Here is a 115343-nt window from a genome sequence, read left to right as displayed (position 1 = left end):
GACTCAGCCCATTGTGTTTAGTATGTGATGATAAAGTAATGGAAGAGCAATTATGTGAGTCTTTAAATTTCTATCATGCACCTGTTTACCAATCCATAACCAGTTTAGATTACCTACCAAAATGGGTTCATGAGAAAGACAATGTTATTGTTATCTATGTTGAAACCAGTCCTAATACTGCTGTTAAAAGAGAAAGCCTGTTTCGTCATCTGAAGGCTTTGAATATTCATGTATGCCTAATGAAACACTTACGCAGTCAGCAGTATGACTTTGGAGAAAATGTTAGCGCGATCATTACGCAGCCTTTACTTGGTCAACGTTTGGTGAAAGTGATAGAACGGTTGGAACAAGATTTGGAACAATCCTCGACTCAAGAGTTACAAAGGATACGTGATGACATTATCACTAAGAAGATATTGGTGGTAGATGACAATGAGGTAAACAGAAAAATTGCCACTATCCATGTTGAAAAAGCTGGCTTTAGCTTTGATCTGGCTGAAAATGGCCAACAAGCGGTAGAAATGTTTAAAAAGCATCACTATGCATTAATTCTGATGGACTGCATGATGCCAGTGATGGATGGCTTTGAAGCAACAGAAAAAATTCGTCAAATTGAACATGAGGAAAACCGAGCTAAACGAATACCTATCATTGCTTTAACTGCTAGTGTCGTGGATGAAGACATTCAGAAATGTTTTAAAGTAGGTATGGATGATTATGTCGCTAAGCCTTTCAAAGCTGAGGTTTTAAGGGGAAAACTTACAATATTTGTTTCTCAAGATTCGGTGGAGACTCTATCATTACCGACAGCTTCTGAGTCCCAGAAAGTAAGTGTAAATCTTGAACCTAACGACACTGTGTCTAATTGTATTGGACGAATTTTGTTAGTGGAAGATAATAATGTTAACCAGAAAGTTGCGTCACTAATGCTTAGTAAGGCTGGATATCAATTTGAAATCGCTGAAAATGGACAAGTTGCGCTAGACAAATATGAGCAAGACAGTAGTTTTGATATCATTTTAATGGATTGTATGATGCCAGTGATGGATGGTTTTGAGGCAACGCAAAAGATTCGGGAGTATGAGCATTGCTTAGGACTTGCCAAAACCCCCATTATTGCTCTAACAGCAAGTGTCGTGGATGATGATATCCGTCGTTGTTTCGATTCTGGGATGGACGCTTATTTACCCAAACCTTTCAGAAAAGAGACGCTTCTTAATGAAATAGAAAGTATTACTTCATAATTAAAATTTCAGCCTCTTCCGTATAGTAGGTAGAGCATTTTATAAAATAGGCTCAGGCAATAACTGTCCTGAGCCTTGAAAGTTTAAGCTTACTACGACTAAGCAGGAACGGGTTCTTGGGTTGAATTAGTACTGTAAAATACAGCTAGACTAGGAATGGCAGCAATGGCTAGATAAACGCCAACGTAAGCAGAGCTATATTTCATCGCTTCCGTTACAATCAACGGGGTAAGACCACCGAAGATTGACAAAGCTATATTGTAACCAACCCCTAAACTTGTTATGTGATTGTCTGAGTATTGCCAAAGTACGGCTACTGTATTGCCCAATATAATGGCTGATAGTGCACTTATACCTAATACAGCACATACTTGCCAGATAAACTGGTCGGCTCCAAGAAGTATGAAAAGAGGAATAGCAGCGAATAGCATAACTATTGCCCCAAACTTGAAGGCTTGTTGTGTGGAAAAGTGTTTATCTACAATAAATGAGAATATAAATATCAACAAAACTAATACAGAAGAATTTATTAGCGCTAAGTTTTCGATATTCATTGCTTTACCTAAAATACCACTTGCTAAGTTTTGCACATAAAATATGACACCTGCAAGAATGGATAAGCAAAAGACTTTTATAATGACGTTGTAGTTAGGAGTATTTGCTACTTTTTCAACTTTTGGTAATTCAGGTAAAGAAAGTCGAAGGTATAGACTGACGATAATATTTATGACGCCGATCAATAGCGGTATTCTCCATCCCCAGCTAATCATCTGCTCTTGGCTAAGGTAATGCTCTAATCCTGAAACAATTAATAGTGAAATAATGACGCCCGCAATTGAACTAGATACAATCAGACTACTGATTCTAGAACGTTCAGATGTCTTTGCATTATACAGTAAGTAGTTAAAAAGCGTTGGGTATTCGCCACCAAAACTAAATGCTTGGAGCATTTGTAAAACTAAGAAGACAATGACCACATACTGCCCAACAGTCTCTATAGGGACTAAAGCCATTGAAATAGTTGCGAAACCTGTGAGTAGATTACAGAAAACAAGCGCTTTCTTACGCCCATATTGAGCGGCATAACGACAAATTACAATTCCACCAATAGGCCGTATTAAGAACCTTAATGCAAATACTCCCCATACAATAAGTTCTGAATGTTCAATGCCTTGTTTTGTGAATAGCTGTGAAATATACATAGATATTGATGCAAATACAGCAATATCGTAATACTCCATGGCATTACCAAGCACAGCACTTGTGCGTTGTTTCCAAGTGAGTGACATTCTGATTGACTCCTCTTTAATTTTTATCTTACTTCTATTGGGCTCAGATAAAGTTGATATGTTGCCTTTCACCCCAAAATATGAGTTGGACTTCACAATGACTTTATAGGAAAGTTGTTCGATTACATTTATATTCTTAAGTCAAAAATGAGTTAAGAGTGTATGAAAATAATTAGACTCTTAGTTATTCAAGATATGCACATAATACACTATGGGGTTGATTTTGCTAGAGTAAGAAAATGAAGGGCAGCGATTTTAAAAAGACTACATTTATCCTTTTGAAATTAATGTGTCCAAATAAAGCTAAATAAAAACGCCCATATCATTTAAATATAGGCGCTTGGTAATAGATGTTTCATCTATTTAATCTGGCAGTTTAAACAGAATGCATACTGACCCTTGGGGTCATTAAAACTATCTAGTAAGCTTGCGTCTTGAATTATTTGAGTTGCTGTAGGCCTTAAGGTTGAAGGAAGCATAGTGTAAACATCTATGCCAAGGCCCACTTGAACTTGGGTCATCAAGTTTTGAATGAACTCTTGAGCTGGGGTTAGAGGCTCTTCTACCCAATAAAGGTTGTAGTCTTCTAATTGAGCAAGTTCAGCAGCTAATTTGACGGCGTCATCAAAATCTCCCATTTGATCGACTAAGCCAAGTTTTTCAGCATCTTGACCTGTCCAAACACGTCCTTGGGCTATATCATCCATATTTTCAAGAATAATGTTTCGGTTCTCACTGACAAGGTCAACAAAGCGATGGTAACCATGTTCAACTCCTAACTGGAAAGCATCGCTGGCACCTTCAGATAAACCGGTTGTAATTCCTATACCTGAGAATGGTGAAGTCCCTACACCATCAGTATATATACCGAGTTTGTTTAAACCTTTTTCAAAGGTAGTAATAATGCTAAAGATGCCAATTGATCCAGTCAGAGTTGTTGGCTGAGCAACAATCTTATCTGCACTCATTGAAATCCAATATCCCCCTGAGGCTGCCAAGCTAGACATAGACGCTACGACAGGTTTTCCTGATTCTTTCAGTGCTTGTATTTCGTTACGTATTACCTCAGATGCAAATGCGCTTCCACCTGGACTATCAACACGTAATACAACGGCTTTGACGTTATCATCATTACGAGCTTGGCGTAATAATGCTGAAACGGTGTCACCTCCAGCAGTTCCTTTAGGTTGTGACCCGTCCATAATTGCACCACTTGCGACCACAACAGCAATATCATCTTTTGTTGTATCAAACTTTGGTTTTATAGTTGATAGATATTGATAATAATCAATATGCTGGTAGCTATCCTCACCGTTGGTGCCGAATGTTTCAATAAGCTCTGCACGTACTTGTTGACGGGTGGCAAGCTCGTCTACTAATCCAAGTTCAAGAGAGAGGCTAGCCAGATCACCATCTTGCTCTTTTAGTTGGGTCAAAAACTCTTCCATGCTCGGGTTTAGAGTATTTTTAGAAACTTGACGATTGGTTGCTACATCATCGACATATGCACCCCAAAGCTGTCCGAGCCAGCGAGAAGCAGACTCTTTTGCTTCATTTGACATGTCATCACGGACGAATGGTTCAATGGCAGACTTGTATGAGCCAACACGAAATACATGGGTGTTGATATCAAGCTTCTCTAGCAAGGTTTTGTAGTACATTGAATAGGCGCTATAACCTTTAATCAGTACTGCACCATCTGGGGCTAAATAGACTTTATCGGCGTAACTTGCAAGGTAGTACTGGCTCTGGTTGTAGAAATCTCCCACAGCATAAATTGGCTTGCCAGAGGCTTTGAATTCGTTAAGGGCTTTAGCAATATAACGAAGTTTTGTTAAGTTTGTTTCTGGCATATCGCCCAGAGCAAGCACAATTCCTGTTATGTTGTCATCATCCGTTGCGTGTCGAATAGTATCGACTACGTCAAACAGCAAGTTTTCACTCGGTATGCCTTCACCAAATAGAGAACCAGCAAAGGAATCCATAGGATTGACATAGCGTGATTGCTCGACAATTGGACCAGAAATATCGAGAGTGAGGGCAGTTTTTTGGGTTAGGTTAGGGGTAACCGAACTACTGGTTGTGTATGTGAAATAAAGAATTCCAAGTGTAAGCAGGAAGACTAGGTTCACTAGAGCAAGGCGAGCAAAGGTGATTAATTTCCATATCCCTTTGAAAAGCATGCCAATGTATTTGAATATTTTTTTCATTGTGGCTCCACTGCGCTCGTGCGCAGGTTTAAATCTAGATACGTTCGAGCATAAAGGTGTTAGTAGGCCTACATCCTACTTAAACTAGTATAACTGAACAACAACAAGATTGATCGGTGTTACAAAAGTGTAAACACCTGTTTGATTTTAATTGCAGGCAAATCTATTGTGGTCAGACCAGAAATGATAATAAAAAGTGATGTCTGCTATGTACCCAAATTTGTTAAAGCCGTTAGATTTAGGATTTACTCAGATTAGAAATAGAGTCCTGATGGGCTCTATGCACACTGGTCTTGAAGAGCATAAAGAAGGGCTAGGAAAGTTGGCTGCTTTTTATGCTGAGCGCGCTAAAGGAGGCGTTGGGCTGATAGTTACCGGGGGCTTTTCTCCTAATTTGCGAGGGCGGTTACATCCCTTCAGTGCTGAGTTTAGCAAAACTAAGCATGCTAGATCACACCGGGTAGTGACTGAGGCAGTACATGAACATGGCAGTAAGATTGCGATCCAGCTACTACACGCAGGTCGTTATGCAATGCATCCTTTTTCTCAGAGTTCATCAGCAATTAAAGCACCTATTGCACGCTTTTCTCCTAGTGAAATGAGTGTTAGGCAAATAAATAAAACTATTACAGCCTTTGCTAATAGTGCTGTTTTGGCCCAATCAGCGGGCTATGACGGTGTTGAAGTGATGGGTTCGGAAGGCTACTTGATTAATCAGTTTATCTGTAAGCGTACCAATACACGATATGATGATTGGGGTGGCAGCTACCAAAATCGTATGCGTTTTCCACTTGAAATTGTACAAGCTATCCGACAAGCAGTAGGCGAAGAATTCATCATTATTTTTCGTTTATCTATGCTGGATTTGGTTGAAGAAGGAAGTACGTTTGAAGAGGTCATTACTCTTGCCAAAGAATTGGAAAAAGCAGGTGTTACCATTATAAATACTGGTATCGGTTGGCATGAGGCGAGGATCCCTACCATCGCAACTCAAGTTCCTCGTGGAGCCTTTACTTGGGTTACTGAAAAAGTACGCCCTCATGTATCTATCCCAATAGTTACATGTAATCGCATTAATACTCCAGAAGAAGCTGAACGGATTTTATCGAGTGGTCATGCTGATATGGTGTCAATGGCTCGCCCGTTTCTTGCAGATCCGCATTTTGTGACTAAAGCAGAGAATGAACAGGCTCACTTGATCAACACCTGTATAGGTTGTAACCAAGCTTGCTTAGATCATGTATTTAAAGGTAAGAGAGCCAGTTGTTTGGTCAATCCACTTGCTTGTCGTGAAGATGAGTTAAGAATTACCCCAACAAATAAGCCTAAAAATGTTGCTGTTGTTGGAGCAGGTCCTGCTGGATTATCTTGCGCAACGACGCTAGCTAAGCGTGGGCATCATGTTGACCTTTTCGAGCGAAATGATCGAATTGGTGGTCAGTTTCGTCTTGCTATGCAGATCCCTGGAAAAGAAGAATTTCGTGAAACGATTCGATATTTTGCCAATCAGATTGATGAAACTGGAGTAAAACTTCATCTTGAAACGGAAGCTAACTTTGATTTACTTTCTGAGTATGATGAAGTGGTGATAGCTTCTGGAGTTGAACCTCGTAAGGTCAAGATTGAAGGAATTGAAAACCCAGAGAAAGTGATTGATTACCAGACTCTGATTAAAGATAAAACCTACGTAGGTGAAAAAGTTGCGATTGTGGGTGCGGGTGGAATTGGTGTTGATGTTGCCACTATGCTTACAGAGCCAACGGGTCACAATTTGGATGATTGGTTACATGAGTGGGGAATAGATAAAGAAATTGCGTACCCTGGGGGGTTGTTCCCTTACCCTGAGTCTCAAAGTGATAAAGAGGTCTGGGTACTCCAGCGCCGTGCTGGAAAGGTCGGTAAAGGGCCAGGGAAAACAACAGGGTGGATTCATAAGCGAACGCTGGAAAAGCGAGGTGTGAATCTACTAGGCGGAGTGAGTTATGACAAAATCGATGGGCGAGGTTTGCACATCACATGCAGTAACCATTCACAATTACTTGACGTTGATAAGGTCATAATATGCGCAGGTCAAGAATCTGTAAGACCATTTGAAAGTAAATGGCAGCAGATGGGCGACAAGATACATATTATCGGTGGTGCAGATCATGCGGGAGAGCTTGATGCTGTTAGGGCCATTCGTCAAGGGGTAGAACTTGCGATAAAGTTATAAAATTACCTTTAAATATGAAGACCTTACTAATGAGGTCTTCATATGTTGTGTTCAAATTTATTGCTCAGAGTATTACAGTTTTGTTTCCAAACACAAAAACATGATCATTAATCACTTTATTTAGGGCTTTACTCAATACGCTTTTCTCTACATCACGACCTGCTTGCGCCATATCTTGCGCACTAAAATTATGGTCTACAGGGATGACATCTTGTTTGATGATCGGGCCTTCATCGAGGTCGTTAGTAACAAAATGTGCAGTTGCACCAATTATTTTCACACCTCTATCATACGCTTGCTGATAGGGTTTAGCGCCAATGAATGCAGGTAGGAAACTGTGGTGGATATTAATGATTTTATGGTGGTATTTTTCAACAAAAGGTGGAGTTAGCACTCGCATGTATTTAGCTAGAACAAGATAATCTGCATTATACTGCTCGATAATTTCAAGCAGCTTTTGCTCATGTTCTTCTCTATCTAATCCTACATGTGAGACATGATGGTAGGGTATGTCAAATTTCTCAGTTAGACACTGAAGTGTATCGTAGTTACCTACTACAGCGGCAATATCGACATTTAGGCTGCCATCGTAGCTTTTCATCAGAATATCACCAAGACAATGTGCTTCCTTTGTTACCATAACTAATATACGTTTCCGATTAGGACCGATTAACTTTCGTGACGCGCCTTGCGGCAAAGCTTGGTCAAGTTCGTTAAGGAGTATATTGTCGTTAAAGTACCCCTGTAGCTCGGTACGCATGAAAAAGTGACCACTCGTATTGTCGACAAATTCGTTGTTGTGAATAATATTAAGCTGATGCTTGTAGCAGATGTTAGTGACTTTAGATATAAGCCCTGAAGCATCTTTGCAGTGAGTTAGCAGTATTTTCTTTTCCATTGGGTTAAAATTTCCGTGAATTATTTTTTTTGTGGTATGAAATTAATGTTTTGGGCCAAACAAACAAGCAGCCTGAATAATATCAGCTACAATTATCCTAATGTTGTGTCAGTTTCAACTATTAATCCTAGTTAACCGTTTGGTTTGATAAATTTTTATTGAAACTGCCAGATCTCAGCCCAAAAGGTGGTACATATGGATAGAGATCTACTCGCACGCAAGTTGTATTCGGAAAGAGTGAGTGCACTACTTGGTGATCAAGAACTGAATGAAGAACTTCTCAACGAAATGTGGGAAAACAAAGCTTCGCCGAGTGAAGCCGTTCGTGCAATGACTGATGGCCAAAATGACTTTGAAGGGCCTGCTTGGTTGTCGCGTTATTTGAATCGACGTTGAGTGCTTATACAAATAATTCAACCCGTCTCACAGATATTAAGGCGGGTAAGAATACTTGTGCTTTAATTAGTTCGCATCCCTCTAATGAACCTGACATAATCTCCGTTTATCTTATCTTACCCCCGTATTTTCTTGTTGATGATTTCAAAGACTTTTTCTGCCGATGGTGCTTTAGGCAAAGTAATCCAAGGCTTTCAACCTAGAAAAGCTCAGTTGGAAATGGCTGAAGCAATTTCTGCTGCGATTCAGGCTAACCAGCAAATGGTGATTGAAGCTGGTACAGGAACCGGTAAAACTTTTGCTTACCTCGTGCCAGCACTTCAAAGTGGTAAAAAAACGATTATTAGTACTGGGTCAAAAAACCTTCAAGAGCAATTATTTCATCGAGATCTACCCTTAATGATTGATGCTCTTGGTTTTTGTGGCCAGGTTGCACTTTTAAAAGGTCGAGCTAACTATTTATGTCTTGACCGTTTAAGCCGACAAATGGTTGAAAGCCATAGTGATCGTGCCGATACCGTTCTACTTAGTCAATTGGTTAAAGTACGAGCTTGGTCAAGTGAAACAAAAAGCGGTGATCTTGGCGAGTGTAACGAAATTGCGGAAGACAGCTTAGTTATACCAACCATTACTTCAACTAATGATAATTGTTTGGGGAAAGAGTGTTCTAGCTACCAAGATTGTTTTGTTCTTAAAGCTCGCAAAAAAGCGATGGATGCTGATGTGGTAGTGGTAAATCATCATCTATTTTTGGCGGACTTGGCAATAAAAGAAACGGGTTTTGGAGAATTAATTCCTGAAGCTGAAATTTTTATATTCGATGAAGCGCATCAGTTACCTGATATCGCTAGCCATTATTTTGGGCAGTCTTTGTCCAGTCGTCAGATCCAAGAATTATCTAAGGACATAGAAATAGGTTATCGAACAGAAGCGAAAGATATGCGCCAGTTGCAAAAAGTGGGCGAGAAGTTGTTGCAAAGTGCAATGGACCTCAGAATCACTTTGGGGGAAACAAGTTTTCGAGGTAACTGGCGTGAAGCGTTAGCGTCCCCTGCTATTAAAAAAGAGCTTCAACGCCTGCGTGATACACTGGATTTTTGCCTTGATGTACTCAAATTAGCGCTTGGCCGAAGTCAATTGCTGGACACAGCCTATGATCGGGCGAGTACTATCCAAGCGCGTCTAGTTAGAGTTTGTGACGTTTCTATAACGGGATACTCATACTGGTATGAGACTACTCCGCGTCATTTTTGTTTACATATTACGCCTTTGTCGGTTGCAGAAAAATTTAAAGAGCAGATCGAACAGGCGAGTGGCGCATGGGTATTTACGTCGGCTACGCTTGAAGTTAGAGGTGATTTTGAGCATTTCACGTCTCGGCTTGGTTTGCATCCAGATATGGAATTAGTGCTTGCTAGCCCGTTCGATTACCAAAGCCAAGCAAGGTTATGTGTTCCTCGCTACTTGCCTGAACCCAACAGTCCTCAAATGGCAGATAAGTTAGCCTCTATGCTAGGACCTGTTATCGAGAAGAACCAAGGGCGATGCTTTTTTCTTTGTACTTCTCACAGTATGATGAAGGAACTGGGGGAGAGGTTTCGCAATACTTTATCTATTCCAGTGCTAATGCAAGGTGAGACAAGTAAACAGAGAACACTAAAAGAGTTTATGGAGTTGGGTAACGCTTTACTCGTCGCAACAGGAGCATTTTGGGAAGGGATTGATGTTAGAGGTGATGCCCTTAGCTGTGTTATTATCGACAAGTTGCCTTTTACTGCTCCGGATGATCCCTTACTAAAGGCGAGAATAGAGGATTGCCAGTTAAAAGGTGGTCAGCCATTCTCTCAGGTTCAGTTACCAGAAGCGGTAATTACGTTGAAACAGGGCGTTGGGCGTTTGATCCGTGATGAGAGAGATAAAGGTGCGTTGATCATTTGTGATAATCGCTTGGTCACTCGTGATTACGGTGGGGTATTTCTTGCCAGCTTACCGCCCATTCCTCGAACTCGGGATTTAGGAGTCGTGCAGGATTTCCTTGTACAAATATCAGAAACAAACGAATAGTTAGAGAAACCAATGAGCGCAAAAATTCTCGCCTTAGATACTGCGACAGAAAATTGTTCTGTTGCACTACTTGTTAACGATTGTGTCTATGTTCGCAGACAAGTAGCACCACGCGATCACACTAAAAAAATTCTGCCAATGGTGGATGAAGTACTAAAAGAAGCTGGTCTTAGGCTAACTGACCTAGATGCTCTGGCATATGGGCGTGGTCCAGGTAGTTTTACAGGAGTGCGTATTGGCATCGGTATTGCACAAGGTTTAGCGTTTGGAGCTGAACTCCCGATGATTGGTATTTCAACTTTACAAGCGATGGCACAAGGTAGTTTTCGTAATATGGGAGCAACCCATGTTGCTTGTGCAATTGACGCTCGGATGAGTGAAGTTTATTGGGGACGATTTGCACGTCAAGAAGATGGCACTTGGTGCTCTATTGATGAAGAAGTAGTTATTCCACCAGCTATACTAGCTGATAACAGTCAAGCAGATGATTTTACTTGGATGAAAGCTGGAACCGGTTGGGGCGCATATCCAGATGAACTAGACAAAGTTCAGTTTGAAGTGATTCAAGGAAATGCATTGTACCCTGATGCTGAAGATATTGCTTTGTTGGCAAAATTTGAATTTGAAAAGGATAATATAGTCACTGTTGAAGATGCAAGCCCTGTCTATTTACGTGACAAAGTTGCATGGAAGAAGCTACCTGGTAGAGAATAAGAGGTTACAAGACGGAGAGTATGGTTTCTATTAATGGATTACCTCCATCAGTTTCAGGGCCCAACAAAGCCAATAAAACTGGAACAAAAGGCGGAGTAAAAAAATCTCAGGATAATCCATCTGTTGGACAGCCAAGCAAAGTGGCTAATGCAGTGGCACAGTCCATCCGTCATGTTCACGAGTCAGATATTCATAAGGCTCAACTGCAGTATGATTTTCCTGAAGGACAAGGAAGAAAAGCACTGCAAGAGTATATGGATGTGATGAATCAATCGAAACGAGAGGAGTTATCGCAACTCTTGGGTGTCGATCTTTATATTTAACATTGTTGATAGATTAGCTATGAAATCAAAAATATTTAAATTTTCTGTACTGGCTTTTTTGCTATTTGGAATCGGTGCCTGTAGTACTTTGCCTGAGGGCTTGGTATCGACTAACCAGAACCTACAAACCAATTATTCAGCTTGGAATGCAACACTTGATGTCACACAGGAACTTCGTTTAGGAGGTGTGATTGCGAGTGTAAAAAACCTAAAAAATAAGACCAGAATCGAAGTGGTTAACTTGCCGATTGGTTCAAGTGGTAAACCAGATATAAATCAAGAGCCCCAAGGGCGTTTCGTGGGATATTTAGAAGGTTTTGCTGACCCTGTAAAGTTCGCTGAAGGTCGTTTGATTACTTTACTTGGTGATAGTGACCGTCAAGAAACTGCGACGGTTGGTGACTATAGCTACGATTTTCCGGTGATGAAAGTGAAAAGCTACCACTTGTGGAGAATTGAGGAACGTGTTGTTATCCACAATGATTTTGGTCCCAGTAAATATTCTTGTCGCGGTCTTTATTGTCGAGAAATTATCCGAGGTACTCAGCAAGGAGTGGTTATCCAAGAAGTAAAATGAGATTAAGAGATACTCGGTATTCCCTATCTGAAGGCTATTTGACCGCTGTTGAATGCGGTTACAGTCATTTAGCAAAACGCTCAGTGGTATTTATACATGGGTGGTTGGACAATGCGGCTAGCTTTGAGTCTGTGATGAGAGCGTTGCATGATATGGATCCTACTCTTCACCTCTGTGCAATAGACCTTTCAGGCCACGGTAAATCTAGTCATAAGTTGGGCAATAATTTTTACCCATTTCATGATCATATTGACGATATATATCAATTTTTGTCTGATTTATCGCCAAATAGGTTGGTGTTAGTCGGTCATTCGCTTGGTGCTTTGATTTCAAGTTGCTATAGTGCTGCTTTCCCTGAGCAAATTAATGGATTAGTTGAGATAGAAGGACGCGGACCTTTGTCCGAAGATAGTAGCCAAACCGTCTCTCGTTTGAGAGAAGGAGTCTTGAGCCGCCAGAGAATTCGCAATAGACCGAGTCGAGCATTTTTGTCACAAGATGATGCCATTGAAGTTAGATCTAAGATTAACCAAATTCCTGCTGAACTTATCAAGCCTATTGTATTAAGAGGCCTAAAGAAAACGACAGAAGGTTGGCAATGGCATCATGATGAAAAGTTACAAAGTCAGTCTTTGTACCGGATGTCCCATCGACATGCTCAGTCGATTCGACAGCAGATTACTTGCCCTCACTTGGTTGTTTTAGGTGAAAAAGGTTTTCCTTATCTGAAGAAAAAACAGCAAGGAGAGCGACAATTAATTGAAATTGTTACAGTTGAAGGTGGCCATCATTGTCACCTACAAGCTCCTTCTAGAGTATCTGATCTGATTTTTGCTTTAGTTAACAAAATTTAAACAAGCGTTTGAGCCTTTCGTGCTCTGGCTGCTTGCTTGTGTTGTAATGCTTGCTTATTAACATGCGGTGTTTTATCGACAACAGCCAGCTTATTTCGAGGAGTGTTATCGTGGATAAACCTTGGTTATCTCGTTATCCTAGTGATGTGCCAGAGCACATCAATCCAGAGCAATACCCGTCTCTAGTAGAAATGTTTGAACAGTCGGTGCACAAGTTTGCAGATCAACCAGCTTTCATTAATATGGGCTCGGTAATGACTTTCCGTAAACTTGAAGAGCGCAGCCGAGCTTTTTCTGCATACCTACAGAATGAACTAAAACTTAAGAAGGGTGACCGGGTTGCTTTGATGATGCCCAATCTCTTGCAATATCCTGTTGCTTTATTTGGTGTGTTACGAGCTGGCCTAATAGCCGTCAATGTAAATCCTCTTTATACACCGCGTGAATTAGAGCATCAGTTAAATGACTCAGGGGCTAAAGCAATTGTCATAGTTTCAAATTTTGCTAATACTCTTGAACAGGTAGTAAATAGAACATTGGTCAAACATGTGGTGTTAACCAGTTTAGGCCAGATGCTTCCACGAGCAAAAGGAACTTTGGTTGATTTTGTTGTGAAGTACGTTAAGGGTATGGTGCCTAAGTATGACTTACCTGGTGCGATTTCAATGCGAAAGGCCTTACACAAAGGTCGCCGTCTCCAATACGTTAAGCCTTTCATGTCTGGAGATGATATTGCATTTTTACAATATACGGGTGGGACAACTGGAGTTGCAAAGGGTGCCATTCTGACTCATAGAAATATGATCGCTAATATAATGCAAGCTAAAGGTATGTATGGCCCTGTTCTTGATGAGGGTAGGGAAGTGGTAGTCACCGCCCTCCCTCTTTATCATATCTTTGCTTTAACGGTAAATTGCTTATTATTCTTAGAGTTCGGGGGTAGTAACCTGCTAATTACAAATCCACGAGATATACCTGGCTTTGTCAAAGAACTAAAGAAAAATCACTTCACGGCACTAACAGGTGTTAATACTTTGTTCAATGCACTACTGAATAATGAAGATTTTCACGAACTTGATTTTAGCCAATTAAAATTGGCTATCGGCGGTGGAATGGCTGTGCAGAGAGGTGTAGCAGAACAATGGAAGAAAACGACAGGTATTCATCTTTTTGAAGGTTATGGACTAACCGAATGCTCTCCCTTGGTAACCGTTAATCCGCATGATATGGGAGAATACACAGGTGCTATTGGGGTAGCTGTGCCTTCAACTGATGTTCGTATCGTTGATGAGCAAGGGAATGAACTACCTAATACACAGGTAGGGGAGCTTCAAGTGCGTGGTCCTCAGGTGATGCAAGGGTACTGGCAGCGACCAGAAGCGACAAAAGAAGTAATTAATGCTGATGGTTGGCTATCAACGGGTGATATAGTCAAGTTTGATGAACAAGGCCTGATCCACATTGTTGATCGTAAGAAAGATATGATTTTAGTATCTGGCTTTAATGTTTACCCAAATGAAATTGAAGATGTCGTTGCATTGCATGGTAAAGTTTTGGAGGTCGCCGCCATAGGTCAGCCTCATGAGGTTTCTGGGGAAGTTGTCAAGGTCTTTGTCGTAAAGAAAGATTCTAGCTTGACTAAAGACGAGGTAATTGCTCATTGCCGTGAACATATGACAGGTTATAAGGTACCTAAGCTGGTCGAATTCAAAAACGAATTACCGAAAACGAATGTTGGTAAGATATTACGGCGTATTTTGCGTGAAGAGAATGATGCAAAACTCGATAAAGTTAGCTAAATTCAAATATAAAAAGAGAACCAAATATTTAGCTATTTAGTCTGTAAAATGGCATTGCAGAGAATAAGTGGACATTGGTGATAAAGTGCCGGCTATAATCAGTCGGCATTTTTATTTATAGACTCTAGGGCGTGTTGATGCATTCAAAATCAATGGCAACACACCTTAATACTCACAGTGAGAGTGTTGTGGATTATCAAATCATTACCCAATCAGAACAGTTAAATACAGTGTGTCAGCAGGCAAGAAAAGCTGACTTTGTTATGTTGGATACAGAGTTTGTAAGGACTCGTACATTTTACCCACTACTTGGGCTTATTCAGTTATATGATGGTAAGCAACTTTGTCTAATTGATCCGACTGTAATTGACGATATGTCGGCTTTTAATGCACTTTTGCTTGACACATCAGTGCTTAAAGTACTACATGCTTGTGGAGAGGATCTGGAAGTATTTAAAAACAGTTTCAACTGTCTTCCTTACCCAATGGTGGATACTCAAATAATGGCTGCATTTTTGGGCCATGGCCTATCGACAGGTTTTGCGGCTCTAGTTGAATCGTATCTAGGTATTGAACTAGACAAAAGTGAGTCTCGTACTGATTGGTTAGCGAGACCACTAACCAACAAGCAGCTTGAATATGCTGCTGCGGATGTTTTTTATTTGCTGCCATTATATGAAAAGTTGTTTGCTGCTATTAACCAATCAGGCTGGTGGGAAGCAGCACAGCAAGAAAGCGATTTATTGGCAGCCAAACGTATAAAAAACATTGATCCTGAGATTGTTTATCTTGATATTAAAGGAGCTTGGCAGCTGAAACCAAAAGAGTTGGCAATTTTGCAACCTCTAGCAGCATGGAGGTACAAAGAAGCAATACGCCGTGATTTAGCTTTGAATTTTATATTCAAAGAAAATGATCTACTTACCATTGCCAAATTGGGGCTACAAAGCAAAGAAAGCATGGGATGTGAAGGGCTAGATAGCCGTTCAGTTGATCGACACAGCGCAAGAATCATATCAATCGTGAAATCTGCACGAATGCAGTCTGGTGAAAACTACCCGAACAAAATTGAACGTTTAATGGATATGCCAAGTTATAAACAGAAATTTAAGGTGCTTAAAGATGAAGTCAAAAAAGTGTCGCAATCATCGGGCTTAGCGAGTGAGTTTCTTGCATCTAAAAAGCAGCTAAATCAAATTATTAGTTGGGTTTGGAAGAAGAATCGAGATCCAGCCCAGATACCTGATGTAATGCAGGGTTGGCGTTTGGATCTGCTTGGTGAAAAATTGAATAAGCTTCTCTAAAGAAAATTAAAGAAGGGCTTTCATTTGAAAGCCCTTCTTGGATTAACCTGCTAGTACATCAGTTGCTACTTTATAGCTAGGATCTTCTTTGACGTTTATCTCCACTAAGCTTCCAGCTTTATCGAGTAATTTACGGCAGTCTGGGCTTAAATGACGTAAATGTAGCGTTTTCCCGACAGAGGAATACCTTTCAGCCAGTGTCTCGATGGCTTCGATGGCTGAGTGATCCGTAACTCTTGAGTCTGCAAAGTCAACAATGATGTCCACTGGATCATTATTAGCATCAAATAACTCGAGAAAGTTAGCAGTAGAACCAAAGAAAATTGGCCCGTGGATCTTATACACTTTTGACCCTTCGGTATTAACGGCAGTTTCTGCATAAATGTGTTTTGCATGTTGCCAAGCGAACATCAGAGCCGATGCGATGACGCCGATTCCAACAGCAATAGCAAGATCAGTTAAAACAGTAACAACCGTCACGAGAACGATTACAAAGAAGTCCTGTTTTGGTACGCGACGAGCTAGTTTAAAGGTTGCCCACTCAAAGGTGCCGACAACAACCATAAACATCACTCCCACAAGTGCGGCAAGAGGGATCATCTCGATGAGTGCTGAAGCAAATAAAATGAATATGAGCAGGGCACTTGCAGCAACAATACCAGAGAGACGACCTCGTCCACCAGAATTTACATTGATCATTGATTGCCCAATCATCGCACAACCACCCATGGCGCCAAATACCGAACAGGTAATATTCGCCATGCCTTGACCGATACACTCCCGATTTGATTGCCCGCGTGTATTAGTCATTTCGTCGAGTACTGTCAGTGTTAAGAGAGATTCGATAAGGCCAATAGCTGAAAGAATAATAGCGTAAGGCAAAATGATTTGCAGAGTCTCCAGATTCAATGGAATCATAGGTAATGAGAAAGTGGGTAAAGAACCTGCTAGAGTCGCTTGATCGTCTCCAGACATAGTGCGCAGAAAGTCAACAACAGTGCGAGTTTCCAAGTCCAAGCCTACGACTAAGGCTGTGACGGTTACAATGGCGACAAGTGATGATGGGACTGAAGTGGTAAGTTTGGGTAAAAAGTGAATGATTGCCATTGTTAAAGCAACCAAACCAAGCATGAGCATCATTTGGTCTTGGGGTAGCCAAGTGAGTATACCATTGATATCAGGTGCTTTAAATTGGCCTAATTGAGCTAGGAAGATGACAATCGCTAAACCATTAACGAAGCCAATCATCACTGGATGTGGCACGATTCGGATAAACTTACCCAATTTAAATATTCCAGCCGTGACCTGAAGAAGACCAGCCAACATAATCGCGGCAAATAAGTACTGCACTCCATGGGAAGCGACCAGTGATACCATGACTACCGCCATTGCGCCAGTTGCACCAGATATCATACCAGGCCGCCCACCGAAAACAGAAGTGATTAGGCCAACAATAAAGGCTGCATAGAGTCCAACCATAGGATCGACGCCAGCAACGAATGCAAAGGCGACGGCTTCTGGAACCAGTGCTAGGGCAACGGTTAAACCAGACAATACATCATTTTTTACAGAGTGTTTTGAAAATTGAGGGAATTCAAACATGTTTGCTCAGTTATGCTAAATGTTATCCGGATAACAGATAACGATAAATTAATAGATAAAAGTATAGGCTCTGACTCAATCTTCTTGTAAGTAAATACTATGAAAGAAGAGTATCGGAAATTAAGCAAAAGCTTCAGAGTGGCCAGACGAATGCTACCTAAAAGCATGATTAAGTTCAATAATGACTCAGATACGGGATGTTAATGTTGATGATTAGTCAGACTTGCAGTCCTGTAAAAAGTATAAAAAGAGAAAAAACAGCCCCACATAGGGGGCTGTTTAATTTATCGAGGTATAACTGACTAATAGCTGTGGGGTCTAGTCATACCTGCACTTGATTTATTGCGAGCAGCTTGACTACCCGCACCTTTAGGTAAATAACGTGTTTCACGAAAAGGTGCTGCAATGACAGCAATTTCTTTCATCTCTGTATTTCCTGGTGCTTTTGCCATAGGTGCCGAAGAATGGCCCTTAAAGGCTGTAGGCATAAAAATATCAGAGTGCGATTTATCTTCAGAAGAGTTCAGAACGTCTTGTTTTTTTACCGGTTCTGGATTCACTTTTGTTGGCGTTTTTGGCTGATTAGATACTTCAACCTGCGCTTCTAAAGAAGGTGTTTCAGATTCAACAATCGTTTCTACTGAAGGTGTCTGTTCGATCTTTTCTTGCTCTAGAGCATTAGTAGGGTGAACAATAACTTTACTCATTGCCATCTCAGGACACACAACACCACCAAGTACATTATCGGATAAGCTAGGTACTGTCTCTTCAATCTGCTTTGGTTGTGGCTTAATTATACCGTAGCTTGGCATAACCTTGCCCATCGCCATTTCTGGAGATGCAACACCGCCTTTACGCAATCTGAAAGGGTTAGGGCGACGATCGCGGCCACGGCGTCTGCGTTGTCCACTTGCTCGCAGGTGACGTGGTGAGCGACGATTACGGCGCTGTTTAGGTTGTTCTGCTTCTTCATCTGACACTATTTCAGCTTTCTCTATTACTGCTTCTTGAGCTGCAATAGCCTGAACTTGTTTTACTTCTTCAGATGTGACTGACTGAGCATTTTGGTCTTTGGTTCGTATTTGCTTGGTCAACTTACGGCGTTGACGGCGCTCTTTGACTTTGGCTGTTTTTTCTTCTGTGCGTTTTGGCTTATCATCATTCTGTGCCTCAGCCGCAAGTTTTAGCCCTTCTTCAGCGACTTTGGTTGTTTTCACATCGTCCCGTTGCTTATTACGACGTTCTTGCTTAGGCTTACGATTTTGCGGCTTATGCTCAACTGCCGATACTTTGCTATCAGAGACCAACTCGTCACGGTCGCGTTGCGGTTTGTTACGATTGTTATCGCGTTTCTCATCTCGGTTGTCTTTACGACTATCGCGGCCATTACGACGGCGCTGGTCGTTACGGTTACGATGATTACGATTATTTCTCTGCTCATCTTGTTTGGTATCTTGAGCTTGCCTAGAGTCTGATTGTTTTTGTTCTGTTTGGGAACCAAATAGGAAGTACCCAACAGCTTTGAACAATCTAGTGACCAAACTAGGCTGGTTAGGATTGGAAGCTATGTTTCCAGATACCTTTGGTGATTGTTTGGGGGCTGGTGCCGATTGAGATGGTGCAGCAAAACCTTTGAGTGCTGGCTCTTCAACTTTCTTTGGTTTAGTGTCGGTTTCTACTACATCTCTACCTTCAGCTTCTTTAATTTCATCTAGCTTACTTGGTAGTAAGTAAGATAGAAGATCAAATTCTTCTCCTTCGCGGACACGAATTACGTCGAAGTGAGGTGTTTCCATCTCTGAATTTGGAACTACCGTAATTTTAACTTCTTGAATGCGCTCGATGTGATTGACTGAGCGACGTTTTTCGTTAAGAAGGTAAGAAGCGATAGGAACTGGAACAACCGCAAGCACCTGTGTTGTATTGTCTTTAAGCGCTTCCTCTTCGATGAGACGAAGAACGGAAAGAGCTAAAGATTCATTGTCACGAACAACACCTGTGCCAGTACAGCGTGGGCATATGTGATGACTGGCCTCTGCCAAAGATGGGCTTAGCCGTTGGCGTGACATTTCTAAAAGGCCAAAACGAGATATGCGGCCAATTTGAACCCGAGCACGATCAAGTCGCACTGAATCACGCAGACGATTTTCTACTTCACGTTGGTGGCGTACTGGAGTCATGTCGATAAAATCGATAACGACCAAACCACCTAGATCGCGAAGCCTAAGCTGACGCGCGATTTCTTCTGCAGCTTCAAGGTTTGTATTAAGTGCAGTTTCTTCAATATCTCCGCCTTTGGTAGCACGGGCAGAGTTAATATCGATGGATGTTAGTGCTTCTGTTGGATCGATAACGATAGAGCCGCCAGAGGGGAGACGAACTTCACGCTGAAAAGCTGATTCGATCTGACTTTCTATTTGATAATGGCTGAAAAGAGGAATTTCACCGTCGTATTTCTTGACTCGATTGACAAAGTCAGGGCGAATAAGGCGAATATGCTCCAATGCTCGTTCATGAATGGTGTTGCTATCAATCAGAATTTCACCAATATCACGACGTAAATAGTCACGAATAGCGCGCACAATAACATTGCTTTCTTGATGGATAAGCAGAGGGGCGGGGTGAGCTTCTGAAGCCTGTTTAATAGCGCCCCAATGGTTGAGCAGGACGTTAAGATCCCATTCCAACTCTTCTGCACTTTTCCCAACACCTGCAGTTCGAACTATCAGCCCCATACCCTGCGGTAGGTCCAGAGTACTCAAAGCTGCTTTAAGCTGTGTGCGTTCGTCACCTTCTATACGGCGTGAAATACCACCAGCACGAGGGTTGTTAGGCATCAAGACAAGGTAACTACCTGCAAGAGAAATAAAAGTAGTCAGTGCTGCTCCTTTACTGCCACGCTCCTCTTTTTCTACCTGAACAATGACTTCCTGACCTTCGGTGAGAACCTCTTTGATGCTAGGTCTACCTTGATATGTATATCCATCAGGAAAGTATTCTCTAGAAATTTCTTTCAGAGGAAGGAAACCGTGCCTGTCTGCTCCGTAGTCAACAAAAGCAGCTTCTAAGCTGGGTTCAACGCGGGTGATTCGTCCTTTATAAATATTTGCTTTCTTAGATTCGTGTCCTGGGCTTTCGATATCTAAATCATATAACCTTTGACCATCAACCAAAGCTACACGCAACTCTTCTTTTTGAGTTGCGTTAATTAACATTCTTTTCATTAATAAATCTCGTTGTCATTCTATGGCTTTTGTTGCCTTTTCGTCTCTTTCAAGGTGCCTGACCCCATGGCTAAATATGTGCAGCCTCACGGCTGGAGGGGTGCTCTTGGACACGTCAGCCTCACAAGTTTTTCCCTTGTGAGCCGCTATAAGGCGGATAATACTCAACATGAAAGCTCTATGAGTAGGGCAACAAGCTTGACTAATTTTTCAAAATGTCTTACGCCGTATGCTGCATTTCACTAAACTAGCGGCTACTCAATACATTGCTCAACGATGGTTAGGTTATAGTAAAATAGGACCTAATCATCCATCGCAGGTGTGAACTATAGCAGTACCCATTAAACTCAGCAATCTGCTTTGCTGTAAAAGGTTAAAAAACCTATTTTATATATTTTTAAATGATTGTATTGTTAGCAATTATCCATCCTTTTCCGCAGTCAATAATTATCTTGATGAATTTTCATGTTTAGCCATTAGTGAAACTCAGTCTTTAAGATGAATTTTATAATTTGTTGTGCAGAAAACGTGAACTTACAAGCTGCTCAGTGATAGAATAACTAAATGAGCGAAATTAGAACCCAAGTCCAGTTTGTCGACATTGATGAAGATATGGCTGGTCAACGTATAGATAATTTTTTACGTAATCAATTGAAAAATGTCCCGAAGAGCCTAGTTTATAGAATTTTGCGAAAGGGAGAAGTCCGTGTAAACAAAAAACGCATCAAAGCTGAATATAAACTCCAAGCAGGAGATTTGGTACGTATACCACCTGTAACCATTGATGAAAAGCAAACTGAACCTTCAGCGATTAGCACTAAGCTTAATAAGGTGGCAGAACTTGAACAAATGATCATTTATGAAGATGATCATTTGTTAGTGCTCAATAAGCCGTCGGGGACAGCAGTTCATGGTGGAAGTGGGCTAAAGTTTGGTGCTATTGAAGCTTTGCGTGCATTGAGGCCCCAAGCACGTTTCCTTGAACTAGTGCATCGTATAGATCGCGATACTTCTGGCATATTGTTGGTTGCTAAAAAACGGTCTGCACTTCGTCACCTTCAGGCTCAATTTCGAGCTAAAACCGTACAAAAGTATTATTTTGCGCTCGTGATGGGGCAATGGAAATCCAGTTGTAAGAAGGTGACCGCACCACTTTTAAAAAATGAAATCAACAGTATCGTGCGAGTTAACCCACAAGGTAAAAGTTCTGAGACGCGATTTAGAATTATCGAAAAATTTCCTGATGCGACGTTGATTCAAGCTAGTCCAATTACTGGTCGTACTCATCAAATCCGTGTTCATACTCAATATACAGGGCACCCAATAGCCAAAGATGATCGCTATGGTGATAGCCGATTTGACGTCTACATGGCAAAAATCGGCTTAGACAGGCTTTTTCTGCATGCTGCAAATATAAAATTTCAGCATCCAGAAAATGAGCAATGGATGGAAATCAATGCCCCACTGGAAAATAAGCTTGAACAAGTATTGTCTGGCTTACGCAAACTCATGAGTTAGATGCAAAGTCGGTATATCAGAGTTGTAGAACATCTAAACCTTGTGCCTGTAGCATAGCGACGAGATCGATCAACGGCAGGCCAACAAGAGTATTTGGGTCTTTACCTTCTAACTTGTTAAATAATGCAATCCCTAGTCCTTCGCTTTTAAAGCTCCCTGCGCAATCATAGGGTGTTTCTTTATCAACGTAATTTTCTATTTGCGACTGTGTTAGATGACGAAAATGCACATTGAAGGTATCTAAATGGACATGAGTTTGCTTTTGAACAGTGTTGTAAACAGCGAGTCCTGTAAAAAATTGAATTGTTTTTCCATTTTGACGGTTAAGCTGCTCGATGGCTGTTTGGCGATTGAGAGGTTTGCCTATGATCTCCCCTTCAATGACACATACTTGGTCACTGCCAATAATAAGACTTGGTTGGTTGACAATACAAGTCTCTGCTTTAGTTTTAGCTAGACGCTTGACTAAAAGTTCAGGGCTTTCGTTTTTTAGAGGCGTTTCGTCGCAGTTCGGAGCTGCAGTGATGAAAGGTATTGAAAGTTTAGACAGTAAATGCTGCCTGTATTTAGACGTAGAGGCTAAAACAACTTGGTACTGTGTCATATTTTTTGATTACAATTGATTTCATTTGGATTCAAAAGAGTAAATCATATTGAGCTTGCCGTCGTTGATGTTTTGATAGCAATGAAAAAAACTATAACTTTTTGTCCTTTTTCTTTGACTAAGATTAAATAGGAAGATAGAATTCGCGCCCTATGCAAAAGGTAAAAATACCGCGAACAGTTGATCCGGCACGAACAGCACAAAAACGCTTAGACCTTGATGGTATTATTCAGGTCAGCCTTTTTAAACGTTTGTTCGAATCAGTTGAAGGCGTTAAACGCGACGCTCAGGTGTTGTTGTCATTTGAGTTAGATGAACAGCGACTCGTTGTTATCTCTGGTAAAGCTAACATCGAAGTTGATTTAGAGTGTCAACGCTGTAATGAGACTTTCGCATATCAATGCGAAGTTGAATTCACTTATACTCCATATTATTGTGAAGAAAGTGAAGAAAATGCACCGGAAGAGTACGATTTGGTAGATCTAAACGAGTACGGTGAAGTTGATTTAATACAGTTAGTTGAAGATGAGTTCATTCTAAACTTACCTCAAATTGCAAAACACAGTGAAGCGGATTGTAGCGTTCAATCAAACAACTTGGTATTTGGTGAAATTCCAGAAGAACTTGTGGAAGAAAAGCCGAATCCATTCGATGTTTTAAAAAACTTAAAGAATTAATTCTTTAAGAGTTAACATAGGAGTAGGGTCAATGGCCGTACAAAAGAGCAAAAAATCACGTTCTAAGCGTGGCATGCGTCGTTCTCACGATGCTCTGACTACAGCTGCACTATCTGTAGATACGACTTCAGGTGAAACACACCTACGCCACAATGTAACTGCTGAAGGTTACTACCGTGGCAAAAAGGTTATCAATAAGTAAGGTTGACCTTTGCCTAATCTAACCGTTGCACTTGATGCAATGGGCGGGGATTTCGGTCCTCGCGTAACAGTGCCTGCCGCCGTGCAGGCACTGTCGCATTTCCCAGAGCTAAAAGTGATTCTCACAGGTGATCAAACGACGATCACAGAGTTATTATCTTCACTTGGTTATCAGCCTAACACCCGCTTGGTCGTTAAGCATAGTGACCGAGTCATTTCTAATTCAGAAAAACCCTCTTTAGCGCTAAGGCATAGTGATGGCACTTCGATGTCTCTGGCTATTGATGCTGTAGCAAAAGGGGAGGCCGATGCATGTGTTAGTGGTGGAAATACAGGTGCGTTGATGGCTCTCTCACGTTTTAAGCTTAAATTACTGCCCGGTATTGAACGTCCAGCATTGATATCTGCACTACCCACAGTTTCTGGTGCACAAACTTGGATGTTAGATCTTGGTGCTAATGTTTCTAGTGATGCAGATTCGTTGTTTCAGTTTGCTGTGATGGGAAGCGCTTTAGCTGAGCAATATCTGCAGTGCCCCCCTCGTGTAGCGATTCTCAACATAGGTGCAGAAGAGATAAAAGGCAATGACTTGGTTAAGCGTTGCGCCGAGATGTTATCTCAGACCAACTCAGTTAATTTTGTTGGCTATATTGAAGGTAACCAATTACTCGCTGATGTCGCTGATGTTGTGGTTTGTGATGGTTTTGTGGGAAATATTTGCCTTAAAGCATGCGAAGGTACTGCGCAGATATTTATCGACAAGCTGAGGTCAAGTATGATTGCCATGTCAATAAAGGGTTGGATTGCAAGAAAATTATTTTCTGGATTATTTAATGATCTAAAAACACTGAACCCCGACCAGTATAACGGTGCAAGTTTGCTAGGATTGCGCGGCATTGTGATAAAAAGCCACGGAAGTGCTGATGTAGATGCTCTTGTCAATGCAATTGGTGAGGCATTACACGAGGTCAAACGACAGGTACCAAGCCGTATTAGCGATCGTTTGGAAGCGGTTTTACTCGAGAGGCATTATTAGTCTTCATGTATAGCAAAATTTTAGGTACAGGCAGCTACCTGCCATCTCAAGTGCGTTCAAATGCAGATTTAGAGAAAATGGTAGATACAAGTGATGAATGGATCGTAGCTCGCACTGGGATACGAGAGAGGCGTATTGCTGCTGAGAATGAAACAGTTGCAGACATGGGAGCCATCGCTGCACGCAATGCCATTGAAATGGCAGGGGTTGGAATAGATGATATTGACCTTATTATTGTAGCGACGACCAGCAGTAGCCACGCATTTCCGTCTTCAGCTTGTCAGGTTCAAGCTCAATTAGGCAGCTCTACTTGTCCTGCTTTTGATATTGCTGCGGCTTGTTCGGGGTTTATTTATGCTCTTTCTGTAGCAGATCAACACATCAAAACGGGTATGTGCAGAAATGTTTTGGTCATCGGTTCTGATACCTTGTCCAAGACATGCAATTCAACCGATCGCTCAACAATTATTTTGTTTGGTGATGGAGCAGGGGCTGTAGTGGTGGGTGCTAGTAAAGAGCCTGGAATTATATCAACCCATATATACTCTGATGGCCGTTTTGGTGAGCTATTAAGTCTTGAAGCACCAGAAAGGGGTAAAGATGCAAATAAATGGTTGCATATGGCTGGTAATGAAGTGTTTAAAGTTGCAGTTACGCAGCTTTCAAATCTTGTAAAAGATACGCTGAAGGCCAACGATATGCACAAATCTGAGCTAGATTGGCTGGTGCCGCACCAAGCGAATTATCGTATCATATCAGCAACGGCCAAAAAGCTATCTATGTCTCTTGATCAAGTTGTGATAACGCTTGATAAACATGGTAATACTTCGGCGGCGACGGTTCCAACTGCGTTAGATGAAGCAGTGCGTGACGGGCGTATTCAACGAGGTCAAACTCTTTTGCTTGAAGCCTTTGGTGGAGGCTTCACTTGGGGGTCCGCGCTAGTTAAATTCTAGACTAATATAAACTTTCTAAATTTTTGATGTCTAGAGCCTATTTTTCCTGCTGAATGAAATGGCACGGTGATAGCCTCTAGAAATAGGCATCGTTTGTTTATTATTTTCTTTTTAAGGTAAATAAAATGAGCAATTTTGCTATCGTATTTCCGGGCCAAGGTTCACAAGCTGTTGGTATGCTTGCAGAGCTTGGTGAACACTATGATGTAGTAAAAAATACATTTGCAGAAGCATCTGATGCTTTAGGGTACGATCTTTGGGCATTAGTTCAAGATGGTCCTGCTGAAGATTTAAATCAGACTTTTCGCACTCAGCCAGCTTTACTCGCTTCTTCAGTCGCAATTTGGAGAGTTTGGCAAGAGCTAGGTTTAGAGCAACCAAAAAGCATTGCAGGCCATAGTCTTGGTGAGTATTCTGCATTAGTATGCGCTGGTGTTCTCGATTTTAAGCAAGCTATTAAGCTGGTTGAATTACGAGGTCAATTAATGCAGCAAGCAGTTCCTGCTGGCACTGGTGCTATGTTCGCAATTATTGGTCTTGATGATCAATCGATTACGAAAGCTTGTGCGGAAGCTGCGCAGGGTGACATTGTTTCCCCAGTAAACTATAACTCACCAGGGCAAGTAGTTATTGCAGGCAGTAAAGATGCGGTTGAACGTGCCGGAGTATTATGTAAAGAAGCAGGAGCGAAGCGAGCATTGCCACTGCCAGTATCTGTTCCTTCTCATTGCGCTTTGATGAAGCCAGCAGCCGATAGATTAGCGGTTGCGCTTCAAGATATTGAGTTTAATGCACCACAAATACCAGTAATCAATAATGTTGATGTTATTGCTGAAACTGATCCAGAAAAAATTAAAGATGCACTAGTTCGTCAATTGTTTAACCCGGTTCGTTGGACTGAAAGCGTTCAGCTTATGAACGAGCAAGGTGCAGATAAGTTATTTGAACTTGGTCCAGGCAAAGTACTGACTGGTCTAACGAAACGTATTGTTAAGACGCTCACTGGCACTGCGGTTAATGATGTCGCATCGCTTGAAGCTGCTAAGTAATATTGAGGAAAACACATATGATGAATCTTGAAGGCCAGGTCGCTTTAGTGACAGGCGCCAGCCGCGGTATCGGCCGTGCTATTGCTGAACTTCTAGCAGAAAGAGGTGCAACAGTCGTTGGTACCGCTACGTCTGAAAGTGGTGCCGCAGCAATAAGTGATTACTTAGGTGAAAAAGGTAAGGGCTTAGCTCTAAACGTGACAGATATCGAATCAATTGAAGCAACTCTAAAAAATATTAATGATGAGTTTGGAACGATCGATATTTTGGTGAACAATGCAGGTATCACGCGTGATAACTTACTTATGCGCATGAAAGATGATGAATGGAATGACATCATCGATACAAACCTGACTCCAATCTACCGCATGTCTAAAGCAGTTCTTCGTGGTATGATGAAGAAGCGCTCAGGCCGTATTATTAATATTGGCTCTGTTGTTGGTACTATGGGTAACGCAGGACAAGCTAATTACGCTGCCGCTAAAGCGGGTGTGATTGGTTTTACTAAGTCTATGGCACGTGAAGTTGCTTCTCGTGGTGTGACGATAAATACTGTCGCTCCTGGTTTCATTGAAACCGATATGACTAAGATGCTAAATGAAGATCAAAGGGCTGCTACTTTGTCTAATGTTCCTTCAGGTCGCCTTGGTGATCCGCGTGAAATTGCTTCAGCGGTTGTGTTTCTTGCTTCACCAGAAGCTGCCTACATTACGGGCGAAACTTTGCACGTTAATGGTGGCATGTATATGGTTTGATGCTAAGTTGAACAAAATAGGTTATTTGCTGTCTCAAAATAGCCTATAGTTTGTGTTGACCAGCGTCCATGTGCACAAGAATTGTGCATGATATAAGTCAAAAATGTATTGAATTTCGGTAAAAATCGCTAAATTTGTGGTTTGACCAGCAAGTCCCCACTTGCAACTTTCAATAGTTCGAATAAACTACGGAACCATCGCATTAAGCGAAATCTGTAAAGGAAAAGAAAAATGAGCAACATCGAAGAACGCGTAAAGAAAATCATTGTTGAACAACTAGGTGTAGATGAAGCAGAAGTAAAAAATGAAGCTTCATTCGTTGATGATCTAGGTGCTGATTCTCTAGACACTGTTGAACTAGTAATGGCTCTAGAAGAAGAATTTGACACTGAGATTCCAGATGAAGAAGCTGAGAAGATCACCACTGTTCAAGCTGCAATCGACTACGTAAACAGCGCTCAGTAATATCTCTCCCAGGCGGCCTTCTGGCCGCCTGTGTTTTTTTAATTCTTCTATACCTTTTCATAGAATCACATCAATTCCGGAGAATAAAATCGTGTCCAAGCGTCGTGTTGTTGTCACTGGCATGGGTATGTTGTCACCGGTCGGCAACACTGTAGAATCATCCTGGAAGGCCCTGCTAGAAGGTCAAAGTGGTATCGTAAATATCGAGCACTTTGATTCAGAAAACTTTTCGACCCGCTTTGCGGGCTTAGTAAAGGATTTTGACTGCACTGAATACATGTCAAAAAAAGATGCTCGTAAAATGGATTTGTTTATCCAGTACGGCATTGCTGCTGGCATTCAAGCTATTGATGACTCAGGCTTAGAAATTAACCACGAAAACGCCGCGCGCGTTGGTGTGGCAATTGGCTCAGGCATCGGTGGACTTGACCTGATCGAAACGGGCCATACGGCTTTGGTCGAAAAGGGGCCACGAAAAGTGAGTCCTTTCTTTGTCCCATCAACTATCGTTAACATGGTAGCGGGAAACCTATCGATCATGCGTGGCTTACGCGGCCCAAATATCGCTATTTCTACAGCCTGTACTACTGGTTTGCATAATATTGGCCATGCCGCTCGTATGATTGCTTATGGTGATGCCGATGCTATGGTAGCCGGTGGTGCTGAAAAAGCTTCTACACCATTGGGTATGGCTGGTTTTGGTGCGGCTAAAGCATTATCTACTCGTAATGATGAGCCTCAAAAAGCTTCTCGACCTTGGGATAAAGAACGTGATGGCTTTGTTCTAGGCGATGGAGCAGGCGTTATTGTGCTTGAAGAATATGAGCATGCTAAAGCTCGTGGTGCCAAAATATATGCCGAGCTTGTCGGTTTTGGCATGTCTGGCGATGCTTATCATATGACCTCTCCGAGTGAAGATGGCTCTGGTGGTGCTTTAGCTATGGAAGCTGCGATGCGTGATGCGGGTATTACTGGCTCGCAAGTCGGTTATGTTAACGCTCATGGGACTTCTACTCCAGCAGGTGACGTTGCGGAAGCTAAGGGTATTCGACGTGCTCTAGGTGAAGAAGGTTGCAAGCAGGTTAAGGTTTCTTCTACTAAGTCTATGACGGGCCACCTTTTGGGGGCTGCGGGTTCTGTTGAAGCTATCGTTACTATTTTGGCTCTTATTGATCAGATGGTACCGCCTACCATCAACTTAGATAATTGTGAAGAAGGGCTAGAGGATATCGATCTCGTCCCACATATTTCAAAACCAATTAATTCAGAGTACGCTATTTGCAACTCATTTGGTTTTGGTGGAACAAACGGTTCTTTGGTTTTCAAAAAAATCTAAAGAGTCGCTGAAAGATCTGTGATAAAACGGCTTAATGCATTTGTATTAGGCCGTTTCTTTATATACAGGTAGAAACTATGTATTGGGTTAATGGACAAGCTACAGATATGATCTCGTTGCGTGACCGCTCATTTCAATATGGGGATGGTTGCTTCACAACTATGCTGATTAAAGACAGCCAAGTCCAACATTGGGATAAACACAAGGCAAGGATGCAATCCTGCCTCGAACTACTTGGAATTACACCACCCAATTGGCAACAAGTGGAGAGCTGGTTGCGCAAAGCAATTATTGCTGATGCTAAGTCTGGTCTTAAGCTTCATATCAGTCGTGGTGAAGGTGGGCGTGGATATAGCCCAAATCATGTTATGTCACCCAGTATTACCATTAATGCCTTTAATTACCCAGTACATTATGAGCGATGGCTTATCGAAGGAATTCGCCTAGGTATATGCACTTTACGCCTTGGTTTAAATCCTTTACTCGCGGGCCATAAGCATAATAATCGGCTTGAACAGGTATTACTGAAAGCTGAAATGGAACAAGAAGGTTTTCCTGATGGTATTGCGCTGGATATTAACAATAATGTTATTGAAACCACATCAGCTAATATTTTTTGGGTTAAGAAAGGTGTTATTTATACTCCAGACCTTTCTAATGCTGGCGTAAAGGGAGTAATGCAGCGTGTTATTATTGACTTTGCGTCTAAGAATCGAATAGACGTTAAGATTGGGCAATACTCGCTTGAAGAGTTGTTTAATGCAGATGAAGTCTTTGTTTCCAACTCGCTACTTGGCGTCGCACCAGTGGGTTCGGTTGGGGAGAAAATCTATTGTAAAGGATCAATCACAAAACAAATTCAGGAGATGGTTAACTCGTGATTAAAAAAGTCACCGTGTTGCTGGTATGCGTTGCATTGTTTGCAATTGCTGGCTATGTATACATTGGTCAGAAAATGGAACTGTTCATCAACCAGACTCTAACATTAAAGCAAGAGAGAATTTACACCATCAATCCAGGAGAAAGTTTTAATCGAGTTCTGTCGAGTTTATCGCAGGACCAATTGATTGAAACAAGCAAACTTAATAGCCTGGTTCATAGGTTTTATCCCGAAATGGCCGAAGTTAAAGCGGGCACCTACCTTCTAATACCGGGAATGACATTAAAACAAGCTCTAGAACTTTTAAAAACGGGTAAAGAACATCAGTTTGCTATAACTTTTGTTGAAGGTTCTACCTTTTTGGAATGGCGTGAATTATTACAGCAATCACCACACCTTGAGCATAGAACCACGGATTTAAGTGAGGCTGAGATTGCAGAGCAAATCGGTGTAAAAAATAAGAAGTTGGAAGGTCTATTACTAGCAGAAACTTACCATTACACTGTGGGTACATCTGATCTCGATATATTTCAGCGTGCAGCAAGTCAGTTGCAACAAGTACTTGAGGAACAGTGGGCTCAGAGCCACAAAAATCTACCGCTTAATTCGCCTTATGAAGCATTGATTTTAGCGTCTATCATCGAAAAAGAAACAGCGCTTGAGTCAGAGCGACAGCGTATAGCAGCCGTGTTTGTCAATCGGCTTAACAAACGTATGCGTTTACAAACTGATCCAACAGTTATTTATGGGATGGGAGATAAGTACGATGGTAACATTCGCAAGAAAGATCTTCGAACACCAACGCCGTACAACACCTATACCATTTTTGGTTTGCCACCTACGCCAATTGCTATGCCAGGCGAAGCGTCTATTGAAGCAGCTCTTAACCCTGAAGATAGTAATTATCTCTATTTTGTAGCTAGTGGTGACGGCGGACATGTCTTTTCAAAAACCTTAGCTGAACACAATCGAGCTGTTCGAGCTTATTTAAAAAAGTTAAGAAGTAGCAAATGAACAAAGCGAAATTCATTGTTATCGAAGGCCTAGAAGGTGCAGGGAAAAGTACTGCGATTAAAGCGATACTTGAGACTCTTGAGGGTGCCGGTGTAAAAAGCATCCAAAAGACGCGTGAACCTGGCGGTACAGCTTTAGCAGAGCAGTTACGTACTTTGGTAAAGCAAGAGCATGAAGGTGAAGAGCTGCAAGATATGACGGAACTTTTACTCATGTATGCTGCTCGTGTACAGTTAGTCGAGAACGTGATTAAACCTGCTTTAGCTTCGGGCAGTTGGGTGGTTGGGGATAGGCATGATATGTCTTCTCAAGCATACCAAGGTGGTGGGCGAGAGCTTTCACAAAAGGCGTTACTAGAGCTCAAGCAAACAACGTTAGGTGACTTTAAACCTGATTTAACAATATATCTCGACATCAATCCTCAAATAGGCCTTGCACGAGCTAGAGGTAGAGGAGAGTTAGATCGTATAGAGAAGATGGATATGAGCTTTTTTGAACGAACAAGAAAACGTTATTTAGAATTAGCGGCCAACGATAATGGCGTTATTACCATTAATGCTGAACAAAGCATTAGTGCTGTCGCGAACGACATACAAAATAAATTAAGTCAATGGCTAGAGCGGCAGTCATGACGCCTAATTACCCATGGTTAGACAATATTTGGAGCAAATGGCAGTTTGGTCTAGAACATGGCACTTTTTCAAATACGACTCTACTAATTTCTGAGCTAGGCTTAGGTACCGAGCAATTGGTCAATTTATTTAGTAGTGCGGTGATGTGTAGCAATTATACCAGTCATTCATGTGGTGTGTGTCATAGCTGCCAATTAATGCAAGCGCGTAATCATCCTGACTTTCATTTGCTTAAACCCGAAAAAGAAGGCAAAGCAATCACTGTTGAGCAAATTCGAAACTGCAGCAGGCTAGCTCAGGAATCATCGCAATTGTCTGGAATGCGTTTGTTTATGATTGAACCTGCGGAGTTTATGACGGAATCTGCGGCCAATGCCTTACTAAAAACCCTTGAAGAGCCTTCAAAAACTTGTATGTTTCTTCTCATTACCTACAAGCCTCACCAGATATTGCCAACAGTGATTAGTCGCTGTCAAAGATGGCAGGTCCCAAAACCTTCTTCTCAAGTTATGCTTGAGTGGTTAAGCAAACAAGTTTCTTCTGCAATTCCTGCTTACGTGGCACACATTAATGATAATGCGCCGATGGCCATTCAGTCTTTTATTGAGCGAGAGCAGGGGGATAAATATCATCAAATCGAGAGAGAATTTTTAGATTATATAAAACTCAATGGTGATATTGCTAATCTGGCAAAACTACTTTCGTGTTCACATGCAGAACATCTAAAATGGGTTTGGTACTTACTTACTGATGCGCAAAAAATTCATTTCGGACTTGATGCGCCTTATCTTACTCCTGGTGCTAAAGCGCTGGCCGATTGTTTAAGCTATGAGAGACTTTATCAACAATCAGGCAGTTTGAGTAGATTAACTGAGCAGCTAAAAGAATACACAGGGCTAAATAGTGAGCTGTTGATTCTAGATTGGTTAATCGAATTTAATGAAGAAGTATGTTCGTAGATTCACACTGTCACCTAGATAAATTAGATTATAAAAGTGACCATTCGGGAATTGCCGAAGTAATAGAAAAGGCGAAAGCCTCAAATGTTACGGAAATACTTTCGGTTGGTGCTAAACAGGCAACAGAATTAAAAGATGTAGTTAAAGCACTTCCTCTGGATCGCTTGTTAATTTAGACCGACTCACCTTATTTAGCTCCTGTGCTGCACAGAGGGAAACAAAACCAGCCTGCATATGTTGTCGAAGTCGCATCATATATTGCCAAGCTAAAGGGGTTATCCATAGCCGAAGTTGGTCTTAAAACCAGCAAAAACTTTAGAGATCTTTTTTTTAGTTAGAAATAAAGATCTGAACAAAAAAAGCCCAGCGTTTCAATTTAATATGCTCATAATCATAACTTGTTGATTAATTAATCTTGTATACTAATAATGTTGAAGTGAGGATGTAGATTCTGTTGGAATGTAAATTTTCTTCATGAAATAACAATGGGCATTATTTTATTTTCTCTGTAAAATTAATACTATCATTACTAAATATCTTATAATTCATTAGTTTAATGTCATATTTGTGACAAAAGTTTTGATTTTAGACTGTGATCTATCTATTAGTTTGGAACTTATTTTCGTAAGCAACTAGAAAGTTTGTTTACCATCAATATATATTTAGAGCCGGAAAATATACTGTCAAATGTGGTTTCATTTTCCATGGGTGCTAACATTTAAGGCTGCGGGGGTGTGCCGTTAGAACCCAAGAATTCTTATAATTTTTCAGGAGCATATATATGTTTAAGAATCTTTTTGCTAACCTGCAAAAAGTAGGTAAAGCCTTGATGCTACCAGTGTCAGTATTACCTGTTGCAGGTATCCTACTTGGGGTTGGTGCAGCCAATCTTAGCTTTATTCCCGAGATTGTTTCAAATCTTATGGAACAAGCGGGTGGTTCTGTTTTTGGCCAGATGGCGCTTCTATTCGCCGTAGGTGTGGCACTTGGTTTCACTAACAACGATGGTGTCGCTGGTTTAGCTGCAATCGTTGGTTATGGCATCATGACAGCTACGTTAGGAGCACTTGCTCAGCTAGATGTTGAATCAGCCAAAGCTGCGGCTTTAGCTGCAGGTAATGTTTTAGATGAAAAGGCTATCGGGCTGATTTTGAAGCGCTATGAAACAGGTGTTCTAGGTGGTATTTTAGTCGGTGCTATAGCCGCATGGTCTTTTAATCGATTTTTCAAAATTCAGCTTCCAGAGTACTTGGGCTTTTTTGCAGGTAAGCGTGCTGTACCAATTATTACTGGCTTCCTTGCCATTGCACTAGCTTTAGGGCTGTCAGTCATTTGGCCACCAGTAGCAGCCGTAATGCAGTCTTTCTCAGATTGGTCTGCACACCAAAACCCACAGGTCGCTTTTGGTATATATGGTATTGTTGAACGTTCTTTAATCCCATTTGGTTTGCACCATGTTTGGAATGTTCCTTTCTTCTTTGAAGCTGGATCTTGTGTTAACGCGGCTGGTGAAGCTCAAAATGGTGTTCTTACTTGTTACCTTGTTGCAGATGATGCATCTCGTGCAGCTGGTAATGGCTTTGGTCAGTTAGCTGGTGGCTACATGTTTAAGATGTTTGGTTTGCCTGCAGCAGCAATCGCTATTGCCCATTCAGCTAAACCAGAGAATCGTGCAAAGGTCATGGGTATCATGGCATCTGCTGCATTGACTTCATTTTTAACTGGTATTACAGAACCAATCGAATTTTCTTTCTTATTCGTTGCACCCGTTCTATATGGTATTCATGCTTTGTTAGCAGGTTCTGCATATGTTGTAGCTAATACACTCGGATTTGTACATGGTACATCTTTCTCACACGGTTTAATCGACTTCCTTGTTTTATCGGGTAACTCTCAGAAAATTGGTTTAATGGTAGCTACAGGTATTGTTTATGCTGTTATCTACTATGTAGTGTTCCGAGTAGTGATTAAAGCGCTTGACCTTAAAACACCTGGTCGCGAAGAAGAATCTATAGAGGAAACTGTTACATCTAGTTCTGACCTTGCTGGTGAGCTGGTTGCAGCGTTCGGTGGTAAGACAAATATTACCGGCTTGGATGCATGTATCACTCGCTTACGCGTTGCAGTTGCAGACAGTGAAGCTGTTGATCAAGAAAAGCTTAAACGCTTAGGTGCTGCTGGTGTAGTTGTGGTTGCTGGTGGAGTACAAGCCATATTCGGTACTAAGTCAGATAACCTAAAAACAGAAATGGATGAGTGGATTCGTAACAACGGCTAATTCATTGCACAGTAGATAAAAAAGGAGGCACTAGCCTCCTTTTTTTATAGGTTTTAATTGAATGAATTATTGTTTATTTTATCACTTTGTTTAACTTTTGTCTGACATCTAATCGTCTCTTACCTGTAAATTTGAACGGTGTTTTATTAGTGTAAAGAGCATCGTAATGAAAAGAAGTACCCTCGTAAGAGGAGTTCTAGGGTTTGCCGTTTTGACTGCGAGCGCTACAGCTTCGGCAGAAGGTAAAGGGGCTCATCAATGGTCGGCTGGGATGGCATTTGACCAGGATTTGAGTGCAGTTGTTGAGCTAGATGATAAATACCGGCTCACACTGGGTAATGATGGCGCTGCGTTTGATTACATTATTGCTAGGGGCGAGTTTGATACAGATGTACCACTTACTTGGTATATTGGCTCTGGTGCATGGAGCGAATGGGATCATGACGAGTTTGGTGTGCGTGTGCCTCTAGGTGTGAACTGGAACTTTCATAAAGACTGGGATATGTATGGACAAATTCACCCAGAACTGGACTTACATGGTGGTGCAGAGTTGCAGATAGGTGGAGCGCTTGGCGTTAAGTATACATTTTAGTTCCGAAAAAATGCCGACACAGTGCCGGCATTTTCAAGTGAAGTATTAATTTTTTTGCGATTGCTTACTCATAGCTCTTATGATGCATATGGCTGCGCCGCCCCAAGTTAGTCCTAAACCTAACACCATCATTATAATTGCACCCGTAGTCATAATGACTCCTCCTGATGACTTGTTGCATTAATTAGAATACCAATGACAAAAAGTGCCGCTATCATTGCCCAACCTAAGGTTAGATCGTAGTCACCATAACCTTCAGTAAGCAAGGTATGCAGCTTAGTTGCCAAAATAATGGCGAGCATAATGGGAGTGATAAACTTAAGACACACTATAAACCAAGTTCCCACTGAAAAATCTGAGATATCATTGGCGTATTGACGAACGTCAGCAACTCTGTTTAGTAGCCAAGCCATCAAGATAATTTCAACTAGCCCACCAACTATTATTCCCACGTTGTTAGCGAAATGGTCTACTAAGTCAAGCAGTAGTAGTCCACCATTGGTTGCAAAAGCCATTGATACAATAACTCCTACCCCAATGACTATCGTTGCAGCTTTTTTGCGGCTCCAGTTTAACTTGTCGATGATTGCTGAGGTGACGGCTTCCATTATCGAAATGTGGGAGCTAAGCCCAGCAACAACCAAAGCAAAGAAAAATAGCGGTCCTAAAAGATAGGGCGCAGGTAGAAGGTTGATAGCTGCCGGCAGAGTGACAAACGCTAATCCCACACCAGCAGAAACCACATCAGTTAAGGGTTTACCTTGCTCAAAGGCCATATATCCCAATACAGAAAAGATCATAATACCGGAGAGAATCGAGAACCCACAGTTAATCAGAACGGTCATAAAGGCATTATTGGTGATATCTGACTTTTCTGGTAAGTAGCTAGAGTAGGCGAGCATTATGGCAAATCCAATACTCAGAGTGAAGAAAATCTGCCCGTAAGCTGCGGCCCAGACCTTGACGTCCAAGATCTTGCTAAAGTCAGGCTCAAACATATAGTTAATGCCATTTAATGCACCGGGAAGAAAAACCATTCTAGCTATCAGCAATATGACCATGATGAACAGTATTGGCATCATGATTTTTGAAGCGCGCTCTATGCCTGCTTTTACACCACCAATAATAGCTGCATATGTGATTGCCCAAGCGATAAGCATAGCAGCAGCTATTTTCCACTGGATATTGCCCAGATTGGTTGGAGAGTTATCACCTAGTGCTAAGTACTCCTTAAAAAAGAAAGCATTTGTGTCAGTTCCCCAGCTTTGATTGAAAGACATGCTAAAGTAAGAAATTGCCCAACCAATGACAGCAACGTAATAAACGGCTATAACAGCTGCAATTCCAACTTGAAACCATCCGAGCCATTCGAACTTTGAGTGGATTCTTGCGAGGGTATGAGGGGCACTTCCTCGATATTTTTGCCCCATACTGAACTCGAGGATCATGAAGGGAATGCCTGCGGTGAGCATGGCAAAAAGGTAGGGAATAAAGAAAGCGCCACCGCCATTATCATAGGCCATATATGGAAAACGCCATATATTTCCTAGCCCGATCGCTGACCCAACTGCAGCCAAAATAAAGCCTGCTCTGGATCCCCATTGTTCTCTTTGCATATAGGACTCCTGTAAATCCAATATTTATGAGTAACATGATTTAAAACTAAGTACTTAAGCTGAACGTTAGCTTATTTAACTTTAGTGCAAAAAAGCAGATATACCTTGATACGATTTATTTTAGGTAATGAATCAACTTTCAATAGGTGATAAATTGGTTTTTTGCACTGTAAAAATCATATTTTCTCAGGGTTTTATGTTGATTTTTTTAGTGTATGCTTGCAAAGGCTGAAATAATAAGCTGTATGCACTAAAAAGACTAACTACTAAAATGAGTTAACGCAATAGATTATTTGTGTAAAAAATAACTTAATATCTTGCAGTTAACCCTGAATCGGTGGTTTTGGTAGCTAAGTGCGGATATAGAGTCGATTTAAAGTTCTATCCCACTGTTAGGACAAACCAAGGATCAGAAACTCCAAGTTAGTCCTAAGCTGGCAGAAAATTGATTCATCCAGTCCGTTTTAAATTTGATGATACAGTTTTCAGACTCTGAGTTAGATAAGTTGCATATTCCGCTAGAATCGTTATCAACTACGGTTCCAAGCCAGCGAAACTGGGTATTTAGCGCAAAGTTGTCATGCAAACGGTACTCAAACCCTCCTAAAATGCTTGCAGAAAAACCCAGTTCGTCGTTTACCCAATCTGCATCTACATATGAGGCGCCCAAACCAATACCGAGATAAAGTGAGATGTTGTCTTCAGTAGGGTAATAAATACTACTTTGGAATTGAAGATAATGCATAGTTGAGTCTAGGTTGATAGAGTCAACGTTAGTGTTTTGGTTAGAATAGAAAAAACCAACTCTTCCCTTGTCTAAGTCTATCTCACCAGTGATGGCATAGCTTGCAGAGCCTTGTAAATCATAGATTTTCTCGTTTTGAGCGACAACCTTGCCACCGCCAGTATAACCAACCCAAGGGGTCAGATGGATACCTGCCGAAATTGGTGTGGATACAGACAAAAATAGCGTAGCGAGAGAGTTGCGAAAATTGTTGCCCATATCAATAGTCCTATAGTGCAGGTTAGTTTTGTAATTGTGATACTAACGTCATAATTACGCACAAAAAAAGGGGAATATTTGAAGATACCTCACAAGGGTGTTATTACTTTGTTACATGTAATGGGAGGTTTTTATGGAGATCGAGTTAAAATATGCACTAGTTATCACGGTAATTGTTTTTACTGTGCTTATCAGTTTCGGCTTGGTGGCGATCACTTCTGTTTAGGTTAGCCTTATGAGCAATAGCGGCGTAGTTACTAGTGCAGCTATCGAGCTGGATACTCATCGTCTGGCGAAATATACGGGAGGAAAAAATGCTCTCGTTGCTCAAGGAGGAGGCCAGCGTGGCATATTCACTTCTGGTGTGCTTGACGCATTTCTTTTGTCTAATTTTGATCCGTTCGATGTCTTTTATGGCACTTCAGCTGGTGCACTTAATTTGTGTGGTTTTCTTTGTCGCCAGAGAGGTATAGGTCGTGCTTTCATTCTAGATTTAACCACAGACCCTATGTTTTTCAACTTATTTCGCTATATCAGGCGCAAGCAGCACCTTGGAATCGATTGGGCAGTCGATAAAATAAGCGATTATCCGTATAAATTGGATATTGATATGGGTAGAAAAATATTGAAGGATAGGAAAGCTTTTGCAGCTGTGACGGATACCAGTCGTTTATTTGATCACTATCTCCCCATGCTTGAAGAAGATTGGAGAAAGGTCATGATTGCAACCTGTGCTATCCCTAGGCTATATAACCAAGCCGTTGAGTTCGAACATGGAATGTATGTCGATGGAGGTGTGTCAGCGTCTATACCAGTACAAGAAGCTTGGCGCAAAGAAGCACGTTGCATCATTGTAATAAGAACAGAGGGTGAAGACTTAGAAACCGAAATTGAAGAAGAAATACAAGGTAATAATGTTCAATGGTACCATGGTTCATTTAATAATATTCAAGATCGTTGGCAACAAAAGTTAGCAAGCTGGAAGGATGATTGGGCAAGCTTCTTTACCGAGCAATTGCAGCGATCCAAGGAAGAAAAGTTGAGGAATATTCAACTTGAAGCGCTTAATGGTGGGCGATGGTTGTTTGGTGCAGAAGATATTTATCGGTTAAGTTATTTACTGGGAGAGAAATTTGATTCGGGGTTGGCAGATATGCTAATGGTGCATTACCAAACCTATTCTTTAACCCAAGATTTCCTACACAATCCCCCAGATGACTGTTTTATTGTTCAAATTAAGCCAGATAAACCGCTTTTATCAAGCTCATTAATGAGTGAGAGAGGAGCTTTATTGCATGACTATCAGCTAGGGCTTGATGCAGGGTTTCGCTTCGTTGAGATGTATTCCTCAGTATCCACTAAAACCCCTCCCAAGTTCTTTCAAAGTTAGTTAGGTGTTGACTATTACTACCTAAACTGAGAGTACTCGCATACAGTTAGTTGAACCTACAACATCCATAACATCACCTAAAGTGATAATGACGAGATCGCCATCGTGAAGAAGCCCTTTCTTTTTAAGGCACTGAACAGCATCTTTGGCGGTTGATAGACCTGAGTCACTTGTCGAGTCAAAGTAAACTGGGGTCACGCCCCGATACAATGCGGTATGGTTCAGTGTACTTTCGTTACGTGAAAGTGCGAAGATTGGCAAACCTGAGCTTAGTCTAGACATCATGAGTGCAGTCCGGCCTGATTCTGTTAGAGTGATGATTCCTTTAACTCCTTTCAAATGGTTGGCGGCAAACATGGTCGACATGGCCAGTGTCTCTTCACTAGTTTCAAAAACAGTATTCATTCTGTATGTTGAGCGGTTTATGGCTGACATTTTTTCAGCGCCTAAGCAAACTTCGGCCATTGAGCGGACGGTCTCAAGTGGATATTTTCCTGCGGCAGTTTCACCCGATAGCATTACGGCGTCAGTTCCATCTAATACTGCATTTGCTACATCCATGACTTCTGCTCGCGTTGGCATCGGGTTTTCAATCATAGATTCCATCATTTGTGTTGCCGTAATAACAGCTCGATTAAGGCTTCTCGCTCTACGGATTAATTGTTTTTGTACGCCAATTAGCTCAGGGTCTCCAATCTCAACTCCTAAATCCCCACGAGCTACCATAACGGCATCTGAAGCAAGGATTATTTCATCGATATTCTCTTCAGTTTCTACAGTCTCTGCGCGTTCTACCTTTGCTACCAGCTTTGCTTCTAGGCCTGCATCACGAGCTAAACGTCTAGCATACTTCATATCTTCACCATTTCTCGGGAAAGAAACGGCTAAATAATCAACATTAATTTGGGCTGCTGTTTTAATATCATTTTTGTCTTTTTCTGTTAATGCATCAGCGGATAGACCTCCACCCTTCTTATTGATGCCTTTGTTGTTTGATAATGGACCTCCAACAACGACCTTGGTGATAACTTGGTTACCCGATACTTTAGTAACTTTGAGTTGAACTCGGCCATCATCAAGTAACAATAAGTCACCCGTTGTTACATCTTGTGGCAGTTCTTTGTAGTCTAGCCCTACAGCATTTTGATCTCCTTGGCCTTGTGGTAGATCGCTATCGAGCACAAAAGTATCGCCAACAGAGAGCTGGATTTTATTTTCTTTAAAAGTTGAAACACGTATTTTAGGCCCTTGTAGATCACCCAGAATTGCTACATGAGTGCCATATTTAGCCGCGATATTACGTATTTGCATTGCTCTTTGGACATGATCTTCAGCAGAACCATGAGAGAAATTCATTCTAACAACATTAGCGCCTGCTTTAATGATTGCATCGAGCATACCTTCTTTGTCGGTAGAAGGGCCTAATGTGGTGACTATTTTTGTTCTTCTTTGAATACAGGTCATGATTCATTCCTTGATCACACTGGAAGCAAAAACTTACTCTTTGTAAGCCTCGTCTAAGTATATGCAAAATACTGAGTTATGAGATATTTAGGGATAATAATCTTCTTAGATACACATATTTATTGATGCAAAAGAATAGAGTGTCAAATGTTGGATTTGTTTAGTAATTTGATGAAACGCTCAAACAACCATCTTTATACGTGATGCTTGTCACGGCAATTTATCAAAGTACTTCACAATTACTTCGCAAAGTAAAAAAATTGCGATGTTGTTGATATTCGGAGCATGCTATGTACATGGCTCAACCAGGTCATATTGACCATATTAAGCAGGTCAATGCTGGCCGAGTATATAAACTCATCGATCAAAAAGGGCCAATTTCTAGAATAGATTTGTCCAAAGAGAGTAAATTAGCCCCTGCCAGCATTACTAAAATCACTCGAGAATTAATTGAAGCTCACTTAATTCATGAAACGACAGTTCAAGAAGCTATAAGCCGTGGACGCCCTGCTGTTGGATTACAAGTCAACAATAAAGATTGGCAATTTTTGTCTATGCGTCTTGGTCGTGGTTATCTAACCATCGCTTTACATGAACTAGGCGGTGAAGTACTTATCGATACCAAAATTGATATTCATGAAATTGACCAGGAGGATGTGTTAGCCCGTCTATTGCATGAAATTGAGGAGTTTTTTCAGAGCTATTCTGATCAGCTTGGCCGTGTAACTAGTATTGCACTTACTTTGCCCGGTTTAGTCAATTCAGATCAAGGTATTGTATTGCAAATGCCTCATTATAATGTCGAAAATCTTGCTCTTGGCCCCGAGATCTTTAAAGCAACGGGATTACCTGTTTTTATTGCTAATGATACTCGTGCATGGGCGTTGGCTGAGAGATTATTTGGTCACTCGCAGGAAAACGAAAACTCTGTACTTATCTCAATTCATCATGGGCTTGGAGCAGGTATCATCCTCGATGGGCGTGTTCTTCTTGGACGACACGGTAATATAGGGGAGCTAGGGCATATCCAAATTGATCCCAATGGCAAGCCTTGTCATTGTGGCAACCGAGGGTGCTTAGAGACAGTGGCAAGTTCTCAAGCAATTCGTGATGAAGTATCTGAACGCTTAGCTAATGGTGAGCCTTCCATTTTATCTAGTATCGATGAAATTTCTGTTGAAGATATTTGTGAGGCAGCAGCGAACGGTGATAATTTGGCCATTGAGGTGATAGAAAAGCTTGGTAGTTATTTAGGGGCAGCTATATCGATTGTGATTAATTTGTTCAATCCGGAAAAAATCTTGATAGGTGGGGCAATAAATCAAGCTAAAAGTGTACTATACCCTGCGATTCAGCGCTGTATCAAAGAGCAAAGTCTGCCTGCGTATCAGCGGGGTTTACAAGTGGTCGAGTCTCGTTTCTACAAACAAGCTACTATGCCAGGAGCTGCTCTAATTAAACAAGCACTTTATGATGGTTTATTATTAATGAAAGTTATTGAAGGTTAACTATTGTTATTATTGACTTTTGTACTTTTCATTCACCCGTATAACATTTAAGTTGTATGGGTTTATTTTAGTTTAGTCCAGCTTTAGTCTATTTTTGATATATTACATAGTAGTTGAGAAGTCGTATGTCTGGAGTTTTAAATAGCGTTGATCAGCGAACCAATTTGGTTGGTGAAAACCGACTCGAGCTACTGCTATTTAGTCTAAACAGTCGGCAGATCTTTGCGATCAACGTTTTTAAAGTTCGTGAAGTGATTAAGGTACCACCACTGACCAAGATGCCTGGTTGCCACCATCATATTACCGGCGTAGCCTCTCTACGCGGGACTTCTGTGCCTGTCATTGACCTTCGCGGAGCAATTGGGTTTCCTCCTCCTTGTGAAGACGATATCGAACACAACTTAATCATTACTGAATATAACAGGTCGATACAGGGCTTTTTAGTTGGGCAAGTGCGTAATATCGTTAACACTACTTGGGCTGAGATTCAGCCACCCCCTAAATCTGCAGGTCGTGCCCATTACTTAACGGCCATTACTCATGTGAAAGAGAATGATCAGCTGTCAATAGTAGAAATTATAGATGTCGAAAAAGTTTTGGCAGAGATTATCGAGTATGACGTATCTATATCAGATGGTGTGCTTGATGAAGATCTCTCTGCTCAAATGGTGGGTAGGAACGTTCTGATAGTGGATGACTCTTCGACAGCACGCTCTCAGGTCAGAGGATGTTTGTCTCAATTAGGACTCAATATTCTAGAGTGTTGCGATGGGCTAGAAGCATTGAAACTACTTAAGCAGTGGACCGAAGAAGGTAAGGATGTTCCACGTGAGCTGCTTTTAATGATCACCGACGCTGAAATGCCTGAAATGGATGGTTATAAACTCACGTACGAGATTCGGAATGATCCCAAGCTCAAGGATCTTTACGTCACATTGAACACATCTCTTAGTGGTAGCTTTAATGATGCAATGGTCAAGAAGGTGGGCTGTGATCGGTTTATATCCAAGTTTCAGCCGGACTTACTCGTTCAAGTAGCGCAGGATAGGCTTCGAGATGTATTGTCGAGCTAAGAAGCGTGAAGGCACTCTTGTGAGTGCCTTAGAAGGCCTACAATTACAGATTCATTAATTTAAGTGTACGCTCGATAAGTTTCTTCCCGACTTCAGTGCGATTAAATGCCGCTCTTGCCTCATCACTAGGGTTATTGCTTTGTGCTTTGAGTGAATTATAGTCAGTATGTTTGTATAATTCGGGCTGTTCTATTCGAAGTTCTTCATATTCCTGGGCAATTTCGGACATGGCTCTACTCATACTAGCCACGTTATACAAGCCTTTGAAAGTCGTTTGACTTAGTTTATCGTCATTATGATTTGTTGCGAACTTGTGCAGGTCTCGAATCATTTCATACTGTTTTGTAGTGAACTCAATGCTTGAAAATGCCTTTATCGCGATTGTAGCTCCCGTTTCTTCGCCTGTTGTTGGTATGGTACCTTTGAAGTCAGCATAAAGCTCTTTTGCCTTCATCGCACTGTCTAAATTAACCCATGTGCGATAAGCTAGCTTATCTAGGAATTGATTTACTGCCTTGATACGAGCTACTGCTGCTGGTGGTTCTGTATTTAAATATGTTAGTTGATGACATATATTATCGTCCAAGCTACCGCAGCTGTTAAACAGAGGTTCCATCGTAAAGAAATATGCTCTTGGCTCATAACCCAGACCCTCTCTTGCAGCATTGAGTAATAATTGGTTGCCATCATTATTTTTGTGATGGGTAAACAGCCCCCCTAAGTTTTTATTATTTGCATACCGGGCTTTTACAAATACCGTGCGTGGTGTTTCTATTGATAAAAATCTACGATTCTTTGAATCATAAACATAATCCACATTGTCTTCCTCTATAGTAACAAGAGAGAAACCAAGGTCTTCTTTTGCTTTTAGTCCTTCTGTGCCACTGACACTAAAAATAGTGGAGTATGGGTTGTGGGGTATCACCTTGTTAACTTGTTTATTCTTAGGGTTCGTTTTTTTTATACTGGATTGCTTAGTCGTTGAGTTTGATTGGTCTTTACCCTTAAATAGAGACTGAGCGTTACGCACTTCGTTGGAATAGCCAAGTCGTAACTGCTTAGAATCAAACTGCATGTCTTCGATTAAAAATTCCAATGATTTGTCCGTTGACCAAGCATCATCTTGAGATTCATAAAGGTTTGAGTGGTGCGTAATAGGTTTCGCTGTTGGGCTAAACTTTTGGCGTGGATTGATATATAGGTTACTAATTGGTCGACACGGGTTTAGAGGATCGACTAAATGGTGAAGAGCTTTTGCTTCGCCAACATTTTTGGGCGCATTTACGGTAATGCTAATTTCTTCCCTGTCCAGATTATCTCCCAGCTTATCGAAAAACTGCTTATATCTAGTCATTTCATTTTTAATATCTTGGACTTTCAAATCAAAATTAATTTCATGAATAAAATCATAACCTTTAACGACTTCTATGACCAAATCATGATCAACAGGTTTTTTTTGAGAATTTACGATGAGGTCGGGCGCATGCGCATCAAGCGCAATGGTAATACCTATTGATGTACCTTTTGTTTTATGGACTTCTTCTAAGCGTTTCATGATCCCTTTTTCCTTATCGACCTCTTGTGAGTGTCTAGATAATGATTCACGCTCGGATATTCCCTGCAAAAATCTGCCCTCAAGGGGAAGATTAGCTTTAGATTCAGTCTCATGTATGAAAGTGTCTATAGATACCAAGATAGCATCATACTTTGAGAGTTCATCCAATTGTTCTGGTGAATACTTTTTTGCTCCAGATAAGTATGCTGTTACTAGTGGTAGTTCAGTATTTCTATGGTAAAGATTTGAGTACTTTGATGGTGTACTGCTTGAGTCTTTAGCATCCGTTGCCATTAATTGTGCGCTAAGCACTAACCCAATCGCCATTGTGATGATAGAGGCTGTTTTATTCATAAGTCTTATCTACTGGTTGTGTGTTACTGTTTTCACAATTTACTGAAAACAGGTTTTGATACCTGTCTTAATTAGGTAAACAGCGAGGATTTTTCAGCGTTGAGGAGAAATTAAAATGGGTTTCTCATGAGCTAGAAGACAAGATTGAGTCAGTTCATTGTTAGGATTGTCAGGTTTATGTGATAAGCCGATAAATATAAAAAAGTATTATTAATATGGTCTTAGTTAACAAGGATATTTCTAGATATCGTCATAATGCCTATTGAGAGGGTAGTGTATTTAATTAAATTTTGTTTGTTTTTAATCGGCAAGAGACAAGGTAAGTAAACGGATAAAAACGCCTTGTTTCTTAACAAGGCATTGAATAGAAGAAGGATTTATTTTTTTGGCTGGGCGTCAATACATTGACCACTGACACCTTGGCTTTGATTCGACATTAAATAGAGATATAAAGGCATAATCTCTAAAGGTGTTTTGAGTAAGTCAGTATCCTCAGCTGGGTAAGCTTTCGCACGCATTGCTGTTCTTGTGCCACCGGGGTTGATAGCATTAACACGGATATGAGAGTCGCTGAGTTCATCAGCTAAGATTTGCATCATACCTTCAGTTGCAAACTTTGACATTGAATATGTTCCCCAAAAAGCGCGTCCGCTATGACCTACAGTTGAAGATGTAAAAATAAGACTCGCGGCAGTGGATTTATGCAGCAGTGGCAGTATGGCTTGAGTCATTAAAAATTGCGCTTTGACATTTACCTGCATCACATCATCAAATGTATCTTCACTAATTTGATTGAATGGACTTAACACACCTAACAAACTGGCATTATGTAAAACACCATCGAGGCGACCGAATTGACTGCCAATCGTATCGGCCATATCAAGGTAGTTTTGTTTAGATGCTCCCTTCATATCCAGCGGTATAATGGCTGGCTGAGGAAAGCCTTGTGCTTCAATTTCATCGTAGGTCTGTTCGAGTTTTTTTACTGTACGGCCTAGTAATATGACAGTGGCGCCATGTTGAGCATATGACAGAGCGGCTTGTTTTCCTATACCGTCACCAGCGCCTGTTACAAGTATGACTTTGTTATGTAAAGCATCAGGGGCAATAGAATAATTCACGTCATATGTCCTTAATTGTTACGTTCTGCTTTATGAATCAGTAGGATGATGGTTACAATACACCAATTCGCATCTTAGGGGATATTACATTGGAATTTTTGTTGGACTATGGGCTGTTTTTGGCCAAGATTGTAACCGTGGTCGTTGCAGTAATTGCACTTTTAGTGGTTGCTAAAGCCGTAAGCGGAAAGGGCGGTGCGGCAAAAGGTGAATTAGAGGTCACCAATTTGACTGAACAGCACAAAGAAACAGTCGAGCAGCTTGAGCATCACTTGCATGACACGGCATTTATTAAAGCGCGCGACAGGGCAGAAAAGAAGCAAGAAAAGGAAAAGCTCAAAGCCCGGGAAAAGGAAATTAAGCAAGCGTCGAAAGAAGGGGATCTTGATGGAAAAAGAGAGCCTCATTTGTTTGTTATTGACTTTAAAGGGAGCATTGATGCTAAAGAAGTTACTTCGTTGCGTGAAGAAGTGACGGCAATTCTTTCAGTCGCTAACCAAGGCGATGAAGTCTTGCTACGCTTAGAGTCAGGTGGCGGTATGGTGCATGGTTACGGATTGGCTTCTTCTCAGTTGGATCGTATTAAAGCTGCTCAATTGCCCTTAACTATCGCGGTTGATAAAGTGGCCGCCAGTGGTGGCTACATGATGGCTTGTATTGCTGATAAGCTTGTTTCTGCTCCTTTTGCAATCGTTGGTTCAATTGGAGTGATAGCGCAGCTACCAAATTTCAGCAAGCTATTGAAAAAGCATGATATTGAATATGAGCAACTGACTGCTGGGGAATATAAGCGTACGCTAACTATGTTTGGTGAAAACACAGATAAAGCTCGTGATAAATTTAAGCAAGAGTTGGAAGATACTCATGATTTGTTTAAAGACTTTATTCGTGAGCGTCGTCCGTCTTTGGAGCTTGAAAAAGTGGCAACAGGCGAGCACTGGTTTGGTATTCGAGCACACGAATTGGGGCTTGTTGATGAGGTGCGTACTTCAGACGATTTGGTTGTAGCAGCATGTAAAGACAAAACCGTGTTATCTATTCGCTACGTAGAGAAGAAAAAGTTCACATCAAAGCTGGCAGGTATAGCGGGAGAAGCGGCTGATAATGTTTTGTTGAAGCTTATTGATCGAGGCCAACGTCCAGTAGTATAGACTTTCTGTATTTTGTAATGATTTAAACGAGATTACTTAGAATTATTATATCAATAATTCTAGTCAACCTTACACATGAGACTCGCATCGTGAAACCTCAATAAAAATACCGCCTTATTGGCGGTATTTTCGTATATAAATAATAATCTTGAATCTATAAACCCATAGCTAATCATAATTTATCACATCAATTCATATTGAACCAATCAATAATGATATTACTATCACTTGAGGTTTTTTCATTTGGTGGGGTTGAGTATGATTTTTAATGTAGTGGGTTTGGCAAAAAAAAGTCAGTTCGAAGATGATGTCAAGCTTTTAAAGTCGGATTTTGCTGAAAGTTTTGTCAGTGCTTCAACCATCACTGATGAAAATAAGCTTAATAGGGTCAGCAAAAATAAGCGCCTTCTTAAAAACATTCGCTCTTTTTTATCTTTATCAAAAATAAAGAAATCCAGTACTGTTAAAGCTAAGCCAATTATTAAAGAGGGTTTATCTTTCTCAGAGCTAAGGAAGCATCAGAAGCCTACAAATGGTCGAGATCCTAAAGATCTTCCCTATAAATTTGGAGGAGTTAATAAATCTGTAAACAAAGAGTATGGCTATTTGAGGGCAAAAACCAAAGTTGGGGAAAAAGATTTTATTACGGAGAAGGACTTGTATGAATACTCTACTCAAAAAGGACGAGAAGCTCTTGCAGAAATCACCTCATTACAGAGGCCTGTGAACGGTTCATCAAAAGAGTATGCTCAATTTGATGTTTACGACACAGATATCGTCAAATCTAATGAACTAGATGACTACTTACGCGAAAATTCTGACTCTATTAATATTGAAGACAAAAAGCGTCTAGCCAAGGAACTAATTAATCATCTCGAGACTATGTATACTCATAAGGTATCTCATGGTGATCTACATATGAATAACATCATTATTCGCCAAATCAAATTTAAGGAATGTATGCAGTTTATTGATTTTGGAAAAGCAAAGTTTGGAGACAAAGGAACATTTGAGAAACATAAGTTTGACGACATCAAGTACTTATTTTGTAAAGTAGGGGAGACTCCACAAGAGACAAAGGCGAGAAACTACTTTTTACCAGCGTTTTCACCACTTTTATCTAGCTTAGAAAAAAAGCGTACAAAGCATTACCCTTTACATAAGATCATTAAGCTTAATAGCTCAACTAAAAGTGTTGCTCCATATCTAGAGCAAATTGGAAATACTTTGATTAAAGATCTAGGTGACCAAACCAAAGACGTAAAAACAAGCTTTTCGATAGCCCAGGAGGCAGTACTTAAGTTGATTGCTGTTGTTGATCTTAATGGATGATACATTGATTTTAAACATTATCTGAGACTTCAAATATTTCTATAGTTCTAACTTTGGGGATTTTTTGGGGGGGCAGCAAAACCCTAAAGAACTTTGCTGCTGATATAGAAAAGATATCTTATTGGATGTTTGATTAAGCCTATGAGATTGCACCTTTACTACTGCGATTTTGTTGTTTATTGTTCGCGTAATGCCGCTTGTTTTTACCAGCAGGTTTATGACCACGAGCATTCTCACCAGAGCGCTGACCATCAAGGTGACCGACTTTAGGTTTTTTAGGCTTTTTAGGTTTGATCGGGCGAGTGTTTAACTTGGATTCTGGAAGCGCGTTAACAGGTTTAAAACCCTCTAGCTCAAAACGAGGTAATAGCTGCTGAATTAGCCTTTCGATGGCGAATAATTCACTTGCTTCTGCTGCTTCTACTAAAGAAATGGCTTTGCCTACCTCTCCGGCACGACCAGTACGCCCAATCCGATGAACATAATCTTCAGCAACATTTGGCAGTTCGAAGTTAACGACCTGTGGTAGTTGAGGAATATCAATACCACGCGCTGCAATATCGGTTGCGACTAACACACGTACATCACCAGATTTAAAATCTGCTAATGCTTTAGTTCGAGCATTTTGGCTTTTATTACCGTGGATGGGCGCAGCAGTGATGCCTTGGCTATTGAGATAATGAGATAAGTGGTTCGCACCATGTTTAGTCCGACAGAAAACCAGTACCTGTTTCCAATCACCATCCTGAATTAACTTTGACAACATTGGCGCTTTTTTACGTTTGTCTGTTGGGTAAATAGATTGCTCAATTGTCGTCGCTGTAGAGTTTGCAGGAGTAACGGAGACTTCTATAGGGTCATTAACTAAGCCTTTAGCTAGCTTACGAATTTCATCAGAGAAAGTGGCAGAGAAAAGTAGGTTTTGACGTTTCTTCGGTAGTAATTCTAGTATTTTGCGAATATCACGAATAAATCCCATGTCTAGCATGCGGTCTGCTTCGTCTAAAACTAGCACTTCCAGTTGTGAAAACTGAACTGCATTTTGTTGATACAAATCGAGTAAACGGCCAGGAGTAGCAACAAGGATGTCAGTACCTTTGCGCAGCTTCATCATTTGTGGATTGATTTTGACGCCACCAAAAACCACATTAGAAGTTAAACGTTGGTAACGGCTGTATTTGGAAATATTTTCTTGCACCTGAGCGGCGAGTTCACGCGTGGGCGTTAGTACTAGTGCTCTTACATTATTGGGTTTGACTCTTGAACCATTATCGAGAAGTTCAAGAATAGGTAAGGTAAAACCTGCGGTTTTTCCTGTTCCCGTTTGCGCTGCAGCCATAACGTCCTTGCCTGATAAGACGGCAGGAATAGCTTGTTCTTGGATTGGTGATGGTTTGTCATAACCTTGGTCACCAATGGCTTTAAGAATTGGAGCAGAAAGCCCTAAAGCGGTAAAACCCATAAAATTTTCTCTGTATCAGGTTGAGCTGAGCGCTCACGCAGCTATAACATGCTGCCAAAGGGCGACATTGTGAGCCCTTTACATGGGAACATCAATAAAAATTATCATTTAGGGTGTTTTAGAGTGGCAAGTAGTTGTTTGTTATTTGAAGCCAGCGCAAAGCTCAGCCCTGTCAATACACCAAAGAGATGTGACTCTACCGCGACAGCGGCATTGATTAATTCACTTGTGGATTGAGCGGCACCCATGGTCATTTCCCAGCCGACTTTGAATAAAACGCCTATAACTAATAGCCAGCTACTTTTTCGACCACGTAAAGACTCATTGAGTGCATAGTAAGCAAAGATACCATGTAGTGTTCCGGATAAGCCGACATAACTGCTCATAGCAGTTGTTAAGTTAAGGATGCCAACTGATATACTGACAAGCAACAAAACACAGAGGAGTGAGCTAGGTTTAGGCTTATACAAGTATGTGATGATCCAAAGGCCAAGAATGTTCATGGCTAAATGAATCAAGTTGGTGTGGGTAAAGTTTCCTGTTAGGATTCTCCACCATTGGCCTTGATAGATAAGTTTATGCTGCCAATATGTAAAGCTTGCTAAAGGCTCAAACTGTACACTTAAGCAAACTAAGCTAATTGCAACTAATAGAAGAAATAAACGCACTCTATGTCTCGATATTGTTTAAAATGTGGTAAATCAACCAAGGCTTGTATCTGTCAGTGGATATATAGCCTAGCATCTAGTGTAGACCTCATCATTTTACAACATCCTACTGAAGCTAAGAAGCCCATGGGTACAGCAAAGATCCTCAAGCTTTCATTAGCAAGTAGTTATTTATTCCAAGGCGAAGATTTCACTCAGCATGAAGAATTGAATTGTTTACTCTCAGATGCTGAATGTCAGCATTTTATTCTCTATCCAAGTGATTTGTCTGTGAGTGTTTCTCAAGTTCGGCAGGCTATAGACTATCAGAGGAAAGTTCGTATTATTCTACTTGATGGAACTTGGAAAAAAGCCTACAAGATCTGGCAGCTTTCGAAGAATTTAAAAGGTGTGCCAATGATTCATTTACCCAAGGATTTAAAGGGCAACTATCGAATCCGTAAGGCGCCCAGCGACAATAGCTTGTCTACAGTAGAAGCAGGTTATCATATCCTATCTTTGCTTGAACCCGAGTGTGATTTTTCTGCACTACTTGATACCTTTAACCGTATGATTGATTTTCAAATTAAGCATATGCCTCCGGGAACATTTGAAAAAAACCATTCATAACTCACAAAGCTATTATTTTTGTAATTCGATATCAAAAATCATAGCTTCCATGCTGAATTATTAAGTATTTGGCTATGTATCTGACTCTGGCATATAGACAAACTCTTATCGCAAATATATAGATTTTACTTTTGTCCCCTTTTAACATCGAATTTGGTTCCATGCACAGGCCGTTAAACAACTTCCTCATATATTTTAACTTTATCAATACTCATTAATGTGCATATTTCTGCTAAAGTTATTAATAACTTATACAGGTATATAGTTAGTCAATTGAATTTATGTAGTAGTTGCTTGATAGCAGTCTTGGCTTTTTATGGAGTAGATGCCTGAATGTACAGCTAAGAGGTGTCGTCTTGGAGAGTTAATTATCGTGCGCTTTTTCTTTGTTCGTTTGATTTTTTTTTGAAAAAAAGCGTTACCCAGCTCCCCATAAATGAAATGGAGACAAACGCATGGATCAAAACACATTTATACGTCAGTTACCTAAGGTTGAATTGCATATGCATATTGAAGGCTCCCTTGAGCCTGAGATGATGTTTGAGCTAGCCAAGCGTAATAAAATCCCCTTACCCTTTAAAACTCCTCAAGATGTCAAAGCGGCTTATCAATTTACCAACCTCCAATCATTTCTGGATATTTATTATCAGGGTGCAAATGTCTTGATTCATGAACAAGATTTTTATGATTTAACATGGGCATACTTATGCCGTTGCCAGCAAGATAATGTGATTCATACAGAGATTTTTTTCGATCCACAGACTCATACTGAGCGAGGTGTTTCCTTTGATACTGTGATTAACGGTATCTATCGTGCTCTTGAAGATGGAAAAGAAAAAATGGGTATCAGCAGTCGCATTATCATGTGTTTTTTGCGTCATCTAGATCAGAAAAGTGCCTTTTTGACCTTAGAGCAGGCAATGGCACATAAAGATAAGATTGTTGCTGTAGGGCTAGATTCTTCAGAAGTTGGTCATCCGCCAGAAAAGTTTACTCAAGTGTTTACTAAAGCGATCGAAGCGGGTTTTTTAACTGTAGCTCATGCGGGAGAAGAAGGGTCAGTGGACAACATTTACAACAGTATTGAACTACTTCAAACTTCACGAATTGATCATGGTGTTCGCTGTTCTGATGATAGCCACCTAGTTAGTTTACTGGCTGAATCTCGTATGCCTTTAACTGTGTGCCCTTTGTCTAATGTAAAACTGAAAGTATTTGAAGATATGAAACTGCATAATGTGGTTGATTTATTAAAGAAAAAACTTTGTGTTACCATTAACTCTGACGATCCTGCTTATTTTGGAGGTTATATGACGGATAACTTTCTTGCAGTAGCGCAAAATCATAGTTTGACTGACAAAGAGCTGGTCCAGTTTACTCAAAACGCTATAGAAGCCAGCTTTACCAGTAACAATGAAAAACATCACATGCAGCGTATATTAGATCAATTTTCTAGCCGATCAATATGATGAAAATAGTTGCTGATGAAGCCTTTGAGCGTGTCCATCGGTCATTGAAGATATGTGGTCGGTGATCACTCTAAAGCTATCACTATCGTTTTGGGTTTGTTGCCATGCATGGCGAATCGTAATCGGAAGTAGTCTTTGAGGATCAGCACTGAGTGCTTCAAAAATATCCATGATAATTTGTTGCCCCTTATATTCTGCAACTTGTACTTGTGGAACTTGAATCACATATTCACTGACAAAATATTTGAGTATCTGCAAAGCTATGGCCATTTCTGGTTTTAGGTAAGCATTAAATGCCAATAAATCGCTAGTAAAACCTGCATCAACAGGCTTAATTGAAATGCTGGTTAGTAGCGCATTAACTATGCCACCAATGGCATCTTTTCTCTGGTGGTGTGTGCCTGAAAATAACATACCTGTAATGGAGGCTATATGTTCTTCGAACCATGGCTCACCGCATTGTGAAAGCGGCTTTTGGGCGCCTTCCGCCCACTGAGCTTGAGTGACTTTTCCTAGAACAATGGCATCCTCAAGATCATGCACACCATAAGCGATATCATCAGCTAGCTCCATGATAGAGCAATCTACAGACTTAAAGCAGGTTTTTTTGTGTTGATGGGCGTCCGTTTGTCCTGATTGTGTTTGACCGAAGAGTTTTTTATCTGCTTTTGTTAATGGTGCTAACACCCAATCAAATAGAGGCTGATCACAGTCATAAATACCTTTTGCCGGTAGCCATAGTTTTGCTTTGAGTTGCCTTTGATGTGAAACACTTTCTGGCATGTGGTTTGAACAAGTTTCACTGAGTAACGCTGGATACTTAATGAGCCCCAGCAGTGAACGGCGAGTTAAATTCATCCCGAAGTGTTCAGTGTAAGGTTCAAGTTTGGTGACGATACGAAATGTTTGTGCATTCCCTTCAAATCTACCATGCTTTCTCATCATATAATTTAAAGCAACTTCACCGCCATGCCCGTATGGAGGGTGGCCGATATCATGAGCAAGGCAAAGTGAATCGATGAGGCTATCGCTTGGAAGTAGGTCGCGAAACTCGGGTTGTTTTTTCTTTATTTGTGCGACGATTCCAGTACCTAGCTGCGCGGCTTCTAATGAGTGAGTGAGCCGTGTTCTATGAAAATCGTCAAAGCTATTACCATGCACTTGTGTTTTAGCCTGTAAACGTCTAAATGCTGCAGAATGGAGTATTCTTGCTCGATCACGTTGATAAGGTGTTCGGTGATCATCACGACGGATTTTATGCTCATCATCATGTCGTTCATGCCATAAGCTACTGATTTGGAATGTCATAGATATCTTCTCAAGCGTTTTATGATACCGTACACAAATATTCGAAAAACTACAAAGGTCAACTTGGTCTTAATTTGATGATTGCTAAATTACTCTCCTAATACCACATAAGTTGCCGAATGCCATTGACGTACTTTGAATGTCTTGATGGACGTAGCGGGCAAGTTGCTACCAAGCTCGATAAGGCATTTTCATGTTCAGCATCAGTTTTTATTTCTAATAATACGTAGTCACCCAAGGACTTACCCTTATCGATGTTGATTTGGTCAGAATACCTTTGGTCAAAACATTGTATATCATCGTCAAAAGTGGCACGAATATGACCATTCGCTGAAATCAAATACCGTCGCCGATAACGGGAAATCAATACAGGTACACTCTCGCATTCCCAACAAACTTGAGCAGCTAAAGGAAGTTGTTGGCGACAGGTATCTAGTAGGCCGCGCCAAGAGTTATGATCAAGCCAATCAATATTTAAGGGGTGTATATTTTTAGAACCTTTCCCACCGCGACGATACTTAAATTCCAGTCTACTCTCTTTGGGGTTAGCCAGATCACCATACCAACGAATTCGAGTTTTTCTACGCTGGGTGATGCCACTCAAATTCTCTTCAAAACGCCTGAAATTTGGGCTGTCAAGATACAGGCTATTGACATGTCTATCGGGGTGGTGAGTTTTAAACTGGTTTGGATGAAGCATGAGCCAGTTTTCTACCATATTAAGGCGATTAAGTGGAATAGGTACTTTGATTTCAAATCGTTTACTCATAAAGGCTTATCCGACTTCATAACTGTGTTATAGAGTTTTCCAACATCAAGCGCCTGACTTGCTATGGAGACGCCATTGACACTAAGAACACTACCCATCTCTGAGACAATCTTTGCTTCGCATCCAGAGCATTGGAATTTCAATGCTTGTAGAGTCGCTGAGCCAAATAGGGGCTTTTTGGTATAGCTCATTAAAGCATAATGACTGACATCTTCTGCAGTAATGGACTCTGCTTCTACTTTCGATGCATCTTTAGCCACTAGACCAAAGTTAACTCGAGTGAATGTAATATCCTTTAAGCGCATTTGGCTTTCTTCACCAACAGAAACGGCCTTATCTCGAATATCAGAAAAGCTGATATCCGTTACATCAAGGTTAGAGCCACTTACATCCAACCCATCTCCACCTGAACGCTTACCTATGTTTGCAAACTCACTATCGTAGATTTTCCCTATGCAATAATCACAGTCAAATGCATCAGACAACGCTTCTTTAATCGACAGGTTTGAGATATCGACATCACTGTTGACGATGTTGAGTGCATCTTCAGAAACGTTGTCAGTTATAAAAAGGCCTTGAATGGACAATTTTCCACCGACAAGATAAGTAGCTCCTCTTGGTTGCCATAGCCCTAGCTCAGGTCTACCAGCGTAGGATATATGCAAGTTGCGGATAGTTGAGCGCGTATTAGGGCTTGCGTTAAATAAGCTGATTCCAGACCAATTTGGTATCTGACCTCGTCGAGTTAGCTTCACCGGCTTGGCTTGCGTGCCTTCAACTTCTAATTGTCCGAATACCATAATGCCAGCGTCTTTACTAAATTGAATATTGACGCCTTTCTCTAGGTATAAAGTCCAATTTTCTGGTGTTACAAGGTAGTCATTAATGACCCAGTTACCAGCAGGAATACGCCAAGAGTTATCTTCTTGCTTAATAAAGTCATACTTGGTGACCTTGTTGCTATTTGAAGGTCTTGGAAGGAAGCTCATTGGTTCAATGTTGCGCTTAAACTGATAGTTTCCCATTGACTGCCCAGCAGTAGAAGCACGCAGTTCAACGGTTTTAATGTGCTGTGGCAGAGTGACAGAAAAGCTTTCTCCAGGTGCTATTTCTAATGGAAAAGAGTAGTTGGCCTCTTCAAGGTTTGATCGCTCATTGAAGTCTGTCCAACCTATGAGGCCCAGAATACGCAGTGGCTTTCTTTCAGGGTTGTTAATAATGAGCTGGTTTTCTGGCGCAGTGTCATAGTGACTGGTTAGATCCCACAGCGGTAAGGATTCCATTGAGTCCATTTGTTGGTGTAGATTTTGGCTGAGGTTGGACATATTACTACAAGAATCTTCTTTATAATTGGATTGTAAGCACACCATTTGTGCTTGCAAATTATCGGGATTAAATGGTGTTGTGAGAGGCAATCCACTATGCAATGTTTTTAAAATTGGAGTTTGTACTATTTTGAGGTGTTGCTGAAGGCTATCGTTCGACAGTAGCTGTTTAAGTTTGTCGAGAGAATAATCATAATGCCTTCGGACTTCTTTATCTTCAAGCATCTGTTTACTAAGCAAGAAAAAATGACTTGGTGATTTCATCATTAGAGAATGCTTAGCGGGTGATACGTTGACGTCACTTTGGATCGGCTCAAGCTTTGCTGTATGGGGGTTGTAATACCAGCGCCAATTGTTCCAAGCTAGCCCATGCCAAGCGCCCCATGTATCAATGACCGCGAGGTATTGCCCCAGTCGTTGAGTATCAAACACGTCACTAGCACTGAATTTTCCGTTGATAAAACCTTCGATTAGCGACAGCGCGATTTGTCGTTGATAACCGAGGGCTGTGCTACTAAGAATGGTATTTCGTTGCAGAACTCTGGGTTTAAATATCCGGTGTACTTTTCCGTCAGTATCTTTTTGCTCTGCTAAATCGAGACGAACGATTAATCCTTCTGTTCGTTTGTTGATAGCGAGTAAGTCTTGTCCAAAGCCTTGCTCATGGTACATCACCCCCCATTCTTCGCCATTAACAATAACATTCACAGGAGTATAGCGTGGTGAAATAATATCAAAACCAGCCAGCTTCATTGTCTCATCAAAGAGGGAAGGGCCATGGTTAATTCGCACATGTGGGCTAATCAGCGCAAAGCGTCGAGAAGAAAAAAGAGCCTGTTTATTAGCAATTTTAAATTTAAGAGACCAGCGGTTTACGCCATTGATATGATCGAGTAAATCACCCTGTAATCGCACTTTTGCATCGAGAACTTTGTTATCGGAATAGATCCTTGCTTTGACTTCCGAACGTATAGCAGGAATAAACCCTTGGCTAAAAGCAGCTTCTCTATCTTTAATCAAAAGTGACCAATTAGGGTAAGTGATATCAACTCGAACGGTTGGAAGGTGATGGTTCGCAGTCGCTAAATTGATTGGGGCTTTTGCCATATCCGTAGCGAATTGTATTAACTTTTCCTTGGGGTCTTCTGATAATGCTGTGTATCCACGTTGCAGTAGAAAAACTTTAATGCTGTCTAATGATGGGGTAATGAGAGCAAAGACCAATAACAACCCTAGTGCAATAGCTAACCATTCTTTTGGTTTTAAGGCTGTAGGACCGTGTGTCAATTTCATTACTACACTCCGGAAATATTATGCTGCTCAAGCATAGAGACTTGTATACCAGGGAACTGTTGCCTAAGTTGAGAAAGCATGTCATCAAGGTGCTGAGATTGATAGGCAGTAATGAAGAAGGTCGCGCTGAACATATCGTCTTGTGTATCAAACCTTCTAAGATCTAGTCCGTTCCCTTTGCTAGATAATAGCTCTTTAAGTTGAGTGATCGGAACATTCTGAGCCTCTGAAGCATTGTATTGGAGCGATAGGAATAGTCCCTGTTCTTCGGAAATCTTAGACTGATGACGTTTGGCAATCGTGACAAGCAGTAAAGTGATGATACAAGCAATAACAGCTGCTAATGTTTGACCTGCGCCCAGTGCTACGGCTACACCTATGTTCAGAAAAAGATAAACCAACTCTTCAGGTTCTTTTATCGGTGTTCTAAATCGTACAATAGAGAGTGCCCCAACAAGACCAAGAGCCAGAGCTAAAGAAGCTTTTACAACAGTGATTATTAATATCACAGTCAACATGAGTAGAGGAAATAGTCGAGAAAAGTCCTGTCTATTACAAAAAGCTGAAGCATACCGTCTAAAGTGGTAACCGATTAGTGATGCAAGGGCAAAACCTAAGATCAGGTTAATCAGTAGTGAGCCCAACTGCACACTTGCATAAGGGAAAAACATATTTCGTACATCTTTAGGAAGAAATCCTAGCAAGAGTGGATCGATTGAATCCATATTACCCCCAAAAAAAGTTGCGCTCTAGTGGTATCTCATGACAAGAAATTGTTAGATACTTGAGCCTTGTGAAATGACACGGAGTTGAATGTTTAACAAGCTGTGGTTTATAAGATACATCAGAGGCTTGCGACATTGATAAACATAGACAGTGTTATAGCTGCTTGTAAAACACCAAATGAAAGTTGTCTTAAATAATCTTGTATAGGTTAAATAACAGGCTGAAAAATATGAAAATGAGAGAATTAAAAACAACAAGGTCTGTTTGATCCCAGATGGTCAGAAAACTGCCAGTAGTAAGAAAATATCAGTAAACCTACTAACACTAATTTTGCGGTGATTTTGACTTAATATAAGCTTTTGCAGAAGCCTCTAGTCTTGGAAGTAAGTGGGAGTTTGAGACGTGTATATAATGGTATAAGTTACCTCGCGCAATCATAGGGCTGACCACTTTTATTTGGGGAAATTGCTCTTTTATGAATAAATATGAGACCTCAGGAGCTAACCAGAGTTTGACTCTTCCTTCTCTGAGCATCAGTGCTGCTTGTTTGGCTTTATGAACTAAGTAGAGATGCTTATAGTCTTCTAATACCTTGGTATATCGGGTGCCATGGAATGAAACAATGGTCTCATCTTTGGCTTCATCTAAGCTGTTGTAAAATTTATCTTCAATAGAAAAAAGATAAACATCAAAACTTGCGAGAGGAACATTGACTTTTATGAGCTCTTTTCTCTCTTCTAGCCTAGATACTCGCATATCAAGCGCATCGTTACGGCCTTCTATAACAGATTGAATCGCTCTTTCGTTTGGTAAGTAAGTAAACTTGGCTTCAAGGCCGGCACTCTTGTAAATAGCTTTGAGATCATTTTCCACTTGTATGCCATATTTAGATGTCTGATCTTGATCGCGATATATATTGCCAATAGCAACCTTAATTAACTCTTTTTCTTCGCTAACTACTGAAAATGGGCATATTAATATGGAGAAAAGAACGAAACTTAGCAAATGATTCATGGCGGCCTCCAAGTAATACCTATCTTAAAACTATAGATCAGACAATTAGACTTATTATCCTGCCAATAAAAAAGTTCTGTTTTATTTTTCAGGTACTCTAAATTATTAAAGAACCTCCATTCAATTGAGTAGAAAGGTAAAATTCAAATCCAATCTATTTTTTTGGTTAGCGAATGGTGTTTTTTTAGACTATGTTGGAAAAGATTGATGTGTTTTTTCGATATTGTTTCATTGAATCATTCCACATGTCGATAACCAAAGGATGGAAAAAATGGAAAAGCTAGGAAATATGAATAAATTAACCTTAGCGCTAAGCACTGTGTGTATTCTTTACCCAGCTACAGTATTTGCTGAGATTGATTGGAGAGGATATGCAACCATAGCTGCGGGTAAAACTTTTGATGGTGGTACGTCATACGATACGTTGACTGATGAGCTCGAAATGGACAACTTATCTGTGGTAGGTTTGCAAGGCTCTTCAGATTTATCAGATGGTTTAAGTGCAACTGTTCAGCTTGTGGCAAGAGGAAAGAATGATTTTGACCCTGAATTTGAATGGGCTTACGTCAAGTATCAAATTAACGACAATGCAGATGTTAAAGTCGGACGCCTAAGAGCACCTTTTTACTTTTATTCTGAATACTTAGACGTAAGCTATGCGTACAGTTGGATTTCACCACCAATAGAGGTGTATGCTGCCAATGTGACTAACTATGATGGTATCAACTTCTACTACACCAATAATTTTAACTCTTTTGATTATGCGATTTATTTAGGTTCAGGGAAGCGAGAGGTAACATTGAGTGCAGGTACTTTATCAGGTAACTATGACATCATTTCTAACTTTGATCTTAACTATGGGGATATCAAAACCAAGTTAATTTTTTCACAGTTTGACATAACACTCGTCAACTCAAATCTAGATACCATTCAGAATAATTCCCCAGATTTACCCAATGCTTTCTTACCTAAAGACATGGGTGGACATATTGCGGGTGTTGCGGGGTATTATGATCCTGGCAGCTACTACTTTGGGGTTGAATACGCAGAGGTCAGATTCGATGATGATGTTATATCGATTGCTGAAGACGATCGCTTCTTGACAACTATTGGGTATAGATACAATGAATACACCCTTCACTATTCCTATTCAAGCTCGGAAAAATCTAATGATTTAGATAAAATATCCACGTCTGATCCCCGTTACAGTGGTGCAAAAACTGTCGCTGATGGTGTATTGACAGAGGATAAAACCCATATTGTAGGGCTTCGTTATGATTTCCACCCAAATGCAGCGCTGAAATTTGAGTATGGCTTTACCGATGATGACTACATCGATCAAGATACTCAGTTTTTTAGAACTGGCGTCAGCATAATATTTTAAGGGGGTCACATGAAAACAGTACTTACTTTATTAGTGTCGTTGCTTTTTTCAGCTCAGGCATTGTCAGCAGTCGCCGTGATTGTTAACAAATCGAGTACCGCAACGTTAGATAAAAAACAAATTTCGCGTATTTATTTAAACTTGGATAAGAAGCTACCTGATGGTAAGCCGGTTATTCCTATTGCTCACTCGTCGTCTAGTGCATTAGCGGGTGAATTCAACCAAAACGTTGTCGGAAAATCAAGCTCACAATATAAAGCATATTGGTCTAAGCTTATATTCACGGGGAAAGGAACACCTCCAAAAGAAGTTGATAGTGATAGTGAGGTACTCCAATTAATAGCAAATAACCCCGACTTAATTGGCTACATCGATAAAGGCAGCGTGAACGATTCTGTTAAAGTTATTGGTGAGTTTTAAGTATATAACGTCAAAGTTGTTGGTGAATTTTAAATATTAAGAGGCTTAACAGTGTCTTTGAGTAAGCCTCTTATCTGGTGTTTGGAGTCACTATGAAGTCAATGTACCTTTCTATACGAATGAAAATTCATTCGATCACAGCTATTGCGCTTTGCGCTTTCCTATCTATTGGTTATCTGAACATTAGCTCAATTTCTTCAAATACCGTATTTCTTGATAAGCTGACTGGGCAGCAATTTTCTAATACTATTGCGGCTGAGCTTTCAAGTGTTGCTATTAAAGGTGTAGAAGATCTTTTCACCCAAAGTGTCACCTTTGGAGATGAAGATATCTTGCAAGATGCTCGCGCAAGTGCTGATGCCTTAGCACAAAAGCTCAATTTATTACTGACAAGCTCTGACACGGTTGAGCAAGTAGTGCTTGATGATTTAAGTGAATATGTTCGCTTATCTGAAATGGTATCACAGGCTATGTTGGGTGGAGATTTTGAAGGTGGATTTGAAGCACTAAGTCAAGCGGCAAACCAAAAGAGCACTATTTACGAAAAGTTAGTTGCTGAAATTGATGTAGTCGTTGAACAGGAACGAAATAAGTTAAACCAGCTGGCAATTGAAAGCAATAATGCTCTAGAAAATCAGTTAAAAATCATCTTGGCGATATCGTCTATCTCGGTGTTATTGGTTGTTGTCATTGCCCAATTGATAGCTAGAAATGTGACTGTCTCTATTTTAAATATATCTGATAACTTGGCCAAGTTAAGCCAAGGTCGAGGTGATTTGACTTATCGCCTGAAACCAAGGAGCAATGACGAAACAGGTCAGCTTGCTCGCAATTTTAATGCTTTTATAGCTAATCTTGAGAAGTCGGTTGCTGCCGTTGTAGCGGTTTGTAACCCTATGCTTAATATTTCAGACAAACTTAAAGTCAGTACTTCCAGCTCTAGTAATGCTATGGAGGATTTGAATAATCTATCCACGGAGCTTGTTGATGAAATGTCAGCGTTAGCGCAAAGTGTTGAACATGTGGCCACATCAACAACCGAAACATCCGATTTGATTATTGAGGCTGAGCAAGAATTGAGCTCTTGTGAAGAGAAAATGAATCGCTCAGTAACGCAGTCTGAACAGCTACAAGAGGATATGCAAAATACTTTCTCTGTTATTCAAAATCTGGCGGCTGATACTGAAAATGTGACCAGCATTTTAAGTGTTATTAATGATATTGCAGATCAGACAAATTTACTTGCCCTCAATGCGGCAATTGAGGCTGCCCGTGCCGGTGAGCAAGGCCGTGGTTTTGCGGTGGTAGCCGAAGAAGTAAGGGAGCTTGCTTCAAGAACAGTGAATTCGACTGAGCAAATAAACTCTTTATTGAGCAATTTAATTGAGTCAGTTCAAAGTGCCAACAGCGTACTTGAAACCTCGAAAGACAGAGCGCAGTCCAATGCTGAAATGGTTTCTAAAGCTGGAGAGTCACTACAATTGATTTCTCAACAAGTGAAAGACATTCAGGCTCAAAGTGCGTCAATTAAGTCGGCGACAGACGAACAAATGCGCGCAACCGAAAAAGTGAAATTGAATACAGTCAACTCGCGAGGATCTATAGGCACAACCCTGGATACAGTCGGAAAAGTAGGTGATCTATCTGTTGAGTTAGCGGACTTATCTTCCAGTTTGTCACAAGCGATTAGTCAATTTTCTAAATAATGATTATGCCGAGATTGCGATCGATGCTATTGCGTTTTCTGCTTGCTGGATATGTAGCTCTCACAACACTACCTAGTTACGGGCTTGATGCGACATTTAGTGGTAATGTTTTTTATGCGCCTGTCGATGAAACTTATATTAAAGGCGGGGGGATTGGTGATTCATACGTAAAATTCACGATCGATGAATCATGGCAGGACGTGTACTTCCATACCAGCTTTTTATCGAGGCTATATGAAAATGATATAGGGGTGTCAGAGCTTTATGCAGCCAAGTCTTCAGAGTCGTTGGGTTGGTTTGCATTAGGGCGGCTGCACATCTTTAATGAAAATGTCTATAATGCCATGAATTACCCTTGGTTATCTTTACAAAGAGAAGTTACCCCTCTAAATGTTACTTCCTATGATGGTTTTCAGTGGCGCTATGACTGGGATAAACACCACCTTCGTGTAGTTTCTGGACGTTCAAGTAATAATGACTTTGGGGCCAATACTCTCGATATGTACATTCCGTATGGCGCTGAATTTCGCAGTAAATGGAAATATTTCTCAACTATACTGAGTTTTGCCGAAACTAGAGTAGATCTCACAAGTACAACCCTGAGTAATATTCAAGGAAGCTTAGTTGGCCTTCCTAATACTGTCGAGCTTAAAGATAAAGTATCTTACTATTATAACGCTGTACTCAATGTGCCAATTAGACCGTTTATATTTTCATTTAAATACACGGTAAATGATTATAAGGAGGATTTGTACACGGTTTTTGATGGCTACAGGCTAAGAATGCACGCAGCGTTTAGGCCCTCTAAAACATGGGTTCTTTACTACACGTATGGAGAAAGCGAAGCGCAGAATGATTTTAGTGCTATTTCTAGTCAGCAGCCTAATACAGGCGCTTTACTTTCAAAGTCTCTTAATGAAAATCAGTTTCAGTCCCACCATATTGGCTTTGTGAAAAATTTATCAAAAAATGTAAAGCTCAAACTGCATACGGGGCTAGCAAAAAACAATTACTCCAGTGAGATTGAGCGATTTGTGTTATTTGGCTTTAGCTTTAATACTAAAAGCCTGTAACCGACACTCTTAACCAGAGATATTATCAAATGTGGTAGTGCAGCTATCACAGAAAATATCCATAAAGTCTTTGACTTCAGGCATGGTTGAAATCAACTGCTCGATACGTGGTTCTAGTCCTTCTTTAACATGCAAAAATTCATTATTGTTAAATCTAAGCTCATTTAAGGTTTTTATATAAGCGGCAAGGATATCTGCAGCTTTGACAATGGCCTTATAATCCGCATCTACATTTTTTTGTACTAACAAATTTGAGAATTCATCACGCAAATCGGTAGGTAGTGTATCTAGGCACTCTTGTTCAGCAATATCTTCAAGTTTCTTAAAGGCTGCGGTGAACTCGGGGCTATGGTACTTAGTTTTTGAATTCATATCCTGAAGTTTAGTTTCAGAAATTTCGTGGTAAATGGCTACAACAGCAGCTTTTTCTGGGTTTAAATTACCATTGTAGCGTTTGTTTTTGATCACAGTGAGAAGGTGAGCAATAACGGATACTTGGTGAGAGTGCTCAGAAACATTTTCTGTTTGAAAGCAATGCATTAAAGCCCAGCGCTTAATTAAGGGCATGCGGGTTACCCATGCCATAAAAGTACTTTGTTTCACAACGTTTCCTTATAAATCTTGGTTTTAGATAAGTGTAAGTCATTTTATTTGCCTAATTTATATCAACCAGAAGAGCACTGATGTAGTACCCTTTACTTGGTTGATTAGGCCTGTTAGATCACTGGCTATAAGTTGTTAGGAAGCGTTCAAAGCGTCCTATTGCCATTTCTAATTCTTCTACATGCGGTAAGGTTACGATACGAAAATGATCAGGTTCTGGCCAGTTGAACCCTGAACCTTGAACTAGGAGTACTTTTTCCTGAATCAGAAAATCGAGAACCATTTGTTGGTCGTTTTTGATGTTATACATCTTAGTATCAATTTTGGGAAACAAATACATTGCACCTTTGGGCTTAACGCACGATATACCAGGTATTTGATTGATTAGTTCATAGGCGCGATCACGTTGCTCCAACAATCGACCTCCGGGAAGAATCAATTCGTTGATACTTTGATATCCACCTAGTGCAGTCTGGATTGCATGTTGCATGGGAACATTTGCACATAAGCGCATAGACGCTAGCATATCGAGACCATTGATGTAGCCTTGCGCAAGATGTTTTGGCCCTGTCAGGAACATCCAGCCGCCACGGAAACCGCATACACGGTATGCTTTGGATAATCCATTGAAAGTGACTACGAGAAGATCTTCGGTGAGAGTTGCAACAGAGGTATGAGTTGCGCCATCGTAAAGGACTTTATCGTATATCTCATCAGCAAAGATGATCAGTTTATGCTGGCGCGCAATTTCTATCACTTCCAGTAAAAAATCGCGGCTATACACAGCACCAGTTGGGTTGTTCGGGTTGATTAATACTATACCACGCGTCTTTGGTGTGATCTTTTTACGGATGTCTTCCAAATCTGGATACCAGTCGGACTGCTCGTCACAACGATAATGTACGGCGTTACCGCCAGAGAGAGCTACAGAAGCCGTCCAAAGTGGATAATCTGGCGCTGGGACTAACATTTCATCGCCGTTATCAAGTAATGCTTGCATAGCCATCACTATAAGTTCAGAAACGCCATTGCCAATATAAACGTCCTCTACATCCAGAGAGTGGATACCTTTACGCTGATAATATTGCACCACGGCTTTGCGTGCTGAATATATACCCTTAGAATCACAATAGCCCTGGGATGTCGGTAAATTACGAATGACATCAACCAAAATTTCGTCAGGTGCATCAAAGCCAAAGGGAGCTGGGTTGCCAATATTAAGCTTTAGTATTTTATGCCCTTCTTCTTCCATTCGCTTAGCATGTTTGAGTACTGGTCCCCTAATGTCATAGCAGACATTATCGAGTTTTGACGACATCTCGATATCTTGCATTGTATACAACCTAAAATAGTTTTTATTTCTTTATTAAACTACATCAAAAACACATTTTTTAGAATAAAAAACTATCCAAATACGTCTTTTGTCATTGATAGGTACTATTTTCCAAATTTGGTATATCACGGGCTACAACATTGATCTGAGTGGGGGTAATACAAAAATTGACGGTGTAAAATAAATAACGTTTCTGATGTATAGCGAGGTGGGTTTGTCATTGTTTCATCAAGCTGTTACGCACCTGATTCAGCGTGTAAAAACAGCAACAACCAATGAGAAGCGTCTGGTATACAACTTTCAAAGTACGTTAAATATTGACGGTATTGATTGGATGGATGCTCAGTCACTTTTCCCTAAATTCTACTGGCAGTCTCGTGACGCTCGCGAAGAGGTGGTGGCACTAGGACAATTGGAGGCTTTTCCTGATGCGAAAATTGGTCATAGTTTGTTATCTATGGGGCAGCGTATATGGGGGGGGAGTCCTTTTGGTAGACAACCTTGTCCCGAATTAGCCTCAAAGTCTCATTTTTTTATTCTGCCGTTAGCAGAACTGATCAGAGAAGGTACTCAATGGTCTCTTGCAGTAAATTTGAATCATGATAAGCAGTATGTATTAGCTCGCCTACGAGAACTTGTGGCCGATATTATTCCTATTAAGCCGCTTTCGACAGGCATAAAAAATCTTACACATTGTCCAGATAAAGTGAAGTGGTCAGAGTTGGTGGCCAAAGCCTTGGTCAGAATTGATAATCATGATTTTAAAAAAGTAGTATTGGCTAGAAAAACGTTGCTTGAAATGAATGGTACTGTCACTGCAGCTGAACTACTCAAATCAAGCTATCTTAAAAACCACAACAGTTTTCATTTTATGTTTGCTATGGACAATTCATGCGGCTTTATCGGTTCTAGCCCAGAACGTTTGTATTTGAAACATGGCCAGAACTTATATACCGAAGCTTTAGCAGGAACTGTTGGCCGGGGAGGAAACTCAAGGCAAGATATGAAGTTAGGGAACTGGCTTGGTTTGGATACCAAAAATATCAATGAGAACGGTCATGTTGTAGATGACATTGTTGAGAGCCTTACACCTTATTCAAAGCGATTTCATGTTGATCAAGAAGCTCATTTGGTAAAATTATCGAAAGTTCAACATCTTAAGCGTGATGTTCATGTATGCCTTAAGCCGGATGTTAGCCCTATAGAACTGTTAAGCGTATTGCAGCCTACTGCTGCTGTCGCAGGTTTACCCCGTAAGGAATCGATTGACTTTATACAGCAAAATGAACCTTTTTCTCGTGGTTGGTATGCAGGTTCCTTTGGTTTCATTGGTTGTCAGCATGCAGAATTTTGTGTCGCAATCCGAAGTGCTCTAGTTCAAAAAAATCAAATCGAGCTATTTTCTGGAGCAGGGATTGTAGCAGGTTCAGTCGCTTGTAATGAGTGGGACGAGCTGGACAAAAAATTATCGACTTTACTGTCTCTGCTTGAAGCATCTCCTGAGCTGGAGGCCGTTTCTTAGATGATGGACAAAAACCAAGCAGTACTTAATCGAATCTGGAGTCAGGTGCTACTTGAAGAATTAGTGCGGTTTGGAGTTGAAGATGTGTGCATCGCTCCTGGATCTAGGTCGACTCCTCTTGCTATTGAAGCTTTTGATAACCCAAATCTGACGCTACATACTCACTTTGATGAACGAGGATTAGCATTTTTGGCTCACGGTCTATCTAAGGCAAGCAACAAGTCGGTTGCAATTATTGTCACTTCAGGAACGGCGGCGGCGAATCTATTACCTGCGATTGTAGAAGCGAATTTAACGGGTGAAAAGCTGGTTGTTATAACAGCGGATAGACCTATTGAACATATCAACTGTGGCGCTAATCAGGCGATTGTTCAGACAAATATTTTCTCATCCCATGTTCGGGAAAAAATTACGTTACCAAGCCCATCCACATCAGTACCGTTAAGTTGGCTGCTTACTTCTATTGATCAATTGATGTATCAGCAAGAAAAAGAAGGTGGAGTTATTCACTTTAATTGTCCTTTTCCTGAGCCTTTGTATGAATCACCAGCAAAAAGTATTTATCAGACCTATATTGATACGATTCATGCATGGTGGATTTCAGAGTCTCCTTTTAGCGGTAAATCCATGGTCAACTCGACTGCTATTGCTCAAGAGCAATCACTTTTTTCCGCGAGAGGAGTGATCTTAGTCGGTGATGTCACTATAGAAGAAGCCAGGCTAGCAAAGAAGCTTGCTGAGACAATAGGTTGGCCATGCTTGTGCGATCCTCAATCTGGTGTTTCTAGTGCCTTGGCGCATTATGATATCTGGTTACAGTGCTCTGCGGCTAGAGAGTTTCTCAGTCAAACCGATGTAATTCTTCAGTTTGGATCTCGCTTTATTTCGAAGAGGCTTACCCTGTGGGTCAAGCAGCAAGTTGAAGAAAGGCAGGCACAATACCATTATGTTTCTTCTAAACCTGAACGCGATAATCCTAACCATTTGATGCAAATTCATCATGTATCAGAAATCTGCCTATGGATTGACAGTTGTTTATCTATCCATCGGCAGCCGATGGTTCCGTGGGCTGAAGAATTGGCGATGTACACTCGAAAAGTACGTACTCTTGCACAAGGTTATGCGATACCCAGCCAAGCTGTCACTGAAATTGGTTTGGCAACTACGTTAGAAAATTTACCAAATGATACACAAGTAGTGCTTGGAAATAGCCTATTTGTTCGTTTGGTAGACATGTTTGGTATCCTTCCAAGCATGAGAGTTTATAGTAATCGAGGGGCTTCAGGCATTGATGGATTAATTGCAACAGCTGCGGGAGTATTACGCTCGACCAATAGGCCCACTATCCTTTTTACGGGTGATACGTCTGCTTTGTACGATCTTAACTCATTGGCTCTATTAACTGATGTAAAAGCGCCTATTGTTGTGGCTGTAATCAATAATGATGGCGGGGCAATCTTTGATTTGCTGCCTGTTTCTAAAGCACATAAGCGTAAACTTTATCAGATGCCGCATGGCTATAAGTTTGAATACGCAGCACAACAGTTTGAGCTTCATTATCAACAACCAACAACGCTCGCAGATTACAACGATACGGTTAAACAACACCTTACCTGCGGGGAAGGGGCACTCGTGATTGAGTTGATAACACCTTCAGATCAAGCTTCATTTCAGCTAAAAGAGGTGATTCAAAATATTAATGCTTGCTAGCCATTTCTATAACAGTGTTAATCGTAACAATCTGCCGGTGATTGTTTGCTTACATGGATTACTTGGAAGTGGTGACGATTGGGCCCAATGTGCAGAGCTTTTGTCTAGCTATCCAGTACTCTGTATTGATCTACCGGGGCACGGTTTGAGCCAAAACATTCACTGTGACGATTTTAAATCGTGCTGCGATCAAATATCTCATGTATTACATCACCAAATTCCTGACCAAGCACCTATAGTTTTATTGGGATACTCAATGGGGGCTCGAATCATGATGACTGGGCTCGCAAGGCACTATTTTTCCGCTTTGAATATTCAACTGTTGATCTGCGAATCGGGTCATTTTGGCCTCGATAGTGAAGAACAAAAAAAACAGCGTTTGATCCATGACTCTTGTTGGGGGGCCCGTTTTACCAACGAAGCCATAGAAACTGTTCTCGATGACTGGTATCAACAACCTGTCTTCCAATCACTTAGCGATGAGCAGCGAAAAGCTTTGATTAGGCAACGCTTAAAAAATGTAGGCTCGTCAGTCGCCTCTATGCTAATGGCAACGACTCTCGCTAAACAAGATTTCCTACTCGATTCGCTTAAGAATCTAACTATTCCTATACATTGTATATGTGGTGAAAAGGACAATAAATTCAAACAATTGAATGTAAATAGTGGTTTGCCTTTCAGTTGCATTAATGAAGTTGGTCACAATGTTCATATTGAGGGCCCGCAAGTCTTTACTAATATTGTTAAATCTAATGTTAGTGCTTTAGGTTTAAGAGCTAGTTAAACAACAGGAATCATGATGTCAAAAACAGTCGGTCTTTCAGAAAAAGAGTTATATTCCCCCGTATATTGGCAAAATCTTAGTGATGAATTTGAGGACATTCAGTACCACAAATCTGAAGATGGTATTGCGAAAATAACTATTGCCCGTCCTCAGGTTCATAATGCATTTCGTCCACAGACAGTTAATGAAATGATGAGAGCTTTAGCTGATGCTCGCCATGATCAAAGCGTGGGCGTTATTATACTGACAGGGATTGGTGAAAAGGCATTTTGTTCTGGAGGAGACCAAAAAATTCGTGGTGACTATGGTGGCTATAAAGATGACTCAGGAATGCACCATCTTAACGTATTAGATTTTCAGCGCCAGATACGCACATGCCCTAAACCTATTATTGCGTCGGTAGCGGGGTGGGCTGTTGGCGGAGGACATGTTCTGCACATGATGTGTGATTTAACTATTGCAGCTGATAATGCACAATTTGGTCAAACAGGCCCTAAAGTCGGTTCTTTTGATGGTGGTTGGGGAGCTGCATATATGGCACGCATCGTAGGTCAGAAAAAAGCGCGAGAAATTTGGTTTTTATGCCGTTTTTATAACGCAGAAGAGGCCCTAAGTATGGGTCTTGTTAATACCGTGGTACCTGTAGATGAATTGGAGAGAGAAACGGTTCGCTGGTGCCGAGAAACGCTGCAACACAGCCCTATGGCACTTCGTTGCTTGAAAGCGGCCCTTAATGCAGACTGTGATGGTCAAGCTGGCCTACAAGAATTGGCTGGTAATGCGACAATGATGTTTTATATGACAGAAGAGGGTCAAGAGGGTCGTAATGCATTTAATGAAAAGCGTCGGCCTGATTTTAACCAGTTTCCACGTAATCCTTAATGTCATATGAATAAGGAAACGGATATGAGATACACATGTAAACCCCTATTTTTCTTTGGTTGGACCATAAGTTAGCAACTGCTAACAAGTACAAAAATAAATATAAGGGATGTGGTTATGAAAACGGCCAAACTTTATCGCTATAAGCTGCCAATGGATAGCGGCGTGATATTGAGAGAGCGTAAGCTCACGGAACGAGAAGGCTTTGTGGTTGTATTGGAAAGCAATGGCCAAACTGGGAGAGGGGAGGTCGCACCATTACCGGGGCTTAGTCACGAGAGCCTGGAAGATGTTTATCCGCAGTTGTTGGAACAATTGACGCTTTGGTATGGTGGACAGCCATTTAATTACCAAGCAGTACATCCATCGGTGGCTTTTGGTTTATCTATGGCTCAGCTAGAGCTTGATAAACTGCTGCCTGATACGGGCTATTATCAGGCTGCACCTTTATGTTCTGGTGATCCCGATGAGTTGTTACCCAAATTAAATGCTATGAGAGGTAATAAGGTTGCCAAGGTTAAGGTTGGGCTGTACGAGCCAAATCGTGATGGCTTGATAGTAAGTTTATTGCTTGAATCAATTCCAGATCTAATTTTGCGCTTAGATGCTAACCGTGCATGGACCGCCGAGAAAGCGGAGCAGTTTGCCAAGAAAGTGGCTCCATCTCTACGTCAGAGAATCGCGTTTGTAGAAGAACCATGTGAAACTCCCGGTGATAGCTTCTCGTTTGCGATTAAAACTGGGATTGCAATTGCTTGGGATGAAACGCTTCAACATGCGATTCGACAGCCTGACTTTAAACTAGAAGATTTGGATGGTGCTAAAGCGATTGTCATTAAACCGACATTAATTGGCTCGGTTGAAGCTTGTATTGTGCTTATAGAGCGCGCTAAAACACTAGGAATAAAACCTATTGTTAGCTCAAGTATTGAGTCGACAATCGGATTAACCCAATTGGCTCGATTATCTCAATGGCAGTTACCTGATGAAATTCCTGGGCTGGATACAGTCGGATTATTTGCTGAGCAATTAGAGGTGAGTTGGCCCGGCTGCGAACTGCCTGTTTCTAGATTGGCAGACCACCAGTTAGTGTGGCAGTTATAGTGGGCAGTCTTTCTCCAATCAAAGAATGGGCTAAGCTACGCCCTTTTTCTTTAGCCGTAAAGTCTCAAGATGTTGAATATACTTGGGCAGAATTGGTTGACCAAGTAGATAGCGTAGCAGCTAGCTTAGCTTCTCAAGGCATCAAATCTGGGGAGGTATTGACTTGTGTGGGTAAAAATAGTTTAGACATGTTGCTCGTCTATCTAGGCTGTATGGAGTTGGGAGTAATTTGTGCTCCAGTCATGCCGCAAACCAAGCTTTGTTTTGAAGCTAAGTTGAAGGTACTCTATTCAAGGCGGATGCAAGTGAAAGTGTGGTGTACCCCCCCTAATTCTGCATTGATGATGTATTCCAATGTAAAATTAGAGTCTTCCTCCAATGCTGAGTACTTAGTCGGTTATCACCAAGATAAGCCAGCATCGATCATATTTACATCAGGCTCAACTGGTGTACCTAAGGCCGTGGTGCATACCTCGCGTCAACATCTGGCTTCAGCCGCTGGTTTGCTTGAAAAACTCTTATTCACGTATGGGGATACTTGGTTACTCAGCCTACCTATCTATCATGTTTCTGGTCTCGCTATTGTTTATCGATGGCTATTTTCTGGTGCAACCCTAAAAATTGCTAGTGGAGACTTGCAAAGCGATCTTTCTGACGTAACTCATGCGTCTTTTGTTGCCACTCAGCTTCAACGTGCAGTTGAGAATGATATATTGTCTGGGCTAACTCATGTGTTGTTGGGAGGTAGCCATATCCCGCTTTCTTTGTGTGAGGAAGTCTCAAAGCGAGGTATTGATACTTGGGTGGGTTATGGCATGACAGAAGCCGCTTCAACAGTGACGGTTAAACTGGTAGATGGCAGTGATAGTTCAGGTCAAGTTTTAAATAAACGACGAGTTAAGCTGCAAGATGAGCGGATTTATATTGCAGGAGAGATCCTCGCTAGTGGCTATTATTACCAAGGTAACATAGAACCATTAACGTATAATGGTTGGTTTGATACTAAGGATTTGGGGCTATGGCAAAATGGTGGTTTACACATTATCGGTAGAGCGGATAACTTATTTATATCTGGTGGTGAAAACATTCATTGTGAAGAAATTGAAGCAGTATTAAATAAAATTCCCCATGTTATTCAGGCGATTGTCGTACCAGTTGAAGACAAGGAATTTGGCCACAGACCTGTGGCTGTCATTCAAAGTGAATTCAACATAAATATCGCTGATATTGAACAGAATCTAAGCACTAAATTAGTTAAGTTTAAATGGCCAGTTGCCTATTACAAGATGCCTGAAAACTTTTATCTAGATGAGATTAAAATATCACGGCAGGCAGTGAGTCAGTGGGCCTACCAGCATAGAGCTCAATCCAATTATCACTAAGATTTCTTGATATTGAAAACTTATGTTTGTATTTTTGGATCAAATCACTAAATAAAATGTCTTGGTTAGAAATTGAGCTCTGCTACGGACTCAATACTGATGGCATCATGACGCCAGCATTCAACCTGACAATCAATTAAATCACCTTCGCGATTGTAATTAGTTCGTTCAATGATCATTGCAGGAGAACCGGAAGTTGCGCGCAATGCTTGCGCGGTTTCTCCCAGCAACGTGCTGGTTGAGATACGGTAATGGGTTTTTTGATATTTAACACCGAAGTGCTCTTTGTAGATATTTGTTAGCGAGCTTGATAAGTCATAGCTCAAAATGTTTGGAAAATACTTGGGACAAATATAGTGGGTCACATACACAACGGGCCGATTTTCCAAATAATGCACTCGGTCGACACGATAAACATCTGAGAAAGGCTTCAGGTTTAATAAATTAGTTGCTTGCTTATTAGCCATAACTCCTTTAGCTGCCAGCAACTCGGTTTTCGGCACTCGATTTTGTTTCTGTGCTAAGTTCGAAAAGCTTGATGTTTGTGTTGGATCGTAGCGTAAAGGTGGCGGTGATATGAACCAACCACGACGATCTTCACGATAAATTCGACCTTCGGCCTCAAGAAGAGATAAGGCTTCTCGCAATGTCACACGTGTGGTATTGAATGATTCTGCTAGTTTGCGTTCTGCAGGTAGTTTTTGGCGTGGTGAGAGCATACCGGCTTCAATTTGTTCTACAACCGAGTCTTTTATTTTTACGTATTGCACCAAGTATCCTTTTTATCTCCGCCATGGTAGACCCTACAATAAGCCTACACCAGACTATTATGTGTCATTACTTTGAATTGTAAATGTGCATCTTCGAAACAAAACTTAGTTGAAATGGATCTTTCATAGTCCAAATGTGTCTTTTCCATATTTATAACTCTATTTCATAATAAACGCTACGGATTAGGAAAATGGATATATAGAGATGATAAGTAAAGCCATCATAGTGTTAGCCACCTTGCTACAGCTCATAGTCGCAACACAAAGTGAAGGACTTATTAGAGCATTATCTGAACTCTCTGCCTTCCTGCTTGTCGTCTCTTTGTTACTCATATACCGAACAAAGAGACGCAGTGAAGGGAGTGAAACCCAAGCCTATAGATATTAGACGAGTAAAAGCCAAGCGAGTGAACTACAAGAAATAGCCACCCACAATGTAACACCAAATACGAGTGGTTTAGGGCCAGCAGATTTCAGTTTTTCTACCGAAATACTACAGCCAATCAAAAACAGGCATACCACTAATGTACGCTTGGCCACATCAAACAAGGTATGATAAACAACCTCAAATTGTGGTAGGAGATCGCTAACGGCAATGGCTAGGCAGTAAAATAAAATGAAATAGGGAATAGTAATTTTTTTAGAGTCACTGCGAAAAAGAAACGCACTGAAAAACGCGACTGGAATAATCCATAACGCTCTAGCTAGCTTAAGTGTTGTAGCTGTTGTTAACGCTTCTTCACCATAAGCAGACGCCGCACCGACCACAGATGAAGTATCGTGGATGGCTATGGCAGCCCATGTCCCAAAAGTATTTTGATCAAGACCAAGGGCGTGGCCAATAACAGGGAAGATAAACAGAGCTAAAGAGTTGAGCACAAATACTGTGGCAAGAGATAAACCGATTTGTCCATCATCGGCTTTTATAGCAGGTGCAACCGCAGCAATAGCACTCCCCCCGCAGATTGCAGTACCCGAGCAGATCAAGTAACCAGTTTTTTTATCCAAAGCGATGGCTTTTGCTACCCACCAACCGATTAGCAAAGTTCCGACGATTGTGGCGACAATTAGCCCTATCCCATCGGTAGTAACAGCTAATGCATCTTTAAAGTGGATCCCAAAACCTAGGCCAACGATAGAGTAAGCCAATAATTTTTTGGTTACCTTTGCAAGGTTAAAATTATGAGGAACCAAACCAAGTGTCGCGAGTAGAAAACCAATAACAAGGGCGGTAGGAGAGGTAACAAAAGGGGTTAAGCAGGCTAACAAAGCAAGCCAGAACAAAAGCTGATTTTTTAACGTGTTCATCGAAAAAGTATTTTTCATAAGTGGCAGTAAAGTGTAGCGGACTTTGGTAAATAAATAGATTTAAATGAGCTGAACAGGCGTTTAGAAAATCTGAACATATAAGTAAAGTCCTGCCAGTTTTTTTTAAGCATTATTTCCAATTACCTCTTAGCTTGGTAACTTCAGAATACATCTTTTCTGGTGTCGCATTGTCTGGTGAAACTGCCGGACCAGCTTCAATCTCCAATCTTGACCAAAACCGAGATGGCAATCCACTGCAAGCTTTTCCATTATAACGACTAAAGAAACTACCCCATAACCCTTTGAGTGCAATTGGAACGACAGGTACAGGACTACTTTTGAGGATAATATCCATTCCGCGCATAAATTCATTAATATCCCCTGTACTTGTCAGTCGACCTTCAGGGAAAACACAAACCAATTCTCCTTGTTGGAGTGCTTGTTCAATCTCACGAAAAGCATCACGGATAGAACTGTGGTTTGAAGCTGATATCGGTATTACTCCAGCTTTTTTGAGGAATCGGCGTAACAGGGGAAGGTTGGCATATTCTTCTTCCATTACAAAGCGAATCAGCCTCGGGAATGCAGCGCTGAGTAATAGAGCATCCATGTAACTCACGTGATTACAAACAATTAAAGCACCCCCTTGCTCAGGTAAGTAGTGCAAATTCTTATGTTTAATGCGGTATATTATGTGTGTTATTACCCATGTACTGAAACGTACTGTGTGTATCGGTAGACGTCGTAATAAACGCATTGCAATGATCAAGTTCATTGCAGCAAGCAAGAGGAAAAGCTGAGGAATGCTCAAATTGAGTAGTGTAAGACAAATAATACCCAATACTGCGCTTCCAACCATAAAGAGTGAGTTATAGATGTTGAGAGCTGCAATAACTTGCGCCCGTTGATTAACTTTCGCTTGTTGCTGGATAAAAGCGTAAAGAGGGACAATAAATACCCCTCCTGAAAAGCCCAGCATCAGCAAGGAAGTGAATACTGGCCATAGGGGGGAATATAAAATAAAGTCATTGAAAGTGTGCATTTTGGGTAATTCACTGGGTACTGATAACGCCATAGTTAACCCAAACAAAGAAATCCCCAAGCTTCCTAGCGGTACAATACCCAATTCGATACGGTGGTTAGATAACCTATCGCAGGCAAGAGAACCGACAGCCACACCGATTGAAAAAAGTGCCAAAAGAAACGAAACAGCACTTTCGTTGCCATTGAGATAAATTTTGGTAAAATTAGGGAACTGAGTGAGGTAGGCGGCGCCCAAAAACCAAAACCAGCTAATTGCCATTAGGGCCTGAAAGATTGAGCGGTCAGACTTAGCTATTGATATAGTATTACGAATTTGCTTGATAGGCTGCCAGCGGAACTTGAGTTTGGGCGCACTTGGAGCGGCTTTAGGAATAGCACAGCTGGCTATATACCCAAGTAGGGCGAAGGTAACCACACTGATTGCTGCAATATATTTTGCGCTCTCTGTCGAAGCAATGATACCAGCCCCTAAAGTACCTAATAGTATTGCCAAAAAAGTGCCTGTTTCCACCAGCGCATTACCTGTTACCAGCTCTTGTGGTTTAAGTTGTTGTGGAAGAAGTGCGTATTTTACTGGGCCAAAAAATGCTGATTGTGTCCCCATTAAAAAAAGTAGGATCAGAAGGATAATATAGCTTTCGGTAATAAAACCAATTGCACCGAGGCACATGATGCCAATTTCGACAAGTTTTACTTTGCGGATGAACCACGATTTTTCGTATTTATCTGCCAATACACCAGCAGATGCTGAAAAGAGAAAGAAAGGGAGTATGAATAACCCAGCAGCAAGATTGATAAAAAGATCACTTGAAATGGGGAGTGCATCGGCACCGGTGAAAGCAACAAACAATAGCAAAACGTTTTTAAATATATTGTCGTTGAATGCCCCGAAAAACTGAGTGATAAAGTAGGGAAAAAATCGCCTTTTTCCTAACAGCGAAGTTTGATTGTCTGACATGCTTGCCTTTTCCTTTAGGAGAAATTCACCAATTGGCTATATAGCTAGAGAGAAGGTTGTCAATTAGTTTTTTCCCCTCGATTGGCTCTGCGGCAAAAAATTTATCATCTACGCTAAGTAAAGTAATACCATGTACACCAGACCAGAGAACACGACTTGCTTGTAGCACTTCTTTGCTGTTTCGCTGAGGGGCTAATTGAGATAATAGCTGTTCAAGCATCCCTGTCATATTAGCAATTCTTTCTGCTTGCCACTCTGGTAATACATCACCATTCATATTGTGTTCAAAAATAAGCTGCCATCTATGAGGGTGTCGTTGAGCAAAGTCGTGATAACAATATGCAAGGTGATACAAAGCCGTTGTATTGTCTGTGCTTTGCTCGACGACCAGTTTTGCCTCACTGGCTAATTCGTCAAGAGTTTGTGCAACTGCGTGTAGCAAGAGGAGGTTATAACTACCAAAAACGTTAACAAGCGTACTTGGAACATAACCAATCATGTTCGCGATTTTGCGCAGGCTAAGATCGTGATAAGAATTGTCACTGAGGAAATCCTTAACGGTTTCTAACGTGAGGGCGATTAGCTCTTCACGTGTATGATCGTTTCTTCTGGCCATGACAAAAGTCTGAAAATGAACAATGTTCAATATTCTATCAGGCTCCAAGCGTAGCGCAACTGACCTAGAGTTAAATTTGCAACACTTTGATACATGTCTCCACATTTACAGTGTTTTCTTCTTGTGATACAAAAGCTACTATTGCAGAGTTAGTATAATTATTACCTCATTTAGTTAACTCTAAGGCAAAATATGAAAAAACTTTTTTCCCTTGTCGCCCTGCTAATGGTATCTGTGACCATTACTCCGATCGCTGAAGCTAAGAAGTTTGGTGGTGGCAAATCGTTTGGTAAGAGCTATAAAACGGCTCCAGCACCAAAGCAGAAAAACACCAACACACTAGGTAAAGATCAAGCGACTAAATCACCAAGCTCAAGTAAAAAAGGCTTAATGGGCGGTTTATTGGGCGGCTTACTTGCTGGTGGTCTTTTGGCGGCATTTTTTGGTGGTGCGTTTGAAGGTATCCAGTTTATGGATATTCTCATCATGGGCCTAGTCGCATTTGTTATCTTCAAGCTAATGAAGGGCTTGCTTGGAGCAAAACAGGGCAGTATGAATCAGAATAAGCAACAACCTGCATTTGGTGGTTCCGCGCCTAAGTTTGAGCAACCGAATGTCCATAATTTTGAGCAGCAGCCACAAACAGCAACACAAGGTGGCGGTTTTGGTGCTACCAATGACGTACCAAATAACTTTCCACCAGGTTTCGATCAGTCAGCCTTTATTGATGGTGCCCGTGAGCATTATCGTGTTCTTCAAGGTGCGTGGAATCACAACCAGCTTGAAACAATTCAGGAGTATGTATCACCAAGCTTGTTTGCAGATTTGCAGCAAGAGCGAGCAAAGCTTGAAGGTGAACAGCACACTGATGTGATGTATGTAGATGCTGAGATTGTTCGAGCTGATCATGATGCTAACAAAGCTCAACTAAGTATACAGTTTAGCGGTCGTTACCGAGATGCAGTTGAAAGCGTCGAAGAAAATATTGAAGATATTTGGCACCTAGAAAGAGATCTAACAGTTGAAAATGCTCCTTGGTTAATTGTTGGTATACAAGGCTAACTTCATTTTTTATATTAAGCGCCCAAGCAATTTGCTTGGGCGTTTTTGTATTATTAGAGTTAATATGTTTTAGATAAGTTTCGAGTTTGTATCAAGAGCAAAAAATACTAGCTTTCGGCAATAAATTCATTGGGTTAATTAAAGAGTGTACAAATGCTTACAATACACAGAGTGAGCATTAAGCGCGGTATTAACCACTGAGCTTGTTTGGAACTAACAATCACGGCCACCTTCTCTAGACGAACGAAATTTTTACCTCCCCAATTTGGCGATTTGAAGTCAAAGCATAGGCTTAAGAATAAGAAGTGGCTTGCTGTGATGATTCGGGCGTGGAAGAAGTCATTGGCAAATATAGCGATTATGTATGAAGCAATATGAAGCGTGGATAACGTCATTTTGGGTAAGATGTGTTTGTATTCAACAAATAACAATTGTACCAACCATGCGCCATATATTACTTTAAGCTGCCATGAGACCGGAGTGCCAAGTAGTAACAGTTCGGCATTGCCAAAGTTCTGAGTAACTAAGCCTGCATAAATCCATTGTGCGATGGCCCCAGCTAGACAGATAGAAATAACAATGGATAGATATGCTTGCTTTTTGAGTTGAACCCAAATAAAACCACCAGCTTGAACGATAAAAAATATCATCAATGCATTGTCTAGATATGGAGTATCGATCCATTGTGCAACCATTAAAAAACAGATCAAATTGAATCCTGACTCTAACCAAAGAATCCGTTTTATTTCACCACTATTATCTACGGGTTTAACAAGAGGCCAAAACACAAGAGGTAATAAGATCGTTAGCAATAATGTTAGCCACATAGAGCTTTGAACAACATGATAGTAACCGCTTGCATACACCAAGCTTAATATGAGGAATAATGCTGTTGAAAGAGGAGGGATCATTATCTCTTTCATGCTATTGCCGCTCGCTTCACAATTGTCTCTGCACATAATCGAACAGTTTCAACGCAGCGTTCGAGGGTAACTGGAACACGCCAGCTTTGTTTTGGATCAAACAGGTATTCACCGACAAAGAATAGATTATTACACTTGCTAGAAGTTAATGGCTGGCGACTTTTAGCCCTTGGCTGAGTGAGAGCATGCTGAAAAACCCAGTGTTTAGGCTCACCATTTTCATTGCGTAATACGTCACCTTTAAACCAACTTGAATACTTAGTATCTAGCTCTTCAGGATTGACCAATTCTGCTCCTGGGCCAGGATGAAAACTTTCGTAATAGACACTGTTGAGGAGTTTTGTGCTGCCAAATATTTGAATTAGTAGTTCATCCCTTATTTGAGATTTGTTGCAATCTACTAAAGGGAGCTGGTTCTGGTTTCCTTCAGCACAACTAAGATTAGTCGCGGTAACAGATAAGCAAATACGTTCACTATGAGCGGCCTGTCGCCTTGTAACGCTGTAACTCAACCCCCAAGCAGAGTCGATAACAATCCCTACCGTTTTGTTGTCTAATTCTTCTGGCATGGCAGAGAAGTGGAATTGAAAACCGTGACTAAAAATATAGTCATACTCAAGATCTGTACAGTGCTCGCCAAGCAAATTATGCGTGACGTGAGCGGGGAGAGCCGATACAAACAAATCGGCTTCAATACTTTGTCCACAGGTTAGGTGTACTTTGTCGATAAGCGAGTTAGTAGTATTTAGGTTTAGATAATCCACTTCGCAATTGAAATGAAAACTGACACCTTGAGATTCAAGATATTTAATCAGTGGCGTAATGATAGCGTCACTAATGGGTTCTCGAATACCAAGGCTATAAGCACCCGGTGCATCTGGGTGTAGTTCCCCAGTTTTATTGTTGAGAAGATCCAATACTGAAAGAGCTGGAGTATTGTCAGTTGCTCCGATCCACCCAAGTAGTACTGGCTTTAAAAATGCACTTAATTGAGTTCTAAATTGGTATTCAAAGTATTCACTAACAGGTGTATCTAAGAGCTTAGAGTGGTTTTCTTCACTTGTTAGCCTTTTTTTAAACCATAAGATATCTTTGAGTGGCACGTCAGCATAGAACATTGCGTAAGCTGATTTTGCATCATCAAGTAATTTCTCTATTACATTAAAATAAGCTCTTTGAAACTGCATCGTCTTTACAGGCTTTCCCCAGTGAAACTGAACTTTCTCTTGTGGGTATAGCGAATCAAAACAGCTTCCCTTGGAAGACGGAATTTCCTTTAAAAAGTCGATAAGATTTTTATTTTTGGCAAAAAACTGACGATGTGTGAGCTCGTGTACGATCCCGTCTTTTTCTGTACCAATGCATTTCCCGCCTGCGTAGGACTCCTTGTCGTATATTGCTACTTCAAAACCATGTTTAAGGCATTCGTGAGCCATGGCTAGCCCTGAGAATCCAGCACCTAGAATAGCGATGCGCTGCTTACTTGACTGTCGAGAATGAGAGTTTGGCATATAGTTTTCTTCTTTCTAATAACTCGGAAATTTTGCTGATTTAACTAACAAGTACAGAGTTAATGGGGCTTGTGATGGCGCTCTACTAGATACTTTTATAAGAGCTGTTTTATTTAAATAACTGAAATGAATGGAACAATTTATTTGTTGTTGTGATGCGTGGTTGTATTGATACTACATATACATGCTAATGGCATTCAACTGCGTTTGTGTTTCATTGTGTTTCATATTGTTGTGATATGTGTCCGGTTTGGTATTTGAGTGTGACTGGAGAAACGATTTTAAACTGGTATTCAGGGATGCATGTGGTAAGAAAGCGGCGAGTAAGTTACTTACCACTTCCGATTGATAAGTGGTCAATTCGAGGTTGCGGGTTCAATAAGTCCTAACTTTTTCTATCCAGTTTTTAGCCCTCAGCCATTACCGTAAGATCACAAGTTTCAAAAGTAAGCACTCTACAAGGCTGTTGTGGTAGCTAACATACAAGCATAAAAATGAGGAATAAAAATGCCTACAATACGTACTCAAAAACCATCATCGCACTGGAAAGAAATTGATTCTTGGGGTGGTGTAAATGATTTATCAGTAATGTTAAGTTCCCCTATAAACCTTAATGAAATTAAGAAGGTTGAAAATAAGCTTACGCAACATCTTGAGATTAAGGGTGAAGAATACCAACATTTGAAAGATAGCTGCCAATCTTTGGGTGTGACAGTCAATACAGTATTGCAGTTTGCATGGCACAAACTTATTAATATTTATACAAGTGATGAGCGTACCATTGTAGGTACAACCGCATCTGGTACAGATATTCTTATGCCAGATTCTGAATTAAGCGCCAGTCCGTTTGTAAACACATTACCTCTATTTATAGACTGGTCATCAACTGCGACTGTGGTTGATATGGTTCAGCTGATACATGCCCAAATTAACCTTTTCGATAGCTATAGTGAAGTGCCTGTATTTGGCCTAGATTCTAACGAAGAAAAGCTTTTTCATAGCTTAATAATTTTTCAGGATCACGCGATGTTAGATGTAGATACATCTAAGGAGAAGGACAATTTTGCCAAGTGGTTATCTTTGCGAAAAATTACAGGAAAACTTGATGTACCTCTGGTCATCGTGGCAAATGACAATGGGTATAGACTAACGATTGAATTTGATCATGATGTTGATTGGCTAAGTAAGAAAGATTCAAAGCGTCTAATTAAGCAGCTTCATAAATTGTTGCTGGCAGTATATGTATCTCCTTATGAAATACATAGTCAATTACTAGTGCTTGATGAGGCTGAGTGCGTAACAGTATTAAAAACATTTAACGACACGAAAACGACTTATCCTCATGAGAAGATGATTTATGAAGTGTTTGAAGATCAGGTACTAAAGACGCCAAATAAAATTGCTTTGTCGATGGATGGAGAGACGCTGACGTATGATGAATTAAACCAACGAGCCAACCAGATTGCAAGACGTATCGAAGCATTACACCAAACTATATATGGTGTAATACCAGTAGATAAGTTTGTAGCTTTGTTCTTTGATCGTAGTATTGAAATGATTGTGAGCATTTTAGCTGTGCTCAAAGCTGGGGCTGCGTATGTCCCCATCTCCCCCGATTTTCCTAGTGAAAGGGTGGATTTTATTATTCAAGATACCCAAGCTCCACTAATTTTGACACACAGACCTAAGCTATTGCAGATTCGTGGAATAATTAAGCATCACAACCTTAGTACTAACGTATTGTGCTCTGATGATATGGCTAAAAATAAAGGTTATTCAGGGAATAATCGTATCCTTAATCGCTGTTCTACTGATCTTGCTTATGTCATTTATACTTCTGGTACCACAGGGAAACCAAAAGGTGTGTTAATTGAACATCATAGCGTAGTGAATTTAATTCAAGGTTTAATGCAGACTTATCCGGTTAATGATTTGGATGTCACCTTAATGGTGCCAAATTATATCTTTGATGCATCAGTTGAAGAGTTATTTGTGACGTTGTTTAGTGGTGCCAAATTAGTGTTACCCAAGAAAGAAGACATTTTGTCGCCAAGTCGTCTTCAAGTTTTAATTGATGAGAACCAAGTAACACGCTTTGAGGCAACACCAACTTGGTTAGGAAGTATGGTTAATTTAATCAATTGGCCAAAGATGGTTGTTATTGCGGGTGGAGAAGCATTACCCAAAGGATTGATTCATCCAAATTGGCGTTTAATAAATACCTATGGGTCAACGGAAGCGACGGTTACCAGCCATTATTTTGTGAGTGATGATGAGACAGTCAGTGACATTATTCCAATAGGTAAAGCTCTACATAACTATCAGTCATTTGTGCTTAATAACGCACAACAATTACTCCCTATTGGAGCAGTAGGGGAGCTTTATATCGGTGGCGTTGGCATTGGTAGGGGGTACTTGAATCGTCCTCAATTAACCCAAGAACGCTTTATTAAAAACCCATTTGCAAACCCAGCAGATAAAGCTGAAGGTTTCGACCGTTTATATAAAACAGGGGATCTGGTGCGTTGGTTACCTGATGGCAATATAGAGTACCTTGGGCGAGAGGATAAACAGGTGAAAATCAGAGGTTATCGAATTGAGTTAGGTGAGATAACTAGTGTACTGAATACACTTGCATGTGTTCAACAATCAGCTGTTATAGATGTACATGATGCGGTAGGGCAAGCCTTAGTTGGTTATGTAGTGCCTAAAAATGAAAAGTGTAATACTGAACTACTGCATACTGAACTTAGTAAGCTGCTTCCAGGTTATATGGTGCCATCGACTTTTGTAATACTTGAGCACATTCCATTTACTTTGAGTGGCAAACTAGATCAAAGAGCACTTCCTAAACCCGAGCGGGAAAAACGTGTTGATATAGTACTCCCAGAAAATAAGCATGAGTTACAGTTAGCTGAGATCTGGCAGAACTTACTTGGTATGAGTGAAGTAGGGGTAACCGATAATTTCTTCCAATTAGGAGGTAACTCAATTTTAAGCGTTCGATTGATGGCAGAAATATTAAATAAATTGTATCAAGATATTGAATTGAAGTCTTTCTTATTAGCTCCAACAATTAGAGATTTAGCTAAACATATAGAAAATAATAAAGTTATTGAAAATCAAGAGGCTAAATGTTTTTTGGAAGAAAATACTGTAGTCAATTAGCAAAGCAACGCCGCCAGTTGGGCGGCGTTTACTTAAAAGCGGGTGGGTTAAATTTGACCGGTTTTTTCAAATTGGCTTAATTTTTTGAGGTAAGGCTGTAAGTCACCAACGTTTTGCTTAATCCAGTTGGTGTCAAAATAAGTATCTAGGTAACGTTCGCCGCTATCACACAGGAGAGTGACAATAGAACCTGTTTCTCCTCGATACTTCATTTCACTGGCAAGTTGTAGAGCCCCATAAAGATTGGTTCCGGTTGAAGCGCCAACTTTTCGGCTGAGTATTTTCTCAAGCCAGTGAGCTGTCGCGACAGAAGCTGTATCTGGAATAGTGCGCATCTCGTCAATCACACCGGGAATAAAGCTAGGCTCGACACGTGGCCTTCCTATCCCCTCAATCTTGCTACCGTGATTACTAGTTATAGTAGGGTCACCATTGTCAAAAAATGAGTGGAACACTGAATTCTCAGGATCCACAACACAAAGTTTGGTGGCATGTTGCTGATAGCGAATAAAACGCCCTATAGTTGCAGAGGTGCCGCCAGTACCAGGGCTCATGACTACCCATTTAGGCACAGGATGAGTCTCCAATTGCATTTGACTGAAAATAGAATCGGCGATATTGTTGTTTCCTCGCCAATCTGTCGCTCGCTCTGCATAGGTAAACTGATCCATGTAGTGGCCATTGAGTTCACCTGCCAGTCGGTGTGATTCTGCGTAGATTTGATCTGAACGTTCAACTAAATGGGCTTGGCCACCATAAAATTCAATTTGTTCGATTTTCTTTTTCGCGGTGCATTTTGGCATCACGGCAATGAAGGGTAGGCCAATCAAGCGCGAGAAATACGCTTCAGAAATGGCGGTGCTTCCAGAAGAAGACTCAATGATGGTTGTTTTAGGGCCGACCCAACCATTACAAAGGGCATATAGGAAAAGCGAACGAGCTAAGCGGTGTTTAAGAGAACCAGTTGGGTGCGTGCTCTCATCTTTAAGATAGATATCAATACCACTTATGCTTGGTAAATCGAGCTTAATGAGGTGTGTATCTGCTGATCTTTGAAAGTCAGCCTCAATTTTTTTTATCGCGTTGTTAATCCAATCGTGATTTTTACACATGCTACACCATCCTTGGCCTCTAAAAGCTAATATTTTACCTACAAAATAAGAGAAAAGCTTTGCTTATCTTCTGCACATCTGCTTTATTTGGAGAAAATTTTTTCACTAGGTTTAATTGTGTGAGTATAGAACTGGATAAAGTTGATAGAAAGATCCTAGCTTTGTTGCAACAAGATAGTACTTTATCGCTTAATGACTTAGCAGAGGTGGTCAATTTGACCACCACACCTTGTTGGAAGCGACTAAAAAAGTTAGAAGAATCTGGAGTTATAGAAAAACGTGTAGCGCTGCTAAACCCAGATAAACTCAATTTATCTTTTACTGCTTTCGTATTAGTCAAGACCAGCGATCACTCTCACGAATGGTATAAGCACTTCGTGAGTACTGCGGGTGAATTCCCCGAGGTAATGGAGTTTTACCGTATGGCTGGTGAGTATGATTACATGATGAAGGTGCAGGTTAAAGATATGCAGTGCTTTGATAACTTTTATAAAAAACTGGTCAACAGTGTTGCTGGAATATCTAACGTCACATCAACGTTTGCGATGGAACCCCTAAAATACACCACAGCGTTACCTATTGGTTAAACATCAGAGAATGTATAAATAAGTAAATTCCAGTAAAGATGAAAATACTTCTCACAGTCTCTACTAATCTTTAAATGTCAACTTTGGTAGAGAAATGATTATGGCTAGGTTAGGTATTTGGGGTAGTGTGACGTTAGTGATGGTTTTGTCGGGTTGTAATGGTGGAGATGATGGCGCTGCATCGACAACCAGTGAAGACATTACTAATCGTTTTTTTGTAAATCTTTCGGGGGATTGCCAGCAATACATAGGCAGTTTCTTTTCTTCAGTTAGTGATATAAAGCGTTCTCTGCTTTTTACTGGACAAGTTACGATTTCATCTAGCGGTAGTCAGTGTATCATTCAATCTAATGCAATACCCAATCATGACTTTAATGACGCGACGGCTTCCTTTGCAACTAATGTGAGTGAGCAAAATGTTCAATATTTCTTTAATGCCTCACCAACCATTAGCGGTAGTTCAACAGCGCTTAGCTTAGGTACCTCAGAGGCTATTTTGCTTAATGGTGTCAAAGTTGATTTACTTGCTGCCGCTTGTTTTGGTGTTGGGGATGAAAAGACTGGATGTGGCCAGGATCAAATAAATAACCCGTGGCGTTATGACCCTATGTCCTCGCTTAATAACTTTGGTACAGATGAGCATAACGCTCATGTTCAGCCAACGGGGGAGTACCACTATCATGGAAATCCGGTCGCTATGTTTATTCAAGATTGTGCAGGTAAACAAGCTTCACCTGTTATTGGTTTTGCCGCCGATGGATTGCCTATTTATGGCACTTGTTTTACAGATCCTTCTACAGGGCAGGTTAGAAAAGCGACATCGAGCTACCAACTTAAAACAGGGCCTAGAGTAGATGAAGGTATTTACACTGCGCCAACCGTCGGTGGCAATGTTGTCAGTGCTAATTATGATGGACAGTTTCGTGGAGATTGGGAGTATACGGTTGCTTTGGGAGACTTGGATGAATGCAATGGTATGACGGTGAATGGTCAGTATGGGTATTATGTTACGGATACTTTTCCTTGGTTGATTAATTGTTTTAAAGGCTCTCCTAATTCAAGTTTCAGTGGTTATAGTGCTGAGAGGTCACACGGGCATACTCATTAGTTCTATCTATTTTTAAATCGCATCACGCCTTCTTGTACCGCTGATGCAACTAAATCGCCTTGACGATTGTAGATTTCCCCGCGTACTAATCCACGAGTGTTGCTGGCTGTAGGACTTTCTATGACATACAGTAACCACTCGTCCATTTTGAATGGACGATGAAACCAAATAGAGTGGTCGATGGTGGCAACTTGAAACTTTGGGGTCATGAGAGAGACTTGGTGTGGGTGTAATGCGGTTACCAGAAAGCCCCAATCAGACGCATAGCCGAGTAAATATTGGTGAATCAACTGGTTATCTGGCACGGTGCCATTGGCTTTAATCCACAAATACTGCTTAGGGTCTTCCTTGTGTGGCTTGAGAGGGTTAACCACTTTAACTGGTCGAGTCTCTATGGGTTTTTCACTGCAAAATGCCGCCTTAAGCTTGTTGGGTAACTGGTCAGCGATACTCTTCGCAAGTTCAGGCTCTGACAGGTAATTCTCAGGTCCTGCTACATCTGGCATGGTATTTTGATGTTCAAAGCCGGGCGCTTCGCCATGATATGAAGCGGTAAGGTAAAAAATCGGTCGGCCTGATTGGAGCGCTTTGACTCGGCGAGTACTAAAGCTGCGTCCATCTCGCAGAGTTTCTACATCATAAATAATGGGTTTTTCTGGATCGCCAGGGTAGAGAAAATAGCTGTGAAATGAGTGCACGGTTCGGTCGTCATCAACGGTGTAGCGCGCGGCTGAGAGCGCTTGACCAATGACTTGCCCCCCGTAAACTTGAGGTAAGCCGAGATTTTCACTTTGACCCCGAAAAAGGCCTTCTTCTAGCTTTTCTAGTTTCAATAACTCAAGTAGTTCGCCTAAAGCTTGACTCATTTCACACCCTAACATTTTGGTCAATATAGGATCATTTTAAGCATAAACTGATAACTTAAACAGCTAATTAAGATGAAAATGATGTAAATATTTTTTTCACATTAGGTGGTTATTTATCCCACTTTAGGTTTATTTAGCACGGCTGCTTTATTAGGAACAATTAATATGACTAAGATTTGTTTTGGATGATTAGGGTGTTGTTTAAGGTTGCCACCGGTATTTCTTTAAAGAAACTCTCCCATCTAAAGTGACGTCAATATTTTCAGTAATCAATAACTCTCTTTGGCGAACTAAATCTTCTCCTTTAAGCGATATTTTACCCTGGCTATTGATGACTCTAAACCAAGGTAAAGTCGAGCCTTGGGGTAAGTTTCCTAATGCTTTTCCTACATGGCGAGCGTACCCAGGATATCCTGCCAATTTGGCAATCTCACCATAAGTAGTTACTTTTCCACATGGAATTTGGTGAATTACCGCAAAGATTTGTATCAAAAACTGGTCCATACTGATTTTGTCCTAGTTCGATTGTTCCAAGGAATGGATAAGGAGAGGGCATGGTATTTTCTACTTTTCAGTTTTTGATCACAAGTCTATTAGCAGTAGTCTGCGTATTGACGATTAGCTTAACTAAAGAAGAAGTCACATTGTTAGCGTTGCTAATCCCTGTGTTATGGGTCTTTCCGCAACGAGTCATTGGTGGCATCGTATTGATAGCCGCTGTCACGGCCTATGGTATGACCTTACCCCAACAACCCATTTCTCTTTCACTCAGTCATTGGATTTTATTTCCATTGCTTATGGTTGTATTTTCCAAACGAAGTAGCTTTGGTGTGTTGGTGACTGTATCTCTGGTTGTGGTAACGCTCCAAGTCGGCGTTATGGTTACCCAGGCGGGAGGAAAATTGGCAGGAGAGCCGATGGTGACGTTAGTACAAGCACTGTCAGTAATCGTTATCTGGTGGGCAGTACAAGGCTGGCCTTCAAGTGATAAATACTGCTGGTGGGCTTTAGGCTTGATAGTACCCTTGTGGTTCGTAGGTTCAAGCGACTCAGTTGTGGTTGCTTTGTGTTTGACTGGCATTATTGGCTGTGTACAAAGCATGGCAAAGTTAAAGACGTTTAACTGGGGTAAACTGTTATGCTGGACATTACCCACAGTGGGTTTCGCTACATTGGTTGTCACGCCTTGGTTTGATGTTCCCAATCCTGTATTTGTGGTTTGGTTTTGTCTGCTAGGCGCCGCTTGGATGACAGATTATGTACTACGTAGTTTTGATGAGGAAACTGAGCTGTGAGCCTTCTTCAATAAACGCGAGTACAATAAAAGACAAAAATACCTCTTTATGTAGTGGAATTGATTAACTCCTAAGCACTTAATCGGAAATGCACCGTATTTTGTTTTTTTTGCTTGAATTGCCCAAGGTGATGACACATAATCTCTCAACACCTTGGTTATGCCAAGGCTGTGAATCTATGGAGGCTCTGGTCCTCTCGCAACAATAGCTCGTGAACTCGGTCAGATCCGGAAGGAAGCAGCCGCAGCGAGTGACTTGTGTGCCGAGATGTGGCTGGGGTCTCCGCCAATTTTGTTGTTTAAATCATAACCTGTCCCAATAAACCCACAAAGTGTCCCAAGTTTGTTTGGTTGTTTTATTACAACAAAGGGGGCCCATATGTATATTCATAATCTTCGCGAACTATATACGTACGGTCACCACTATACTCTCACTGTTAACAGTGAGAGTATAGTGGTGACTATATGGTCTATAGAGATACTTCATTATGGAACGACTTAAATGAACTTAGGTGCCTAGAAGCTTTCAAAAAGTTGGAAGGTGAAGGGTTTCCGAGAGGTAAACAAAGTGAGTATGCTCTTGATATTTCGCTGAAGTCTGGATTAGCACGCGGTAATATTAGTGCAAAAATTTGCAACTATAAATCAGTTGCTGGCATAAACAACGAATCCCATGCATCTGCCAACACAAGGTATTTTTACAATAAGTATAAATATTACAGCATTGCTGCAATTCGTGAGCTGGTGAAGTCTCTTGAGTAAAATCGTATAGCAGTCTAACACCACATTAAAGTAACATGGATAGTTATATGTCAAGGTCTCTGCTTATTTTTGGTAACGGAATAGGGTTAGCTTTAAATCCCGAGTATTTCTCGCTTGAAAATGGTTTAAAGAGTGTTTGGAATGATACAGACCACTTGAGTGAGAAACATAAAGAACTCATCGTTAGCGCAATTGAGGGTACTACTAAAGAAAGCCCTCCACATTCAGAAAATCAACTCGATCAGCTTCAGGTAGCTATTATTGCCACGGAGTATCTATGTAACTTTGAGGTTGCTGGTACATCTTGGGTATCTCCAGAAGCACAGGAATTACCATCTACATTTAAAAAGTATATTCACGAAGTTGCACTTTATTTCCATCAATCAGGTAATAGACTACCTGATGAGTTTCTAGATCCACTTTCAAATTATATCAAACATACAAAATCTCATGTGGTTACTCTCAATTACGATAACTTACTATACGATGGATTTTCGTCGAAAGATGTTCTTGATGGTTATAATGGGCCGTTAATCGATGGTTTTTGGGCATCAGCTGGATTCGATGAAGATCATCTCAATAGACATAATATCAACCGTCACGGGTGGTATATGCACCTTCATGGTTCGCCATTATTCATTCGCAATGAGAAGGTTATGGGCGTGAGTCGCGATTTTTTAGATCCCGAAGATGAATCTCATATAGTTTTAACTTGTGTTCCACACAAACCACTAATCATTGATTCCTCTCATATACTTTCTTCTTACTGGAGAAGGCTGGATAAAGCTTTTGACGAGTCAGATAAAATCATCTTATTTGGTTATTCTGGTGATGATATACATCTAAACGAAAGGATAAAGCTACGCAAAGAGGAGAAAGAGCTTCTTATTGTTGAGTGGAGTGGCGCAGGAAGAATAGATCGAAGAAAAAGAGACTGGAGGAGAAAAGTTGGTTTTGACCGATTTGAGCTAGTCCAATTAGATAATATTTTAGATTTTATTTCGTGGTAGCTCTTGCTCAAGAAATAGGGTCAGAATCATGGAAACTTACATGGAAAGAGCACTAGCATACCCAAGCTCATATACTCTGGTATGCTAATGCTTTTATCGCTTAGCTCTATCCATTAGTATTAGAGCCTGACTCTGCCATTATCTCTTTAATCTTCTTATACGATTTCTTTTTGGAATTGAAGATTATCTTATGTTCGCCATACTCTTTATCTATGCTCGCGATCAACTTACGCCACTCGGATAGGTATGTCATTGTAGAGTATATTAATATTCCAAGTACAAACAGAAGTGGTATTCCAACGCTAAAAAATAGTACCGCATGTACATTCATGTCAGGGGCAAGTACATCTGACCGCTTAAGCATCTCCGCAATCCCCAATCCAATGCCAGCACCGCCAGTTCCGATAAGCGCACCCAGAATATAGATAATATTCCGAAACTTTATTAATGGTGCTCTAAGAAAAGGCATTCTTTTTAGCGTTAAAATTCCGAAAAGGTCAATCTTTCTTATCTCTATTTCGTTTTTTCTAATTTTGACGTATTTACTGTCATTAAATAATATTGCTTTATCACTAAACAGCAATCCAGTTAATATTCCCAATAGGAATGACAATATCAACAATATAAACATATAAAAGATGGGATCAAAGACTTTTCTTGAATGAACTATTACTGAGCTTAGCATGAACATTGTCAGGCCGATGATAAAATAACCCATTAATATTGCTCGTGAAGAGATTCTTCTTTTTAGAAACTCTATTCCAAAACTAGTATAAAGAAAAATTTGAAACAATACCACACTCAAAAATGCTAACCAGCAGAAGACAGTAGCATAATATTGCGAATCGATAAAAGCATATGCGATTTGAAATAACGCCATTATTACAGAAGTAATTGTCAAATCTGACCTTATACATTCAGCCTTATAATCATCATCTGAATAAACTTCCATACTTACCCCTTAAAAACCAAAATAACCAGAGTTTTTCATAGCGCCTGTACCTATATAGCTATCTATTTGAGCATTATTTTTTTCTATTCCTTTATTTATCATTTCTTCTATCGTAAGGTCGGGGAATGCGCTCTTTAGAAATGATTTAACATTGTCTTTGATGCCATAGTTTGTATCAACAGTATCAAGACCCCAACCCGCCAAAAACGACAGGCCAGCTATACTGAAAAATACAGCGACACCAGTTAATGTTAAAGCCAACGCTTTTATTAAAACAGCTAGAAACAAAATTGCGACCGTCCCCGCTATTAAAAGCTTTGCTGTTGTTATTCCAATCGCGCCGAGAAGCTCTGCAATATTTTGTTCACCAATATCTTTTTTAAAGAACTCATAAACATCAAATGATGTCACAAAAAGAAAAGATATGACGTTTGTCCCCTTAAGCGGATTAGCAATATTTAAAGCAGATTTTAATTTGCTCATACCAGCTTTTTCCACAACCTGAAGCATGGGACTAAGCATTTTCATTTTATCGCCATGAATGCCGTAATTGATACTGGTTAAGAAGGTTCTGCTGGTGCGATCGCCTTTAAACACAACCCCGAGTTTGTACGCCTTGTTGGCATGAACCGCACCTGTGGTTTGGTCTTGCAACACAATACGCTGGTTGTAACGCATAAAGGACTCATAAGGCGGCGCGACATTAAGCCTTGCATTTCCTTTATCTGGGTTTATTGCCACTTTTCCGCCGTTTATTGTCGTTTGAGCCGCACCATCAATCGTAATTGAAGAGCCGTAAAGCTTTATATTACCATTACTTTTTAGAATTAATCCTGCATAGCCAACTTGAACTTTGATTTCATCTCCAGAAATAATCGTCGTGCCGCCATCGGCTCGAAAAGAGGTATTGCCTTGTACATCGACGTTCAAGTTACCGCCCACTTGCAGCGAGTCATCCACACCGATATTGGCTGATAATCCCTCTAAAACAGCAAGAGCAGCTTTACCGCCGATCTGCAAAGACATATCTTTACCAATTTTGGTTTGGCGGTTTTCATCAATCGATAGGTGTTGATCTTTTGCCACTTGCTTATGTTCATTGGCGTTGTAAGTTACCGCCACATCTTGGTCAACTTGTTCTTTAAACGTCTGTTTTGTCTCTGAGGTTTTATGGCCATGAATGGTTTCTTTGCGGTCAGCGAGGACGTTATTTTCTTGGTTTCGGCCTACTTCGAGCTCTTCATCATTACCTATATCTCGGTAACGGTTATTCAGCACCTTAGTTTTCATGTCCTTTTGAGCGCGAAAATGCACCATTTCTTGATCATTTTCATCTTCAAAGTACATTTCGTTGTAACCGTCAGCTTTGTGGCTTTGGGTACGAAAGACGGTGCGTGTTTTGTGCTCGGGCAGCTCATAAGGTGGTTTGTGTAAACCGTTATACACGGCGCCTGTGATAAGTGGTCTGTCTGGGTCACCTTCTAAAAAGGTCACCACCACCTCATGGCCGATGCGTGGCAGATATACGGCGCCCCAATTAGGCGCGGCCATTGATTGGCTTACTCGCAGCCAGCATGAGCTGTGTTCATCACTTTGGCCGTAGCGGTCCCAGTGAAATTGAACCTTAATCCGCCCAAGTTCATCGGTGTAGATTTCTTCTCCCGTAGGACCAACCACCACGGCGGTTTGTGTGCCATCGACCACAGGTGAAGCCATTTTGGGGGCGCGAAAGGTGACATCTCGCGGCAAGCAGACAAACTGGTTTTGGTAGTTCGTTGGGGCATCTGAGCCTTCTTCTTCGTGCACGCGTGGGTTGTCACCAAGGTGCATGACCGAGAGCATCAGATAATCACGGTTGACCGAGGAGCGCGGATGCTCGCTAATATCAAAGCTTAGCCCCGACGCTAGGCGCATAATATTGCTTGAGGCCTGAATTTGGTGGCTATCTACCGTGTATTCTGACATCCATTCTTGGCTGCGCTGAGCGCCAAAGTCAGGAGAGGTGTAGCGCCCGGGGTAGTCGTAGCGCTGTAAATCCCAATTTGGTCCGTCTTCGGCCTCTTTGCCTTGCGGTATTGTTGGCGTGAGATAGTTGTAATCGCTGTAACTCACATAGCTTGTGAGCGCGCGATGGATTTGCTCAAGGTCAAAAATATGCTCTTTATCTGACACGCCGCCACCTTGAGACTGAAACAGCATAGGCCCGATATAAGAGGCGTTGAGCGGTGTTCTGACAAGCTCAGGAATGGCATCATTGCTATCAACAACCACCATGGTATGCGCCGCGTCGCTGTGCTCAAAATAAAACCACATGCCATGCTCTGCTAAAAGACGCTGAACAAAATAGTGGTCATTTTCACGGTATTGTACAACGTAGTCTTTTGCTTGGTATTGAGCGGCTAGTTCAAAGCGGTAATCGCTCATCCCCGCATCATCAAAGACATCACGAATAATGTCTGGCGCAGTTTTGTTTTGAAAGATGCGACAATCTTGTCGCTGGGTTAAAAACCAAAGCTGCGGCACTAGTGTGATATGGTAGCGAGAATAACGCCGCCCGGAGCCTAAGTAACTCAGTTCTGAAACGTTGCCGTTAAACTGGCGAGCCGCCGCCGCACCTTGACCATACACATTCAGTACGCCGGTTTTTCTGCTCAGCGTATCAAAGGTAATGTCATCATTTTCAGACAATACAGTGAGGCTCATTTCAAACGGGGCAGACAGGGCTTCCGTTACCCGAAAACTTTCTACTTTGAATGCCCCTAAAAACCCAGAGACCTCAAAGCTAAACTCAATATCATTCGCCATACAGCTTCACTCTTGTGACCCAACAATTACGGGTAACCAATCTACATGCATATTAAATGGCTGAACTGTAACAAGTTATGTGGAAATCATCACTGTGCTAAACCACTGATTGAATGATAAAAGAGGCTGATAAAGTAACTGATTCAATAGTGTATTTGCTTAGAAGGGTACTTAAGGAGGCCGCAAGGATAGTGAAAGTGACGGCTTCTACTCTCAGCAGATAATTGTGGTTTTGTGATGGGGTTTGCAGTGCGGGTTGGGGCCGTTTTGTATCTTGGTCGTGGTTTTGCCCCAAAACGAGCTAGCTTGCGTGAAGTAATAAAGAAAACAAGTCGTATTAACCCTCAAATAAACTAATGTGACGGCCACGAGCAATTAAACTGCTTTTCTTCCTTCGAAAAATTATGCTACCCATATGCATGAGGTGAGTTCGACACGGCTTACGAGAGGTTGTACGCTCTCGCAGAATAAGTGCTCCCAGCAGTATTACCCTCAAATCAAAAACAAACTTTGTGATAGACAAATCAGGAGAAGTGAAATGCATATAGTGCTATCCCACCCACGCTGTTGCTGGTTGAGAGAGGCCGTGGTATAACCAATACGTGGTAGGTACCCGTTATAGGTTGGCGCTGCAGACATGACAATGGAAACGAGGGATTTTTTAATGTTGAGAATACCACTAGTCTTATTTTCGTTATTTGGTGTGATTTTTTCTGCTGCTAGTAAGGATGGCCAGATAGCAATAAATGATGTTGAGGTATATGCCTCCATAAAAAGAAATCTAGAATCTAATTTATATCAGTTACCACCTAGAATTCAGGGACACTATAGCATCCGTCAATATAGGGTAACGGGCGATGCAGAAAAATACGCAAATAGTGCTTTAGTCGATTTATATGCGGTGAGTGACGCTCATGCCTATTACGCTTGCAACATTGATAAACCCGATTTTATTGCCCAAGAGGCTCAAAAAGCTGTGGCAGCCTTAGCAAATAACTCTCGAGGAGAACGTCGCAGAAATGCACTTTCCCCCTTCCCTGAGTTCATTTTTTATACTGACATTTTATTGCGTTATTCTAGCCGCATTGATGAGTTTGGCTTGAAAGGACAGTGTCACGATAAAATGCTTACTTTATTGAAGCAAGTTGATTTGTCTAAGGGACTGACTGATGAATCGATGATTAGAGCATGGGCTGCTCAATTAATAAACTACGTTTATTGGGCAAAACAAGTCGGTGCCGGTGATTATTTAGATGTATACAAAGCAGCGTTTCGTAAAGTCTATCAAGATAGTGCTGATGGTCAGCTCAATGTTTCACAATTTAGGAACAAACTGTATGGCATGACCCACTTTATTATTGCAGCCAGCGGTTACTATCAACATAAAGTTGATGCTAAAGAGTTTGATTGGATACTCAACTATTTTGAACGCAATATCGACTTGATTTTAACAAAAGCTAGTGACGATATCATTGCTGAGGTCGGTATTACATATCTTTTGGCTGGAAAACCCGATCATAGGGTTGTAAGCCTTACCAGAGATCATATCGTGAATTCATTCGACAACGAAAAACAAATGATTCTAGGAGTTGAGGGCAGTGACGACTTGGCGAAAGGGGAGCATAGGAACGTATTGGCTATGATGTTACTGGGTTGGCCTGATGCTCTGCATGCCGGCCCCTATCTCGCACAGCTTCCCCAAACGGCTAAAATGCTCCCTAGACAAGTACAACTCAAGTCAGATTAGTACTGAAATTAACTCCATTAGGCCACAAAATAGGATCTAGTATTTGATGAAATATTTAGCGATGTTCATTTGTTTGATTGCGGAGTTTAGTGCTTGGGCAAGCGAAAGAGAGTACACATATACGGACTCACATCAACACTTTCTGAACTTTGTCCAAGACACGCAAGGTATAACTGCCTTGGTGGATAATATGGATGCAGCGAATATCGAATATAGCATGCTAAGTGGTATGCCGATGATAAAAAAACTCAGTAGTACCGACCCGAAGCCTACTCCTTATTATCTTGGCAATAATTCTCCAGTTTATTGGTATAGTATGACGGATGAGATTCTCGCTCGTGCTCTTGAAAGCTTACCTGATAATACGAGAAAACGTTTCATTCCCTTCATGTCAGGCTTTAATCCCACAGATATGAATGCCGTCGACCATCTAAGAAAACTTCTTGAATGGCGTCCTGGTTTTTGGCGTGGTATAGGTGAAGTCATGACTCGCCATGACGACCTGACTAATTTAACCTATGGTGAGGTGGCGCGCGCTAATCATCCAGCTATGTTTAAAATCTATGCCCTCGCAGCAGAATACAACTTACCTGTTTTGGTACACAGCAATATTACGTCGGCGTCGCAGGCAGAGTTTGAGCCTATTTATCTGACAGAGATAGAAGAGGCGGTTAAAAATAGTCCGAATACAAAACTTATATGGGCACATGCTGGAGCAGCTACTCGGATCAATAAAAAGGGTTTACCTTACCTGCCTGCTGAGGTCAGGAAGTTATTAGATAAGTATGATAATTTGTACATAGATCTATCGTGGGCGGTTCTCAAATCTCAATTGCTTGACGTTAACGGCAAACCTGTAGATAAATGGGTTCAGTTAGTTAGCGATTATCCAGATAAGTTCATGATTGGCACCGATCAAGTTGGGCAATTTTCTGGGTTGAAAAGAACCATCGAGCGTTATAACGTTTTTCTCGATGCTTTACCTGAAGCGACAGCTAGAAGAGTTTCGCGAGATAACTTCCTTTCTCTGTGTGGTTTCATTTGACAAAGGGGGCATGCCCTTTAGCACAAGTTTCAGGCTAGGTAATTGTAACCAACAGTGAATCTAGATGAGTTGAGTTTCATGCCGCTCAACATCGAAACCAAGGAATAGCTAGTTATCCTTGTAGGGAGGTTTTCGATACAGTCTCGATGGTTCCAGTAGATTCTCAAGCATTGAACTCGTTTTATAAATCAATAAGAACAAATTTTGTTATATACCGAGATTGGCTGAAGTCTTCCCATAAGGTAATCGCTTCATATAACTCAGAGAAAAATTCATTATCAGGAAAGAAGACGTAGGCGGTTGAACTAGAAAAAATCAAAGCTCATGACGGGGGGGCAATTAACTTTATAGCTTTAGCCCTCTAGGGAGGTTTTTATGATAGAAATGTGTAGTGATTACTTTTAAGTCATACTGCACTGATTACAACGACAAGACATTAGCAGTGTATTACTTTGTCTTCTTAGTATTTCAATTTTAGTATAATTTTGCCCAAACTCAGCTTATCAAGCTCTAACAGTTTAGTGTGACAGCTTTAAACTGTTTCTGTCCAAAAACGGCTTGTGTAAATTGCTAACGATCAGGTATCAATAGGATCAAATCTGGCTCTTTTCTAGTCAAAATAGCCACCTATTGTTAGTTAAACCCTTTACTCATTCACATCCTGTTCTCCAATAAGTATTATGTTTTTTCACTCCCCAAAAAATACTCACTAGAACTGTTTTTATATACAGTTATCATTAATCTATTTAGAATGCGTCAGTTTTAGTGATTAAGGTGGTATGCGGCTGCAACGATCGGTTTTGTGTGCCTCACATCTTAATAAATAATATCGGACACACACCAATAAAGAGAAAAATAAATTATCCACGTCACTTTGAGGTTTGTTTTGATGCACTGCCGATTTTGAGGAATATTGTCGTCGATTTATATTAAAGGAAGGTATTTCTGGTTGAATATCGGTGCGTTTATTCAAACGCCGTTTCAGCCATCAAGCTGTGGGTATCCATTTCTGGAAAGTCTTTGAGTGACTGCTATTCAAATGCGAATAAATGAAGCTTTTTCTTATTAAGAGCGATTTTGGCGATCATTGCCTGTGCTTGGCTGCCTACCGCAGTGACGTGGAATTTCTCCAATTGAGTACAAACCTTTAGCCAGTTGTTTATGTTTCCCCCGAGCCTGTCTAGTATGGGGGGCAGGCTCGAATTCATAAATGCTTTATTCGGCCGAATTTGGCGGGTTGTCCAGTCGACTAATTCAATATAATCCATCAATCGAAAAGGAATGCCGTCTTGCTTTAAGTTGCTCTCATTACCGATAAAAGGATGAAGGCAAGGGGCTGTAGCCAACTGTTTATCTAAAGCGTCGATTCGAGCTTTGATGGAAGTGAATTCTGAATCTTCTGGTTTAGTGGCAATGCCTGCGCGAATAGGATTTAGGTCTACGTACGCCATTGCAGCGGCGAGGGCTTTTTCATCAAGCAAAGCTTGGCTTTTAAATCGGCTTTCCCAAAAGTGGCCAGTGCAGTTGTCTTCTTTGTTAGCTTTACAAGCAATATCGTAGTTAAGCTCTTTCATATACCAGCTCAAATTCCATAAACGTTCTCGCCAAAGCTCAATGATCTCCATGCATTTTGCGTGTTCAATTGGGTGAGTGAGTTGCTCATGAAGCCAGCGTTGAATAATAAGTGGTAACTTATGAGCCTTTCCCCAGCGCTCAACTATCTGATGATGTGACAAGGCCAAAGCTTTCTCTCGATTGATATTGACGACTAAGTGGTAGTGATTACTCATGATGGCGTAAGCACAAATATCAATACAGTAGAGTTCAGAAAGCGAGTGAATTTTATTGACGATCCATTCTCTGCGATGCTCATAACTCACTTGGTTTTGGCTGTCTTCACCACACAAAAAACTGCGCCTCACACAGCGAGAAACGCAGTGATAATAAGGTGTCGCTTCAATCGAGATAAGTTGCTTGCGTGCAGTCGTCATGAATATGTCTCCTTATTGGAATAATAAGAAGTTAGCAATCATTCAAACAAGTGGTTGACATCAGTCCCTCGAAAAAGAGTAAATCATACTTATTTAGTCTTTTTGGTGTGTGTCCCGAATTTATTTTGCCGAATTTATTTTCCATTAAAGTGTCCTGTTGGATTAAAGCAGATCAGAAAGCATTGATTATGAAATTACAGACAAGGCTAGTGTTTATTGATACAAGCACTTTTAAAAAGAAAAACTATAACAGAATATCGATGCTGAGTGGGCTTAGTGTAAAACGGCTAACGCTTTTTTGGACGAGACACCGAAGAGACCACCTTTGCAGGTGATCTTTTTAGTTGTTGGCTACAATACGTTAATCAGTACGATGGCAGTCATTGCTCCGATTCCAGAGATAAACAAAGCAACCCCCGCTCTCGACGTTCCATGTAACTTTGTCCACATACATAAACCTGTTAACGAGAACAGAATGAGGGATATAGCGGCTAAATCCCCAAAGAACTGCCAGCTTAGCCCTGTGCCCATTCCTCTGTGAAGTCTATTCATGAAAGCACCAAAGTTTGGATCTTGTATCTTAACTCTTACCACCAGTGTTTCAGGAACGTAAGAAATACGAAGACTACCTTTAAGACCTACATTTCTTAAACTCCATATCTCAGGAATAACAATAGAACCACTCTTTGTTGGCAAAGATATAGACTCTTTGACCATAACTTCCGTTTCATCAAACCAGCCTAAATATTGATAGCTAGAGAAAGACTTAAAGTCATCGGTATTTTTAAACGGATGATCGAGGTTAAGAACTTCGTCAATCATCTCCGTTTTAGGACCAGGTATTTTGAGTGTAGACCGATGTTGAAGCCATAAGCCGGTAACACCATAAAGAAGCATGAGAGGAATAAGTACTATTCCAGTCCATGCATGTATTCGACGTAACCATTTGTTGTTACGTAACGGGAATTTGCGTTTTCTCATAAAAAATTGGCCAGCATGTGCTGGCCATACCGTTTAATTAAAATTTGTAGCTAGTGGTTAGGTTAAACTCTCTTGGAGAGCCTGGCATTATCTGTCCTGCACCTGTTGCGCTCACGTAGTACTCTTTATCCAATAAATTTTCAACACTTAGCTGAGCAATCCAGTTATTCCATTCATAACCAACACGAGCATCGAAGCGGGCATAACCTGGTAATGAGACTGTGTTCTTGCTGTCTGCAAATCTATCACCGACGGCAATAAATCCTGTTTCACCAAACAAACCAGATTCTTCTTTGTATCCAACAAAGAATTGGCCATTTAAGCTAGAGGTATTGGTTGGACGATTACCTTGGATATTATCTTCAGCTTTCACCAATTCGGCATCTTGGTATGCGATACCGCCTCTAACCGTGATTTCTTCTGTGATGAAACCATTAAATGAAAGTTCGATACCATCAGTTCTTTGAAGACCAGTAAGAATAATTTTGCTTGGATCTAGAGGGTCTCTTGTTCTACGGTTGTACATCTCTAAACGGTATACTGACAATGTCGTTGCAAGAGAGCCACCAAACCAATCACTCTTAATGCCTGTTTCATACAAGCGAGTATGCTCAGGATCTAACTGATTGCTTTCTTTACCTGGGCTAATACCGATAAGACCACCACCTACAGGTAAGAAGGTTTTGCTATACGAAAGATAAGCAGCGTGTTCGTTAACAGGATTCCAAACTAACCCAAGGCGAGGGCTCCAACTTCCATTGGATACCGTTTCTTCCGAGTTATCAGTATTCTTATGCGTTTTAATCTCAAAATCATCATATCTAATACCAGCTAGGCCAATCCAATTTCCAATTGTCACTTGATCTTGCAGATACAAACCGTAGCTTTCTACTTTATGCTCAGAATCAAACTGAAGCTTCATTGGGTCATCATAACTAGGAAGAGTATCAGGCTGGTAGGCATTACCAGATGGAATAGCGCCAGAATTTCGATATAGTTTTGGAATGCGTTCCTGCCATGACTGTTCCCAACCAATGAGTAAATTGTGCTCGGCAAAGCCAGTATCAAATTGGCTTTCTAATTCAAAATTGTTTGAGAAGTTATTTGCTTTTAAATCTTGCTGCCAGCGAGAGCGAGTTAAATCACCGTTCTCGTCTGCACGGGATACATAAGTGTTATCAAATTCGCTATTAAGGTTGGTATAGCTAAAAAAATGGCGCAGTTGCAATGCAGAGTTAATATTCCATGTCAGTCTTGAACGCGCTGATTGGGTAATATCGTTTATATAATCACGATCTGTATTGCTATAAACAGTATCAATAGGAACATTAGCGGGAGAGCCATTGACACTTGGAATGCCTCTATCTGGAACACGTTCTGATTCATGGCGTTCGTACTGAACAAGCCATGTTACGTCATCATTGACATTCCAACTAATAGACGGAGCAAGCATATTACGCTTGCTATCCACACCTTTGCGGAAACTGCCAGCGTCTTCATAAGCTATGTTTAGGCGTACCTGAACGTCTTCATTCACTTCACCATTAAGGTCTGCATCGACGCGATAGAAATCATTGCTACCGATTCTTGTCGTCAATTTAGACCCTAAACCCGCTTCTGGTTTTTTGGTCACTCGGTTAATAATACCGCCAGAGCTACCTCTGCCATATAAGACAGCAGCTGGCCCCTTAAGAATCTCGACTGTTTCAATGTTTCCAAGATCTCTTGTGTACTGCATGTCATCTCTGAACCCGTCTAAATAGAAATCATTAGACGCTTTGAAGCCGCGAATTTTTACGCCATCAAATCGAGTATCGCCACTAGCATTGATACCAGGAATACCAACTAAAGCTTCACTTAGAGTGCTATTACCGAAGGCTGTTATTTCTTCGACGGGCAGACTTTCAATTGTCTGAGGAACTAATTTTGTCGGTGTTGAAATTTTAGTAGCTGTTGTCACTTGAGAGTGCTGAGTTTTTTCACCAAAAACGGTGATGGTTTCCTCTTCTTCGGCTATAGCTGGGGTAGTGGCGGCAATCATAGCCAGAGATATTAAGTTGAATTTAAGGTTACTTTTCATAATGTGTTTATATAATAAGCGTGAATGCAATTGAGAATCATTCACGTTATCACTTATGCAATGTAAATTAAATATAAAATTGTCAATAAATGTTACGATAAGCTATCCAGAGTATAACTTTAGCTATCTCAAACCCTGCTGTTTGGCTTACTTTTCCTAATGTTTATAACTCTATCCATCTGGCCATATTTACTCAGCTACTAAAGGTCCCATTCTGTGAGATTTTCAAGTGTTACTATAAATGCTTTGCATTTTAAATAGCCACAGTGCCTAATATCGTTTAAGACAATCTAGACTGAACCCTTTTCAAAGGTGTTAAATAGGAAGTTTGCTTCATGCGCAAATCAGATAAGAAGATTGAGAATCAAATTAGAGACGTGTTGACCGAAGTTTGTGAAGATACGTTAAAAGGCTACGATGGTTTTCTTTGGGTGACTCATACGGTCAAATTCTCTTCTTTTCCACAAAGCTTAGAAATCGTCTGCGTATTTGAAACGAATCAAGATAGAGCAAACTTTTTAGCGGGTGAAGGTCCCCAGCATGTCTCAACAACTATCCAAAAGGCGTTTAATAAGGTAGGGGTGCAACTAAAGAACGTAAGTAAGCAAATCCGTTACGATATACAGAAAAATCGTGAGTATGGTCATTAAAGGAAGTGAATTGAGTTTTTAGTCATATAAAGCTTCTGTTTTTGTTTATCCATCGACAACTATGTATTTTTTTTCATAAATAGATTGATTAATCTGCCCAACTCACATATATTATCCTTACTCTGCTGGACAGAGTTATTAAATGAAACAAGAAAAAAGAAATTGTTAAATCTCAGAATCTCATCGTAACTGTTGTATCCTAAGTTTTTCCCTTTATCTCTTACTCGTAACATTCAGTAATTCAAACATCTAGCGCACTGCGTATTTCGCATTTCTATGACTTTAAATAAGGGACAAATTATGTCTAATAAAACAACTGGTACTGTTAAATGGTTTAACGAAACTAAAGGTTTTGGTTTTCTAACTCAAGACAATGGCGGTAATGATGTATTCGTACATTTTAATGCTATTGCATCTGAAGGCTTCAAAACACTTGTTGAAGGACAAAAAGTGTCTTTCGATGTAGAGCAAGGTCAAAAAGGCCTACAAGCTGCAAATGTTTCAGCAATCTAATATTTAAAGTTGACGCAAGTAGAAATACTACTTGCGTCACTATCTTCCCCATGTTGGCTTACAAATTTATATCCCCTAAAAATATCTAACAACCTATCCATACTCGTGTATTGATCGCTACGTTTCTTATTTCTTAATTTTATAAATTAATTATTACTATCTGCTTTGTTATAGTTTAAACAATTAGCTATATATTAGAATAATGGGCCTAATTTTTAGATATAAATATAACACAATAAATAGAGATAATTATGTCAGTATTTAATATAAAATATATAAATGAATCAAATAAAACGATAAAATCAGAAACTGTATTTATGAATGGGTTAAGAGGTGCTAAAATATCATCCTCTTCATGTGCACCATCATATACTCATAGAATTGAACTAAGGGATATTGTAGGTCGTCTTTTAGCCTACAAAGAAAATAATCATTGGGTAAACAGTATAAAAGGCTTTGCATCATCAGCAAAAATAATTTAACAGGCTGCAATGATTTTATTTTGTCTCGCACCTGCTCAAGGTTAAGCGTTCGAGGTTAGCGAAAGCTTAAAGTATCTAAGATACTTTTTAATCAGAGGTAATAGTTGACCGATTTGGTTGTAATAGAAAGAAAAATCATTGCCTTAGAGTTAATTGACAGTTAGGATTTTGACTTTTCGACTAAAAAGAATCAATGCTGATGCTTAGAGCTACTCTTACGACCTTGTCAATATTATTAGTTAACGGATGTTCCACCCATACTTTTACTCAAGATGAACATACATCGATTGATGATAATGTGTATGCTGGAGAAGTACTGAGAAAACAAGCCATCCCCGTTTCTCCGCAAGACAATGAAACTCAGGATTTGATTAATTTATTGATGCTAAAGGCTAATACAGGAGAGAATGCTGTTGGGTTAGCTGCACCTCAGCTGGGGATCAATAAAGCCGCTTTTGTTTACCGTGTGCCTGAAATTGTTGATGGTAAGCCACAGTTCCCAGATGTATGGGAAGTTGCTTTGAATCCTAGTTATACCCCAATAAGTAAAGAAACAACTCCTATGGCGGAAGGGTGCTTTTCTGTACCGCATTTTTATAGCAAAGCGGTACCTAGATATAAAGAGATCAACTTCCGTTATCAAAATATAAATGGCCAGTGGCAAGAAGATATCGTTGATGGCTATAAAGCTCAAATATTGCAGCATGAAACCGATCACTTGAGTGGCATATTGTATATTGATAAGCTAGAGAACAAAGGGGATTTATCGACAATTAAAGAGCTAACTGATAGCTTGGATAAACCCCAAGATTAATGGGTAAGCATTTTGGTTTGCTGGGCAATTTGAGCTAGTAGCAATTTAGGTCAAATATAAAAGGGAGCGATTGGCTCCCTTGCTAGCAAAAAGAATGATTATGGGAAAGTAGGGTACGGCAGTTCTGGCTAATTTTTGAAGGTGTCATTTTCCTATTCCTATTCCTATTCCTATTCCGCTTCGCGGGTTCTCTTCGTATGACGGTAACTCAATATCAATCTTGTGATTATTACCGTGTTTTGCTTGGTAGTGATCGTTACCAGAGTAGTAAACTGAATCCATTGTTGTTTCAAATCTTGATAACTACTCGAATAAGGTTTGAAACTCTATCCTTGCTTGTTGGTGTAGTGGGTCCGAGTGCCATTTCTGATGTTGTACCAGATCAATGTTGACTTGCCATGCCAGTTTTGTGAATTTTTCCCCGAGTTTTACTAAAGTATTCGGCGCATAAAACACCAAATGCTCAGGAAGAAAACACCAGCCAAATCCCTGGTTCGCCAGTTCTAGTAGCATATAGTAATTGTCAGCGTACCAGATGTCTGGGCTAAAGGCTTGGTTAAGACTACTAACATCCTCATTCCTTGAACGAATAGTCAATTGTCGATGCTGCTTGAGTTCGTCAATGTTTCGAATATTTTTCTTCGCTAAAGGGTGTTCTGAGGAGACAAATACGTCGAAACCAATGTGCCCTAAATTAGATATATCGATATTGTTGGGCATTTGCAGATCGCTCATAATAATACCTGTTGTCGCCCGTTCTGATTGGATGAGTTCAATAATATCTGGACTTGATGCTGTTAAACATTCCATCTGAAGACTTGGAAACTTTTGCTCTAAGTTCTTTAATGCGTTTGGTAAGCGGGTTAATGGGATCCCCTCATCTACCGCGAGCACTAGCTTAGTGGCAGGCGCAGAAAAAAGTTGAGACGCCTTGTTATTTAGCCGGTCAAGCTGGCTTAATGTGGCCAGTGCGTATGGTATTAACTCATGACCTTTGTCCGTTAATATCGGGTAGCGACCAGTCCGATCAAAAAGATCGACGCCATAATCAAGTTCCATATTCATTATGTGCTGGCTGATGACAGATTGGGCTCGCCCAAGTTTTCTGGCAGCAGCGGAAAAGGAACCTGCTTCTGATGTCGTAACGAACGCTTGCAGTTGTTCAATAGTAAACATATCGTTTTTACCGATGGTGTCTAACTTTCTTATATCTAAATAATAGATAAAATGTCAGTCAATGAGTAGAACTATTTAGGCAAAACATCATGACTCGTAACGAACGTATTTTTCACGCAGTACTATTTGAAATTGTTGCACTAGTGATCATCATACCTGCTGCTACTTTGATTACAGGCAAAGGTTCAAGTGATTTAGCTGTCATTGGTATTGGTTTGACTCTTTATACTGTCGTATGGAATTATATTTATAATCTCTACTTTGATAAGTGGTTTGGTTCAAACCGAGAAAAGCGTAGCTTAGCCATGCGAATTGGCCACACACTTGGATTTGAAGGTGGATTAATCTTCTTATCTATTCCTGTTATTGCATGGTTTTTGAAAGTTACTTTGCTACAAGCCTTAGCAATAGAGGCAGGTTTTTTAATTTTCTTCTTATTTTATGCAACCGGTTTTAACTGGGCGTATGATAAAATTCAGCCGTTTGGAAAAATGAGCAAATTGATTGAATAAAAAGCGAGTACAAAGGCTTCAAAAAGAAAATTGCCAAAGAACTCAATGTGTCACCCAGTTCTATTTCAAGGGACAAACAACAATACAGGTAAGAGATATGAAAAAAATACTTATATTATCAACAATAATGTGGTCTTCAGCTTCTTATGCTGCAACTCACCAAATTGGTATTGGCATAGGAGGTGCTGATGTTAGTGGTCCTAACAATTGGAGCGATTCTGGTTTTGTCGGTAAAATAGATTACGCATATCAATTTCATAGCAATTTCGCAGTTGAGGTCGGCTATGCTGCCGCTGAAGGTATGACAGACACTGTTTTCTCTGCTTTATTAGCGAGCAACCGACAAGCAGTAGATTACTCAACGGGTTATACTGGCCTCAAAGTTAACATTTCACCACTTTCGTTTCTTAACTTTTACGCGGTTGGCGGTGCAAATTACTCTAGTGTAAAACAGAGTTACACCCCGATTGGCAGTGCTTCAGAGAAAACGGATACACATACAGGATTGCATCCATACTATGGTGTTGGAACTGAAGTCGTAATATTAAACACGTTAGGCTTGGGGGTTGAATACCGAAAGTTTATTTTAGCGAATGATTTTGAATCTGATGCTGTATTTGCTGAAATTAATATTAAGTTCTAAAGGTTATATGGTTGCGAGTATTTGATGTGTCATTCTCTATGGAAATGGTTTATCCCCCATAACTAAAAGGATAATATTTGAAACCTGTTGGACTACAATCTCTAATATTAAATTTATTTATTATGCTTTCTGTCATATCTTTCTTCATTAGCCAAGTCTAAATCTTAATCGTTTATGACTAATCTGTTTTATCTCTTTTACACCTAACCATAATAACTCATAAATAGTCAGTTCAGATTGCCTCCATTTTTATAGCAAAGCGGTACCTAGATATAAAGAGATCAACTTCCGTTAGTCCCAAAGAAAATAATCAGATATTGTGACTTCACACCCTAATTAATGTTCAACAATGACAATATGGAGCCTCCAATGCAACTGTTTATTGGCAATCAAAATTATTCGACTTGGATGTAGAAGTCATTAAGTTAAGGTTATCTAGCGAAGAATTCAACAAGACATTGGCGGATATTACGCCAACCGCTAAAGTGCGACCTTGGTAAATGATGATGTGACGGTATGGGATTCACTGGCGATATTAGAACATGTTAATGAAACTTTCTTAAACGGAAGGGCATGGTCCATTGCAGACGCGATGTTCGCGCCAGTGGCTCTGAGCTGCCTTACATACGGGATTGAATTGCCCGTGCCTATCAGCAAAAAAGTATTAGTCAGTGAACCAATGAAACGGTGGTAAGGGAAGCGAGCTTAGAAAGTGACATTGTTGAAAAAGATGAAGTAGAGAAAGTAGTTTAATACGATTCAAACAGTAGGCATGGGCCAAACTCAGGATAGAAGTAGTAGTAAGCGGGACTTATGTCTTTATGTGTTCTTTATAAACTGCAATATTAATCCAATTAATATTAATAGTCCTTATTTATCATATTGTGATCTTAATTCAATAAATTTTTATGTTGTATAACTATGTTTTTATCTTTAGTAAAAATTAAAACAGTTGTTATTTATTATAAGTTTACAAACAATTCATTGTTGATAATATGTTCTTACTGAGTTAGTTAATTAATTAATTAATTAGTTAATTAATTAATTAATTAAAATTAAAATTTATAAATGCTCATAAGTTTATATTAATGAAACATTATTTGTTAAATATATTCTATTTGATGTTTCCTGATTAAAATAAGGGATGCATTCGTATAGTCTTAGGCATGAAAAATTGAAATTAGCACAATGGCTTTCATTTATGGGCGCGTTTATATCTGTCACCAAATAGTTTTCGTTTAGGACTAGTTGACAGCATAAATATGAATGGTGAAAGCGGCTAAAATTGTACCTTCACACTAAGCAGGTTAAGTTTTCTTCTATCTGTTTAATTAACTATAAACAAGGACACAAGATGAAAAAAACGTTATTAACAATCGCATTATCTGCTAGCGCTTTCTCCGCGTTGGCTCAAGATACTAATACTAATACTAATACTAATACTAATACTAATACTAATACTAATAGCAGTCTTTTTGTCCAAGATAAATGGATTAACCTACAAACCAATGATACTGATCTAACCAAAGTACAAGCAGCTTGCCAGGTTCATGGGAGTAATTACCATGTACCAAATTGGTCACAGGTCAATGGATTTAAACGTGAGTTCTATAAGGCTAATCAAGAAAGGCTGCGTGATAAAGATTCGACCAAATATGATCAGCTACGACAATTTTTATTTGATACATTAATAGCTAAGCCAGTTGGTTATAGACATCAGAGAAAATTTGCTACCCCATACTTTTTAGTTAACAATTTCAACACACCACATGAAATGAATATTGAGCTCAACTGGAGTCGAGCGAAAGTTAACTATGCTTCTTTAAACCCTGAGCCTGCGGTGAGTCCAACGACTTTCGTTCCTGATAGCTCTGCCGATCCACTTCATTATGCAGTCAATGCTTTTTTTGCTGAGTTGGGCCGAGAAAAGTGGGAAGAAGATCAAAGGGAATTGGAAAAGAACCGCAATAAGAATCCTGTGTTAAATATGTGTGTACGCATTGATGCTTAATAGATGATTTAAAATCTATTAAGCAAGTATTAAGGCTATTGGTGCAGGCTATGTACTGATAGCCTTGATATAAGTGAATCTGTAAGTTTATATATCATTACTAATGTCTATTTGATAATTATTTTCTATTTAAGAATCATGGCAGCTGTTACCTTTTTATGATCAGTCAGTCTACTCCTTACTTTTCTGTACTTAGCCTATTGACTGGTTGACGCTTTAATGTTTAATAAATATCATGAATATAATCATTGGAAATGATAGCTTGCCGATATTTATTGCTCCTGCTGGCCTACCGCGCTGTACCACACATATGACGAATGATGGCTTAAAAGACTCTCAGCCATTTCAGGTTAAAACGGTAACTAATCAGCTATCTTCACCGCATCCACTAATGGAAAAGCCAAATAGAGATCCATCTAAACCTTTAATCAAGGCTTGTGGTTCTATCAATTCTATCGAGACTAGCGCAGCCATTTTAGCTGAGTTAGTTAATAAAGTAGCGAATAAGACAGGCATAGTTAGAAGGCATTTGAGCCCAATTCAAACTGTTGCTAGAAAGACTCAGCAGATTATATCTTTTCGTCCTGTAGATCCTATGTCAACAGGGCTTATTGAAGAGGGCTATCCAACTAAAGGATTTGCAATCAAAGGGAAATCTTCCAATCATGGCCCTCAAGCGGGGCTTATCTGTGTCGAGCAGAGATTTAGTAAGCTTCATGTGACGCTACGAGATGACTACGATATACGTCGAAATCAGATCATAAAATATAATGAGAAGATACAGGAATGTTTAAAGAACGGAGATGCTGTTTCGGTAAATTTGACGCTCTCTCAAAAACGTTTTGATTGGTTGGAAAATAATAAGGTCATCACGGTTAAGCAAGAGGCTGAAAAGGGCGGTATTTTAACATTATTCTCTGAAGGCCTTGAGTACAGGGCAGAGAAAAAAGGTGACTATTTTGAGATCTCGTATGAAGGTGAGCCTCTTAAAGTACTTGCTGATCCGGTAACCAGGCAGCCACTAACTGCTGATTATGATCTCATGTTTATTGCGCCAAAAGCAGAAAATCTTGATTTGGCAAAAGACGACAATTTACCCGTTAAGCGGGTGCATTTTTCGGATGTATCCGCAACGTATAAAGCTAGGTTTAAAGAGCAAGAAGGTGAAGATTTTACTGCCAAGCAGTTTTTTGCCAAAGAGAGTGAAACAAAAGGTAGTTTTGGTCAAGAAATTGGTAATGCTACGCCAAGAATTGCCAAGATGATTGATAAGCTCAATGCAGCAACTGTTGGCAAACATGGTAATCCTGTTGTTCATCACAGCACGGACTCAGCTAACCCATATACAGATACGGCCTCTAACTACCCGATCACAGTATTTATGCCCGAAGGGTTTGTAGATTATGACCTGATCCACATAATAGAGAGTGCTGAGCAGTTTGCTGAGTTTGTAAAGCAGGCAAAAACTCATGGTTTTGCAGTTCCAAATAATCCCAAATGGGAACGTAAGGTCTCTAAAGCAAGAAGTTCAAGCTTTGAACAGGCATCGCAAACTATTAGTAAACTTATGCAAATACGAAAGGCTAGCCTAGGCTGATCCTTCACAGTGGTCAAGTGAGCCAAAAGCTAAGCTGATACTATGTAACCCTAGCGACTTTCGTTTCCGCACAAGCTATATTGATATAAAGGCCTTTATTATGTAGGAAACAACATGATAACAAGGATTCTAGGAGTACTTTTCGTCGCGCTCTTTATACCGAGTTATGTTTGTTCTCAAACCATCGACTCAGTTAGAGTCGCGATTGGTGATATTTATAAAGGGTCACAGCTGGAAGCGGATCTCAAAAACATATATCAAGCCGCTGGTATTGAAGCTGACTTTACATATTTACCTAATGAGCGAGCTATTCAATCGGTTATATCTGGCCAATATGATGCTCTTGGCCTTCGTATCGATACGTTAGATAAAGAAGAAAGTCTCACTAGAGTCAATGTGCCTTTGCAAGCGATGAGCGTTCATTTACTCTCTGTGAATGGAGATTTTTACCAAAGCTTAGATAACGTAAGCGATAAAACCTTAGTCTCTATTCTAGGAGCTCGTTATTCAGATATGGCTAAGAGCTACAAAAAGCTTCATCTTGTCCAATCGGAACAACAGGCGGCGTTAATGCTCACTAAAAAACGAGCAGATGTGTGGTTAGCTGCCTATTGGAGTTACCTTAACATAAAGGACGAATTTCCAGATATCAAAGTGGCCAGCCCCTCTATCCACAAACAATACTTATACCATTATCTGAATGTCTCAAAATCGCATCTTATCGAGCCACTTGAAGTATCTGCTAATGCTTTTAACCAAGCTAGATCATTTGATAAATAAAAATTATTGTATCAGCAGTTAAATGTGGTGAACTAGATAGTTGGCAGTCTGATCTCTTTTGATCTAACGCAACCTATAGTGTTAGAAAGACAAAATTTTCTGGAGTAGTGGATGAAAATACCGTTCCTAAGGTTATTGTTTACCGCGTTATTGTTCTCAAGTGCTGTGTTGGCAAATACAGGAGATTCGGTCAAAGTCGCGATGGGAGATATATACAAAGGTTCCACACTAGAACGTGATTTGAGAATTATATACAAAGCTGCGGATATTGACGTTGAGTTTATATATTTACCTACTGAGAGAGCCATCCAAGCTGCGGCATCAGGTCAATATGATGCGCTTGATCTTCGTATTGATACATTAGATGAAGAAGAAACGCTTGTTAGAGTTGACGTACCAATCGTTGTTATTGATGTCTATTTACTCTCTATTAATAATGACTTTTATCCGAGTTTAGATGACGTTAAGGACAAAACCTTGGTCTCTATCTTAGGAGCCCGTTACTCGGATATTGCAAAAGTTTATAAGAAACGTCATCTGGTCAAATCAGAAAAACAAGCGGCCTTAATGCTTATTTCTGAAAGAGCGGATCTATGGTTAGCACCCCACAGAACTTATCTAAAAGCAAAAGAAGAATTTCCTAATATTAAGATCGCGAGTCCTTCAGTATACAAACAATACTTATATCATTATGTTCATGTTTCAAAGTCACATCTTGTCGAGCGGCTTGAAATGTCGGTAAAAGCATTTAACCAGACGAGATCGGTCAATTAAGATTAACGGTATACTAAAGCTTTCCATATGAGCAGAATTTGGCCAGTAGCTATACTTGCTATTATCAGTTTTGACCTATGGATGTAGCAATGAAAGTTTTTGTTGTTTTATTTGTCATTAATTTATTACTTCCAATAAATAATGCCTTTGCTCAAGATATAGAGGTTATCAATATTGCGATTGGAGAGAGCTATAAAGGGGAGAGTAAAACGACAAAGTATGGCATGACGGTGGAAGATGTCATTACTGCTGTGTACAAGGGGGCGGGCATTCCTTATACAGTCACTTACCTACCTGACGAAAGAGCAATCCAATCGATAATAACGGGTCAATATGATGCTTTAGACTTACGAATTGGCCAGCTAGATAATGAAGCGGGCTTGGTAAAGGTGAATGTTCCGCTAGAGCAAATCAAAGTACACTTATTTGCCAAAGATGGAAGTTATTACCAAACCCTAAATGATGCCAAAGATAAGATAATCGTGACTATGCATGGCACCAGGTACATTGAAGTCCTCAAGGATTACAGACGTTTACATCGGGTATATTCTGTCGACCAAGCCGCTCTTATGCTTATGGCGGGCAGAGCTGATGTTTGGCTAGCGCCTTTGCAAAGTTATACGTTTCTTTCACAGCAATTTCCTGACATCAAAATTGCCAGCCCTCCGGTAGATAAAGAAGATTTATATCATTATATTCGTTTGACCAAGTCACACCTCCTTAAGCCACTAGAGGACTCAGCAAGAGAATTTGTTCGCCTTCACTCAGAGCAAGCTGAGTAAAGGAGAAGAACGTTTATGGGGATGATAAACCTATTAATTTTCATCCAGAGTTAGACCGCCATCTTTCATGTGATAGCAGCGTGTGATGCTACAGTCATATGCAAAGTCATTATCATGGCTCACTAATAAAAAACCGCCTTGATAATGACGTAATGCGTCGGCTAACATTGCTTTTGAATCTATATCGAGATGGTTGTCGGGCTCATCTAATAATAGGAAAGGGTGATTAGTTTGATGGCTGACAATCAACATGCTAAGTTTCATCTTTTCGCCGCCACTTAATACCTTTGAGCTTTTAAATACACTGTCGCCTCGAAAGCCAATTCCAGCTAATAGTGTACGTGCTTCACATTGGTTAATCCCTTTGACTTGAGAACATAAATTATCTAAAACTGATAATGTTTGATTAATATTGGTTAAGTGTTGATCTAAATAATAAAAGGTACCGTTCGTGTTTATATGCCCTTCCGAGAGAGGAAGCTCACCTAATAGTGTTTTTAGGAGGGTGGATTTACCGCAACCATTATATCCTTGGAGGTGGATTTTTTCTCCGTGAAAAAGTTGTAGGGTTAATTTTGCAGTACTGCCAAATGCGAGTTTACCATCTAGAAATGATATCCTAGTTCTCAAAGTTTCAGAGTATTTGATTACATTGAACCTCTGGTTTTTCCATTTGTCTTGTTTGGTGGAGATTTGTAGTTCTTGACTTTGTAACTGTGCTTTTCTGAGTTGCGTTAATTTACTGCGGTTTGATGCACTATTTTCTGCATTTTCTTTCATTCCATTGAGTAGTATTTTAGCTTGGCTGCCACTTTTGCGTAACTTATTGCTTTTGGATGCCCTTTGTTGTGCTTTCTCAAAGTTACGTTGAGCTTGGGTAGTAAAGTGTTTTTTTTGTCGGCCAATGTTAGCTAGCTGCCTCTCTATAGCTTGTTGCTCGCTTTGTTTCTTTTCTTCAAAGAAATGGTAGTTACCCCCAAATACTTGTAAACCGGTATTTGATAATTCCCATATCTCGTCCACTTCGCTGAGCAGTTCTTTGTCATGACTAATGAGTAGGATTGCGCCTGGAAATCTTTGCATGCAATCGATAAGCCATTGTTTAGACGGTTTGTCTAAATGATTTGATGGCTC

General features: G+C 40.5%; 99 protein-coding genes, 1 other RNA gene and 4 pseudogenes (2 of these 104 running past the window's edge). 67 read left to right on the top strand and 37 right to left on the bottom strand.

Annotation, left to right across the window (positions count from 1 at the left end; genetic code table 11):
* Nucleotides 1-1244, top strand: a pseudogene (locus OCV27_RS20925) (response regulator); its annotated part reaches 1279 nt to the left of the window's first position; the annotation flags it as partial.
* Between the two features lie 98 nt (nucleotides 1245-1342).
* Here OCV27_RS20925 and OCV27_RS10325 read toward each other — a convergent pair.
* Entirely contained in the window at nucleotides 1343-2533 is a 1191-nt protein-coding gene (locus tag OCV27_RS10325) for an MFS transporter (RefSeq protein WP_125319811.1), read from the bottom strand.
* A 359-nt stretch (nucleotides 2534-2892) separates the two neighbouring features.
* The gene (gene sppA, locus OCV27_RS10320) at nucleotides 2893-4743 is read right to left on the bottom strand and encodes a signal peptide peptidase SppA (protein WP_125319810.1); all 1851 of its coding nucleotides are present in this window, start codon (nucleotides 4741-4743) and stop codon (nucleotides 2893-2895) included.
* A 208-nt stretch (nucleotides 4744-4951) separates the two neighbouring features.
* Here sppA and OCV27_RS10315 point away from each other — a divergent pair, with 208 nt between their 5' ends.
* Nucleotides 4952-6955 (top strand): NADPH-dependent 2,4-dienoyl-CoA reductase, encoded by a 2004-nt coding sequence (locus tag OCV27_RS10315; RefSeq protein WP_125319809.1) that lies wholly within the window; start codon nucleotides 4952-4954, stop codon nucleotides 6953-6955.
* 64 nt (nucleotides 6956-7019) lie between these two features.
* Here the strand turns inward: OCV27_RS10315 and purU are convergent, their stop codons facing one another.
* Nucleotides 7020-7853, bottom strand: a complete 834-nt coding sequence (purU, locus tag OCV27_RS10310) for a formyltetrahydrofolate deformylase (protein WP_125319808.1) — start codon at nucleotides 7851-7853, stop codon at nucleotides 7020-7022.
* 195 nt (nucleotides 7854-8048) lie between these two features.
* Between purU and OCV27_RS10305 the strand changes: the two genes are divergently transcribed.
* The 8 genes from OCV27_RS10305 (at nucleotide 8049) to rnd (ending at nucleotide 15884) form a co-directional block, all read left to right on the top strand.
* On the top strand, nucleotides 8049-8249 hold the full coding sequence (locus OCV27_RS10305) for a hypothetical protein (RefSeq protein ID WP_125319807.1): 201 nt from the start codon (nucleotides 8049-8051) through the stop codon (nucleotides 8247-8249).
* A 138-nt stretch (nucleotides 8250-8387) separates the two neighbouring features.
* Nucleotides 8388-10313 (top strand): DNA repair helicase YoaA, encoded by a 1926-nt coding sequence (locus OCV27_RS10300; RefSeq protein WP_125319806.1) that lies wholly within the window; start codon nucleotides 8388-8390, stop codon nucleotides 10311-10313.
* A 12-nt stretch (nucleotides 10314-10325) separates the two neighbouring features.
* The gene (gene tsaB / locus OCV27_RS10295) at nucleotides 10326-11027 is read left to right on the top strand and encodes a tRNA (adenosine(37)-N6)-threonylcarbamoyltransferase complex dimerization subunit type 1 TsaB (RefSeq protein WP_125319805.1); all 702 of its coding nucleotides are present in this window, start codon (nucleotides 10326-10328) and stop codon (nucleotides 11025-11027) included.
* Between the two features lie 20 nt (nucleotides 11028-11047).
* Nucleotides 11048-11350, top strand: a complete 303-nt coding sequence (locus OCV27_RS10290) for a chromosome partitioning protein ParA (protein ID WP_125319804.1) — start codon at nucleotides 11048-11050, stop codon at nucleotides 11348-11350.
* Nucleotides 11351-11369: 19 nt separating this feature from the next.
* The gene (locus OCV27_RS10285) at nucleotides 11370-11927 is read left to right on the top strand and encodes a Slp family lipoprotein (protein WP_125319803.1); all 558 of its coding nucleotides are present in this window, start codon (nucleotides 11370-11372) and stop codon (nucleotides 11925-11927) included.
* Nucleotides 11924-12781, top strand: a complete 858-nt coding sequence (locus OCV27_RS10280; RefSeq protein WP_125319802.1) for an alpha/beta fold hydrolase — start codon at nucleotides 11924-11926, stop codon at nucleotides 12779-12781. The genes OCV27_RS10285 and OCV27_RS10280 overlap by 4 nt, the downstream gene beginning before the upstream one ends.
* Nucleotides 12782-12891: 110 nt before the next feature.
* The gene (gene fadD, locus OCV27_RS10275) at nucleotides 12892-14580 is read left to right on the top strand and encodes a long-chain-fatty-acid--CoA ligase FadD (protein WP_125319801.1); all 1689 of its coding nucleotides are present in this window, start codon (nucleotides 12892-12894) and stop codon (nucleotides 14578-14580) included.
* Nucleotides 14581-14768: 188 nt separating this feature from the next.
* Nucleotides 14769-15884: a ribonuclease D gene (gene rnd, locus OCV27_RS10270; protein ID WP_125319850.1), complete on the top strand. Its 1116-nt coding sequence runs from the start codon at nucleotides 14769-14771 to the stop codon at nucleotides 15882-15884.
* Nucleotides 15885-15926: 42 nt separating this feature from the next.
* On the opposite strand, the gene OCV27_RS10265 is transcribed toward rnd, so the two are convergent.
* Together OCV27_RS10265 and rne are read right to left on the bottom strand one after the other, a co-directional pair.
* On the bottom strand, nucleotides 15927-17486 hold the full coding sequence (locus OCV27_RS10265) for a SulP family inorganic anion transporter (protein ID WP_125319800.1): 1560 nt from the start codon (nucleotides 17484-17486) through the stop codon (nucleotides 15927-15929).
* Between the two features lie 302 nt (nucleotides 17487-17788).
* Nucleotides 17789-20710 carry a ribonuclease E gene (rne, locus tag OCV27_RS10260; RefSeq protein WP_125319799.1) on the bottom strand — a complete coding sequence of 974 codons (2922 nt, stop codon included), beginning with the start codon at nucleotides 20708-20710 and terminating at the stop codon, nucleotides 17789-17791.
* 564 nt (nucleotides 20711-21274) lie between these two features.
* Here rne and rluC point away from each other — a divergent pair.
* Nucleotides 21275-22228, top strand: coding sequence for a 23S rRNA pseudouridine(955/2504/2580) synthase RluC (rluC, locus tag OCV27_RS10255; RefSeq protein ID WP_125323041.1), 954 nt, complete (start codon nucleotides 21275-21277; stop codon nucleotides 22226-22228).
* Nucleotides 22229-22244: 16 nt separating this feature from the next.
* On the opposite strand, the gene OCV27_RS10250 is transcribed toward rluC, so the two are convergent.
* Nucleotides 22245-22832, bottom strand: a complete 588-nt coding sequence (locus OCV27_RS10250) for a Maf family protein (protein WP_125323042.1) — start codon at nucleotides 22830-22832, stop codon at nucleotides 22245-22247.
* Between the two features lie 152 nt (nucleotides 22833-22984).
* Here OCV27_RS10250 and yceD point away from each other — a divergent pair, with 152 nt between their 5' ends.
* The 15 genes and pseudogenes from yceD (at nucleotide 22985) to OCV27_RS10175 (ending at nucleotide 35662) form a co-directional block, all read left to right on the top strand.
* The gene (gene yceD / locus OCV27_RS10245) at nucleotides 22985-23509 is read left to right on the top strand and encodes a 23S rRNA accumulation protein YceD (protein WP_125323043.1); all 525 of its coding nucleotides are present in this window, start codon (nucleotides 22985-22987) and stop codon (nucleotides 23507-23509) included.
* Nucleotides 23510-23540: 31 nt separating this feature from the next.
* A complete protein-coding gene (gene rpmF / locus OCV27_RS10240) occupies nucleotides 23541-23711 on the top strand; it encodes a 50S ribosomal protein L32 (RefSeq protein WP_125323044.1) in 171 nt (56 codons plus the stop codon).
* Between the two features lie 9 nt (nucleotides 23712-23720).
* Nucleotides 23721-24746, top strand: coding sequence for a phosphate acyltransferase PlsX (gene plsX / locus OCV27_RS10235; protein WP_125323045.1), 1026 nt, complete (start codon nucleotides 23721-23723; stop codon nucleotides 24744-24746).
* 5 nt (nucleotides 24747-24751) lie between these two features.
* Complete coding sequence (locus tag OCV27_RS10230; RefSeq protein ID WP_125323046.1) at nucleotides 24752-25702, top strand: beta-ketoacyl-ACP synthase III; 951 nt, start codon at nucleotides 24752-24754, stop codon at nucleotides 25700-25702.
* Nucleotides 25703-25827: 125 nt separating this feature from the next.
* Nucleotides 25828-26751 (top strand): ACP S-malonyltransferase, encoded by a 924-nt coding sequence (gene fabD / locus OCV27_RS10225; protein ID WP_125323047.1) that lies wholly within the window; start codon nucleotides 25828-25830, stop codon nucleotides 26749-26751.
* A gap of 20 nt (nucleotides 26752-26771) precedes the next feature.
* A complete protein-coding gene (gene fabG, locus OCV27_RS10220) occupies nucleotides 26772-27506 on the top strand; it encodes a 3-oxoacyl-ACP reductase FabG (RefSeq protein ID WP_171360390.1) in 735 nt (244 codons plus the stop codon).
* A gap of 231 nt (nucleotides 27507-27737) precedes the next feature.
* Nucleotides 27738-27971, top strand: a complete 234-nt coding sequence (acpP, locus tag OCV27_RS10215) for an acyl carrier protein (RefSeq protein WP_004406112.1) — start codon at nucleotides 27738-27740, stop codon at nucleotides 27969-27971.
* Nucleotides 27972-28062: 91 nt separating this feature from the next.
* Nucleotides 28063-29307 (top strand): beta-ketoacyl-ACP synthase II, encoded by a 1245-nt coding sequence (gene fabF, locus OCV27_RS10210; protein ID WP_125323049.1) that lies wholly within the window; start codon nucleotides 28063-28065, stop codon nucleotides 29305-29307.
* Between the two features lie 77 nt (nucleotides 29308-29384).
* Nucleotides 29385-30188: an aminodeoxychorismate lyase gene (pabC, locus tag OCV27_RS10205; RefSeq protein ID WP_125323050.1), complete on the top strand. Its 804-nt coding sequence runs from the start codon at nucleotides 29385-29387 to the stop codon at nucleotides 30186-30188.
* Nucleotides 30185-31201, top strand: a complete 1017-nt coding sequence (mltG, locus tag OCV27_RS10200) for an endolytic transglycosylase MltG (protein ID WP_125323051.1) — start codon at nucleotides 30185-30187, stop codon at nucleotides 31199-31201. Before pabC ends, mltG begins: the two co-directional genes overlap by 4 nt.
* A complete protein-coding gene (gene tmk / locus OCV27_RS10195) occupies nucleotides 31198-31833 on the top strand; it encodes a dTMP kinase (RefSeq protein ID WP_125323052.1) in 636 nt (211 codons plus the stop codon). Before mltG ends, tmk begins: the two co-directional genes overlap by 4 nt.
* A complete protein-coding gene (gene holB / locus OCV27_RS10190; RefSeq protein ID WP_125323053.1) occupies nucleotides 31830-32792 on the top strand; it encodes a DNA polymerase III subunit delta' in 963 nt (320 codons plus the stop codon). The genes tmk and holB overlap by 4 nt, the downstream gene beginning before the upstream one ends.
* Nucleotides 32793-32905: 113 nt before the next feature.
* Nucleotides 32906-33130: pseudogene (locus OCV27_RS20860) on the top strand (TatD family hydrolase); the annotation flags it as partial.
* Nucleotides 33131-33573: 443 nt separating this feature from the next.
* Nucleotides 33574-35070, top strand: a complete 1497-nt coding sequence (gene ptsG / locus OCV27_RS10180; protein ID WP_125323397.1) for a PTS glucose transporter subunit IIBC — start codon at nucleotides 33574-33576, stop codon at nucleotides 35068-35070.
* 166 nt (nucleotides 35071-35236) lie between these two features.
* Complete coding sequence (locus tag OCV27_RS10175; protein WP_125323398.1) at nucleotides 35237-35662, top strand: hypothetical protein; 426 nt, start codon at nucleotides 35237-35239, stop codon at nucleotides 35660-35662.
* 45 nt (nucleotides 35663-35707) lie between these two features.
* Here the strand turns inward: OCV27_RS10175 and OCV27_RS10170 are convergent, their stop codons facing one another.
* The 3 genes from OCV27_RS10170 to OCV27_RS10160 all read right to left on the bottom strand — a co-directional run bounded on the left by OCV27_RS10170 (nucleotide 35708) and on the right by OCV27_RS10160 (nucleotide 38281).
* Nucleotides 35708-35815 carry a MetS family NSS transporter small subunit gene (locus OCV27_RS10170; RefSeq protein WP_125323399.1) on the bottom strand — a complete coding sequence of 36 codons (108 nt, stop codon included), beginning with the start codon at nucleotides 35813-35815 and terminating at the stop codon, nucleotides 35708-35710.
* Nucleotides 35812-37278: a sodium-dependent transporter gene (locus OCV27_RS10165; protein ID WP_125323400.1), complete on the bottom strand. Its 1467-nt coding sequence runs from the start codon at nucleotides 37276-37278 to the stop codon at nucleotides 35812-35814. Before OCV27_RS10165 ends, OCV27_RS10170 begins: the two co-directional genes overlap by 4 nt.
* 409 nt (nucleotides 37279-37687) lie before the next feature.
* Nucleotides 37688-38281 carry an outer membrane protein gene (locus tag OCV27_RS10160; protein ID WP_125322783.1) on the bottom strand — a complete coding sequence of 198 codons (594 nt, stop codon included), beginning with the start codon at nucleotides 38279-38281 and terminating at the stop codon, nucleotides 37688-37690.
* 133 nt (nucleotides 38282-38414) lie between these two features.
* Here OCV27_RS10160 and cydH point away from each other — a divergent pair, with 133 nt between their 5' ends.
* Together cydH and OCV27_RS10150 are read left to right on the top strand one after the other, a co-directional pair.
* Nucleotides 38415-38507 carry a cytochrome bd-I oxidase subunit CydH gene (gene cydH / locus OCV27_RS10155; RefSeq protein ID WP_125322784.1) on the top strand — a complete coding sequence of 31 codons (93 nt, stop codon included), beginning with the start codon at nucleotides 38415-38417 and terminating at the stop codon, nucleotides 38505-38507.
* Nucleotides 38508-38516: 9 nt separating this feature from the next.
* On the top strand, nucleotides 38517-39671 hold the full coding sequence (locus OCV27_RS10150) for a patatin-like phospholipase family protein (protein ID WP_125322785.1): 1155 nt from the start codon (nucleotides 38517-38519) through the stop codon (nucleotides 39669-39671).
* Between the two features lie 21 nt (nucleotides 39672-39692).
* Here the strand turns inward: OCV27_RS10150 and pyk are convergent, their stop codons facing one another.
* Nucleotides 39693-41135, bottom strand: coding sequence for a pyruvate kinase (gene pyk, locus OCV27_RS10145; RefSeq protein WP_125322786.1), 1443 nt, complete (start codon nucleotides 41133-41135; stop codon nucleotides 39693-39695).
* 290 nt (nucleotides 41136-41425) lie between these two features.
* Between pyk and mlc the strand changes: the two genes are divergently transcribed.
* Both mlc and OCV27_RS10135 read left to right on the top strand, forming a co-directional pair.
* Nucleotides 41426-42643 carry a sugar metabolism global transcriptional regulator Mlc gene (gene mlc, locus OCV27_RS10140; protein WP_125322787.1) on the top strand — a complete coding sequence of 406 codons (1218 nt, stop codon included), beginning with the start codon at nucleotides 41426-41428 and terminating at the stop codon, nucleotides 42641-42643.
* Between the two features lie 125 nt (nucleotides 42644-42768).
* The gene (locus OCV27_RS10135; RefSeq protein ID WP_125322788.1) at nucleotides 42769-43716 is read left to right on the top strand and encodes a chemotaxis protein CheV; all 948 of its coding nucleotides are present in this window, start codon (nucleotides 42769-42771) and stop codon (nucleotides 43714-43716) included.
* A gap of 43 nt (nucleotides 43717-43759) precedes the next feature.
* Here OCV27_RS10135 and OCV27_RS10130 read toward each other — a convergent pair whose 3' ends face one another.
* Complete coding sequence (locus OCV27_RS10130) at nucleotides 43760-45625, bottom strand: glycosyl hydrolase family 18 protein (RefSeq protein WP_125322789.1); 1866 nt, start codon at nucleotides 45623-45625, stop codon at nucleotides 43760-43762.
* A 377-nt stretch (nucleotides 45626-46002) separates the two neighbouring features.
* Nucleotides 46003-46746 (bottom strand): YciK family oxidoreductase, encoded by a 744-nt coding sequence (locus OCV27_RS10125; RefSeq protein ID WP_125322790.1) that lies wholly within the window; start codon nucleotides 46744-46746, stop codon nucleotides 46003-46005.
* Between the two features lie 89 nt (nucleotides 46747-46835).
* Between OCV27_RS10125 and sohB the strand changes: the two genes are divergently transcribed.
* Complete coding sequence (gene sohB, locus OCV27_RS10120) at nucleotides 46836-47897, top strand: protease SohB (protein WP_125322791.1); 1062 nt, start codon at nucleotides 46836-46838, stop codon at nucleotides 47895-47897.
* Nucleotides 47898-48155: 258 nt separating this feature from the next.
* A complete protein-coding gene (locus OCV27_RS10115; RefSeq protein WP_125322792.1) occupies nucleotides 48156-49229 on the top strand; it encodes a protein kinase domain-containing protein in 1074 nt (357 codons plus the stop codon).
* 139 nt (nucleotides 49230-49368) lie between these two features.
* Here OCV27_RS10115 and OCV27_RS10110 read toward each other — a convergent pair whose 3' ends face one another.
* Both OCV27_RS10110 and rrtA read right to left on the bottom strand, forming a co-directional pair.
* Complete coding sequence (locus tag OCV27_RS10110) at nucleotides 49369-50691, bottom strand: DEAD/DEAH box helicase (protein ID WP_125322793.1); 1323 nt, start codon at nucleotides 50689-50691, stop codon at nucleotides 49369-49371.
* Between the two features lie 104 nt (nucleotides 50692-50795).
* Nucleotides 50796-51359 carry a rhombosortase gene (gene rrtA, locus OCV27_RS10105; RefSeq protein WP_125322794.1) on the bottom strand — a complete coding sequence of 188 codons (564 nt, stop codon included), beginning with the start codon at nucleotides 51357-51359 and terminating at the stop codon, nucleotides 50796-50798.
* Between the two features lie 3 nt (nucleotides 51360-51362).
* Here rrtA and OCV27_RS10100 point away from each other — a divergent pair, with 3 nt between their 5' ends.
* Complete coding sequence (locus tag OCV27_RS10100; protein ID WP_125322795.1) at nucleotides 51363-51968, top strand: tRNA-uridine aminocarboxypropyltransferase; 606 nt, start codon at nucleotides 51363-51365, stop codon at nucleotides 51966-51968.
* A 455-nt stretch (nucleotides 51969-52423) separates the two neighbouring features.
* On the top strand, nucleotides 52424-53437 hold the full coding sequence (locus OCV27_RS10095) for an adenosine deaminase (RefSeq protein ID WP_337969057.1): 1014 nt from the start codon (nucleotides 52424-52426) through the stop codon (nucleotides 53435-53437).
* Here OCV27_RS10095 and OCV27_RS10090 read toward each other — a convergent pair.
* The 5 genes from OCV27_RS10090 to OCV27_RS10070 form a co-directional block, all read right to left on the bottom strand.
* On the bottom strand, nucleotides 53429-54745 hold the full coding sequence (locus OCV27_RS10090) for an anti-phage deoxyguanosine triphosphatase (RefSeq protein WP_125321667.1): 1317 nt from the start codon (nucleotides 54743-54745) through the stop codon (nucleotides 53429-53431). The genes OCV27_RS10095 and OCV27_RS10090 overlap by 9 nt on opposite strands.
* Before the next feature lie 97 nt (nucleotides 54746-54842).
* Nucleotides 54843-55514 (bottom strand): polyphosphate polymerase domain-containing protein, encoded by a 672-nt coding sequence (locus OCV27_RS10085; protein ID WP_125321665.1) that lies wholly within the window; start codon nucleotides 55512-55514, stop codon nucleotides 54843-54845.
* Nucleotides 55511-58132, bottom strand: coding sequence for a CotH kinase family protein (locus OCV27_RS10080; protein ID WP_125321663.1), 2622 nt, complete (start codon nucleotides 58130-58132; stop codon nucleotides 55511-55513). The genes OCV27_RS10085 and OCV27_RS10080 overlap by 4 nt, the downstream gene beginning before the upstream one ends.
* A 2-nt stretch (nucleotides 58133-58134) precedes the next feature.
* Nucleotides 58135-58857, bottom strand: coding sequence for a DUF4956 domain-containing protein (locus OCV27_RS10075; protein WP_125321661.1), 723 nt, complete (start codon nucleotides 58855-58857; stop codon nucleotides 58135-58137).
* Between the two features lie 325 nt (nucleotides 58858-59182).
* The gene (locus OCV27_RS10070; protein WP_125321659.1) at nucleotides 59183-59872 is read right to left on the bottom strand and encodes a substrate-binding periplasmic protein; all 690 of its coding nucleotides are present in this window, start codon (nucleotides 59870-59872) and stop codon (nucleotides 59183-59185) included.
* Between the two features lie 271 nt (nucleotides 59873-60143).
* Here OCV27_RS10070 and OCV27_RS10065 point away from each other — a divergent pair, with 271 nt between their 5' ends.
* The 4 genes from OCV27_RS10065 to OCV27_RS10050 all read left to right on the top strand — a co-directional run bounded on the left by OCV27_RS10065 (nucleotide 60144) and on the right by OCV27_RS10050 (nucleotide 64455).
* The gene (locus tag OCV27_RS10065; protein ID WP_125321657.1) at nucleotides 60144-61256 is read left to right on the top strand and encodes a porin family protein; all 1113 of its coding nucleotides are present in this window, start codon (nucleotides 60144-60146) and stop codon (nucleotides 61254-61256) included.
* A gap of 9 nt (nucleotides 61257-61265) precedes the next feature.
* A complete protein-coding gene (locus tag OCV27_RS10060) occupies nucleotides 61266-61676 on the top strand; it encodes a type 2 periplasmic-binding domain-containing protein (protein WP_125321655.1) in 411 nt (136 codons plus the stop codon).
* 92 nt (nucleotides 61677-61768) lie between these two features.
* A complete protein-coding gene (locus OCV27_RS10055; RefSeq protein WP_125321653.1) occupies nucleotides 61769-63382 on the top strand; it encodes a methyl-accepting chemotaxis protein in 1614 nt (537 codons plus the stop codon).
* A gap of 5 nt (nucleotides 63383-63387) precedes the next feature.
* Nucleotides 63388-64455, top strand: a complete 1068-nt coding sequence (locus OCV27_RS10050) for a hypothetical protein (RefSeq protein ID WP_148100995.1) — start codon at nucleotides 63388-63390, stop codon at nucleotides 64453-64455.
* A gap of 9 nt (nucleotides 64456-64464) precedes the next feature.
* On the opposite strand, the gene yfbR is transcribed toward OCV27_RS10050, so the two are convergent.
* Together yfbR and OCV27_RS10040 are read right to left on the bottom strand one after the other, a co-directional pair.
* Complete coding sequence (gene yfbR, locus OCV27_RS10045) at nucleotides 64465-65058, bottom strand: 5'-deoxynucleotidase (protein WP_245986743.1); 594 nt, start codon at nucleotides 65056-65058, stop codon at nucleotides 64465-64467.
* A 118-nt stretch (nucleotides 65059-65176) separates the two neighbouring features.
* The gene (locus tag OCV27_RS10040; protein ID WP_125321649.1) at nucleotides 65177-66391 is read right to left on the bottom strand and encodes a pyridoxal phosphate-dependent aminotransferase; all 1215 of its coding nucleotides are present in this window, start codon (nucleotides 66389-66391) and stop codon (nucleotides 65177-65179) included.
* Nucleotides 66392-66605: 214 nt separating this feature from the next.
* Here OCV27_RS10040 and OCV27_RS10035 point away from each other — a divergent pair, with 214 nt between their 5' ends.
* The 6 genes from OCV27_RS10035 to menE all read left to right on the top strand — a co-directional run bounded on the left by OCV27_RS10035 (nucleotide 66606) and on the right by menE (nucleotide 73775).
* On the top strand, nucleotides 66606-67913 hold the full coding sequence (locus OCV27_RS10035; protein WP_185759790.1) for an isochorismate synthase: 1308 nt from the start codon (nucleotides 66606-66608) through the stop codon (nucleotides 67911-67913).
* Complete coding sequence (gene menD, locus OCV27_RS10030) at nucleotides 67914-69623, top strand: 2-succinyl-5-enolpyruvyl-6-hydroxy-3-cyclohexene-1-carboxylic-acid synthase (protein WP_245986742.1); 1710 nt, start codon at nucleotides 67914-67916, stop codon at nucleotides 69621-69623.
* Nucleotides 69613-70407: a 2-succinyl-6-hydroxy-2,4-cyclohexadiene-1-carboxylate synthase gene (gene menH / locus OCV27_RS10025; protein WP_125321647.1), complete on the top strand. Its 795-nt coding sequence runs from the start codon at nucleotides 69613-69615 to the stop codon at nucleotides 70405-70407. The genes menD and menH overlap by 11 nt, the downstream gene beginning before the upstream one ends.
* 15 nt (nucleotides 70408-70422) lie before the next feature.
* The gene (gene menB, locus OCV27_RS10020; RefSeq protein ID WP_125321671.1) at nucleotides 70423-71289 is read left to right on the top strand and encodes a 1,4-dihydroxy-2-naphthoyl-CoA synthase; all 867 of its coding nucleotides are present in this window, start codon (nucleotides 70423-70425) and stop codon (nucleotides 71287-71289) included.
* 117 nt (nucleotides 71290-71406) lie between these two features.
* A complete protein-coding gene (gene menC, locus OCV27_RS10015; protein ID WP_125321645.1) occupies nucleotides 71407-72393 on the top strand; it encodes an o-succinylbenzoate synthase in 987 nt (328 codons plus the stop codon).
* Nucleotides 72390-73775 (top strand): o-succinylbenzoate--CoA ligase, encoded by a 1386-nt coding sequence (gene menE / locus OCV27_RS10010; RefSeq protein ID WP_125321669.1) that lies wholly within the window; start codon nucleotides 72390-72392, stop codon nucleotides 73773-73775. The genes menC and menE overlap by 4 nt, the downstream gene beginning before the upstream one ends.
* Before the next feature lie 65 nt (nucleotides 73776-73840).
* On the opposite strand, the gene phnR is transcribed toward menE, so the two are convergent.
* A complete protein-coding gene (gene phnR / locus OCV27_RS10005) occupies nucleotides 73841-74545 on the bottom strand; it encodes a phosphonate utilization transcriptional regulator PhnR (protein ID WP_125321643.1) in 705 nt (234 codons plus the stop codon).
* 205 nt (nucleotides 74546-74750) lie between these two features.
* Here phnR and OCV27_RS10000 point away from each other — a divergent pair, with 205 nt between their 5' ends.
* Complete coding sequence (locus OCV27_RS10000; RefSeq protein WP_125321641.1) at nucleotides 74751-74933, top strand: hypothetical protein; 183 nt, start codon at nucleotides 74751-74753, stop codon at nucleotides 74931-74933.
* Here the strand turns inward: OCV27_RS10000 and OCV27_RS09995 are convergent.
* From OCV27_RS09995 to OCV27_RS09985, 3 genes are all read right to left on the bottom strand, one after another.
* Nucleotides 74930-75853, bottom strand: a complete 924-nt coding sequence (locus OCV27_RS09995) for a YeiH family protein (protein ID WP_125321638.1) — start codon at nucleotides 75851-75853, stop codon at nucleotides 74930-74932. The two genes, OCV27_RS10000 and OCV27_RS09995, sit on opposite strands and share 4 nt — an antisense overlap.
* A 130-nt stretch (nucleotides 75854-75983) precedes the next feature.
* Nucleotides 75984-77855 (bottom strand): MFS transporter, encoded by a 1872-nt coding sequence (locus OCV27_RS09990; RefSeq protein WP_125321635.1) that lies wholly within the window; start codon nucleotides 77853-77855, stop codon nucleotides 75984-75986.
* A 25-nt stretch (nucleotides 77856-77880) separates the two neighbouring features.
* Nucleotides 77881-78471, bottom strand: a complete 591-nt coding sequence (locus tag OCV27_RS09985; RefSeq protein WP_125321633.1) for a TetR/AcrR family transcriptional regulator — start codon at nucleotides 78469-78471, stop codon at nucleotides 77881-77883.
* Nucleotides 78472-78663: 192 nt separating this feature from the next.
* Between OCV27_RS09985 and OCV27_RS09980 the strand changes: the two genes are divergently transcribed.
* Complete coding sequence (locus OCV27_RS09980; protein ID WP_125321631.1) at nucleotides 78664-79533, top strand: Tim44 domain-containing protein; 870 nt, start codon at nucleotides 78664-78666, stop codon at nucleotides 79531-79533.
* Between the two features lie 134 nt (nucleotides 79534-79667).
* On the opposite strand, the gene OCV27_RS09975 is transcribed toward OCV27_RS09980, so the two are convergent.
* Together OCV27_RS09975 and OCV27_RS09970 are read right to left on the bottom strand one after the other, a co-directional pair.
* Entirely contained in the window at nucleotides 79668-80456 is a 789-nt protein-coding gene (locus tag OCV27_RS09975; RefSeq protein ID WP_125321629.1) for a hypothetical protein, read from the bottom strand.
* Nucleotides 80453-81967: an NAD(P)-binding protein gene (locus tag OCV27_RS09970; RefSeq protein WP_125321627.1), complete on the bottom strand. Its 1515-nt coding sequence runs from the start codon at nucleotides 81965-81967 to the stop codon at nucleotides 80453-80455. Before OCV27_RS09970 ends, OCV27_RS09975 begins: the two co-directional genes overlap by 4 nt.
* A 507-nt stretch (nucleotides 81968-82474) precedes the next feature.
* Here OCV27_RS09970 and OCV27_RS09965 point away from each other — a divergent pair.
* Complete coding sequence (locus OCV27_RS09965) at nucleotides 82475-85135, top strand: non-ribosomal peptide synthetase (RefSeq protein WP_337969056.1); 2661 nt, start codon at nucleotides 82475-82477, stop codon at nucleotides 85133-85135.
* A gap of 47 nt (nucleotides 85136-85182) precedes the next feature.
* Here the strand turns inward: OCV27_RS09965 and OCV27_RS09960 are convergent, their stop codons facing one another.
* Nucleotides 85183-86247, bottom strand: a complete 1065-nt coding sequence (locus OCV27_RS09960) for a PLP-dependent cysteine synthase family protein (RefSeq protein ID WP_125323255.1) — start codon at nucleotides 86245-86247, stop codon at nucleotides 85183-85185.
* Nucleotides 86248-86366: 119 nt separating this feature from the next.
* On the opposite strand from OCV27_RS09960, the gene OCV27_RS09955 reads away from it, so the two are divergent.
* Together OCV27_RS09955 and OCV27_RS09950 are read left to right on the top strand one after the other, a co-directional pair.
* Complete coding sequence (locus OCV27_RS09955) at nucleotides 86367-86834, top strand: Lrp/AsnC family transcriptional regulator (protein WP_125323254.1); 468 nt, start codon at nucleotides 86367-86369, stop codon at nucleotides 86832-86834.
* Nucleotides 86835-86934: 100 nt separating this feature from the next.
* On the top strand, nucleotides 86935-87942 hold the full coding sequence (locus tag OCV27_RS09950) for a YHYH protein (protein WP_125323253.1): 1008 nt from the start codon (nucleotides 86935-86937) through the stop codon (nucleotides 87940-87942).
* A 2-nt stretch (nucleotides 87943-87944) separates the two neighbouring features.
* Here OCV27_RS09950 and tesB read toward each other — a convergent pair whose 3' ends face one another.
* Both tesB and OCV27_RS09940 read right to left on the bottom strand, forming a co-directional pair.
* Nucleotides 87945-88808, bottom strand: a complete 864-nt coding sequence (tesB, locus tag OCV27_RS09945; protein ID WP_125323252.1) for an acyl-CoA thioesterase II — start codon at nucleotides 88806-88808, stop codon at nucleotides 87945-87947.
* Between the two features lie 201 nt (nucleotides 88809-89009).
* Nucleotides 89010-89312, bottom strand: coding sequence for an MGMT family protein (locus tag OCV27_RS09940; protein WP_125323251.1), 303 nt, complete (start codon nucleotides 89310-89312; stop codon nucleotides 89010-89012).
* Between the two features lie 50 nt (nucleotides 89313-89362).
* Between OCV27_RS09940 and OCV27_RS09935 the strand changes: the two genes are divergently transcribed.
* The 4 genes from OCV27_RS09935 (at nucleotide 89363) to OCV27_RS09920 (ending at nucleotide 91874) form a co-directional block, all read left to right on the top strand.
* The gene (locus OCV27_RS09935; RefSeq protein ID WP_185759843.1) at nucleotides 89363-90103 is read left to right on the top strand and encodes a VP0952 family biofilm-associated protein; all 741 of its coding nucleotides are present in this window, start codon (nucleotides 89363-89365) and stop codon (nucleotides 90101-90103) included.
* Between the two features lie 185 nt (nucleotides 90104-90288).
* An RNA gene (ffs, locus tag OCV27_RS09930) (signal recognition particle sRNA small type) lies at nucleotides 90289-90385 on the top strand.
* A 182-nt stretch (nucleotides 90386-90567) separates the two neighbouring features.
* A complete protein-coding gene (locus OCV27_RS09925) occupies nucleotides 90568-90864 on the top strand; it encodes a hypothetical protein (protein WP_125323250.1) in 297 nt (98 codons plus the stop codon).
* Nucleotides 90865-90911: 47 nt separating this feature from the next.
* On the top strand, nucleotides 90912-91874 hold the full coding sequence (locus tag OCV27_RS09920) for an SIR2 family protein (RefSeq protein WP_185759842.1): 963 nt from the start codon (nucleotides 90912-90914) through the stop codon (nucleotides 91872-91874).
* Nucleotides 91875-91980: 106 nt separating this feature from the next.
* Here OCV27_RS09920 and OCV27_RS09915 read toward each other — a convergent pair whose 3' ends face one another.
* Nucleotides 91981-92826 (bottom strand): hypothetical protein, encoded by an 846-nt coding sequence (locus tag OCV27_RS09915; protein ID WP_337969055.1) that lies wholly within the window; start codon nucleotides 92824-92826, stop codon nucleotides 91981-91983.
* 729 nt (nucleotides 92827-93555) lie between these two features.
* A pseudogene (locus tag OCV27_RS09910) lies at nucleotides 93556-95631 on the bottom strand (type VI secretion system Vgr family protein); the annotation flags it as partial.
* 664 nt (nucleotides 95632-96295) lie between these two features.
* Here OCV27_RS09910 and OCV27_RS09905 point away from each other — a divergent pair.
* Complete coding sequence (locus tag OCV27_RS09905) at nucleotides 96296-97378, top strand: DUF3541 domain-containing protein (RefSeq protein WP_185759855.1); 1083 nt, start codon at nucleotides 96296-96298, stop codon at nucleotides 97376-97378.
* A 46-nt stretch (nucleotides 97379-97424) separates the two neighbouring features.
* Nucleotides 97425-98423, top strand: coding sequence for an amidohydrolase family protein (locus OCV27_RS09900; RefSeq protein ID WP_125323379.1), 999 nt, complete (start codon nucleotides 97425-97427; stop codon nucleotides 98421-98423).
* A gap of 1031 nt (nucleotides 98424-99454) precedes the next feature.
* On the opposite strand, the gene OCV27_RS09895 is transcribed toward OCV27_RS09900, so the two are convergent.
* The 3 genes from OCV27_RS09895 to OCV27_RS09885 form a co-directional block, all read right to left on the bottom strand.
* Complete coding sequence (locus tag OCV27_RS09895; protein WP_337969053.1) at nucleotides 99455-100414, bottom strand: transposase; 960 nt, start codon at nucleotides 100412-100414, stop codon at nucleotides 99455-99457.
* A 351-nt stretch (nucleotides 100415-100765) separates the two neighbouring features.
* Entirely contained in the window at nucleotides 100766-101395 is a 630-nt protein-coding gene (locus OCV27_RS09890; protein WP_125320725.1) for a PepSY-associated TM helix domain-containing protein, read from the bottom strand.
* A 37-nt stretch (nucleotides 101396-101432) separates the two neighbouring features.
* Nucleotides 101433-103475: a TonB-dependent receptor gene (locus tag OCV27_RS09885; protein ID WP_125320726.1), complete on the bottom strand. Its 2043-nt coding sequence runs from the start codon at nucleotides 103473-103475 to the stop codon at nucleotides 101433-101435.
* A gap of 335 nt (nucleotides 103476-103810) precedes the next feature.
* Here OCV27_RS09885 and OCV27_RS09880 point away from each other — a divergent pair, with 335 nt between their 5' ends.
* The 4 genes from OCV27_RS09880 to OCV27_RS09865 all read left to right on the top strand — a co-directional run bounded on the left by OCV27_RS09880 (nucleotide 103811) and on the right by OCV27_RS09865 (nucleotide 105934).
* Complete coding sequence (locus OCV27_RS09880) at nucleotides 103811-104125, top strand: Fis family transcriptional regulator (RefSeq protein WP_125320727.1); 315 nt, start codon at nucleotides 103811-103813, stop codon at nucleotides 104123-104125.
* A gap of 300 nt (nucleotides 104126-104425) precedes the next feature.
* Nucleotides 104426-104638, top strand: a complete 213-nt coding sequence (gene cspE / locus OCV27_RS09875; protein ID WP_125320728.1) for a transcription antiterminator/RNA stability regulator CspE — start codon at nucleotides 104426-104428, stop codon at nucleotides 104636-104638.
* Nucleotides 104639-104889: 251 nt separating this feature from the next.
* Entirely contained in the window at nucleotides 104890-105120 is a 231-nt protein-coding gene (locus tag OCV27_RS09870) for a hypothetical protein (protein ID WP_337969052.1), read from the top strand.
* 199 nt (nucleotides 105121-105319) lie between these two features.
* On the top strand, nucleotides 105320-105934 hold the full coding sequence (locus tag OCV27_RS09865; RefSeq protein WP_185759856.1) for a peptide deformylase: 615 nt from the start codon (nucleotides 105320-105322) through the stop codon (nucleotides 105932-105934).
* Nucleotides 105935-106237: 303 nt separating this feature from the next.
* Here OCV27_RS09865 and OCV27_RS09855 read toward each other — a convergent pair whose 3' ends face one another.
* On the bottom strand, nucleotides 106238-107110 hold the full coding sequence (locus OCV27_RS09855) for a LysR family transcriptional regulator (protein WP_125323410.1): 873 nt from the start codon (nucleotides 107108-107110) through the stop codon (nucleotides 106238-106240).
* A gap of 89 nt (nucleotides 107111-107199) precedes the next feature.
* On the opposite strand from OCV27_RS09855, the gene OCV27_RS09850 reads away from it, so the two are divergent.
* From OCV27_RS09850 to OCV27_RS09815, 8 genes and pseudogenes are all read left to right on the top strand, one after another.
* Nucleotides 107200-107622, top strand: a complete 423-nt coding sequence (locus OCV27_RS09850) for a PACE efflux transporter (RefSeq protein WP_125323409.1) — start codon at nucleotides 107200-107202, stop codon at nucleotides 107620-107622.
* 97 nt (nucleotides 107623-107719) lie between these two features.
* Nucleotides 107720-108265 carry an outer membrane beta-barrel protein gene (locus OCV27_RS09845; protein WP_125323408.1) on the top strand — a complete coding sequence of 182 codons (546 nt, stop codon included), beginning with the start codon at nucleotides 107720-107722 and terminating at the stop codon, nucleotides 108263-108265.
* Nucleotides 108266-108634: 369 nt separating this feature from the next.
* A pseudogene (locus OCV27_RS09840) lies at nucleotides 108635-109018 on the top strand (glutathione S-transferase family protein).
* Between the two features lie 601 nt (nucleotides 109019-109619).
* Nucleotides 109620-110276, top strand: coding sequence for a hypothetical protein (locus OCV27_RS09835; RefSeq protein WP_125322658.1), 657 nt, complete (start codon nucleotides 109620-109622; stop codon nucleotides 110274-110276).
* Nucleotides 110277-110511: 235 nt separating this feature from the next.
* On the top strand, nucleotides 110512-111873 hold the full coding sequence (locus OCV27_RS09830) for an anthrax toxin-like adenylyl cyclase domain-containing protein (RefSeq protein WP_125322659.1): 1362 nt from the start codon (nucleotides 110512-110514) through the stop codon (nucleotides 111871-111873).
* 114 nt (nucleotides 111874-111987) lie between these two features.
* Nucleotides 111988-112653 carry a type 2 periplasmic-binding domain-containing protein gene (locus tag OCV27_RS09825; RefSeq protein ID WP_125322660.1) on the top strand — a complete coding sequence of 222 codons (666 nt, stop codon included), beginning with the start codon at nucleotides 111988-111990 and terminating at the stop codon, nucleotides 112651-112653.
* A 111-nt stretch (nucleotides 112654-112764) separates the two neighbouring features.
* On the top strand, nucleotides 112765-113427 hold the full coding sequence (locus OCV27_RS09820; protein ID WP_125322661.1) for a type 2 periplasmic-binding domain-containing protein: 663 nt from the start codon (nucleotides 112765-112767) through the stop codon (nucleotides 113425-113427).
* A gap of 89 nt (nucleotides 113428-113516) precedes the next feature.
* The gene (locus tag OCV27_RS09815; RefSeq protein ID WP_185759823.1) at nucleotides 113517-114209 is read left to right on the top strand and encodes a substrate-binding periplasmic protein; all 693 of its coding nucleotides are present in this window, start codon (nucleotides 113517-113519) and stop codon (nucleotides 114207-114209) included.
* Nucleotides 114210-114242: 33 nt separating this feature from the next.
* On the opposite strand, the gene OCV27_RS09810 is transcribed toward OCV27_RS09815, so the two are convergent.
* Nucleotides 114243-115343: the 3' portion of an ATP-binding cassette domain-containing protein gene (locus OCV27_RS09810; protein ID WP_125322663.1), read on the bottom strand. 498 nt of this gene lie beyond the right edge of the window; 1101 of the gene's 1599 nt are visible here — the last part of the coding sequence; its start codon lies beyond the right edge, outside the window — the gene reads right to left on this strand; it ends in the stop codon at nucleotides 114243-114245.

Origin of the sequence: Vibrio pectenicida (genome assembly GCA_024347015.1) — a bacterium.
GTDB classification, from domain to species: domain Bacteria; phylum Pseudomonadota; class Gammaproteobacteria; order Enterobacterales; family Vibrionaceae; genus Vibrio; species Vibrio pectenicida.
Note: the sequence above shows the minus strand (reverse complement) of the source record. Positions and strands in the feature narration are given on the sequence as shown.

What these genes read in the sequence shown, in the direction of transcription:
- OCV27_RS10325 (WP_125319811.1), bottom strand. Translation starts at nt 2,533, where the DNA reads ATGTCACTCACTTGGAAACAACGCACAAGTGCTGTGCTTGGTAATGCC.
- sppA (WP_125319810.1), bottom strand. Translation starts at nt 4,743, where the DNA reads ATGAAAAAAATATTCAAATACATTGGCATGCTTTTCAAAGGGATATGG.
- OCV27_RS10315 (WP_125319809.1), top strand. Translation starts at nt 4,952, where the DNA reads ATGTACCCAAATTTGTTAAAGCCGTTAGATTTAGGATTTACTCAGATT.
- purU (WP_125319808.1), bottom strand. Translation starts at nt 7,853, where the DNA reads ATGGAAAAGAAAATACTGCTAACTCACTGCAAAGATGCTTCAGGGCTT.
- OCV27_RS10305 (WP_125319807.1), top strand. Translation starts at nt 8,049, where the DNA reads ATGGATAGAGATCTACTCGCACGCAAGTTGTATTCGGAAAGAGTGAGT.
- OCV27_RS10300 (WP_125319806.1), top strand. Translation starts at nt 8,388, where the DNA reads ATGATTTCAAAGACTTTTTCTGCCGATGGTGCTTTAGGCAAAGTAATC.
- tsaB (WP_125319805.1), top strand. Translation starts at nt 10,326, where the DNA reads ATGAGCGCAAAAATTCTCGCCTTAGATACTGCGACAGAAAATTGTTCT.
- OCV27_RS10290 (WP_125319804.1), top strand. Translation starts at nt 11,048, where the DNA reads ATGGTTTCTATTAATGGATTACCTCCATCAGTTTCAGGGCCCAACAAA.
- OCV27_RS10285 (WP_125319803.1), top strand. Translation starts at nt 11,370, where the DNA reads ATGAAATCAAAAATATTTAAATTTTCTGTACTGGCTTTTTTGCTATTT.
- OCV27_RS10280 (WP_125319802.1), top strand. Translation starts at nt 11,924, where the DNA reads ATGAGATTAAGAGATACTCGGTATTCCCTATCTGAAGGCTATTTGACC.
- OCV27_RS10265 (WP_125319800.1), bottom strand. Translation starts at nt 17,486, where the DNA reads ATGTTTGAATTCCCTCAATTTTCAAAACACTCTGTAAAAAATGATGTA.
- rne (WP_125319799.1), bottom strand. Translation starts at nt 20,710, where the DNA reads ATGAAAAGAATGTTAATTAACGCAACTCAAAAAGAAGAGTTGCGTGTA.
- rluC (WP_125323041.1), top strand. Translation starts at nt 21,275, where the DNA reads ATGAGCGAAATTAGAACCCAAGTCCAGTTTGTCGACATTGATGAAGAT.
- OCV27_RS10250 (WP_125323042.1), bottom strand. Translation starts at nt 22,832, where the DNA reads ATGACACAGTACCAAGTTGTTTTAGCCTCTACGTCTAAATACAGGCAG.
- yceD (WP_125323043.1), top strand. Translation starts at nt 22,985, where the DNA reads ATGCAAAAGGTAAAAATACCGCGAACAGTTGATCCGGCACGAACAGCA.
- rpmF (WP_125323044.1), top strand. Translation starts at nt 23,541, where the DNA reads ATGGCCGTACAAAAGAGCAAAAAATCACGTTCTAAGCGTGGCATGCGT.
- OCV27_RS10230 (WP_125323046.1), top strand. Translation starts at nt 24,752, where the DNA reads ATGTATAGCAAAATTTTAGGTACAGGCAGCTACCTGCCATCTCAAGTG.
- fabD (WP_125323047.1), top strand. Translation starts at nt 25,828, where the DNA reads ATGAGCAATTTTGCTATCGTATTTCCGGGCCAAGGTTCACAAGCTGTT.
- fabG (WP_171360390.1), top strand. Translation starts at nt 26,772, where the DNA reads ATGAATCTTGAAGGCCAGGTCGCTTTAGTGACAGGCGCCAGCCGCGGT.
- acpP (WP_004406112.1), top strand. Translation starts at nt 27,738, where the DNA reads ATGAGCAACATCGAAGAACGCGTAAAGAAAATCATTGTTGAACAACTA.
- pabC (WP_125323050.1), top strand. Translation starts at nt 29,385, where the DNA reads ATGTATTGGGTTAATGGACAAGCTACAGATATGATCTCGTTGCGTGAC.
- tmk (WP_125323052.1), top strand. Translation starts at nt 31,198, where the DNA reads ATGAACAAAGCGAAATTCATTGTTATCGAAGGCCTAGAAGGTGCAGGG.
- holB (WP_125323053.1), top strand. Translation starts at nt 31,830, where the DNA reads ATGACGCCTAATTACCCATGGTTAGACAATATTTGGAGCAAATGGCAG.
- ptsG (WP_125323397.1), top strand. Translation starts at nt 33,574, where the DNA reads ATGTTTAAGAATCTTTTTGCTAACCTGCAAAAAGTAGGTAAAGCCTTG.
- OCV27_RS10175 (WP_125323398.1), top strand. Translation starts at nt 35,237, where the DNA reads ATGAAAAGAAGTACCCTCGTAAGAGGAGTTCTAGGGTTTGCCGTTTTG.
- OCV27_RS10170 (WP_125323399.1), bottom strand. Translation starts at nt 35,815, where the DNA reads ATGACTACGGGTGCAATTATAATGATGGTGTTAGGTTTAGGACTAACT.
- OCV27_RS10165 (WP_125323400.1), bottom strand. Translation starts at nt 37,278, where the DNA reads ATGCAAAGAGAACAATGGGGATCCAGAGCAGGCTTTATTTTGGCTGCA.
- OCV27_RS10160 (WP_125322783.1), bottom strand. Translation starts at nt 38,281, where the DNA reads ATGGGCAACAATTTTCGCAACTCTCTCGCTACGCTATTTTTGTCTGTA.
- cydH (WP_125322784.1), top strand. Translation starts at nt 38,415, where the DNA reads ATGGAGATCGAGTTAAAATATGCACTAGTTATCACGGTAATTGTTTTT.
- OCV27_RS10150 (WP_125322785.1), top strand. Translation starts at nt 38,517, where the DNA reads ATGAGCAATAGCGGCGTAGTTACTAGTGCAGCTATCGAGCTGGATACT.
- pyk (WP_125322786.1), bottom strand. Translation starts at nt 41,135, where the DNA reads ATGACCTGTATTCAAAGAAGAACAAAAATAGTCACCACATTAGGCCCT.
- mlc (WP_125322787.1), top strand. Translation starts at nt 41,426, where the DNA reads ATGTACATGGCTCAACCAGGTCATATTGACCATATTAAGCAGGTCAAT.
- OCV27_RS10135 (WP_125322788.1), top strand. Translation starts at nt 42,769, where the DNA reads ATGTCTGGAGTTTTAAATAGCGTTGATCAGCGAACCAATTTGGTTGGT.
- OCV27_RS10130 (WP_125322789.1), bottom strand. Translation starts at nt 45,625, where the DNA reads ATGAATAAAACAGCCTCTATCATCACAATGGCGATTGGGTTAGTGCTT.
- OCV27_RS10115 (WP_125322792.1), top strand. Translation starts at nt 48,156, where the DNA reads ATGATTTTTAATGTAGTGGGTTTGGCAAAAAAAAGTCAGTTCGAAGAT.
- OCV27_RS10110 (WP_125322793.1), bottom strand. Translation starts at nt 50,691, where the DNA reads ATGGGTTTTACCGCTTTAGGGCTTTCTGCTCCAATTCTTAAAGCCATT.
- OCV27_RS10100 (WP_125322795.1), top strand. Translation starts at nt 51,363, where the DNA reads ATGTCTCGATATTGTTTAAAATGTGGTAAATCAACCAAGGCTTGTATC.
- OCV27_RS10095 (WP_337969057.1), top strand. Translation starts at nt 52,424, where the DNA reads ATGGATCAAAACACATTTATACGTCAGTTACCTAAGGTTGAATTGCAT.
- OCV27_RS10090 (WP_125321667.1), bottom strand. Translation starts at nt 54,745, where the DNA reads ATGACATTCCAAATCAGTAGCTTATGGCATGAACGACATGATGATGAG.
- OCV27_RS10085 (WP_125321665.1), bottom strand. Translation starts at nt 55,514, where the DNA reads ATGAGTAAACGATTTGAAATCAAAGTACCTATTCCACTTAATCGCCTT.
- OCV27_RS10080 (WP_125321663.1), bottom strand. Translation starts at nt 58,132, where the DNA reads ATGAAATTGACACACGGTCCTACAGCCTTAAAACCAAAAGAATGGTTA.
- OCV27_RS10075 (WP_125321661.1), bottom strand. Translation starts at nt 58,857, where the DNA reads ATGGATTCAATCGATCCACTCTTGCTAGGATTTCTTCCTAAAGATGTA.
- OCV27_RS10070 (WP_125321659.1), bottom strand. Translation starts at nt 59,872, where the DNA reads ATGAATCATTTGCTAAGTTTCGTTCTTTTCTCCATATTAATATGCCCA.
- OCV27_RS10065 (WP_125321657.1), top strand. Translation starts at nt 60,144, where the DNA reads ATGGAAAAGCTAGGAAATATGAATAAATTAACCTTAGCGCTAAGCACT.
- OCV27_RS10060 (WP_125321655.1), top strand. Translation starts at nt 61,266, where the DNA reads ATGAAAACAGTACTTACTTTATTAGTGTCGTTGCTTTTTTCAGCTCAG.
- OCV27_RS10055 (WP_125321653.1), top strand. Translation starts at nt 61,769, where the DNA reads ATGAAGTCAATGTACCTTTCTATACGAATGAAAATTCATTCGATCACA.
- OCV27_RS10050 (WP_148100995.1), top strand. Translation starts at nt 63,388, where the DNA reads ATGCCGAGATTGCGATCGATGCTATTGCGTTTTCTGCTTGCTGGATAT.
- OCV27_RS10040 (WP_125321649.1), bottom strand. Translation starts at nt 66,391, where the DNA reads ATGCAAGATATCGAGATGTCGTCAAAACTCGATAATGTCTGCTATGAC.
- menD (WP_245986742.1), top strand. Translation starts at nt 67,914, where the DNA reads ATGATGGACAAAAACCAAGCAGTACTTAATCGAATCTGGAGTCAGGTG.
- menH (WP_125321647.1), top strand. Translation starts at nt 69,613, where the DNA reads ATGCTTGCTAGCCATTTCTATAACAGTGTTAATCGTAACAATCTGCCG.
- menB (WP_125321671.1), top strand. Translation starts at nt 70,423, where the DNA reads ATGTCAAAAACAGTCGGTCTTTCAGAAAAAGAGTTATATTCCCCCGTA.
- menC (WP_125321645.1), top strand. Translation starts at nt 71,407, where the DNA reads ATGAAAACGGCCAAACTTTATCGCTATAAGCTGCCAATGGATAGCGGC.
- OCV27_RS10000 (WP_125321641.1), top strand. Translation starts at nt 74,751, where the DNA reads ATGATAAGTAAAGCCATCATAGTGTTAGCCACCTTGCTACAGCTCATA.
- OCV27_RS09995 (WP_125321638.1), bottom strand. Translation starts at nt 75,853, where the DNA reads ATGAACACGTTAAAAAATCAGCTTTTGTTCTGGCTTGCTTTGTTAGCC.
- OCV27_RS09990 (WP_125321635.1), bottom strand. Translation starts at nt 77,855, where the DNA reads ATGTCAGACAATCAAACTTCGCTGTTAGGAAAAAGGCGATTTTTTCCC.
- OCV27_RS09985 (WP_125321633.1), bottom strand. Translation starts at nt 78,471, where the DNA reads ATGGCCAGAAGAAACGATCATACACGTGAAGAGCTAATCGCCCTCACG.
- OCV27_RS09980 (WP_125321631.1), top strand. Translation starts at nt 78,664, where the DNA reads ATGAAAAAACTTTTTTCCCTTGTCGCCCTGCTAATGGTATCTGTGACC.
- OCV27_RS09975 (WP_125321629.1), bottom strand. Translation starts at nt 80,456, where the DNA reads ATGAAAGAGATAATGATCCCTCCTCTTTCAACAGCATTATTCCTCATA.
- OCV27_RS09970 (WP_125321627.1), bottom strand. Translation starts at nt 81,967, where the DNA reads ATGCCAAACTCTCATTCTCGACAGTCAAGTAAGCAGCGCATCGCTATT.
- OCV27_RS09965 (WP_337969056.1), top strand. Translation starts at nt 82,475, where the DNA reads ATGCCTACAATACGTACTCAAAAACCATCATCGCACTGGAAAGAAATT.
- OCV27_RS09960 (WP_125323255.1), bottom strand. Translation starts at nt 86,247, where the DNA reads ATGTGTAAAAATCACGATTGGATTAACAACGCGATAAAAAAAATTGAG.
- OCV27_RS09950 (WP_125323253.1), top strand. Translation starts at nt 86,935, where the DNA reads ATGGCTAGGTTAGGTATTTGGGGTAGTGTGACGTTAGTGATGGTTTTG.
- tesB (WP_125323252.1), bottom strand. Translation starts at nt 88,808, where the DNA reads ATGAGTCAAGCTTTAGGCGAACTACTTGAGTTATTGAAACTAGAAAAG.
- OCV27_RS09940 (WP_125323251.1), bottom strand. Translation starts at nt 89,312, where the DNA reads ATGGACCAGTTTTTGATACAAATCTTTGCGGTAATTCACCAAATTCCA.
- OCV27_RS09935 (WP_185759843.1), top strand. Translation starts at nt 89,363, where the DNA reads ATGGTATTTTCTACTTTTCAGTTTTTGATCACAAGTCTATTAGCAGTA.
- OCV27_RS09925 (WP_125323250.1), top strand. Translation starts at nt 90,568, where the DNA reads ATGGTCTATAGAGATACTTCATTATGGAACGACTTAAATGAACTTAGG.
- OCV27_RS09920 (WP_185759842.1), top strand. Translation starts at nt 90,912, where the DNA reads ATGTCAAGGTCTCTGCTTATTTTTGGTAACGGAATAGGGTTAGCTTTA.
- OCV27_RS09915 (WP_337969055.1), bottom strand. Translation starts at nt 92,826, where the DNA reads ATGGAAGTTTATTCAGATGATGATTATAAGGCTGAATGTATAAGGTCA.
- OCV27_RS09905 (WP_185759855.1), top strand. Translation starts at nt 96,296, where the DNA reads ATGTTGAGAATACCACTAGTCTTATTTTCGTTATTTGGTGTGATTTTT.
- OCV27_RS09900 (WP_125323379.1), top strand. Translation starts at nt 97,425, where the DNA reads ATGAAATATTTAGCGATGTTCATTTGTTTGATTGCGGAGTTTAGTGCT.
- OCV27_RS09895 (WP_337969053.1), bottom strand. Translation starts at nt 100,414, where the DNA reads ATGACGACTGCACGCAAGCAACTTATCTCGATTGAAGCGACACCTTAT.
- OCV27_RS09890 (WP_125320725.1), bottom strand. Translation starts at nt 101,395, where the DNA reads ATGAGAAAACGCAAATTCCCGTTACGTAACAACAAATGGTTACGTCGA.
- OCV27_RS09885 (WP_125320726.1), bottom strand. Translation starts at nt 103,475, where the DNA reads ATGAAAAGTAACCTTAAATTCAACTTAATATCTCTGGCTATGATTGCC.
- OCV27_RS09880 (WP_125320727.1), top strand. Translation starts at nt 103,811, where the DNA reads ATGCGCAAATCAGATAAGAAGATTGAGAATCAAATTAGAGACGTGTTG.
- cspE (WP_125320728.1), top strand. Translation starts at nt 104,426, where the DNA reads ATGTCTAATAAAACAACTGGTACTGTTAAATGGTTTAACGAAACTAAA.
- OCV27_RS09870 (WP_337969052.1), top strand. Translation starts at nt 104,890, where the DNA reads ATGTCAGTATTTAATATAAAATATATAAATGAATCAAATAAAACGATA.
- OCV27_RS09865 (WP_185759856.1), top strand. Translation starts at nt 105,320, where the DNA reads ATGCTTAGAGCTACTCTTACGACCTTGTCAATATTATTAGTTAACGGA.
- OCV27_RS09855 (WP_125323410.1), bottom strand. Translation starts at nt 107,110, where the DNA reads ATGTTTACTATTGAACAACTGCAAGCGTTCGTTACGACATCAGAAGCA.
- OCV27_RS09850 (WP_125323409.1), top strand. Translation starts at nt 107,200, where the DNA reads ATGACTCGTAACGAACGTATTTTTCACGCAGTACTATTTGAAATTGTT.
- OCV27_RS09845 (WP_125323408.1), top strand. Translation starts at nt 107,720, where the DNA reads ATGAAAAAAATACTTATATTATCAACAATAATGTGGTCTTCAGCTTCT.
- OCV27_RS09835 (WP_125322658.1), top strand. Translation starts at nt 109,620, where the DNA reads ATGAAAAAAACGTTATTAACAATCGCATTATCTGCTAGCGCTTTCTCC.
- OCV27_RS09830 (WP_125322659.1), top strand. Translation starts at nt 110,512, where the DNA reads ATGAATATAATCATTGGAAATGATAGCTTGCCGATATTTATTGCTCCT.
- OCV27_RS09825 (WP_125322660.1), top strand. Translation starts at nt 111,988, where the DNA reads ATGATAACAAGGATTCTAGGAGTACTTTTCGTCGCGCTCTTTATACCG.
- OCV27_RS09820 (WP_125322661.1), top strand. Translation starts at nt 112,765, where the DNA reads ATGAAAATACCGTTCCTAAGGTTATTGTTTACCGCGTTATTGTTCTCA.
- OCV27_RS09815 (WP_185759823.1), top strand. Translation starts at nt 113,517, where the DNA reads ATGAAAGTTTTTGTTGTTTTATTTGTCATTAATTTATTACTTCCAATA.